We start from the raw sequence: 114,830 nt of genomic DNA, 5'->3' as shown, positions 1-114,830 counted from the left end.
GGCGGTGGCCGCCGCGTCGGCGATCGTCTACTTGACCTCCGGCGGCGGCAACCGGCACGGTGCGATCGTGGTGACCGGTGACGCCGTCAAGCGCGTCCCGGCCCGCGCCGGCCGTGCGCACGATCGTGAACTGCTCAAGACGATCGCCACCACCCGACGCGGCGCCGACGGCGTCCGCGGCGATCTGAACGCGGGACTGGAGGCGTTGCGGCGACCGCAGCGGCGTCGCGGTCTGGCCGTGGTGATCAGCGACTTCCTCGGTCCGATGGACTGGACGCGGTCGCTGCGGGCGATCGGCGCGCATCACGAACTGCTCGGCATCGAGGTGCTCGATCCGCTGGACGTGGAGCTCCCACCGATCGGTCCGGTGACCCTGTCGGACGCCGAGTCCGGCGAGGTGGTCGACATCGACGTCACGCCGAAGCTGCGCGAGGACTTCGCCGCGGCCGCGGCCGCGCACCGCGAGGAGGTGCACCGCGCCTTCCGCAGCTGCGGCGGCGCGGTGCTGACCCTGCGGACCGACCGGGACTGGATCGCCGACACCGTACGGTTCGTCGGCCGGCGTCGCCGTGCGGCGGGTGTGCGCTGATGGGGGACCTGTTCGCGCATCCGTGGTGGCTGATCTCGATCCTGCTGGTCGCGGCTCTGGTGGCGGCCTACGTGATCGAGATGCGCCGCCGGAAGCGTCGCGCATTGAAGTTCGCGAACCTGGACACCCTGCGATCGGTGGCCTCGAGCAACCGGGACCGCTTCAAGCACGTGCCGTTCGCGGTGCTGGCGATCGGTCTCGCACTTCTGACCATCGCGATGGCGGGCCCGATGGCCGAGCGCAACGTTCCCCGCAACCGTGCCACGGTCATGCTGGTCGTCGACGTCTCCAACTCGATGAAGGCCACCGACGTCGCACCGTCGCGGCTCGAGGCGGCGCAGGCGGCCGGCAAGCGTTTCGCCGACGACCTGACCGCGGGTATCAACCTGGGTCTCGTCTCGTTCGCCGGCACCGCGTCGACGCTGGTGTCGCCGACGCCCGATCACAACGCCACGAAGAACGCTCTGGACAAGCTGAAACTGGCCGACAAGACCGCCACCGGCGAAGGCATCTTCGCTGCGCTCGACCAGATCCAGACCCTCAACTCGGCACTCGGCGGCAAAGATGCGGCGCCGCCTGCGCACATCGTCCTGCTCTCCGACGGCAAACAGACCGTTCCGGAGAGCCCCGACGACCCGCGAGGCGGCTACACGGCGGCCCGCAAGGCCAAAGAAGAGAAGATCCCCGTGTCGACGATCTCGTTCGGAACGCTGGGCGGCGCGATCGACCTGGAGGCGCCGAACGGACAGACCCAGCACATCCCGGTGCCGGTCGACGACGAGTCGCTGCACAAGATCGCGAATCTGGCCGGCGGCAAGTTCTACACCGCTCAGAGCCTGGACGAACTGAACAAGGTCTATTCGTCGCTGCAACGCCAGATCGGCTACGAACGTCAGCGCGGCGACAACTCGCGTCCGTGGCTGATCGCCGGCACGCTGCTCGTCATCGCCGGATCCCTCGCAGCCCTGTTCCTCAACAGACGACTTCCGTGAGATAGGTTGAACAACCATGGCAGAGAACGCAGACATCCCCGCCCAGACCCCGCGCTCGGTGCTCGTCACCGGCGGTAACCGTGGAATCGGCCTGGCCGTCGCGCAGCGACTGGCCGCCGACGGCCACAAGGTGGCCGTCACCCACCGCGGCTCGGGCGCTCCCGAGGGCCTGTTCGGCGTCCAGTGCGACGTCACCGACAGCGAGTCCGTCGACAAGGCGTTCGCCGAGGTCGCTGAGCATCAGGGTCCGGTGGAGGTGCTGGTCGCCAACGCCGGCATCACCGACAACATGCTCCTGATGCGCTTGTCCGAGGAGAGCTTCGAGAAGGTCGTCGACGCCAACCTGACCGGCGCCTTCCGGTGCGCGAAGGCCGCCACGAAGGGCATGCAGCGGGCCCGTTTCGGCCGCATGATCTTCCTCGGCTCGGTCGTCGCCATGTCCGGCGTCCCGGGCCAGGCCAACTACGCCGCCTCCAAGGCGGGCCTGATCGGTCTGGCACGATCGATCGCCCGTGAGCTGGGGTCGCGCAACATCACCGCGAACGTCGTGGCGCCCGGATTCATCGACACCGACATGACCGCGGACATGGAGGACAAGTACATCGAGATGGCCAAGCAGGCCATCCCGCTGGGCCGGACCGGCAAGCCGGAGGACGTCGCGGCCGCGATCAGCTTCCTGGCCTCGGATGCCGGCGGCTACATCACCGGTGCGGTGCTGCCCGTCGACGGCGGCATGGGCATGGGTCACTGACCCACCCGCACATCCGATCGACTTCAACGACGACTTCAAGGAGCACCCCATGAGTGGAATCCTCGACGGCAAGACCGTCCTCATCACCGGCATCATCACCGACGCCTCCATCGCCTTCCACAGCGCCGCCCAGGCCCAGGAGGCCGGCGCGAAGGTCATCATCACCGGTATCCCGGAGCGCTTGCGGCTGATCAACCGCATCGCCAACCGCCTGCCGCAGCCGGTGCCCGACGCCATTCCGCTGGACGTGACCGATGAGGAGTCGCTGGGCGCCCTGGCCGACGAGGTCCGCAAGCTCGCCCCCGAGGGCGTCGACGGCGTCGTGCATTCCATCGCCTTCGCGCCGCGCACGCTGATGGGCCCGGACGCCCTGCCGTTCCTGGAAGGACCGGGGCCGGACGTCGCCAAGAGCTTCGAGATCTCCGCGTGGAGCTACGCCTCCCTGGCACGCGCCGTGCTGCCCGTGATGAACGAGGGCGGCTCGATCGTCGGCATGGACTTCGATCCTCGCACCGCGATGCCCGACTACAACTGGATGGGCGTCGCCAAGGCGGCCCTCGAGTCGGTCAACCGCTACGTCGCCCGCGAGGTCGGTTACGCCAAGAAGGTCCGCTCGAACCTGGTCGCCGCCGGCCCGATCAAGACCCTGGCCGCCAAGGCCATCTCGGGCACCGCCACCGACGATGCCAAGAAGCTGAACATGCTCAACGAGTACTGGGACGGTGCGTCGCCGATCGGCTGGAACGTCGACGACCCGACCCCGGTCGGCAAGAGCGTCGTGGCCCTGCTGTCGGACTACCTGCCGGCCACCACCGGATCGATCGTGTACGTCGACGGCGGCGCCAGCCACAACACCTGGTTCCCGGACAACCTGATCAACCGGTAGGCGATGTCCTCAGCCCAGAACAGCAGCGCGCCCGCCGAACGGTTCGGCGCGCTGCTGTTTCTCTCTTTCGGCGGCCCCGACGGTCCCGACGACGTGATGCCGTTCCTGCGGAACGTCACCCGGGGACGCGATATCCCCGACGCGCGCCTCGAAGCGGTCGCCGAGCACTACTACCACTTCGGCGGGATCTCGCCGATCAACCGGCTCAACCGCGACATGATCTCGGCGTTGCAGGCGGAGTTCCGCAACCGCGGCACCGACATCGAGATCTTCTTCGGCAACCGCAACTGGGAGCCGTACGCCGCCGACGCGGTCGACGAGCTGACCGCGGCGGGCCACGACCGCGCCCTGGTGTTCCCCACCTCGGCGTGGGGAGGCTATTCGGCGTGCCGGCAGTACCACGAGGACATCGCCCGGGTGGCGCGCGACGGCCTGCTGCTGCGCAAGCTGCCGCAGTACTGCACCGATCCGGCGTTCCGCACCGCCGCAGCAGCCTCCGTCCGGCGGGCCCTCGCACACTTCGACGACGACGCCGCCCCGATCCGGGTCGTGTTCACCGCGCATTCGGTTCCGCTGAGCGCCGACGAAGCCGGTGGCGCCCGTGCCGACGGCGGTCACCTGTATTCCCGGCAGGTCGCCGCGGCCTCAGCCGCCGTGGCCGCCGATCTCGGCCTGGACGGCTACGACCTGGTCTGGCAGTCGCGCTCCGGACCGCCACACGTGCCCTGGCTCGAACCCGACGTCTGCGATCATCTCGAGGCCCTCGCGGCCGACGGTGTCCGCCGGGTGGTGGTGATGCCGATCGGTTTCATCTCCGACCACCTCGAGGTGGCGTGGGACCTCGACTCCGAAGCCAAGGAGGTCGCCGACCGCCTGGGCATGACGTATGTCCGGGCCGACACCGTCGGCACCGACCCCGGTTTCATCGCCATGGTCGCCGACATCATCGAACGGTATGCCGACGGCGGGGGAGACCTGACCGCTCTCGGTGTCGGCGACAACGGCTCGTTCTGCGATCACGGCTGCTGCGGCGCCGACTCCGGCTTCTGAGCTGTCACCGGTCTCATCATCACCGGTACTGGCGGATCGCCGCGTTGACCGCCGCGGCCCGGGCGGAGCGGGCGAGCGCCGACAGACGCCGCAGGGCCTCGTCCGCGGACGCCTGCTGAGCACCCGACGTCCCGGCGGCCCCCGTCCCGGCGAGCGAGACGATCGCGTCGATCTGGGCGGCGGAGGCCAGGATCCGGTCCAGGCGCGGATTGTCGTGGGGCGGCAGGTCGATCATGTCGGCCCGGACCCGGGCCGCGAGCGCGTCGCGCAGGTCGGCGGGACCGCGGCCTCCCGACGATCCGACGGACTCGAGGAGTGTCACGGCTTCCCGGATCCCGTCCCGCAGGTCGGCCTCGGCGTCGCCGGGATTCTGCTCGGCGCTCAACCGGTCCACGGCGACCTCCGTCTGTCCGCGCCGGACGATCCAGCGGCAACGCTCGACGGTGGGGCGGGCGATCAGGACCAGGGGACGCATCGGTCCTTCGGCGCCGGCGGAACGGTCGTCGATCAGGACCACCTCTCCGGTGTCGAGTTCATCCGGGCCGACGACTCCGGGCGGCAGACCCTGCGGATCGCCGGGGGCCGGCAGGCGCACGGCGACGTGGGCGGCCGACCGCAGCAGGTCGATGACGCCCAGCGGGCCGTCGCCCGCCACGACGTCGGAGGCGGCGTCGATCTCGTGCGCCTGACCGTAGTCGTGCACCACGCCCAGAACGTGATCGGGCGAGCATTCGCCGGCCCGCCAGGCGGCAGCCCAGACGGCGACCGTGGCGGCGGGCCACGGACGGGCGGAGTCGAACTGCGTTTCGGTCATCGATGAACCACGATACGGGTCCTACAGTGAGGGCCGTGATCGATGACCGTTACGGGCGTGACGTCCTGGCCCAGCCCCGCCGCGCGAAGCCGAAGGCGCCGGAGGTGGCCGCCGAGCGCGACCTCGTGGTCGAGGATGCGGGCACCGGTTTCTGTGGGGCGGTCGTGGGATGGGAGAAGACGTACGCCGGTGACATGGTGAGGCTCGAGGACCGGCACGGTGCGACTCGCGTCTTCCACATGTTTCCGGCGGCGTTCCTCATCGACGGCAAGCCGGTGACCCTGGTGCGGCCCAAGACCCGTGGCCCGGTGGCTGCGCAGCAGACGGCGTCCGGATCCCGGGCGGCCCCGAAGCAACGGGCACGTACCGCGCGCGCCAGCCGTATCTTCGTCGAAGGCGTCCACGATGCGACGCTGCTCGAAAGGGTGTGGGGTGACGACCTGCGAGCCGAGGGTGTGGTGGTCGAGAGCCTGGACGGTCTGGACAACCTGGACGAGGCGCTGACCGCGTTCGAGCCGGCATCGCATCGGCGTGCCGGCGTGCTGGTGGACCATCTGGTCGCCGGAACCAAGGAGGAGCGTCTCACCGCGGAGGTGGGCCCGCACGTCCTGGTGTGCGGCCATCCCTACGTCGACGTGTGGCAGGCGGTCAAACCGTCGTCGGTCGGTATCGAGGCGTGGCCGGTGATCCCCATGGGCACCGACTGGAAGACCGGGATCTGCGACGCACTCGGCTGGGGGACCCCACAGGACGGCTGGCGGCGCGTCCTCGGCGCCGTCGGCAGCTTCCGGGACCTCGAGGTGCCGTTGCTCCGCAGCGTCGAGCAACTCATCGACTTCGTCACCGAGCCGGCCGAGTAGGGCCGGCGCGTGAGGGTCACGCCGCCAGCAGCAGAACGGTTCCGGCGGCGGCGCACGCCCAGAGGACCGAGGCGAACGTGCCGATGATGAACTGCTCGCTGGCGTGATGCTCGCGGAGCTGCGGGAACCGGGCCAGACCCTTGACCCCCAGGATCACGGCGATCCCGGCGGGCCAGCCGGCCAGGAGCGTGACCGCGATCGCGACGCGCTCGAGAACGCCGATCACGCGGCCGCCCCGCAACGGGGGATCGGGTTCCGGATCGTCGTAGTTCTCGTTTCTGGTGGGAATCGATCCCGCAGCCAGCACGCTTCGCACGAAGAACCCTCCGGCCGTCGCGGCGGCGAGGACGGCGGCGACCTGAGCCGCCGCGAGCTGGACTCCGGTGACCGGCCCGGAGACCGCCGCCGCGATGGCGGCAGCGCCGATGAGCGCTGCGGCCGCGACGGCGTCGCAGACGTCGACCGCACGGACCCGCCGGTCGGACACCGCGGCGTCGCCGACCATCCGGGTCCGGATCGGCGCCATGACGACGCCGAAGACGGCCGCGATCGCCAGCAGCAGCGCAGTCAGCATCGATTCTCCTCGCACAGGCCCAGCAGGGAGGCCGCCAGGCGTTCGGTATCCGACTGTAGATCCCAGCGGGCGGACCGCAGGCGCAACGAGACCGCCTGGGGTGAGATACCCAGACGCTCGGCCGCCTGAGCCTGCGTCAGCCCGGAGGAGACCAGGTCGACGGCCTCACGGCCGGCCTCCGTACGACCCTCCATGAGGTCCACCAGCAGACACAGTGCCGTCTCGGCGTCACGGCACCAGCGTGAGGCTCCCTCGACCCGCACCGGAATCCGGCGGCCTTTGGCCGTCTCGACGGCGGTGCGTGCCGCCACGAATGCCGGGCCGCGGCCGGCGCGCGCCTCGGCGGGGAGGGGGAGTTCGACGTCGTCGACTCCGATGCCGACCGACCATTCGCCCGACGCCGCCAGCTCGGCCGCGACCCGGGCGGTGACCGCGGGGTCGTCGAACACGGCCTCCACCTCGTCGCCGGCGGTCCGGTCGAATCCGCGCACCGCCGGAATGCCGGCGTACGTGGTGAGGATCGAGGGAACGCCGTCACCGGTCGTGGTGCTGTCGCGCTGATCTGCCGTGAGTACGAACATCACTCCTCCTCATCAAGCCTGAATACTTGATTGATGACATATCAAGTAAATACCCTTAAGTCCCTGCAATCAAGCTCTATGCCTTGATCGCTTCCCGATCAAGTGTCTGAACTTGATATTGAAGACGGACGAACCGGACATCGCCGGACCCGCGGTGTCGGGCACAATGGAGGTATGACCGCGCTCGCCTGGCTGATCGCCGCCGTCCTGTTGGTCGCCGCCGAGTTGCTCGTCGGCGAACTGGTCCTGCTCATGCTGGGCGGGGGAGCCGCGGCCGCAGCGCTGGTCGCGTTCGTGTGGCATCCGGCGGGGTGGATCCCGGCCGTCGTGTTCGCCGTCGTCGCCCTGCTTCTCCTGCTGACGGTGCGGCCGGTCGCCCGGCGGCATCTCCGTGAACGTCCGGCGGTTCCCACCAATGCGGAGGCACTGCTCGGCCAGAAGGCCGTGGTCCTGGCGCCGGTGGACGGCTACAAGGGCCGGGTGAAGATCGGCGGCGACGTCTGGTCGGCGCGCAGCGGGAATCCGCACGAGAACTTCGGACAGGGCGAGACCCTCGTCGTCCTGCAGATCGACGGCGCCACCGCGATCGTCGGAAAGGAAGCCTGATGAACGACACCGGACTCACCCTGATGATCGTCCTGATCGTGCTCGTCGTGCTGGTGGCCGCGATCCTGTTCAAATCGGTCGCGCTGATCCCGCAGGCCGAGGCCGCCGTCATCGAGCGCCTCGGTCGCTACATCCGCACCGCATCCGGTGAGCTGACACTGCTGGTGCCGTTCATCGACACCATCCGCGCCCGGGTGGACATCCGCGAACGCGTGGTCAGCTTCCCGCCGCAGCCGGTGATCACCGAGGACAACCTGACGCTGTCGATCGACACCGTCGTCTATTTCCAGGTGACCGACCCGCGCGCCGCGGTCTACGAGATCGACAACTACATCGCCGGTGTGGAACAGCTGACCACAACCACGCTGCGCAACGTCGTGGGCGGCATGACCCTCGAGGAGACGCTCACCTCCCGCGACTCGATCAACGCCCAGCTGCGCGGCGTCCTGGACGACGCCACCGGACGGTGGGGCCTGCGTGTGGCGCGGGTCGAACTCAAGTCGATCATGCCGCCGGCCTCCATCCAGGAGTCGATGGAGAAGCAGATGAAGGCCGACCGGGAGAAGCGCGCCACCATCCTGGCCGCCGAAGGGCATCGCGAGTCGGCGATCAAAACCGCCGAAGGCGAGAAGCAGAGTCAGATCCTGGCCGCCGAGGGCGCCAAGCAGGCGGCCATTCTGGCGGCCGAGGCCGAGCGTCAGTCGCTGATCCTGGAGGCCGAGGGCGATCGTGCCGCCCAGTACCTGCGCGCGCAGGGTGAGGCCAAGGCGGTGGAGAAGGTGTTCGGCGCGATCAAGGCGGCCCAACCGACCCCCGAACTGCTCGCGTACCAGTACCTGCAGCAACTACCAGAGATGGCCGCCGGCGAGGGCAGCAAGGTGTGGATCGTGCCCTCGGACTTCGGCTCGGCGCTGCAGGGCTTCGCCAAGTCGTTCGGCGAGCAGGGCAAGGACGGCGTGTTCCGGTACGAACCGGGCCCCGCACCCAAGAAGATCGAATCCGACGACGTCTCCGACTGGTTCACCACCAGCCAGGACCCGAGCGTCGCCGAGGCACTGGCCAAGGCCGAAGCCGCCGCCGCCCGGGTCACCCCGGGGACCGGCGACATGCCGGCGCCCACCGCCCGGGCCGCGTCGTACCCACAGTCCGATTACTCCCAGACCGAGTACACCCATCCCGGCGACGAGCCGGCGGTGTGGGTCGATCAGGACGCTCCGGCGCCGTCCACCGACGAGAAGTAGCGATTCACGACTCGGAGTCGACCGGCTGCCCGGCGGAACCGTCATCGACCGGCAGTTTGGCGTCGAGCAGCAGGCCGAGGATGCCGAGGCCGAACAGAGCCGCGGACAGCAACAGCATCAGCGGATTCGATTTGCCGACCACCGCATCGCCGAGGAACACCACCGACGCCGTGCCGGGCACCATGCCCAGAACGCTGGCGACGGTGTACGGCAGCAGCCGCACCGACGACACCCCCGAGAAATAGTTCGCCACCGAGAACGGGCACGCCGCGATCAGCCGCAGGGAACCGACCGCGAGCCAGCCGCGACGGTCCAGCCGCCGCTCGATGGCCTGGAAGGTCGCCTTGTCGCCCAGGTACGGCTCCACTCGGGCGCGGCCGAGACGACGGGCGAGGAGATAGGCGATCACGGCGGCCAGACTCGACGCGATCATCGAGCCGGTGAAGCCGACGACCGGCCCGAACAGCGCACCGGAGGTGACTGTGAAGGTGGTGCGCGGGATCGGGAAGATCGTGACGACCGTGTAGGCCACGAAGAACAGGAACACGAACCACGGACCCATCGAGTCCGACCATTCGCGGACGCGGCCGAGCGAGGGGAGCGGCACGAAGTACGCGGCCACCAGTACGGCGACGAACACCGCGAACGCCAGCCCGGCGCGGACGAACATCCGTCGCCGCTGCCTCTGGGGCGCCGGCGCGACCGCACCGGTGGACAGATCGACCGGTTCTTCGATCGGCCGCGAGCCGTGAGAGAGAGGCACCAGGCGAGTCTAGAACGCGCCGACCCCGCGGACGCGATCCCGCTAGTGTGGGCCCATGATCGAACCCGTTCTCTCTCGTGCGGCCGCCGCTCTGGCCGCCGCGGCCGCCATCGCAATGCTCGCTACCGCCTGCGGCGCCAAGACCGGCGCTCCCACATCGACGGTGGCCGCCACCTCGGCGATGAAAGGCTCGATGTCGATGACCGGCTCGACGTCGCTGCCCGCCCCGACGTCGGTGTCCGGTTCGGCGTCGATGCCGCACACCGCGAAGGTCACCGTGCAGGGAGCGCGGGGTGTGGAGGTGACGCTCACCGGACCGATCGCCGCCAAGTATCAGTCGGCGACACCCACTCAGAAGAAGGCCCTGGGCCAGGTGCTCACGGGCGACCGGAACGCCGGGAAGCGAGCCAGTGGTGTGGTGTTCCAGCAGTTCGCCGGTGGTGTGATCTCGGCGAAGAACGACGACGTCGGAACCCTGGCGTACATCACCTGGGGCCGGATCCGGGACGCGTGGAACGTCGAACGCGACCCGGCAGGACGGCCGTCACAGACCGGTAAGAACGGCTCCGCGGGCCCGCTCGGCTATGCCACCAGTGACGAGCTGACGCACGGCACCAAGAAGGTCTCGACCTTTGCGCACGGCAAGATCAGCTACGACACCAAGAGCCGCAAGGTCGTGGTCACAGTCAACGGAAAGATCGTGCCGAGCGGCCTCTGACGAATCCGGGCGGTCACGACATCCCAGCGTCGCTCTCGCCGTCGTAGTAGTCGACCTGATCGGCATCGCGCCACGCGGCGCCGGGGACGCCGGCGACGTTGTAGGCGGTCTTGCCCGAGTCGGGGTAGTGGATGACGTCTGGGATGCTGGTGGTGTCCAGGTCGACGTACCGCAGCGGTTCGTCCGGCGAGACGTTCGTGATGCGGTGCGCACCAGGGGGACCGGGCGGAAAGACGATGACCTCTCCCGGCCCGAGAGCGATATCGCCGGTGCTCGTGCGCACGCGCGCGGTGCCCTGCAGGATCACGAACGCCTCGGTGATGCCGTCGTGATAGTGGTACGGGAAGGCGGACTTGCCCGGCGGGATCTCCATGAACGAGACGTGCAGCTGGCTGCCGTGCTTCGGTGTGACGACGTGCTTGGTGTACACGAACGCGCCCTGCTCTGCGTGACGCGGCTCGAAGTCCTCCTGTCCGCCATGGGCTGCGGTATCCATCGGGGCTCCTTCCGACATGTGCCAGTCTGCGCCTGGTCCCGGGCCTCCTGCAACCACTCGGGGAACGCGAGACGCACCGTGGTCAGCTCAGACCTCGCCGGGGAGTAGCGCTGATTCATCCGCGCGGATGTGCGGAACGCGTATTGACATAATGTATCTTATCGGCATGGTCCACATGCTGGGGCTACAGACGGCGGCCGCTCTCAACCGTCGTTATCACGGCGATGAGTCACGATTATCAGTCAATCACCGAATCTCGCACTACAACGATCCGGGACGATCACTGTGCTTCGCGCCGAACCGGGCGGGACGGGCCGACCTCGCCGTCAACCACGAGACGCACCCCCGGATCTCCTCCGACCCGACCAGCCAGCACCTCTCTTCTCGACCGCCCACCACCTCGCGTTTCATCACTGTGACGCTATATTGTGGTGATCTCCATTCGCGACACATGCGACCGCTCCATGCCTAGGCGCGCGACGCTTGCGCGAGCCAGCCGCCGGCGCCGAGCGATCCCGCTCCCCGCTGCCACAAACCTCCCTCCCAGCGCATTATTCGTCACTGTGACGGAATGGCGCCTACTCGGCCATTCGCCGGGACATCCGGTGACCGCCGCCCTAGTCTCGTCACAGCGGGGGCGATCAGTTCGGAGGCGTGTGTGAGTCATCAGTCAGAAGTCCTCGTCATCGGTGCCGGGTTGGCCGGTCTCAGCGCGGCGCGCTCACTCACGGACCGCGGCCACACGGTCATCGTGCTCGAGGCGCGTGACCGCGTAGGCGGGCGCCTGGAGGGCGGCGTTCTCGACGGTCAGCCGATCGAACTCGGCGGCACCTGGATCGGCGAAGGCCACAGCCGGATGTACGACCTCATCAGCACTCTCGGCCTCAGTACGTTCCGCACGTGGAACGACGACGGCGAGTTGCTCGTCGACCTCGGTGGCCGTCAGTCACGAATGGGTGCCAGGAAGGGTGCCGTCCCCAAGTTCAGCCCGTTCTCCCTCGCCGATCTGTTTCAGGGCCTCACACGCTTCCAACGACTTGCGAGATCGGTCGATCCGCGACAGCCATGGGCGCACCGCAAGGCGGCCGTGTGGGACGGCCAGACCTATGAGACATGGATCCGGCGCAACCTGCGCACCGAGGCAGGCCGTGCGTACTTCCGCGTCACGGCCGAAGCAATCTATGCCGCCGACGCGTCCGATCTGTCGCTGCTACACGCGTTGTTCTATACCGCGAGCAACGGCGACCTGGAGACGCTCGTCGCGGTCGACAAAGGCGCCCAACAGGATCGGGTGGTCGGCGGCTCCGTTCGGATCGCCGAAACACTCGCCACGGGGCTCGACGTCCGGCTCGGACGACCCGTCACCGCTGTCGCACAGGACGACGACGGAGCCACGGTGACGACCCGCACCGGCGACAGCTACACAGCGAAACAGGTGATCGTCGCAATCCCGCCGACCCTCGCCGGCCGGATCCACTACGTCCCCCTGCTGCCGGCCTGGCGCGATCAGCTCAGTCAGCGCGTCCCGGCGGGGACGGTCACGAAGTGCTTCGCGTCGTACCCGACGCCGTTCTGGCGCGACGACGGACTCAACGGCCAGGCGGTCTCCGACTGCGGACCGGTCAAGATCACCTTCGACGTGTCGCCGCCCGACGCCGGAATCGGCATCCTGATGGGATTCGTGGAGGGCGGCGACGGCCGGACTTGGCAGCGACTCCCCGATGACCATCGGCGAGCACAGGTCCTCGAGTGCTTTCGCCGCTATTTCGGGGCGGCAGCCTCCGATCCTCACGACTACGTCGAAAAGGACTGGTCCGCCGAAGAGTTCACGCGCGGCTGCTACGGCGCGCACTTCGCGCCCGGCGTCTGGACGAGCTACGGCTCGGTCCTGCGTGAACCGGTCGACCGGATCCACTGGGCCGGAGCCGAGTATGCGGCCGAATGGAGCGGATACATGGAAGGTGCCGTGCGCTCGGGCCGGTCGACGGCCGACGAGGTCCACGACGCTCTCTGACACCCGAAACGCGGTGTTTCAACCCTTGCTGAAACGCCGGTTCGCTCAGCGCTGAAAAGCCTTCTGCCTCAATGGTTCTGCTCATCGGAGCGACTAAGTACCCGAATTCACCGCTGATTCACCTCGTCCGGCTCGCTGATGACTAGAGTGGTTTCAGCAGCGCGTTCAAGCGCGTGTGTTCATCAGAATCGAAGGTGGTTTTTCATGAGTGACACTCTCAACGTGGGTGACAGCCTCAGCGCCGATCAGTCGCTGACCTCCAACAACGGCAAGTACACCCTCACCCTCCAGAAGGACGGCAACCTCGTCCTCAACGACGGTGGCAAGCCGGTGTGGGCCTCGCAGACCAACGGCAAGAAGGTCGAGCGCGCCGTCATGCAGGACGACGGCAACTTCGTCCTCTACACGGGCAAGAACGAGGGTGTCTGGTCCACCAAGACCTCCGGTCAGAACGCCAAGCTGGTCGTTCAGGACGACCGCAACGTCGTCGTCGTCATCGACGGCCAGAACGCTTGGGCCACCAAGACCGGTGACGGCAGCGCCTCCGCCGCTCCCGCCGACGCTCCGGCCGCCCCGGCAGCCGGTGGCACCACCAGCTACACGATCCAGTCGGGCGACACCCTCTCGGGCATCGCTCAGCAGTTCCTCGGTGACGCCGGCCGTTACCCGGAGATCGCTCAGCTGAACAACATCGAGAACCCGGACCTGATCCAGGCCGGCGCGACCATCCAGATCCCGGCCAAGTAAGGCCTCGATCCCAGGATCGTCCACGCAGACGAGCCCCGCACCTTCGTGGTGCGGGGCTCGTCGCATTGCCGGCCGAGACGTCAGGCGGGCGGATAGGCGATGTACTTGGTGTTGAGGTACTCCTCGATGCCTTCACTGCCGCCCTCGGAGCCGAATCCGGACTCCTTGATGCCGCCGAACGGGGCGGCCGCGTCCGAGATGACGCCGCGGTTCACGCCCACCATCCCCGATTCGATCCGCCGCGCCACGCGCTGTGCCCGGGCCAGCGACTCGGTGTAGAGATACGACGCCAGACCGTACGGAGTGTCGTTGGCGAGTGCGACGGCCTCGTCCTCGGTGTCGAAGCCGACCACCGCGGCGACCGGTCCGAAGATCTCCGACGAGCGGATCCTGGCCTTCACGTCGATGTCGTCGAGGACAGTCGGCGCGTAGAAGAAGCCGCCGGACCCTTCGATACGCGTGCCGCCGGTCAGGATCCGGGCACCGTGGGTGCGCGCGTCGTCCACGAGGCCGGCGATCGACGACAGCTGGCGCTCGTTGATGATCGCACCGAGCGCGACACCGTCCTGCCAGCCCGGTCCGACCGTCATCGCGGCGACCCGCTCGGTCAGGCGGCGCGTGAACTCCTCCCGCACCGAGTTCTGCACATAGATCCGGTTGGCGGCCGTGCAGGCCTCGCCGCCGTTGCGCATCTTCGCGGCCATCGCGCCGTCGAGGGCGGCGTCGAGATCGGCGTCGTCGAACACGAGGAACGGGGCGTTGCCGCCGAGCTCCATCGAGGTGCGCTGCAGCCGGCCGGCGGCCTGGGCGACGAGTTCCTTGCCGACCCCGGTGGAGCCGGTGAACGAGACCTTCTTCAGGCGCGGATCGGCCATCATCGCGGCGACCACATCCTTCGACGCGGTGCTCGGCACCACGGACAGCACACCGGGCGGCAGGCCGGCGTCGGCGAACGTCTGCGCCAGCAGCAGCATGGTCAGCGGCGTGTCCTCGGACGGTTTGACGATGATCGTGCAGCCGGACGCCAGTGCCGGACCGATCTTCCGCGTGCCCATGGCCAGCGGAAAGTTCCACGGCGTGACGGCCAGACACATCCCGACCGGCTCCTTGGTCACGACGATCTCGCCGGTGCCGGCCGGTGCGGTGGCGGTGCGCCCGCCGATTCGGACCGCCTCCTCGGAGAACCAGCGCAGGAATTCGGCGCCGTAGGCCACCTCTCCCCTGCTCTCGGCCAGGATCTTGCCCATCTCCAGGGTCATCACGGTCGCGAAGTCCTCGGAGCGTTCGGTGACCAGTTCGAACGCCTTCCGCAGGATCTCCGCGCGCACCCGGGGCGGCGTCGCGGCCCACTGTCCGGCCACCTTCTCGGCCGCATCCATCGCGGCCAGCGCGTCCTCGACCGTGCCGTCGGCCACCGAGGTCAGCACCGATCCGGTCGCCGGATTGATCACATCGAAGGCGCCGCCGCCGGTGGCGGCACGCGGTGCGCCGCCGATCCACAGGTCTGTCGGCAGCCCGTCGGGCAACGGCGGGGCGGTCTTCACGGTCTCCTCGCGGCTCATCCCTCCAGACTGGCACAGGTTTCGGCGGGGGCGTCGCGATCCCGGGCCGACTAGGCTCGACGACGTGAGTGCGCGCGCGGGAATCATCGTCACCGGTACGGAGGTCCTCAGCGGCCAGGTCGCCGATCGCAACGGGCCGTGGGTGGCCGCGCGCCTGCTGGAGATGGGAGTGGACGTCGCGCACGTCTTGATCTGTGGTGACCGTCCGGCTGATCTCGCCGCGCAGCTGCGCTTCCTCGGCGAGGCCGGGGTCGACCTGATCGTGACGACCGGCGGCCTGGGCCCCACCGCAGACGACCTCACCGTCGCGACCGTCGCCGACGCCCGCGGTCTTCCGCTGTCGCTCGATCCGGAGCTCGAGGAGCGGATCGCCACGATCATCCGGGACTGGCGCGGCCTGGACCCCTCCGCAGCCTTCAGCGACGCGATGGCCGCCGGCATCGCCAAACAAGCTCACGTGCCCGCCGGCGCCGAGCCGATCGAACCCACCGGGACCGCACCGGGCGTCGCGATCGCCGGCGACGGACGACGTCCGGCCGTTCTGATCCTTCCCGGTCCGCCCGGCGAGCTGCGACGCATGTGGCCGCAGGCTCTCTCCACCCGAGCGGTGCACGAGGCTCTCGCCGGCCGCGAGGACCTGCAGCACGACACGATCCGCGCCTACGGCCTGTCCGAAGCCGATCTCGCCGAGACGCTCCGGGAGGCCGAGACCTCCGTCGACGGCTTCGACTCACTCGAGATCACCACCTGCATGCGGGACGGCGAGGTCGAGATCGACACCCGCTATCCGGCGGCGGCAGCGACGGCCGAGCAGTCGCTCGTCACCCTGCTGACCGACCGGCACGGTGACCGCTTCTTCTCCACCGACGGCGCCACCCTCGACGACATGCTCGCCCGGGTCCTCGCGCGACGGACCGTCGCGACCGCCGAGTCATGCACGGGTGGCATGGTCGCCGCCCGCCTCACCGACCGGGCCGGTTCCTCCGCCTATGTACTCGGCGGCGTGGTGTCGTACGCGAACGAGGTGAAGACCGGGGTGCTCGGGGTTCCGCCGGCGTTGATCGCTGAGCTCGGGGCGGTCAGCGAACCGGTCGCCGGGGCGATGGCCGAGGGTGCCCGCGCACGCACCGGTGCCGACATCGCGGTGTCGACCAGCGGCATCGCCGGACCCGGCGGGGCAGTGCCGGGGAAACCGGTCGGCACCGTCTGTTTCGGTCTGGCGGTCGACGGCCGTGACACCGTGACCGTCACGCGGCGGTTCCCCGGCGACCGCGACACGGTGCGCCGGCTGGCCACCACCTACGCGCTGCACCTCGTCCTGGAGGCCGCCCAGGACTCCTGACCGACACTGTTGACACGTGTTCGCCTATTTGTTTCATTCTTCGGCGGATCGAGCTACATTCGAGTGATGGCACAGCCCGTTCCCCGCCGTCATCCCGAGTCCCCGCGCCCGGTGCCGCCCGGGATCGCCGTGATCGGCCGCGCCCTCGGCGTGCATGGCCCCGACTCGCGGGAGTTCGCCCGTCTCGGCGAGCTGCTGATGGCGGGCGACCCGGCGATGGACGCGTTCGTCGAGTGGATGACCCACGAGGGCTCCCGAACCGTCCGGCCCCAGTTCGAGCAGGCCCTCGCCCACGGCATCGACTCGGTTCCCGACGCACCCGGACCACTGCGCGAACTCTTCGAGGGCCTCGAGGCCACCCCGGGCTGGGTGGACCCGGAGCAGTTGCGGATCGCCGCGGCCACCATGCGATCGGGCGGTGCCGACGGCCTGTACATCGCCCGCGACGTCGCATTGCTCGGCGGCTACCAGTTCGCCGGCTTCAACCAGACCCTCCTCCGGACCGGCGCCTTGGAGAAGGGCTCCAACACCCGATTCGCCGAGACCTCGCAGTGGGCGATGGACGTCATCGCACCCGGAGGCCTGGACCGGTTCGGTCCCGGATACCGGTCCACGATCCTGGTGCGGTTCATCCACTCCATGGTGCGCCGGCACGTCGAGGCGATGCCCGACTGGGACGACACCGAATGGGGGCTGCCGATCAACCAGACCGACATGGCTGCGACCCTCGTCGGCGCACTCGTGGCCCCCAGTATCGGCGGCCTCGGACTCGGGCTGGTCAACCGGCCGGCCGAGTACCGCGCCATCGCCCACCTCACTCGCTACGTCGGCTGGCTGATCGGTGTGCAGGACGACCTCCTGCCCACCGACTTCGGCGACTCGGTGCGGCTCCTGCTCCATACCTCCGCGGCACTGGCCACCCCGGACGAGACCAGTAAGCGGCTGGCACGGCCCATGGCCGACGACCCGCTCCAGTGGCGGTATCCCCGCTTCCAGGATCTGCGGCGGCGCATCGCCCGCTCACAGCATCTCTCCATCAGCACCGGATTCCTGGGCCGCCACGCCATGGCCACCCTGGGTCTGCCGACCCGCGTGTTCCCCTGGTACCAGGTCGTCGCCGTGCCGAGGAACCTGGTGAAATCCGGCATCGGAGTGCTGCCGGGCGGGCGGCGCCGCACCGCCGAGCGCGGCTACCGCGATGCCCTCGACTTCATGGCCGTGATGACTCCCGACCCGGCCACGATCGGTGAGACCACCACGGTGGCTGAGCACGTCGCCTGAGCGATCACAGGCTCCCTAGGAACAGTCCGAGCGCAGCGGCCGCCGTCGAGGCGAGCACCGGAACGAACAGATTGAGCGTCGCGGTCCGGACGCGGCCGGTCCGGATCAGTGCGGCGGTCTCGAACATCGCCGTACTGAAGGTGGTGTAGCCGCCGCAGAAGCCGATGCCGAGCAGCACTCTCCAGGCGTCGGCGTGCCCCCCGAAGACGACGAGACCCGTGATCAAGCCCAGGATCAGGCTGCCGATCACGTTGATGGTGAACGTCCCCCATGGGAACGCCGACGTCACCTTCGACTTCACGACCGTGTCCTGAGTGAACCGGGCGATGGCACCCAGACCTCCGAACACTCCCACACCGAGCGTCAACCACAGGCTCATGCCGGGACCTCCTCACGGCGGACGGCGTTCGCCAGCGCGATCCCGGCCAAAGCCGCTGCCAGGCCCAGCAGCAGGCTCACCGCGCCGTAGACGATCCCGAGGACCACACGGTCGTGGTGGATCAGCAGATCGAGTTCGACCGCCAGACTGCTGTACGTCGTGTAGGTACCGATGAAACCGGTCCCGGCAAGCAGGCGGATCCGCTTGCGCCAGCCGCTGTCCTCTCCGGACAGTGCCAGTGATTCCAGAAGCAGACCGAGCAGGAAGGCTCCCGACAGGTTGATGAGGAACGTCGCCCAGGGAAATCCGGTCGGGGTCGTCGTCAACGCCTCGTCGATGGCGTAACGAACGATCGCACCGGCGATTCCGCCGACGAAGACCAGTCCCAGTGCAGGCGCCTGGCCGGCCAGAGGGCGCGTCATCGGTCCGCCACCGGATGCTGCGGCACCACGATGACCGGACGCTTCTGGCTGCGCGAGAGCGCCACGGCGACCGAGCCGTCGACCAGTTCGCGCAGGTCGTCGAAGAATCCGCGGCGCCGGGTACCGATGACGATGGCCGCAGCGTCGACCTCGTCGGCGACGGCTTCGATCTCCCGTTCGGGGTTGCCCACCAGATAGCGGAAATCCCAGGTCACTCCGGAGTCGGCGGCGACACGTCGGAGTTCGTCGTTCAGGGTGCGTTCACGGTCGGACCGACGGTCCTCGTTCGCCGAGTCGGGATCGATCGCGATCTCGCGGTCCGTCCCGTCCGCGTGGACGCGACTCGGATCGACGTACACGAAGTGAACGGTGGCGGCGCCCGACGTGCGGGCCCAGTCCAGGGCCGTCTCGGCGACCACGTCCGGCTGGCCGGGGACCACCCCGACGACGAGATCGCGTCCGGTGAACGACGCCGGCGCGGATGAGGACTGTGGGGAAGGCATCGTCAGAACCTCTCTGCCGGCGGGCATGCTCCCGCCGACCGTGTGTACGGGTCTGCAGGAAACCATCAGCCGGTGGGCGGTTCGAGTCGGGGGTGACTCCGGCGGGATCCATCGCCGTGCCCCGATGTTACCCGTCGGCCGGAATGATCCGCGGAACCAGGCTGCACCGCCTGCTCGTCCGGCGGCCAACGCGCCGGAGCCGCGGCGATCATCGCACGTAGGCGGCGGTGCGGACCACGGCGTCGACAGGCATGACGTCCATTTTCGCGCATGCTCACACCGGTAGTCGGGGCGCGCCTGAGAAACACCCGAGGGTCTGGAGGATTCGGCCCGGTTCGATCTCCGCACGCCCTAGGCTGGACTGGACAGATGGCCGACGATGGAGCCGACCGAGCAGAGGGCGAATGACGACGATCAACACCGTGACGGGGCCGATCAGCGCGGACGCGCTGGGGACGGTGCTGCCTCACGAGTACGTGATCCTCGTCGACGAGACCTACCGGATGAACTACCTCCGCGACTGGGACGAGGACGTGCGCGTGGCCGCGGCCGTCCGTGAGCTCACCGAGCTGAAGTCCCTCGGGGTCGACACCATCTTCGATCTGTCAGTGGTCGGTGCCGGACGCAACGTGGCCCGGGTCAAGCGCATCGCCGAACAGATCGACCTGAACATCCTGGTCGCCACCGGACTGTTCACCTACAACGATCTGCCGTTCCAGTTCCACTACAACGGCCCAGGTCTGGGTTCGGAGACCTACGAGCCGATGGTCGACATGTTCGTCGAGGATCTGACGACCGGTGTCGCCGGTACCGATGTGAAGGCCGCTCTGCTCACGTGCGTGATCGAATCCGAGGGTCTCACCTCGGGAGTCGAACGCATCCTGCGCGCGGTCGGCAAGGCCAGTGCCCGGACCGGTGCCCCGGTGCTGGTCCACACCAATCCGCACACCCGGTCCGGTCTGGTCGCCCAGCGGGTGCTCACCGAGGAAGGCGTCGATCTGCGGCGCGTCATACTCGGCCAGTGCGGCGACACCACCGACGTCGAATTCCTGACGCAGCTGGCCGACGCCGGTTCGATTCTGGCGCTGGACCGATTCGGGATCGATGTCCTGCTCCCCTACCAGCAGCGGCTCCAGACCCTCCTCGCGCTCATCGAGCGCGGCTACGCCGACCACGTCGTGCTGTCGCAGATGGCGTTCAGCTACTGCGACTGGTTCGACATGACCAAGCTTCCGTTGCTGCAGCCGGACTGGAACTACCGGCAGATCACCGGACGCGTGGTCCCCGACCTGCTCGATCACGGGGTGTCACAGGACGTCATCGACACCATGCTGATCGACGTTCCGCGCCGTTTCATCACCGGCGACACGTCGGTACGACCGGGACCTTCGTCACCGATTTCCTCCATTTCTGGACTCAGTCCAGACAAATAGGCATGATGGAGTCATGTCCGATCCGACCGCACCGCACCCGGCACCCACGCCGGAGGCGCTCGCTGCCGCCCTCCGTGGCGCAGGACTCCGCGTCACCCGGCCGCGTACCGCGGTCCTGACGGCGGTCGCCGGACATCCGCACGCGGTCACCGAGGAGATCCTCGACTCGGTGCACGCACAGGCGCCCGACGTGTCCCGGCAGGCCGTCTACGACGTCCTGCACGCGCTCACCGATGCCGGGCTCGTCCGCAAGATCCAGCCCGCCGGGCACGTCGCCCGGTACGAGGCCCGCATCGGCGACAACCACCACCACCTCGTGTGCCGCGAATGCGGTGACGTGCAGGACGTCGACTGTTCCGTCGGCCACGCCCCCTGCCTGACTCCACTGACCGACCGCGGCTATCAGATCGACGAAGCCGAAGTCGTCTACTGGGGCGTGTGCCCCCGGTGCGCGGCCGCCGCCTCCCCACCAGCCCCCGACCGGCCCTGAGAGAGCCGACAACCGAAAGGAACAGCCCGTGTCCGCAGAACAGCCCCTCGAAGAAGTCGACCAGAACCCGCCTGCCGGCTGCCCGATGCACGACGCCATGCGCCCGCCCGCCGAAGGCGGCGGCAACCGCGACTGGTGGCCCGACCAGCTGAACCTCAAACTTCTCTCGGAGAATCCCGTCGAGACCGATCCCTACGACGGCGACCTCGACTACGGCGATGCCTTCGACACCATCGACCTGAACGAACTCAAGGCCGACATCAAGCAGGTCATGCACGACTCCAAGGACTGGTGGCCCGCCGACTTCGGCAACTACGGCCCCCTGTTCATCCGCATGTCCTGGCATGCCGCCGGCACCTACCGGATCAGCGACGGTCGCGGCGGCGGCGGCCACGGCACGCAGCGGTTCGCCCCGCTCAACAGCTGGCCCGACAACGTCAGCCTCGACAAGGCGCGCCGCCTGCTCTGGCCCGTCAAGAAGAAGTACGGCAAGAACCTGTCCTGGGCCGACCTGATCATCTTCGCCGGCACCTTCGCGATGGAGGACATGGGCCTGCCCCTGTTCGGCGTCGCCGGCGGTCGCCCGGACAAGTACGAGCCCGAAGAAGTCTATTGGGGACCGGAGAACGAATGGCTCGGCGACAACCGCTACACCGGTGAACGCGACCTCGACAATCCCCTCGCCGCCGTCCAGATGGGTCTGATCTACGTCAACCCGGAGGGCCCCAACGCCGATCCCGACCCGCTCAAGGCCGCCGTCGACATCCGTGAGACCTTCGCCCGGATGGCGATGGACGACGAGGAGACCGTCGCACTCATCGCCGGAGGTCACACCTTCGGCAAGGCACACGGCAACGGCGACGCCGACAAGCTCGGCCCCGAGCCCGAGGCCGCCGGCCTCGAGGAGGTCGGTCTGGGCTGGAAGAACCCGGCCGGCAGCGGTGTCGGCACCGACGCCGTCACCTCGGGCCTGGAGGGTGCATGGAACAGCACCCCCACCACCTGGGACAACAACTTCTTCTGGACCCTGTTCGGCTACGAGTGGGAGCTCACCAAGAGTCCGGCCGGCGCCCAGCAGTGGCGCCCCAAGGACAACGCCGGCTCGACCAGCGTTCCCGACGCCGGCGATCCGGAGAAGCGCCACGCACCGATGATGTTCACCACCGACCTCGCACTGCGCATGGATCCGGCCTACGAGAAGATCTCGCGCCGCTTCCTCGAGCATCCGAAGGAGTTCGAGGACGCGTTCGCCCGCGCCTGGTTCAAACTGACCCACCGCGACATGGGTCCGGTATCCCGCTACCGTGGCGCGCTGGTGCCCTCCGAGACGCTGATCTGGCAGGATCCGGTGCCTCCAGTCGACGGTCCGCTCGTCGGCGACAAGGAGATCGCCGCCCTCAAGAAGCAGGTGCTGGACTCGGGTCTCTCGGTCTCCCAGCTCGTCAAGACCGCCTGGGCGGCGGCCGCCTCGTTCCGGGGCAGCGACAAGCGCGGCGGCGCGAACGGCGGCCGACTGCGCCTGGAACCGCAGCGGAACTGGACGGTCAACGAGCCCGCCGAACTCTCCACGGTGATCGGGGTGCTCGAAGACGTCGCCGAGAAGTTCAACGCGAACTCGGACAAGAAGATCTCGTTCGCCGATCTGGTCGTGCTCGGTGGCGCCGCCGCCATCGAACAGGCCGCTCGGAACGCGGGTGTCGAGGTGACCGTCCCGTTCACTCCGGGACGCACCGATGCGTCCCAGGACGAGACCGACGTGGCGTCGTTCTCGCACATGGAGCCGCGCTGGGACGGATTCCGCAACTACGTGGCCGACGACGTCAACGTGCCCGCCGAGGCGCTGCTCGTCGATCGTGCCCAGTTGCTGACGCTCACCCCGCCGCAGATGACCGTGCTGGTCGGTGGCCTCCGCGTACTGGGCGCCAATCACGGCGGTTCACAGTACGGCGTGTTCACCGATCGTCCGGAGACGCTCTCGACGGACTTCTTCACGAATCTGCTGGACATGGATGTCAAGTGGACGCCGCAGAAGGACGGAACCTACGTGGGCGCCGACCGGGAGAGCGGCGAGAAGAAGTTCTACGCGACCCGCGCCGACCTGGTCTTCGCCTCGAACGCCCAGCTCCGGGCCCTGGCCGAGGTCTACGGCGGCGACGATGCCGCCGAGAAGTTCGTCGCGGACTTCGTCTCCGCCTGGAACAAGGTGATGGATGCGGATCGCTTCGAGCTGAAGCGCTGAACTGTCGGTGGTGCGTCCGCGGTCGATGATCGTGGACGCACCACTCCTCTCCGTCGATCGTGATTCACAACCACCGCAGATGAACGGAAGGTGAACACGCGGCCAATGCCGCTTGACATCTTCTGTACGGACGGTTACAAAGGTATGGACACGAACCAACGAAAAGAGGAGGACGACATGTCGAATCGCGTCAGTCCCGATCTCGCCACCCGGATGCGTACCTACACGCGCCGCGTGGGCCAGCGGATCACCATGGATCCGAATCAGCGTCTGAACATGCAGGTCGCGCACACCCCGCTCGCCGTTCTCGGCGCTTCGCGGCGCACGATCTGACCGACATCGAATCGACGACGACCCCCGACCGATCCGGTCGGGGGTCGTCGTCTTTCACGCGAGCGGTTCGAGGTCAGCGCCTGTGGGACCTGGTGAGGTGCCACCATCCGCAGACGCACTCGTACGACGACAGCGCCTGAACCCGTCTCCCCGCAGACAACGCCAGGATCGCCGCGGTCGCCGCATCGGCCGACACGTAGGCGATCTTCTCCGGAGTCGGGCAGTCGTGTTCCGGATAGCTGACGTTCGACGCGGGCCGCACCCGTGGACGTCGGGCCATCTCGGTGCGGAACTCGATCGCCCGATAGAACTCCTCGAGTTCGTCGTCGCCGAAGCCCCCGCGATCCTGACCCGCCACGGACGTCACACCACCGGAGGCAGGGTTTCGCCGTCGTAGCGGGGCACCACCCGGTACGCGCGCAGATCCTTCGGAACGCCCTTCGCCCGGAACCGCTTGCGCCGCACCACGTAATCCTCGGTGCCCACCACGTCGAGAGTGGTCTGGCTGACGTACACCTCGCCGGCACCGGCCGCCGCACAGACCCGGGCCGCGATGTTGACGTCGACGCCCAGGAAGTCGTCGCCGACCGCCCGCGGCGCCCCGGTGTGCAGACCGGCACGCAATGCCGGGCGATACGAATCGAGGTGGATGGCGCTCACCGCGCCGGCCGCCTCGAACGCGGCCTCGATTCCCTCCCGGGGATCGGCGAAGACCGCCATCGTGCCGTCGCCGAGGGTCTTGACTACATGTCCCCCGTGCGACCGGATCACCTGGGCACAGGTCCGGTTGACCTCGCTGAGCAGGGTGAGCACCTTGTCGTCGCCGGCGCGGAGCGCCCACCGCGAGAAGTCCACCAGATCGGTGAACAGGATCGTCGCCGGGCGCGGCTCGGTCGGATCGGGAGCCTTGCCCCTCCAGAGGGACTGCCACAGAGACACCGACGCGAGTCCGAGTTCACGGACCGCACTCGGACGCTCAGCCGCCATATCGTTGATCGCATCGGCGAGCCGGTCGAGCGTGGTCGCGCCGCCGGGGACCGTGTCGCCGGGGACCGTGTCGCCGGGCGCCATCCGTCGCGCGAAACGGGCGGCCCTCACCATCGGCTCGCTCGAATCGGTCCGGGCCAGGAGCTCGGACGCGCGCTTGAGCGGCTGCCGCCGGACGGCGGGCTCGCCCGGATCCGGGATGTTCACGATGTCGAGTCTAAGCGGCGGACCGCGCAGGCGGCCTGCGCACGGTCGCGCCGATTCGCACGGACGCTCGACAGGACCGCGGCGCCGATGAAGAAGACGCCGATCAGACCCGTGACCACCTCGTTGACCTCGACCTTCAGGCTCACCAGCAGCAGAACGGCCAGTGCGCCGATCGCCCAGTGCGCACCGTTCTCCAGAAAGCGGTACTCACTCAGCGTGCCGGCCCGCACCAGGTAGATCGTGATGGATCGGACGAACATCGCACCGATGAAGCCCAGTCCCAGGGCGATGAGAACAGGATCCGAGGTGATGGCGAACGCACCGATCACACCGTCGAACGAGAACGACGCGTCGAGCAGCTCGAGATACAGGAACAGGAAGAACGCCGCCTTCCCGACCTGCTGGACGGGTTTCGGGCGCACCGGTGGACCGGTCCTCGGCCAGGTCGGCGCCAGATCGTCGTCGGCCTCCTCGTCGTCCGGGTCCGAGTGCGAAAACAGTGAGGTGAGGCCCTGCACCAACAGGTACATGAGCATGCCGAGACAGCCGGCGATCATCACCGTGGCACGCTCGTCCGACGGCACGACCGACGCCGCGATCAGCAGGACGGCGAGCGCGACGACCACCGACGCGTGCCGAAGGCGGCCGATGATCGCCAGCGGGCCCTCGATGTGGCGGAGCCAGAACAGGCGATCCGAATCGAAGAAGTAGTCGAGGAAGAGCAGCAGCAGGAACATGCCGCCCAGTGCGGCGATCTGGGGATGCGCCTGCGTCAGGAGCGTCTCGTAACTCGGGCGGCCGTCCGCGAAGTGCGAGGCGCCGCCCGGTGGCGGGTTCAGAGCCGAGATGCATGGCCTGCGCCGGGTTCAGGCCGGCGGCCGCCCAGACGATGAGCAGTGGGAACAGCACGCGCATGCCGAACACGGCGATCAGAACGCCGACGGTCAAGAACATCCGTTGCCAGAAGGCACTCATCCGCTCCAGGACCGTCGCGTTGATGACCGCGTTGTCGAACGACAGCGAGACCTCCAGCACCCCGAGCACCAGACACACCAGAAGGGCGTCCCATCCCCCGTAGGCGAAGGCGACGCCCAGTGCGACGATCGTGACGGCGATCGACACCCCGAACACGCGCAGGATCATCGACGAGACCTCATCAGCGCAGCCTCTCGGCATCGCGGGCGGCCTCAACGAGGTCCGCCGCCATCTGCGTCAGCGCCGACGCGTCCTCGCCCTCCGCGAGAGCCGTCGAAAGGTCTTCGGCGGCGCAGCGCAGCGCGAACATGCGATCGCCGAGCTCGGCCACCTCGCTCGGCGTGAGGATCAGCGCGTCGGCGGGAATAGCGGTGCCCTCGGTGAGCGTTCTCTGTTCGTAGGCCCGCTGCCGGCACGACTGCTTGCAGTACTTCCGGCGGCGGCCACGCTCGGAGTCGACCATCTCGCGGCCGCACCAGGCGCAGGTCTGGCGTTCTCGACGGGTCGCTGCGGGCACGGATAAAAGGTACCGCGTCCCCGTCGAGTACCCACGCGCGACCGGACGCGTACCATGGATGTTCGGGTCCGACCGGACCGAAGACTTTGTGAGAGGAGCACGCCACCATGGCTGATCGAGTACTCCGCGGTAGCCGTCTCGGCGCAGTGAGCTACGAGACCGACCGCGATCACGATCTCGCGCCTCGCCGCATCGTGCAGTACCGGACCGACAACGGCGAGATCTTCGACGTTCCGTTCGCCGACGACGCCGAGGTCCCGTCGAAGTGGCCGTGCAAGAACGGCATGGAGGGCACCATCCTCGAGGGCGCCGAGCCCGAGGAGAAGAAGGTCAAGCCCCCGCGCACCCACTGGGACATGCTGCTCGAGCGGCGCAGCGAGGACGAGCTCGAAGTTCTCCTCAACGAGCGTCTCGAACTGCTCCGCCAGCGCCGGCGCGGTGGCGGCAGCGTCTGATCCTCAGAACAGAACAAGGACCCCGGTGCAGTGGCGCCGGGGTCCTTCTCTGTCTCCGTCCTATCGCCGGAAGCGTGCGGTGCGGCCCTGCCAGCCCCACTTCGCGACATTCAGGAACGATTCGGCGATCACGCCGCCGTCCATCTTCGACTCGCCGATCTCGCGTTCGGTGAACGTGATCGGCACCTCGACCACGGTGTAGCCGGCCTGCAGCGTCCGCCACGCCAGATCGATCTGGAAGCAGTAGCCGGCCGAGTCGATGCCGTCCAGGCCGATGCTGCGCAGCACGTCCGCGTGATAGGCGCGATAGCCGGCGGTGATGTCCTTGACATCGGTCCCCAGGGCCAGCCGCGCGTAGGTGTTGGCGCCCTTCGACAGGTACCAGCGCCGCTTGGGCCAGTTCACCGTCTTACCGCCGGGCACATACCGCGAACCGATCACCAGGTCGGCGCCGTCGTTGACGGCGGCGAGCAGACTCGGCAGCTGCTCGGGAGCATGACTGCCGTCCGCGTCCATCTCGATGATGACCGGGTAGTCGCGGTCCAGGCCCCAGGCGAAGCCCGCCAGGTACGCCTTGCCGAGACCGTCCTTCACGGTGCGGTGCATCACGTGCACCCGCTTCTTCGTGTCGTCGGCGGCCAGTCGATCGGCCACGTCACCGGTGCCGTCGGGGCTGGAATCGTCGACGACCAGGACATGGATGTCGGGGACCGCGTCGAGGAGTCGCCCGACGATGAGGGGCAGGTTCTCCCGTTCGTTGAACGTCGGGATCACCACGAGACCGCCGGCTCCCTGCGGTCCGACGATCTGCCCGGTCTTCTGATCGGTCATGCTCGCGTCTCCCCTTCCCGTTCGTCGTCTGGCCGAACCCAGAACGTATCGAACCTAGTATGTCGACGGGCCGCGAACAAAAACCCCAGCAGTGCGCAGACCACCACGATCAGCTGCGGCAAGGCCCCGAGCCGGACCGCGAGTGTCCGGTCCGTCCGCAACGGGAGATTCGTGCTGAGCACGGCAGGATCGAAGATCCGGCTGTTGGTGACCACCCTGCCGTCCGGGGTGATCAGGGCGCTCACTCCGCTGGTGGCGACCACGGCCGCCGAGCGATCGGTCTCGACCGCACGCACCTGCGACATGGCCAGTTGCTGATAGGTCATGTCGGTGTAGCCGAAGGTCGCGTTGTTGGTCGGCACGTACAGCAGTTGGGCGCCTTCACGCACCGCTGCCCGCGGTGCCCGGTCGAAGGCGATCTCCCAGCAGGTCGAGACACCGACGACGACGTCGCCGCGGTCCGTCGGGACGGCCAGGACCGACGGCCCCGAACCCGCTTTGAAGTCGCCGGCGCGGTCGGCGTACGAGGAGAACTTCGAGAAGAATCCGCGCCACGGAAGGTATTCGCCGAACGGCTGCACGATGTGCTTGTCGTAGCGGCCGGTCGGCGCATCCGCCGGCGTCCCGCCGTTCTCGGTCCACAGCAGCACGGAGTTCGTGGGCCGACCGTCCTGATGGTCCACGAGCAGGGTCCCGAACAGCAGCGGCACGTCGTTGAGGCCGACCGCGCTGCGGATCTCCTCGGCCGCGTCCGGATTGTCCAGCGGCGAGATGTCCGAGGCGTTCTCCGGCCACAGCACCACCTCCGGGTGAGGCCGGGTACCGGCGTCGACGTCCTGCTTGAGCGCCATGGTGGCCCGGAGGTGGTTGTCGAGCACCTGACGGCGCTGCTCGTTGAAGTCCAGGCCCATGCGTGGCACCCCGCCCTGGACGGCGGCGACCTGGAGGTGCCGGCCCGTGTGGGGGTCGGGCATGGTGAGGCCGGCGACGGCCGCCGCGGTCAACGGCACGACCGTCGCGATCACGCCGGCGGGCAGCAACGACCGGTCCTTACGCAGCGCGGCGATCGTCAGCTGGGCGAGGCCGGCGCCGGCGAGGGCCACGACGAACGACAGTCCGGGCACGCCGATCCAGCGGGCCACCGGCAGCAGCAGCCCGGTGTTCTGGCTGAAGGCGGCCGCGCCCCACGGGAAGCCGCCGAACGGGAACGACGATCGCAGCCATTCCACCGCCACCCAGACGACGGCGAACCACACCGGCGCGGCGGGCAGGCGTGTGACGACGGTGGCCATCACACCGAACAGCGTGCAGTACAGGGCCATCACCACCGACAGTGCGATCCATGGGAGTGCCCCGACGAAGACACCGATCCAGGGCAGCAACGGCAGGAAGAAGGCCAGACCGAACAGGAGGCCGCACAGAGCACCCGTCCGCACCCGCGGTCGTCCCACGGTCAGGCAGGCGTACAGCAGGCCCAGTGCGGGCAGCGCCAGGAACCACAGGTCACGGGGTGGGAAGGCGGCGAACATCAGGCCGCCTGCCGCCGCCGAGGCGAGCGGGCGCACCCACGGGCGGACGGTCACCGGAGTTCGCCGTACACGAACTCGCCGTCGGCCATGGTGGCCACGCATTGCGGCAACGTCGCTCCCGGCGACACGTCGGGCAGGGCCGGAACCCGCGATCGGGGGTCGGTCGACCACCGCTGAACACCCTCATGCAATGCCGCGACCACCAGGTCCTCGACGTCCCAGACGGCCAGAATGCGCCGGGGCGCCCGGGACCAGGGTGCCGGTCAATCCGTCGTTGATCCCGGCGGCGCGCCAGCCGCCGCGGGTGGTGGCCGCGAATGCGGCGCGCGGGGAGATCGCGCTGAGCGGATTGTGATGGTGTGCCGCCGCGCGGACGGTGGCCCACGGGTCGATCGGACAGACCGGCGAGTCGCTGGAGAACGCCAGGGAGACTCCGGCCTTCGCCAGCCCGGCGAAGTCGTTGAGTCGTGCGGCCCGCTCCCCCAGCCTCTGCTCGTACAGGGCGCCGTTGCCACCCCACAGGGCGTCGAAGATCGGCTGCATGCTGGCGACGGCTCCGCATCGGGCGAACAGCTCTGCCTGCTCAGCGGTGACCATCTCGGCGTGCTCGAGCCGGTGGAAGCACCGAGCGAGCGCGGGCGTGCCCAGTTCGGCGGCCAGTGTCGACATCGCCTCAGCGACCATGGCGGCCGCCGCGTCGCCGATCATGTGGAATCCCGCCTGGATCCCGGCTTCGGTGGTGGCCCGCAGATGGTTCAGCACCTGGCCGGGGTCGAGGTACGCGACCCCGGAGGTGTCCGGGAGGTCGGAGTACGGCGACGACAGCAAGGCGGTATGGGATCCGAGGGCGCCGTCGATGAACAGGTCGCCGCCGATGGCGTCGGCGCCGGTCTCGGTGACCACGGCGCGTGCTTCGTCGGCGGTGCCGACGCACTGTCCCCAGTAGCGGCGGACCCGGACGGGGTGATCGAGTTCCTGCAGTGAGGTGAAGTCGTCGCGGCCGCTGATGTCGGGTCCACCGTTCTCGTGGACGGCGACGACGCCTCGCGACGCGGCGTGATCGAGCGCGCGCAACTGCGCACGACGGCGGCCGGCCGGGCTGATGAGAGCGCGCGCGGCGGCACGGACTCGATGGTGCGCCCCGGCGACGAGGGGTCCCTCCGGGTCGTATCCGGGTTCGTCGGACAGTCCCGGCACCAGACGCCGGAGAGCCCCGGAGACCACGGCCGAATGTTCGTCGATCCGTGCGAGGTAGACGGGACAGTCACCGGTGACCGCATCGATGTCGGTGGTGGTCGGCGCGGTGTCCTCCCCCGCTCCCGCATCGCCCCACGCCGACGAATCCCAGCCGAGGCCCCACACGATGTCCTCGTCGGGGTGGGCCGCGGTGTAGGCCGCCAGTTCACGCAGGCAGTCGGTACGGCTGCGGGCCCCGGTCAGGTCGAGTCCGCCCAGAGCCAGGCCGGTATCGGTCGAGATGCAGGTGGCAGTCGACGAAGGCCGGCCCGACGAACCGCCCACCGAGATCGATGACCTCCGCATCCGGGTGCAGCGCGCGGCCGACGTCGTCGGTGCCGACCCACACGACGGTGCCGTCGGTGATGGCCAGGGCGGTGGCGTCGGGAGTGGCCGGCGAGGAATACACGGCGCCGCCGAGAAGGAGCTGGGTGGTCACGCCTCCCAGTCTCTCAGACGACGGGAGGCCGCCACCGGCGGTGTGGTCAGTGTTCGCGGGCGGGAGGGAGCGCCGGATGCTCGACCCGCACGCTGCCGTCGGGGTTGCGGATCGTCGTGTCCACGACGCTGCCGTCGATATACCCTTCACCGGCCACGGTGCCGTCGACGACGGTGCCGTCGACATAACCGCTCGGCGCCATCCGGACCAGGGTGACGCGGTCCACGAGCTTGTTCGCGCGCTGGGTGGCCGCCGCGGTCACCTTCGGCTGCAGTCGCTGCCGCACCGGCGGAGCCAGCAGGACGAGACCCGCCACCGTCGACACGACACCCGGCAGAGCAGTCAGGCCGGCGGCCCCGGCGAACAGAGCCGAATGGCTGAGGGTGTCACCGGGCGACACCTCGTTGCGAAGGGCTCGGCGGGATTCCTCCCGCAGTTCCCGTGCCCGGCGGCCGAGCACCGCCACCCCGACCGCGGTGGCCGCGACGGTGATGACGATCGCCCACGCCCAGCCCAGGAAGTGCACCATCGCCCAGAACGCCGCGATCTCGGCGACCACGTATCCGGCGAACAACCACTTCGTCATGTTCCGACCTTCCCACTCCGGTACCCCCGCTCCGGCACACAGCGCACCGGGTTCTGCTGGGTACAACGCACGAGAAGCCCGTTTTGCTCCCGGGCTCAGATCCGTTCGGCGACACGGTCGCGGATGGTGGCGAGCATGAAGCCGAAGGCGACACCGACGCCGATGCCGACACCGGTCAGCAACGCCATCAAAAAGTCCTCGGTACCGGACTCGCCCAGCACGGTCTTGGCGATCCCCTCGTACACCGTCAGTCCGGGAATGATCGCGCCGGTGATGCCCATCAGGGCCAGCACCCCGATCGGGTACGGGCTACGGCGCTCCCAGAAGGTGGAGGCATAGCCGAGCACTGCGGAGGCGACGATCGCCGCCCACACCCCGGGGAAGTGGGCGAGGTGGATCAGGGATTGATTGACCCCGGCGGTCAGGAGGCCGATGCCCGCCGCGGGAAGAAGCAGATCGCGGGAACCGCCGTTTCCGAGTGCGTTCGCCACGGCGCCGATCATCGAGAACACGAGGCCGAGCACCAGGGGCAGCGTCGGGAGTTCCACGACGTGCTCGCCGGGCCGATCGATGGAGGCCAGGACGGTCAGCACCGCCGCCGCACCGAGAGCGACGCCACCGCCGCCGAGCAGGACCACCACACCGCGGGCGAGGGCGCTCATCGGCCGCTCGTAGACCAGGTCGACGGTCAGCGCGATCAGTACCGGCAGCGGAATCGTCAGGAGCCATGGCACACCGACGGCGGCGGCCGCGTCCATCCCGTGAATCAGATGAACCAGATAGGCCAGCGCCACCAGACCGGCGGCGAGCACCGCCTGCGCGGCCGAGGTGAAGAATCGGCGTATCCCCCACCGGCCGGCGGCGACGCCGAACAGCGTCACCGGGATCTGCACGACCGCGGTGACCAGCGCGGGAATCCAGCCGATACCGACCTGCAGAGCGATCGCGAAGGCGAGGACCGCCATTCCTCCGGTGATGGTCCACACCCGGGGGCCGCTGCGGGCGGCGATCGTCTCGAGTCCCGAGTCGAGCCCATCGGCATCGAGACTTCCGTCGCCCACCCGGCCGGACAGCAAATGCAGCTCCTTCATCTTCTGGCAGTCGATGGCACCGAGCGAATCGAGCGGCACGGTCCGCGCCACGGTCTGGCCGTCGTCGGTCACGTACTGGACGGAGACGGCGGTGCCGAGGTCGAGGAGTGCCCCGTCGTTCAGGCCGAGGCCGTAGGCGCAGCGGTCGCCGATCACGAAGGCCTCCCCGGTGGAGAAGCCCGATCCGATCAGCGCGGCGATCAGCCGGGCAAGCGCGTCGACGTCGCGGCGGGCGGCGTCGAATCCGGTCGATGACGGGGACACGAGGCCAGATTAGCCGGGCTAATCTCGGGGATGTGTCGAGTTCATCCGTGGAGATCTACCGGCTCCGGATCCGCTTGTCCGACGGCCGGATCGAGGCCGAGGCGCTCGACGCGATCGCGTCGGCCGCCGAAGAGTGCGGCGATCTGTGCCTGTCGTACACCTCGTCCGCCGATCTTCACGTGCCGGAGGTTCCCGCACACCGCGTGGACGACCTCCGTGCACGGATCGGCGAGCACGTCGATCCGGAGCGGGTCGACACCGTGCCCTCCCCCGTCGCCGAGGAGAAGCCCGTCACCGACAGGCCGACGCGCATCGGCTGGTTCGGCGGCGACGACGGCCTGGTGGAACTCGGTACCCGGACACCGGGCTCGATGCTGTCCGCGCGCCAGGCGCGATTCCTGGCCGCCATCGGCGTGCCTCTCACCTTCACCGCGCGGCGGGAGATCCTGATCACCGGACTCGGTGAGGGGGTCGCGGAGACCGTGGTCCGAGTGCTGGCGCCGATGGGCTTCGTCTTCGACGCAGATGCTCCCTGAACCCGGGCCTCAGCGCGACATCCGGCGCCAGATCGGCCGCGGCACCCAGCGAGTCGCCAACATCACCGGGCGCAGCCGGCCGGGAACCGCCACCTCCGTCTTGCCCTTCCGGTAGGCGGCGGCGACCGCCTCGCCGACCTGGTCCGGGGTCACCGACATCGGCGCCGGCTCGGTGCCGGAGGCCATCAGATCCTTCGTCATGTTTCCGATCACGAAGCCCGGCCGCACCAGGAGGACGCGGACGCCGGTGCCGTGGAGGGCGTCGGAGAGTCCGCTCGCGAATCCGTCGAGACCCGCCTTGGTGGAGCCGTACACGTAGTTCGCCTTCCGCACCCGCACTCCGGCGATCGACGAGAAGACGATGATGGTGCCGCTCCCCTGGGTGCGCATCACGTTGGCGACGAGCGTGATGACGCTGATCTGCGCGTAGTAGTCGGTGTGCGCGATCTGCAGGGCGTGTTCGACGTCCGTCTCGGCGCGTGCCGCGTCGCCGAGGATGCCGAAGGCGACGACCGCCGCTTCCAGGGGTCCGTAGTCGTCGGCGATGCTCTGCACCAGTGCCGGGTGAGAACTGACGTCGTCGGCGTCGAATTCGACCGCCACCACGTCCGTCGCGCCGGCGTCGAGCAGCAGCCGCCGTTGCGGATCCAGGTCGTCGGAGCGCCGGGCGGCCAGCACCACCCGGTTGCCGGAGGCGAGCCGCTGCGCGGTGGCGACTCCGATCTCGCTGCGTCCGCCGAAGACCACGATCGTTCCCATGCCGTCATTGTGTCATCGGACCTGTGTCATCGGATCGGCCGGACCGCGCCGGTAGGCTGGCGGCATGGCGCACTCGATCGGAGAGCTGAGTCCGCAGGCCCGTGAACTGCTGCGCGAGTATCACCTCGCCTCGCTCGCCACTCTCCGTTCCGACGGCACACCGCACGTGGTGGCGGTCGGTTTCACCTTCGATCCGGAGGCCGGTCTCGCCCGGGTCATCACGGTGGACGGCAGCCAGAAGGTGCGCAACGTCGAACGTTCCGCACGCGCGTCCCTGACCCATGTCGACGGTCCGCGCTGGCTGACCCTGGAGGGTCCGGCCCGGGTGGTCCGGGAGCCGGCCGCGATCTCCGATGCCGAGCGCCGGTACGCCGACCGCTATCGAGAGCCCCGCCCCAATCCGCAGCGCGTGGTCATCGAGGTGACCCTGACGCGGGCGATGGGTTCGGCCGGCATGTTCGCCTAACGTCACTGTCCCGCGATCCCCGATTGGCGGCCGCACTCGGCTGGATCACCACCGCCCTGGGTTCGTTCGCCTTCTTCATCCTGCACCTGTACAGCGCCGTCGGCGGGCTCACCGTCGACGTCGACCACGGTCATGCGCATGACCACGGCGGAGAGTCGTACGCGCCGCTCGCCGACCACAATTCGGCGATGACCTGGGAGGTCACCGCCTTTCTGATCTGGGCGATCGTTCCCATCGTCATCACCCTGGCGTTCCGGGCGCGGGGCGCCGCGTGGGCCGCATTGGTGATCGGTGGCCTGTTCGCGCTCGGCAACGTCGGTGACGGCATCAATCATGCCGTCAGCGAGAGCGCACCGGCGCCGTTCGTCCTCGCCCTGCTCGCCGTCGGCGTCCCCGGTGTCCTGGCGGTGCTGGCCTCGCTCCGGTGGGCCCGCGCCGACGCGGTGATTGAGCAGGCCGACGCCGAGGCCGAAGAACTGGTCAGCGCAGCACGCTGAGACCGTGGGGCCGCGTGTTCAGCGCGCGGCCCCCGTCCTCGGTCACCACGACGATGTCTTCGATCCGCGCGCCCCACCGGCCGGCGAAGTAGATTCCCGGCTCCACACTGAACGCCATACCCGGTCGCAGCACGAGGTCGTTGCCCGCGACGATGTACGGCTCCTCGTGCACCGACAGACCGATACCGTGACCCGTGCGGTGAATGAAGTGGTCCGACAGCCCCCCATCGGCCAGCACCGCCCGGGCCGCGTCGTCGATACTCGCCGCGGTGACGCCGGGGCGGACTGCGTGCAGGGCCGCTGCCTGCGCCTGCTCGAGCGCGTCGAAGGCGCCCGCGATCTCGTTCGGCGGGGCGGTGAAGCAGTAGGTTCGGGTGGAGTCGGAGTTGTAGCCGACCGCGATCGGTCCGCCGATGTCGATCACCACCACGTCGTCGGGGCCGATCAGCCGGTCCGAGTGTTCGTGATGCGGGTCGGCGCCGTTCGGACCCGACCCGACGATCACGAACGCGGCCTCGGTGTGCCCCTCCTCGACGATCGCGGCGGCGATGTCGGCGGCGACCGCCGCCTCGGTGCGTCCGGGACGCAACCATTCACCCATCCGGGCGTGCACCCGGTCGATGGCGGCGCCCGCTTCGGTGAGCGCCGCGATCTCGGCGTCGTCCTTGATCATCCGCATCTCCCGCAGCACCGGCGTCGCCAGACGGACCGGCGCACCGGCGAGATCGGACAGCGGGATCACGTGCAGCGCCGGTAGTGCGTCGGAGACCCCCAGCGCGGAGACTCCGCCGGACAGCCCGTCCAGAGCGAGCACGTACGGGTCCTCACCGTCCACCCAGTCCCGCACCGTCAGGCCGAGGTCCCCGATCGCGGAGTTCCGCAGACTCGCCAGTTCCATCCGCGGCGTCACCACGAACGGATCGCCGTCAGCGGGCAGAACGAGGGCGGTCAGCCGTTCGAACGTGTCGGCGACCGCACCGGTCAGGTAGCGCAGGTCCGGCCCTGTCCCGATCACGAGTGCGTCGAGCCCGGACTTCCGTGTCAGTTCCGCCGCCCGCTCCAGCCGCCGTGCGTAGACGTCGCTGCCGAATCGGGTCGCCTCGTTCGTCATGACGCCAGCCTATCTGTGAAACAGTGGCTGTCATGGGTCAGCTGATGCTCCTCGACGGCGCGAGTCTGTGGTTTCGTTCCTTCTACGCACTGCCGGAGAAGATGACCTCCCCCGACGGGCGTCCGGTCAACGCGGTGCGGGGCTTCATCGACACGATCGCCGCCTTGGTCACCACGCATTCCCCCACCCGGCTCGTGGTGTGCCTGGATCTCGACTGGCGACCGGCGTTCCGCACGGACCTGATTCCCTCGTACAAGGCCCATCGCGTGGCCGAATCCGGTGACGGCAGCGCCGAGGAGGTGCCCGACACCCTCACCCCGCAGGTGGACATGATCCTGGACGTGCTCCGGTGCGCGGGGATCGAGACGTCCGGGGCGCAGGGCTGTGAAGCCGACGACGTGATCGGGACCCTCGCGTTCACCGAGTGCGTCGACGACGTGCTGGTCGTCAGCGGCGATCGGGATCTGCTGCAGGTGGTCGCCGACGACCCGGTCGCCGTCCGGGTCCTCTACGTCGGACGCGGTCTGGCTAAAGCGGAGCTGATGGGACCTGCGGAGGTCGCCGCGAAGTACGCGGTGCCGACCGAACGCGCCGGCGTCGCCTATGCGGAGATGGCGATCCTGCGCGGCGATCCGTCCGACGGCCTGCCGGGCGTCAAAGGTATCGGAGACAAGACGGCGGCCAAGCTGATCACCGAGTACGGCGGGCTGGACGGGCTGGAGGCGGCCGTGCGGGAACCCGATGCGCCGATCTCGCCCCGCATCGTGGCGTCGCTGGAGTCGGCCGGCGACTATCTCGCTGCCGCCCGGACTGTCGTGGCGGTCCGCACCGACGCCGCCACCGTCGCTCGCCGCGGCGACGACACGCTGCCGACGACACCGGATGATCGGGCCGGGCTGGACCGCCTCGTCGGCGAGCTGGGCATCGGCTCGTCGGTCGATCGGCTGGCCACCGCCCTGCACTGGTGACTCCGCGGCGCGGTCAGTCCTGAGGCTTGCTGACCGAGTACTGGTACTTGTCGTTCTCGATGATCACCTTCACGTGCTTCTTCTCACCGTCGACGGTGACCGTGCATGTGAACGCGTGGCCGGCTTTGGCGGGCTGACCCGAAGGACACGCCACGTCGGTGACGCCGGTGATGCCGTAGCCGACGTCGTGGTTCCGGTCGGTGAGAATCCGCACCACGCCGTCCTGCACGGCGGTCTGCGACATCATCGGCCCGGCCCATTTCGGCCACACGTAGGCGGTCAGGAGCAAAATCACGCCGATGACGCCGGCGAGCCCGCCGCCGACCGCGATCCGGCGGCGGAGCAGACGCTGTCGGTCGACGGATGCTGCGATACGGACGGGCCGTCCGGGCCCCGGCCCGGGAGCCGGACGCCGCCGCGGCGGTGCGGCGATCGGACGTGCACGAGCCGTGGCGCCGGCGGGCGGGCGCGGCGGTGTTCCCGCCGCCGGACGGGGCGGGCGAGGTGCGGCCGGAGGGTTCCGATCACCGGGCGGGCGGGTCCGCGGGGGTCGCTGCCGGACAGGGCCGCCCGGAGTCACACCGCCCTGGGGTGAGCCGCTCGGCGCCGGCGGCCGCGACGGCCGTCCGGAGGACGGCCGTCCGGAGGGAACCGGCGGCGCCCCGGCCGGACGACGGTCCATCGCGGTTCTGCCGGGCGGAGGTGTGCGCCGCCCCGGAGGGGGCGGCACCCGGCGCGCCGTCTCATCGCGGGGACGGGCCGGCTGAGCCCGCGTGGGGGCGTTGTACGGCGACGCCGGATCCGACGGCGATCCACCCGGTGCCCGGCGCGGCGGCCGACCGGGCCGCTGATCGTCGTCACGGGTGGTCATGGTCCTCAGTCTTTCGCCGGAGTCGGACTAAAGGTACCGCAGGAAGTCACTCCAAACCGGCTGCCACGACACCGCGTCGCAGGCTCTTGGCCGCCCGCCGCGCGGCTCCCGCGAGTGGGGTCTCCGGGTCGACGCTGGCTCGGATCTGCTCAAGGAGATCGATCACCTGACGGTTCCAGCGGACGAAGTCACCCGGGGACAGCAACTGTCCTCCGGCCGAGGCCGCCGTCAGAGCCTCACTCAGTGAACGACCGGCCGACCACGCCGACACCGCCGCACAGAAACCGGTGTCGGGTTCACGAAGCCCGATCACCTCGGAACCCTCGGCGGTGTGTCGTTCGCAGACCTCGTTGGTCCGTTCCCACACCGCCAGGGTGTCGGTGAGCGCATTCCGCACGGTCGCGCTTCCCGGCATCGAGTCGACGCCGCCACCGAAGGCGTCGCGGCGGGACTGGTAGACCATGGCCGAGGCGACGGCCGCCAGTTCCGGCGGGGACAGGCGGTCCCAGATGCCGGCACGGATGCACTCGGCGACGAGCAGGTCGGTCTCGCAGTAGATGCGCCGCAGAACGTCGCCGGTGGGCGTCACGTTCAGCCCTCCCGCACCGTCGTCTTCGAGGTAGTCGAGTTCGATCAGGACCGCGGTGACCGCGTTGAAGTCATTCTCCAGACGTGAGACCCGCTGGGTCATCGAGTCTTCGAGGGCGGTGATCTCGCGGCGGACCCGGTTACGCGCCTCCGCGAGCCGGAACAGCTCGTCGGTCCCCTTCATCCGGTGCACCGGATGCGATCGCAGCCGGTTGCGCAGCGCCGTCAGTTCCCGATCATGGGTGGACTGCTTCTTCTGCTTGGCCGACCGGCCGATCGGCCGGGTGATGCCGGTGTCCCGGAGAGCGCGTGCGAGTTCCTTGCGGCCGCGGCCGCTGCGCCGGTCGGCGCCCTTCGGGATCCGCATGTGCCCGAGGACCTCGGGCGGGTTGACGAAGTCGTCGGCCCCCACCCGGCCGGCCCATCCGTCGTCGGTCAGTACCAGTGGCTTCGGATCGTTGTGGAAGGCGGCCGGTTCCAGTACGACGGCGAGTCCGCGGTGCCGGCCGGCCGACACCGCGATGACGTGTCCTCGTTTCAGTGAGGACAGTTCCTCGCCGATGGCCGCTCCGCTCTCCATGCGACGGGCGAACCGGGCCTCCCGTTCGTGGGCCCGGATGTCTTCGCGCAGCGAGGCGTACCCGAGGAACCCGGCGTACGGGTCGTCGCCGGCGTCCTCGCCGACCGTGCCGCCCGGGTCGATGCCCTTGGCGTCTGCCGCCTCCGCGAGTTGAAGATCCATCCGACGGAGCGTGCGGCGCGCCTGATCGAGTTGCCGTGCCTGTCCGACGACAGAACGATCCGTCTGGAATTGGGCGAACGATCGGCGCAGCAGATCCCGTGACCCTTCGACGCCGAGCCGGTCGACGAGGTTGAGCACCATGTTGTATTCCGGTGCGAAGGAGCTCTTCAGCGGGAACGTCCGGGCACCGGCCAGGCCGGCGACGCGTTCGGGCACCACCTCGGGTGTCCACACGACGACGGCGTGGCCTTCGACGTCGATCCCCCGTCGGCCCGCCCGGCCGGTGAGCTGTGTGTATTCGCCGGGGGTGAGGTCGACGTGGGCTTCGCCGTTGTACTTCACCAGGCGTTCCAGCACCACCGAGCGTGCCGGCATGTTGATGCCCAGGGCGAGGGTCTCGGTCGCGAACACCGCCCGGATCAGCCCGGCCGAGAACAGTTCCTCGACGGCCTGCCGGAACGCCGGCAGCATCCCGGCATGGTGCGCGGCGAATCCGCGCTGCAGACCCGCCCACCAGTCGTCCACGCCCAGCACCTCTGCGTCACCGGGTGCGAGCTCGGCGAGATGGCGCCGAACGATCGCGTCGACCTTCGGCACGTCCTCCGGTTCGAGAAGGTTGAGATCACTCCGCAGGCACTGTGCGAGTGCCCCCTCGCACCCGGCGCGGGAGAAGATGAAGTCGATCGCCGGGAGCAGGCCCTCATCGTCGAGCCGGCGGATCAGGCGCGGACGCGACACCGTGGGTCCGCGTCCACCTCGCCCGCCACGACCCCGGCGGCGGTCGTGTCCGCGGTCGTCGTCGGCCAGCACGCGGTGCTTGATGTAGCGGGAGAGCTCCGGATCCACCTTCGCGCGGCGGGAGCCGCCAGCCGATGCGCCCCGCCGGTCGAAGAGTTCGAAGAGCCGGTCACCGACCAGCATGTGCTGATCGAGCGGCACCGGGCGATGTTCGTCGACGATCACGTCGGTGTCACCGCGGACCTCGGAGATCCAGTCACCGAACTCCTCGGCGTTGCTGACCGTCGCCGACAGGGACACCACCTCGACCTCCGGGTCCAGCCCGAGGATCACTTCTTCCCAGACGGCCCCGCGGAAGCGATCGGCGAGGAAATGCACCTCGTCCATCACCACATGCGACAGCCCCGTGAGAGCCGGTGAGTCCGCGTAGATCATGTTGCGCAGCACTTCGGTCGTCATCACGACGATCGGCGCCGACGAGTTCACGGCGTTGTCTCCGGTCAGCAGCCCCACGTTGTGGGCGCCGTGCGCCTGCACCAGGTCGTGGTACTTCTGATTCGACAGCGCCTTGATGGGCGTCGTGTAGAAGCATTTCGTGCCCCGGCTCAGCGCCAGGTAGACCGCGAACTCGCCGACGATGGTCTTGCCGGCACCGGTGGGCGCACAGACGAGCACTCCCCGCCCGTCTTCGAGTGTTCGGCAAGCACGGACCTGGAAGTCGTCGAGGTCGAAGCCGACCGTGCCGGCGAAAGCCGTCAGGATCGGTCCGTCGCCCGTGTTCTGGTCGCCTGTGTTCTGGTCGCCCGCTGTCTGCTCGCCCGTGTCCGTGCTCATCGGTCAGAGGACTTCGTCGAAGCCGCCGGGCGCACGCACCGAATCGCGGGTGCTGGTGGCGACCGGGGTCGGGGCGCCGACCGGGGCGGGTGAGTCGATGGGCGACGGGGTGTCGATCGGTGAGGCTTCGTCGTCGGACAGATTCTCCCAGCCGGGACCACGCTTGGCCTTGCGCTTGTCGTGGATCCGCGCCACCTGGATGGCGATCTCCTGGAGCAGGCACAGCGCCAGCGCCAGACCGGTCATCGTGAACGGATCACCGCCGGGGGTCGCGACGGCGGCGAACACGAACATGGCGAAGATCAGGCCGCGGCGCCACTTCTTCAGCCGCGTGTACGGGAGCACGCCGATCATGTTGAGCGCGACGATCAGCAGGGGCAGCTGGAAGCTGACGCCGAAGATCAGCAGCAGGTGCAGCATGAAGCTGAAGTAGGACTCGCCGGAGAGTGCGGTCACCTGGACCTGGTTGCCGACGGTCAGCAGGAAGTCGAAGGCCTTGGCGACGATGAAGTAGGCCAGCAGGGCGCCCGCCACGAACAGCACGCCGGCGACCGTGACGAAGGTGGCCGAGTAGCGGCGTTCGTTCTTGTGCAGTGCCGGAGTGACGAAGCGCCAGATCTGCAGCAGCCAGACCGGGCAGGCCAGGACGATGCCTGCGGTCAGCGCCACCTGCAGGCGGAGCATGAACTGGTCGAACGGTCCGGTGGCGAGGAGGCGGCACTGCCCGTCCCCGGTGATGTCGGCGCGAGCCGTGGCCGGCAGCTGACAGTACGGACGGCGCAACAGTTCGCCGAGCGATTCGATCGGTCCGACGCCGTGGCTGTACCAGAAGAAGCCGACGATGGTGGTGAGCACGATCGCGACGATCGAGACGATCAGTCGGTAACGGAGCTCGTAGAGATGCTCCGCGAGCGGCATGGAGCCGTCGGGGTTGACTTTGCTGCGCCGGCGCCGCGGATCGAGGCGCTGCAGCAGAGCGGGTGTGCGCACGCGCGGAAGAGGCCCGTCCCGCTACTTGTCGGCGGGATCGTCGCTGGTCTTCGGCGCCGGAGCGGCAGCCTGGTCGGCGGCGTTCTGTTCCGCCGACGGCAGTTCCTTGGGCACCGGGGCGGCCTTGTCCTTGTCACCGGTCATCTCGCTGACCTCGGACTTGAAGATCCGCAGCGACTGGCCCAGGCCGCGCGCCATCTGAGGCAGCTTGGCCGAACCGAACAGGAGCACCAGGACGACGATGATGACGATCCAGTGCCAGGGCTGCATTGCACCCACGAGAAACCTCCGAATTGGCTCCGGGACCTCAGCGGTCGGATCCCGGACTTCTACTGTCTCATGCTACCCGACCGGCTTCCGGCGGGCGGGTCGCCGGGAGGTCAGCCGTCGTTCGAGTAGCGGTCCCGCGCGGCGGCCGTGGAGGCCGCCATCGCAGCGAGCACCTTCTGCGCCTGGTCGTCGTCGGACACCAGCCGGACCCGTCCACCGAAGCCCTGCAGCAGGCGGGCCAGCCATTCGGGTGACGCGTAGGTGATCCGGGCACGGATCGGCAGGTCGGGATGATCGGCGGGGTCGGTCTCGGGCTCGGCGGCGTAGTACTCGAGCACCCACCGCTCCCCCGGATCGATCTCGATCACGGCGACCGGAAGCGCCTCGTTCTGGGCGGGCATGGCGACCGGTGTCGCGGCGGCCTCGGCCGGTGGCGACGACGGCTCGTCGAGGACCTCGGCGGCCTGGATCCGGTCGAACCGGAACAGTCGTCGCCCATCCGATTCGCGGCACCACGCGTCCAGGTACGTGTGGCCGTCGACCACCTGGACGCGGATCGGGTCCACCGTCCGCTCGGTCACCTCGTCCCGGCTCGGCGTGTAGTAGGTCATCCGGAGCGCGCGGCGATCGGTGACCGCACGCCGCACCGTGGATGACGATGCGGGTTCGGACACCCCCGACGCGGGATCCGCCACCACTGCGCGCGACGACGATCCGACCGCGTCCTCCAGCTTCGCCATCGCCCGGCGCACCGCGTCGGCGTCGAGCGCGCCCCCGGCGTCGAGCAGCATGCGCAGCGCCACCAGCAGCACACTGGCTTCGGTGCCCGTCAGTTTGAGCGGCCGGTCCATGCCGGCGGTGAAGCCGACGGTCACGTATCCGTCCCAGAACTGGATGTCGATGAGATCGCCGCCCCCATAGCCCGGCAGGCCGCACACGAACAGCTGCTCGAGATCCTTCGTGAGCTGGGCTTCGCTGACGCCGAGTTCGGCCGCCGCGGCCGACACCTTGATGCCGGGCCGGGCCAGGAAGTACGGGACCATCGCGAGCAGCCGCGAGAACCGGCTCGGTGCAGCGCTCATCGCGAGGCTCCGATCGACGCGGCGAGCGCGTCGAGCTCGGCGATCGCCTCGTCACGCAGGTCGGCGGGCTCGAGGACCACCACATCCGGTCCGGCGGACAGGACCGCCCTCAGCAGACCGGACCTCGACCGGATCGGCACGACGGCCTCATCTCCCGGTTCGCCGTTCCAGTCCCGGCCGGTGAGGCTCTGCGCCGACCGGCGCAGGTCGTGTGCCCGCCCCTCCTTGAGCCAGAGGATGGCGGTGGCCGGCTCGCCACCGGCGGCACGACGCACCGCGGCGGCGACCAGCCCCTGCAGGTCGGCGTCGGCCGGTACCGAGACGGCACCGGCGTCACCGATGGCCGTCACGTCGGAGATCCGTGAGACCCGGAACGTCCGGACCTCGTCACGGTCCCGATCGTGACCGACCACGTACCAGCGGCCCGAGTCGCTCACCACACCCCAGGGCTCCAGCGACCGTTGCGCCGACGAGGCCGCGGTGCGGTGGGTGAACGTGACCGCTCGGCCCTCATCGATCGCCGCGAGAAGCGCCCGGACGGCGCGCTCGTCCCCCACCGACCGCCCGCCACCGGCCTGGGCGAAGCCGAGTTCCTCGGGCGGAGTCACGTCGACGCCGGCCGCGCGCAGCTTCAGGACGGCGGTCTGCGATTCGACCGCGACGTCGGGCTCGTGCCAGAGTGCGGCGGCAGCGGCGACCGCGGCGGCCTCATCGCGCTCCAGGGTGATGTCCGCCAGGGCGTAATGCTCCGGTTTGATCAGATAGCCCTCTTCCCCGGACAACGGGGTATGACCGGTCTCCACCGGGATGCCCATGGCGCGCAGTTCGTTCTTGTCGCGCTCGAGCATCCGCTTGAACGACTCCTGGCTCTGCTCGGCATCGGAGTAGCCGGCGACGTTCTCCCGCAGGAACTCGGCCGTCACGTAGGTGCGCGCCGACATCAGGCAGATGACGAGGTTGAGCAGGCGCTCGGTCTTAACGGTGGCCACGCGTCGAGTTTAGGGTCACATGGACGCGATCAGGCGTTCGACGCGCTCGTCGACGTTGCGGAACGGGTCCTTGCACAGAACGGTGCGCTGGGCCTGATCGTTCAGCTTCAGGTGCACCCAGTCGACGGTGAAGTCCCGTTCGGCCCGCTGCGCCGCCGTGATGAAGTCGCCGCGCAGTTTCGCCCGCGTGGTCTGCGGTGGATTCTCGACGGCGTCGTCGATCTCCTCGTCGGAGACCAGTCGCGCCGCCAGACCCTTGCGGGACAGGACGTCGAAGACTCCCCGGCCCCGGCGGATGTCGTGGTAGGCGAGGTCGATCTGGGCGATCTTCGGATCGTCGAGTCCCACCCCCAGACGGTCTTCGTAGCGCTGAAGGAGTTTGCGTTTGATCACCCAGTCGATCTCGGTGTCGACGGCGCTGAAGTCGCCCGACTCGACGGCGTCGAGCACCCGCCCCCACAGGTCCACCACGAGGTCCATGGTGGCGTCCGGGGTGCGGTTCTTCAGGTGGGTCACCGCCCGCGCATGGTATTCGCGCTGGATGGCGAGGGCGTTCGCCGTCTTGCCGCCGGCCAGTTTGATCTCGTGGCGGCCGGTCGGATCGTGACTGATGTCGCGGATGGCGCGGATCGGATTGTCCAGGGCGAAGTCGCGGAACGAGATGCCCGATTCGATCATCTCCAGCACGAGCAGCGCCGATCCCACCTTCAGCATGGTCGTGGTCTCGGACATGTTCGAGTCTCCGACGATCACGTGCAGGCGCCGGTACTTCTCGGCGTCCGCATGCGGCTCGTCGCGGGTGTTGATGATCGGACGCGATCGGGTGGTGGCCGACGAGACGCCCTCCCAGACGTGGTCGGCGCGCTGCGACAGGCAGTACTGGGTCTGATTGCCGACCGACAGGACTTTGCCGGCACCGCAGATCAACTGCCGGGTCACCAGGAACGGCAGGAGGACGTCGGACACACGGCCGAACTCGCCGGTGCGCGTGACCAGATAGTTCTCGTGACAGCCGTACGAGTTGCCCGCCGAGTCGGTGTTGTTCTTGAACAGGTAGATGTCCCCGCCGATGCCTTCGGTGGCGAGCCGATGCTCGGCATCGATCAGCAGATCCTCGAGGATGCGTTCACCGGCACGGTCGTGGACCACCAGTTGCCGCACCGAATCGCATTCGGCGGTCGCGTATTCGGGGTGCGAGCCGACGTCCAGGTACAGCCGTGAACCGTTGGGCAGGAAGACGTTCGACGATCGGCCCCAGGCGACGACACGACGGAACAGGTAGCGAGCCACCTCGTCGGGGCTGAGCCGGCGCTGGCCCTGGAAGGTGCAGGTGACACCGAACTCGGTCTCGATGCCCATGATCCGGCGCTCCAGTGCGGTCATTTCTTCGGCTTCTCTCCCAGGACTTCGGCGACCTGTGCCTGCGTGCGCCGCACGAAGGCGCGGCGCGGCCGGTGGCGGTCGAGGATCGCGACCTCGAGTTGATCCGACGTCAGCGGCACCGGCGTGTCCGAACCGTTGCCGCCGTTCTCGGTCCCGGCCGCACCGAGGGCGTCCACCGCGATCGTGAGAGCCTTGGCCAGTGGCAGATCGGGCTTGTACGCCGCGGCCATGGCGTCGGCGATGGGCTCGGTGGTACCGCCCATCACCAGGAACGACTTCTCGTCGGCGATGGAGCCGTCGTAGCTGATCCGGTACAGCTGGGACGGCGTGTCCTTGCCGGGCGCGGCCACCTCCGCCACGCACAGCTCCACCTCGAACGGCTTGGGCTGTTCGGTGAACACGTTGCCGAGGGTGTGCGCGTACGCGCTGGCCAGCGACAGTCCGGTCACATCGGCCCGGTCGTAGCTGTAGCCCCGCAGATCCGCCATCTGGATGCCGGCACGGCGCAGTGATTCGAATTCGTTGTACTTGCCCACGGCGGCGAAACCGACACGGTCGTAGATCTCGCTGACCTTGCGCAGCGTGTTGGACGGATTGTGCGCGACGAACAGCACACCGTCGGCGTAGGTGAGAGTGATCACCGAGCGGCCGCGAGCGATGCCCTTGCGGGCGAGCTCGGATCGGTCCCGCATGATCTGTTCGGCACTGGCGTAGCCGTACGGGTAGGTCATCGTCCGGCCTCCTCATCGCCCGATGCCCGACAGTCGATCACCGATTCGGCGGCCGCCGCGATCGCGGACTCTTCGACGGTCTCCGCTCCGGCCGGACCCACCCGGACCGCGGTCGGAAAGATCTTGCGCACCAGGTCCGGGCCACCGGTGGCCGAGTCGTCGTCGGCGGCGTCGTAGAGCGCTTCGACGGCCACCGCGAGCGCCTCGTCGGCGGTCAGGTCACTGCGATAGCGCTTCTTGAGCGACGAGTTGGCGAACACCGACCCGGAACCGATGGCGTCGTAGCCGCGCAGTTCTTCGTGTCGGGAGCCGGCGACGTCGAATGAGAAGATCCGGCCCGGCGCACTCGGGTCCGTGGCGTTCTCGTCGTAGCCGACGAGCAGGGGCAGCGCCGACAGTCCCTGCATGGCGGCACCGAGGTTGCCGCGGACCATGGTCGCGAGCCGCGACACCTTGCCGTCCAGGGTGAGCGGCACGCCCTCGATCTTCTCGTAGTGCTCGAGTTCGACGGTGAACAACCGGATCAGTTCCACCGCGATCCCCGCCGTGCCGGCGATACCCGCCGCCGAATAGTCGTCGGTGATGAACACCTTCTGGATGTCGCGGGTGGAGATCAGGTTCCCCATCGTGGCCCGCCGGTCGCCGGCCAGGATCACACCGCCCGGATACGACACCGCGACGATCGTGGTTCCGTGCGGGATGGCGTCGGAGAATCCGCCGCCGGTGGGCAGGCCGTGGCCCGGGAGGCGATCCGGCGCGCTGTGCCGCAGGAACTCGGTGAACGAGGAGATGTCGCGGGAAGCGTGATCGCCCTGCGGGGCCCTCACTGTCCGCCCTTCTGGACGTAGGCACGGACGAAGTCCTCCGCGTTCTCTTCCAGCACGTCGTCGATCTCGTCGAGGAGGTCGTCGGTGTCCCCGGCGAGCTTCTCGCGGCGCTCCTGGCCGGCCGGCCCGCCGCCGGTGACCTCGTCGTCTCCGCCGCCACCGCCGCGCTTGGTCTGCTCCTGCGCCATGCTCGCTCCTATCCGGGATCTCTGTCGTTCCACCCTACCGGTGGAGGGCCTGCTCGGGTGGTCTGGTCACGTGGTGAGCGCGTCGACCAGTTCTTCGGCCGAGGCGACGGTCTCGAGCAACTCGCCGACGTGTTCCTTGGTGCCGCGCAGCGGTTCGAGAGTGGGGATCCGGATCAGGGAGTCACCGCCGAGATCGAAGATCACCGAGTCCCAGCTGGCCGCCGCGACGTCGGCGCCGAACCTGCTGACGCAGTTGCCGCGGAAGTAGGCCCGGGTGTCCTCCGGCGGGTCCGCCACCGCGGCCTGCACCTGGTCTTCGGTGACGAGACGCTGCATGGAGCCGCGTGCGACCAGCCGGTTGTACAGACCCTTGTCGAGGCGGACATCGGAGTACTGCAGGTCGATGAGCTGCAGACGTGACGCCGACCAGCCCAGACCTTCGCGCTGCCGGAAGCCGTCGAGCAGACGCAGCTTGGCCGGCCAGTCGAGGATCTCGGCGCATTCCATCGGGTCCCGCTCGAGCTTGTCGAGGACGTCGGCCCATGTCTCGATGACGTGGCTCGCACGCTGATCACCCGAGTAGTGCCGGTCGTGGAAGTCGCTCACTCGTTGCAGGTATTCCCGCTGCAGGGCCAGACCGGTCAGTTCCCGGCCGTCCGCCAGCGCGACGGCGGCGCGCAGCGTCGGGTCGTGACTGATCGCGTGCACGGCCTCGACGGGCCAGGCCAGCGACAGATCGGACAGGTCGACGCCGGCCTCGATGAGATCGAGGACCAGGGCGGTGGTGCCGACCTTCAGGTAGGTGGACGTCTCCGCCAGGTTCGCGTCGCCGATGATCACATGCAGGCGCCGGTACTTGTCGGGCTCGGCGTGCGGCTCGTCGCGGGTGTTGATGATGCCGCGTTTGAGGGTGGTCTCGAGGCCCACTTCGACTTCGATGTAGTCGGCGCGCTGCGACAGCTGGTAGCCGGCTTCCTCACCGGCCTGGCCGATGCCGACACGGCCGGAACCGCAGATCACCTGACGCGAAGCGAAGAACGGCATCAGGCCGACGATGATGTCGTCGAACGGGGTGTCGCGGCTCATCAGGTAGTTCTCGTGGGTGCCGTAGGAGGCGCCCTTGCCGTCGATGTTGTTCTTGTAGAGCTGGATCTTCGGCGAGCCGGGCACCGTCGCGACGTAGCGCGCGGCCTCTTCCATGACGCGTTCGCCGGCCTTGTCCCAGATCACCGCGTCGAGGGGGTCACGGACCTCCGGGGCCGAATACTCGGGGTGCGCGTGGTCCACGTAGAGGCGGGCGCCGTTGGTGAGGATCATGTTGGCCGCACCGATCTCGTCGGCATCGATCACCGGTGCCGGACCGCCGCTGCGGCCCAGGTCGTAGCCGCGGGCGTCGCGCATCGGCGACTCCACCTCGTAGTCCCAGCGGGTACGACGGTCCCGCCGAGGCACCTTGGCGGCCGCCGCATACGCGAGGACCGCCTGGGTGGACGTGAGGATCGGGTTGGCCGTCCGGTCTCCGGGGACGGAGATGCCGTACTCGACTTCGGTGCCGATGATGCGTTCCACGTCTACGAGCGTAGGCGGTTGTCCACAACCGGGCACATTGCGTCTGGCGTGTCGCGACCGGACCGCTCTACCGTGGTTTCATGGCTTCGATCCCGGACCCCAAACACGACACTCGACTGCGCAACGACGTCGATGACCTGTACGTCCTGATCGGGGCGGTACAGACCGACGTCGCCGAACTTCGCGCCGTCGTCGACGGGCACACCGCGATCCTCGATCGACACACCGCGATGCTCGATCAGCACACCGCGACGCTCAATCAACACACCGCGACGCTCGATCAGCACACTGGAGAACTCGCCGGCCACACGCAGAAGCTGGACCGGATCCTCGAGATCCTGGAGGCCCCGCGCGCCTGACGGCCGTGGTTACAGGTACTGCCCGGTGTTCGATTCGGTGTCGATGGCACGGGAGGCGCCGTTGCTCTTGCCTGTGACGAGGGTGCGGATGTAGACGATCCGTTCGCCCTTCTTGCCGGAGATCCGCGCCCAGTCGTCCGGGTTGGTGGTGTTCGGCAGGTCCTCGTTCTCGGCGAACTCATCGAGGATCGAGTCGAGGAAGTGCCCGATCCGCAGGCCGGGCCGACCCGTGTCGAGCTGTTCCTTGATCGCGTACTTCTTGGCCCGGTCCACCACGTTCTGGATCATGGCGCCGGAGTTGAAGTCCTTGAAGTACATGACCTCCTTGTCACCGTTGGCGTAGGTGACCTCCAGGAAGCGGTTCTCGTCGGTTTCGGCGTACATGCGCTCGACGATGCGTTCGATCATGCCGTCCACGCAGGCCTGTTCGTCGCCGCCGAACTCCTTGACGTCGTCGGCCGACAGCGGCAGATCCGTCGTCAGGTACTTGGAGAAGATGTCGATCGCCGACTCGGCGTCCGGCCGCTCGATCTTGATCTTCACGTCCAGTCGGCCGGGACGCAGGATCGCCGGATCGATCATGTCCTCACGGTTGGAGGCGCCGATGACGATCACGTTCTCCAGGCCCTCGACGCCGTCGATCTCACTCAGGAGCTGCGGCACCACGGTGGTTTCGACATCGGACGAGACGCCCGAACCCCGGGTGCGGAAGATGGAGTCCATCTCGTCGAAGAACACGATCACCGGTGTGCCGTCGGACGCCTTCTCGCGGGCCCGCTGGAAGATCAGCCGGATGTGACGCTCGGTCTCGCCGACGAACTTGTTGAGCAGCTCCGGGCCCTTGATGTTCAGGAAGTACGACTTCGCCGACAGGGCGTCTTCACCGCGCGCCTCGGCCATTTTGCGGGCCAGCGAGTTGGCGACCGCCTTGGCGATGAGCGTCTTGCCACATCCGGGTGGGCCGTACAGCAGCACACCCTTCGGCGGACGCAGGTCGTAGTCGCGGAAGAGCTCGGCGTGCAGGAACGGCAGCTCGACAGCGTCGCGGATCTGCTCGATCTGGCGCCGCAGTCCGCCGATGTCCTCGTAGTCGACGTTCGGCACCTCTTCCAGGACGAGGTCCTCGACCTCGGCCTTGGGGATGCGCTCGAACGCGAACCCCGCCTTGGTATCGATCATCAGCGAGTCGCCCGGACGCAGCTTGCGTTCGGCGGTGCCGCCGTCGTCGGTGTGCACGAGAGGCTCGGCCAGATTGACCACGCGTTCCTCGTCGGCGTGGCCCACGACCAGTGCGCGCCGACCGTTCGGCAGCACTTCACGCAAGGTTCCGATCTCACCGACGAGGTCGAAGCCGACGCCCTCGACGACGGTCAGTGCCTCGTTCAGGCGCAGCCCCTGGCCGCGCTGCAGGCTCGAGGTGTCGATGTTCGGCGACAGGGTGAGGCGCATCTTGCGGCCGGAGGTGAACACGTCGACGGTCTCGCCGTCGACGATGTCGAGGAGCACCCCGAATCCGCTCGGCGGCGTGCCCAGGCGGTCGACCTCTTCCCGCAGCGCGATGAGCTGCGAACGCGCGTCATTGAGCGTGTCCATCAGCTTCTCGTTGCGCTTGGTCAGCTGATCGACCTGGTTCGCCAGGTCCGAACTGCCTCCGGGCCGATCCGACTCGCTCATACGCACCTGCTTCTCATCGTCGTTCTCTCGTCTCCAGCTTATCCGCGCGTGGGGCGACGCTGCACCCGCAATGTCTGCGTGCCGTCGGCGAGCCGCCGTGCGGTGATCAGGAAGGCGGTGTGGCCCTGCATCCGGTGTTCGGGCCGGACGGCCAGTCCCACGGCGCTCCAGTCGCGTACCAGTGATTCCCAGGCGTGCGGTTCGGTCCAGCACTGCTGTTCACGCAGTGCCTCCACGACGCGCGACAGCTGGGTGACCGTCGCGACGTAGACGGTGAGGACGCCGCCGGGCCGCAGCGTGGCCTTCACCGTGTCCAGACACTCCCACGGGGTCACCATGTCGAGGATGATCCGGTCGGCCTGTTCGGCCGGGTCGTGGTCGGCCAGGTCGGCTACTCGCAGCTCCCAGTTGTCCGGCTTGGCACCCAGGAACGTCTCCACGTTGCGGACCGCGTGCTCGGCGTGATCGTCGCGGACCTCGTAGGACAGGACCGAGCCGTCGGCGCCGACGGCCCGCAGCAGCGACAGAGTCAAGGCGCCCGAACCGGCGCCGGCCTCGATCACGGTGGCGCCCGGGAAGATGTCGCCTTCGGAGACGATCTGCGCCGAGTCCTTCGGGTAGATCACCTGTGCGCCGCGCGGCATGGAGACGACGTAGTCAGTCAGCAGCGGCCGCAACGCCAGGTATTCGGTGCCGCTGGTCGCTTCGACGACGGTGCCTTCGTCGGCGCCGATCAGGTCGTCGTGGGCGATGGCGCCGCGATGGGTGTGGAAGTTCTTGCCCTCCTCCAGCACCACGGTGAACTTGCGGCCCTTGCCGTCGGTGAGCTGGACTCGGTCGCCTACGGCGAAGGGGCCGGTGGTCGCCATCGTGTCGTGGTTCCTCTTTCGGGGCGGATCGTCGGGTTCCTCAACCCTGTCATAGAGTGCGGTCATGGAGCCCAGTCAGGTGACGGAACAGTCCGACTTCACCGCCTACTTCACCCCGATCGACCCGCCGGACGGTGCCGACGCGACGTACGAGTACTTCCGGCCGAGCGGCGCGGTGGTGAGCGTCTGGTCGCCGAAGATCCAGCACGGCGGTCCGCCCACCGGTCTCCTCGTCCGGGCCATGGAGCGAGCGGTGGATCCGTCCGACGGTCAGGAGTTCAGTCGCGTCACCATGGAGATCCTGGGTGCGATCGGGCTCGGTGTGAATCGGGTGCGCGCGGTCGTCCCGCGGCCGGGCCGGCAGATCTCCCAGGTCTCCGCGGAGCTGGAGGTCCAGCAGGATGACGGGACCTACCGTCTGGTGGCCCGCGCGACCGCGTGGCGTCTGAAGTCCTGTGATTCGTCGTCGGTGCAGCGCCTACCGCGCACCCCGTTGGACCTGACGCCCGACCGGCTGGAACAGCACATCGGATTCCCGGAGGTGAACGGCATCGAGGTGCCGTGGGGTCGTGTCGGGTTCATCGGCACCGTCACCGTGTGCGGTCAGCCGAGCCGGGTCGGCGGTCTGGCCGCGATCTGGATCAAGCCGAACCTGCCCCTGGTGGCCGGCGAACACACCTCTCCCCTGGCGTCGGCGTTCACCGTGATCGACGTCGCGAACGGTGTCGGCACGCCGCTCGACCCGATGACGTGGTCGTGGATGAATACCGACACCACGGTGCACCTGATCAAGCAGCCGGCCGGCGACTGGGTCGGCATCGACTCGAACATGGCGGCCGGCGCCACCGGCTATGCGGCGTCGTTCGCCGACCTCTACGACGTCACCGGCTTCCTCGGACGTTCCGCGCAGACCTCGCTGCTCAGCCGGCAGGGCTGAGAGGTCAGAACCGGCAGGAGCGGATGTCCGAGGCCAGGATGGCGCGGGCGCCGAGCTCGGCGAGATCGTCCATGAGCGACTGGTGGGTCTTGCGCGGCACCATCGCCCGGACGGCGAGCCACTCCTCGTCGGCCATCGGCGAGATGGTCGGCGACTCCAGGCCCGGGGTCAGGGCGACTGCCTGGTCCAGCAGCTTCTTCGGGCAGTCGTAGTCGATCATCACGTACTGCTGACCGAACACGACGCCCTGAACGCGAGCGATGAAGCGCGCCGCATCCTTGGACGGTTCCTTGGCGTCGGCGCTGCGCACCAGCACGGCCTCGGAGTCGCAGAGGGATTCGCCGAAGGCCTTCAGCCCGTGCAGCTTCAGGGTCCGGCCCGAACCGACCACGTCGGCGATGGCGTCGGCGACACCGAGCTGGATGGAGATCTCCACGGCGCCGTCGAGGCGGATGATCTCCGCGTCGATACGGCGCTCGGCGAGATCCTTGCGGACCAGGTTCGGGTACGAGGTGGCGATGCGCTTGCCCTCGAGATCCTCCACATTCCACTGCTCGTCGCCGGGGGCGGCGTACCGGAAGGTCGACGCGCCGAAACCGAGCGCCACCTCCTCGATCACCTCGGCGCCCGAGTCGGCGGCCAGATCGCGGCCGGTGATACCCAGGTCCAGTCGTCCGGCACCGACGTAGATCGCGACGTCCTTCGGGCGAAGGAAGTAGAACTCGACGTCGTTGGCGACGTCGATGACGTTGAGGTCCTTCGGGTCCGAGCGCTTGCGGTAACCGGCCTCGGTGAGGATGCCGACGGCGGCTTCGGACAGGGCGCCCTTGTTGGGCACGGCGACGCGCAGCATGGCGAGGCTCTCTTCTTCGGTCGTGGTCGTGGTGGTTCCGGCGAGGTCTACAGGAAGCGGTAGACGTCCTCGGGCGTGAGCCCGCGCTTGATCATCATCACCTGCACCCAGTACAGGAGCTGCGACATCTCCTCGGCGAGCGAATCATCGGATTCGTGCTCGGCGGCGAGCCAGACCTCGCCGGCCTCCTCGATGATCTTCTTGCCCAGGGTATGGACGCCCTTGTCGAGCGCGGCGACCGTGCCACTGCCCTCGGGTCGGGTCGCTGCCTTCTCGGTCAGCTCGGCGAAGAGGTCGTCGAAGGTTTTCACGGTTACCCATGTTCGCACGTCGACCCCGCCGTTCGCGATTCAGATACCGGCGGACGGTCAGTGTCGCGTGATGCTGCCAGGTTGCGGGTGCTCGCCGGCCAGGAGAGGCAGCGGGCGCCAGGAGTGGTCGACGCTGATCGGCGTCTGCGGTCCGGACGGCTTGTGCACTTCGGAACCGGGCGGCGCCGGTTCGGGCGCCGGATGGGGATGCTGGTCGGCGGCGACCGGAAGGGTCGACGCCGCGGCGGGCCGGCCGGACACGTCGTAGACGGGCCGATCACCGATGGGCACGTCGAGCCAGGTCTGCGCATTCATCAGGTGCCCTGCCACCGGACGGCACGGCGAGGTCGCCGGATCGGCGCCGTCCGCGAGTCCGCGGTCGGTCATGGCGGCCGACACCAGGACCGCGTTGGTGTGCTCTCGCACCGTCACCGTGACGTGGCATCGCAGGGCGACCTGCTCGCCCGGTACCGGCCCGGCCGTCGCGACATCGAGGGTCTGCGCGGTGTCGTTCCAGTAGCCGGCCAGCGACAGCTCTCCGAGATCACGACCCAGACCCGGTGCCCGGTCGGGCGTGCTGCTCGCCACCGTCGGCGTCGACGATGCCGAGACGGCGGTCGACGATGTGCTCTCGGCGATCGGCGTGCCGGTCTCCGCACCGGCGCAGGCCGTCACGCCGGCGACTGCGGCTGCGGCTGCGAGAAGAAGCGGAGCCGCCGCCCCGCGCCGGAGCCTCACCGCGCTCCGCCGGCGCATGCGGCGGTCAGATCATCGAGGGTGACGCCGACCAGACTGTCCCGGAAGGTCCGCCGGGACGCGGCCGGTACGGCGACCGCGGACGGCACGACGAGGGTCGGCACCCCGGCGGCGTGGGCGGCGGCCGAGCCGGTCGGCGAGTCCTCGATGGCCAGACAGTCCCGCGGATCGGCGCCCGCGAGTGCGGCGGCCCGCAGATAGACGTCCGGGGCCGGCTTTCCGGTCTCGACCTCGTCACCGCAGACCGTGGCGATGAAGCGGTCGGCACCGATGAACCCGATCGCCACGTCCGCGACCTCCCGCATCGTGTTGGTGACCAACAGCATCGGGATGTCCGCCGCGGCGATCATGTCGAGCGTGTCCCGAGCGCCGGGCCGCCACGGCAGCTCGCGGTCGAAGAGTTCGATCACCAGGTCGATCATCCAGCGCTCATCGCTGTCGAAGTCGCGTCCCGATTCGGGCACACGGGCGGCGTCGTACACCTTGGTGAGAGCGTCGACGCTGTTGTTTCCCAGCGTCGCCTCCCGCAACTCCGGCGTCATGACGATGCCGTGCCGCTGTGCAAGCCGTTCCATCGCGACATCCCAGATCGGTTCGGTGTCCAGGATGGTGCCGTCCATGTCCCAGAGGACGGCGGCGGGCAGTGAATCGGCGGGCGGGGTGCTCGTCATGACTCCCACGGTACGTGGCGGGTCACGGGCACTACTGGTTGATGGCCTTCACCAGGTAGGCGGCCGCACTCGGCACCGGCTGAACGATGCCGACCGTGCTGGTCTTGGCCAGTTCGTCGGCCGCGGCACTGAGCGGGCCGCCGCCGATGATGACCGACTTCGCACCGTCTTTCACGCATTCGTCGATCGCCGCGGAAAGCGTCGTGATCGCGAGCTTCGGGTCGGCGGCGACTTCTTCGGCGGTGGCGCTGGTGAACCGCAGCCCGGTGAACGGGGCCGTCTGATTCGCTTTGACGAGTGCCTCCAGCGAGGGACCGAGCTCCTTGGTGGTGGTGACCATGCCGAACGGCTCCCCGTCCGCGCCTGCGGCGAGGACGGCGGCGCCGCCGATACCGATGATCGGGATGTCGTAGATCTTGCGCAGGTCGTCCACACCGGGGTCGCCGATCGCCGCGACCATGATGCCGCGGGTCGCGCTGTTCACCGACTTCTTGGCGGCGGCGACGACCTGCGGAACGCTGGCCGCGAGGGCGGTCGGATCGACGATCACACTCGGCCCTTCGGCGGCGGTGGCACCGACCGCGGTCAATCCGCTGCCGGCGAGCTGCTGGGTGGCCAGGCTCGTCATGGTGTCGGTGGTCTGGGTGTTGGTGTTCGGGTTGATCACGAGGACATGCGGTGAATCGGACATACCCCGACGGTAGAGTCCCGCCGGCCACCGGGGAGCGGATTCGCCGATCGAACCGGCGCTAGGCGACCGGCGCCTGGGCCTCCTCGTTCAGGCTGGTGTCTGCTCCGAGACGTCCGATGGCGACCGTGGCCACCGCCATCACGACGACCGAGGCGACGACGGCGACCCCGCCGAGCTCGTCGACGTGCAGGTGTTCCCGGTACAGGGTGAGGCCCAGTGTCACCGCGACCACCGGTTCGAGGACGCTCACCGTCGGCAGCGACGTCTGGACGCTGCCGGCGTGATAGCTGAGCTGCTGCCAGAAGGTTCCGAGGATCACCGCCACGATCATCGCCCACAGTTCCCAGCTCGACAGCGCCCGCCAGACCCCGTGACCGAGTTCGTCCATCGCCGTCTTGGTGAGCGGATCGGAGTAGCCGAGCACCGTGCCGGCGGCCACGGCCAGGACCAGGGATCGTCCGGCGCCCCGCCGCAGCAGGCGAGCACCGCCGACACATGCCGCGAGCACGACCACCAGTACCACCGCCGGTACCGTCCACGATTCGGCCGAGGGTCTGGTCACGCCGGCGGTGGGCCTGCCCAGCAGCACGAACACCGCCAGCGCGGCGACGAGCACCCCGGACCACGTCCATTCGGCGACGGTCAGTCGGCGCCGGTGCGTCCACGCTTCCAGAGGCAACGCGAAGAGGAGGGTCGTGACGAGCAGCGGCTGCACCAGGACGACGCTGCCGACCGCGAGCGCCGCCGCTTGCACGCCGAACGCCAGGGTGTCGAGGGCGATACCGGCGAGCCATGTGCGGCGGCGCAACAGTTGTCCGACGAAGCCGAGCGCGCCCGGCCGCTCGTCGGGAACATCGGCGGCCGCTCGCTGCTGCAGCACGGCCGCCCCCGCGAACATGGCGGATGCCAGCAGCGCGAGGACCACAGCGAGGGCGGTCACGTGTCGCTGCCGGACTGGGTGCGGGACATGTGTCCGAGAGTAGTTCGCACGGTGAACGCTCGACTCGTACGCTGGTGGAGTGACCCGTAAGCCCGTCGACCGTCTGCCCGAACTCCGTGATCCGATCCTGATCGCGGCGTTCAGCGGCTGGAACGACGCCGGCGACGCCGCCACAGACGCGGTCGATCACCTGGCCCTGATCTGGGATGCGACCGATCTGCACAACATCGACCCCGACGACTACTACGACCTACAGGTGTCGCGACCGGTGGTCCGGCAGGTCGACGGCGTGCTGCGGCGCGTCGAGTGGCCGTCGACGCTCGTCTCGTACTGCCGTCTGCCCGACGCCGATCGTGACGTGGTGCTGGTGTCCGGTATCGAGCCGAACTTCCATTGGCCGGCGTTCTGCCGGGAGATCGTGGACATCGCGATGACCCTGAACACCGAGCGTGCCGTGATGCTCGGCGCCTACACCTCCGATATTCCGCACACCCGACCGGTGAAGGTGACCGGATGCGCCGATTCGGCGGAGGCCGCCGCCGAGCACGGGTTCACCAAGGACAAGTACACGGGCTCGGCGGGGATCACGACGATTCTGCAGAGTGCGTTCACCGAGGCCGGAATCCCCGCGATGACCTTGTGGGCGACGGTGCCGCACTATGCGGCGAATCCGCCGCAGCCGCGCGCCTCCCTGGCGTTGCTGAGCCGTCTGGAGGACGTGCTGGACACGGCGATCCCGTTGGGCAAACTGCCCGCCAAGGCCGACAAGTGGCAGGCCGCCTACGACGACATGACCGCCGAAGACGAGGACATGGCCGGGTACGTGCGTGATCTCGAGGAACTCGACGACGCCGAGCATTCTCTGGGCGACGACGTCGACGGCGACGTGCTGGCCGCCGAATTCGAGCGGTATCTGCGGCGCCGCGGCCGCGACGAACGCGGCCAGCGAGACCAGCGGTAGCCCGCCCCACTCCCCACTCCCCTCGTCCAGTCGATTTCGGTTGCACCTGTCGGTGTAGATCGACAGCCGGACCTGAAACAGACAGGCCGAAGCGTGGAGGGAACCGTTCGCGGTCCCGCAGCGTCTAAACCGCATGGAACTGCCTGTCGATGATCGAGGATTCGTGCGGCGCGCCGCCGCTCTCGACCTGGGATTCACGGACGACGCGCTGTCGACTCTGACCGCACGAGGCGAACTCGAACATCTCGGCCACGGCGACTACGTGCACGCTGAGCGCTTGCCCGACGGCCCCAGACGCGGCGACGTGAAGTACCGGCTGCGCTGCATCGCCTTCGCCACATCGGGGCGCGGTGCACCGCCCACCCTGAGCCACGAGTCGGCGGCCGCGCTTCACGGCCTGCGGCTTCTGAAACCGAGCCACACGGACATCCATCTGTTGAGCGGACCGCACGGGCGCGGCATGCATCGCCATCGACGGCATATCCATCAAGGGACGGTCGACGACTCCCAGGCTCTGGTGGTCGACGGCGTACGAGTCACATCCTTGGCGAGGACCGCGATCGACGTCGCCTGCAGCACCACGTTCGCCGGCGCGCTCACCGTTCTCGACAGTGCCATCGACCTCGGCACCGGCCGCGATGCGCTGACGATGGAACTCGAACGGACACGGCGCATCGGATCGTCCGTCGCCCGGCGTGCACTCCACCACGCCAGCGGACTCTCCGAGTCGGTCGGCGAATCGTGGAGCCGTGCTCAGCTGATCCACGCCGGAATCGAGGTCCCGGAACTCCAGGTCTGGTACGACATCGGCGGCCGTCGAGACTGCCGGGTCGACTTCGACTGGCACCGCAGACTGGTCGGCGAATTCGATGGGCTGAAGAAGTACGGCAGATCGTTGCGGAGATCGGGAGAGTCCGTCGAAGACGTGGTGATCAGAGAGAAGACTCGCGAGGACCGTCTTCGGGCTCTGGGAGTCATGGTCATCCGGTGGACCTGGGCCGATCTCGAATCCGGTCGCCTGCCGAATCTGGTGCGTCCTTGGCTGCGACGCCTCACCTGACCAGTCCCACCTCAGCTCAACCAGTCGATGTCGGTTGCACCTGTCGGTGTAGATCGGCAGGCGGAGCTGACACCGACGGGAGCAGCGGCTAGTCGATCTTCTCGATCTCGATCACCGGCGTGGTGATGCGCCAGGTCCGGACATCCGGATCATCGGCGGCGCTCACCCAGAACTGGGCCGGATCGCCCACCTTGCAGCTGCGCACTTCCAGGAGAGGGATGTCCTGGGAGTCACGGCGCAGTTCGCTGACCTCCCAGACCTCGTCGTCGTGCCGGCCGACACCCGGTGCGCGCAGCAGCGTGCCCTCACCGAGGTCGAGCAGATACGTGGACGTGTGGGTGCGCACCGCGAAGACACCGGAGTCGGTGCCGTCGGGGATCTCGTTCACCAGGGCCACGCGAGCAGCCTATCGGAGAAGCCGCTCCCCGGAGGCCGCCGATGCATCCATCGGTGCATCCGCGACGACCCCGAGGACCCGAAACCGGAGCCGGCACTGTCTTCTCCGTCACAGCCGATACCCAGCCGAACGACGTCGCGGCGCCGTCACCTGCGGCTTCGTCACACGGACCCGCTCGCCGGATTCCTTTACCTGTCGATTACTTGGCATGTGGCAACTAATACTGCTCTGGTCGAGAGGAGTCACCGCATGACAGCCGATCAGCGCACCGCCGCAGCCGTGTCGACAGCCGTCGATGCGGGATCCGTGCACCACGATCTGACGACCGTCAACCGTCTGCTTCGCTCCCGCGCCTACGGCAGCGGGCTGACCGCCGGTGCCGCGGCCGCCCTGTGGACCATCGTCCATCACGCTCCCCTGCGCCTGTCGGCGCTCGCCGAGCTCGAGGGCGTGTCCGCTCCCACGATGTCCAAGATCGTCACGTCACTCGAACGTGACGGATACGTGGACCGCACCCCCGATCCCGACGACGCACGAGCACGTCTCCTCGAACCGACCGCTACGGGTCGTGACCTCGTCACGAATGTGCGCAGCGTACGGGTCGGGGAACTCGCCACCGCACTCGACCGGCTCGGCGCCGACGACCGGGAGACCGTCCAGCACGGCCTCCGTCTGCTCGCCGCCGCCCTCATCACCGCCTGACCACCACAGCCACGACCCGAGGAGACCCGATGACCACCTCCGCACCACCCGCCGCGAAGCCGTCGCCCACCGACCGGCCCGGCTACAAGTGGATCGCCCTGTCGAATACGACGCTCGGCGTGCTCGTCGCCACCATCAACAGCTCGATCGTCCTGATCGCCCTACCCGACATCTTCAAGGGCATCTCGCTGAACCCTCTGGAACCGAAGAACACCAGCTACCTGCTCTGGATGATGATGGGCTTCATGGTGGTGACCGCGGTCCTGGTGGTCAGTTTCGGGCGCCTCGGTGACATGTACGGCCGTGCACGCATGTACAACATGGGTTTCGCGGTGTTCACGATCTCGTCGATCTTCCTCGCGATCACCTGGTTCGACGGTGCGGGGGCGGCGATCTGGCTGATCGCCTGGCGCGTGATCCAGGGCATCGGCGGCGCGTTCCTGATGGCGAACTCGTCGGCGATCCTCACCGACGCCTTCCCTCCGGACCAGCGTGGTCTCGCCATGGGCATCAACGGCGTCGCCGGCATCTCCGGCTCGTTCCTCGGCCTGCTGATCGGCGGTGTCCTCGCCCCGATCCAATGGCACTACGTGTTCCTGGTGTCGGTGCCGTTCGGCGTGATCGGCACCATCTGGGCCTACATCATGCTGCACGACACCGGAGTGCGGACCCCGTCGAAGATGGACTGGTGGGGCAACATCACCTTCGCGGTGGGCCTGATCTCGATCCTGGTGGGCATCACCTACGGCATCCAGCCCTACGGTTCGTCGGACATGGGGTGGGCCAACCCGTATGTGCTGGCCGCGATCATCGGCGGCCTCGTGGTGCTGGTGGTGTTCGGCGTCATCGAGACCCGGGTCGACAACCCTCTGTTCAAGCTGTCGCTGTTCAAGAACCGCACGTTCACCTTCGGTAACGCCGCCAACCTGATGGCGTCGATCGGTCGTGGCGGCCTGCAGTTCATCCTGATCATCTGGCTGCAGGGCATCTGGTTGCCTCAGCACGGCTACGACTATTCGCGCACTCCCCTGTGGGCCGGTATCTACATGGTCCCGATGACCATCGGCTTCCTGCTGTCGGCACCCACGTCCGGCATCCTGTCCGACAAGTTCGGCGCCAAGCGGTTCACCACGATCGGCATGCTCATCACGGCGGCCACATTCGTGGCTCTGATCCTGATTCCGGTGGACTTCTCCTACCCGGTGTTCGCGATCATCCTGGTGCTCAACGGCATCGGTATGGGCCTGTTCTCCTCGCCGAACCGCGCCGAGGTGATGAACTGCCTGCCCGCCGACTCACGCGGCTCCGGTGCCGGCATGTTCGCCACCTTCCAGAACGCGTCGATGGTGCTCTCGATCGGCCTGTTCTTCTCGCTGATGATCGCCGGCCTGAGCAGTCGTCTGCCGCAGTCCATGTTCGACGGTCTGACGGCCGGTGGGCTGGATCCGCAGACCTCCAGCGCGATCGCCCATCTGCCGACCGTCGGTATCCTGTTCGCGGCGTTCCTGGGCTACAACCCGATCAAGATGCTGATCGGCGACAACACCGGCTCGCTGTCACCGGACCAGCTCCATCACCTGACGGGTCTGGAGTTCTTCCCGCGTCTGATCTCCGATCCGTTCGCCGACGGTCTGAGCGCGGCCTTCACCTTCGCGGTGGTGTGCTGCATTCTGGCCGCCGTCTTCTCGCTCTTCACCAAGGGCCACAAGCCCGTGGAGACCGAGACGAAGGTCGACGTCGACGCGACCGGATCGGATCCCGACGCCGAGCACCACGAGACGGTCGGCGAAGAACTGGCGGCGGCTGCAGGCGAGCTGGTCGACTAGGTGTAGTGCTCAGGCAGGTTGTTTGAGAGGCGGCTGATCGGAGGGCGCTTCTCGGTGGCGGTGTGGGGCCTGTGGTGATTGTAGAAGTGCAGCCAGGCTGGCAGGGCGGCTCGGCGTGCTGACTCTGAGTTGTAGTGCCGCGAGTAGGCCCAACCGTCGGCCAGGGTGCGGTGGAATCGTTCGATTTTGCCGTTCGTCTGTGGACGGTATGGGCGGGTGCGTTGGGGTCTTATACCAAGCTGGTTGCAGGCCCGTTGCCAGTCCTTGGATCGGTATGCCGAGCCATTGTCGGAGAGGACTCGCTGCACGCGAACCCCTCGATCGGCAAACCAGGACACGGCCCGCTGCAGCACACCGATCGCGGTGACCGCCTTCTCGTCGTCGTGGATCTCGGCGTAGGCCACGCGGGAGTGGTCATCGATGACGGTGTGCACGTAGGCGTGCCGCATTAACGGCTGACGGCGCTTGTTGCGTTCAGTGGCTGTGACTGCTCGGTTGCGGCCGCCTTGGCTGCGGCCGACAGAGCGCCACCCGCCGCCATCTGGGATGTTGCCGAGTTTTTTGACGTCGACGTGGATCAACGAGCCGGGTGTGTCGTGTTCGTAGCGTCGGATCGGTTCACCGGTCTTCACCTCGACATGAGAGAGCCGGTTGAGGCGGCACCGCACCAGCACCGCGTGCACCGTGGAGGCCGGCAGGTTCAACCGGCCGGCGATCTGGACTGGACCCCAGCGTTTACGGATCCGTAGGTGCACGATCTTCTTCACCACCGGCAGCGGCGTCCGGTTCGGATGAGAGTGCGGCCGCGAGGACCGATCGGCCATGCCTTCGGGTCCGAGCTCGAGGTACCGGCGGGCCCATTTCTGCGCCGTCGGCCAGGACACTCGGAAGTAGTCGGCAGCTGCACCAACTGACCATCCGTCATCGATGACCTTGCGCGCGAGCTTCAGCCGTTGTCGTGGCGTCAGTGCCGCATTAGCGTGGGACACGAGAACCTCCTGTTTTGCAGAGCGAGTGGTAAGCAAGCTCCACTCTGCCGGGAGGTTCTCTTCAGATCAGGGCAGCCAGATCAAACAATGTCCCTGAGCACTACAACTAGGCGAGCAGGTCGACGCCCAGCAGGGCGTCGACCGCGGCTGCCACCTCGGCCGGCGCCGACGCGGACGAGCCGATTCCGCGTCCGGTCTCGGCGGCCCAGCCGTCGATCGCGGCGAGTGCCTTCGGCGTGTCCAGGTCGTCGGCGAGATGCGTCCGGATGCGGGCGATCACGTCTGTCGCATCGGGCGCCGTCTCCGCCGAGACGGCGGCACGCCACCGGTCGAGGCGTTCGACGGCCTCCTGCAGCACCGCGTGGGACCACATGCGGTCCGATCGGTAGTGACCGGCGAGGAGCCCGAGCCGGATCGCCCCCGGGTCGACGCCTTCCGAGCGCAGCACGGACACCTTCACGAGGTTGCCGAGACTCTTCGACATCTTCTCGCCGTCCAGACCGATCATGCCGGTGTGGACGTAGTGCCGTGCGAACCGGCGGTTGCCGCTCAGGGATTCGCAGTGTGCCGCCGAGTATTCGTGGTGCGGGAAGATCAGGTCGCTGCCACCGCCCTGGATGTCGAACGAGTGCCCCAGGCGGGTGAAGGCGATGGCCGAGCATTCGATGTGCCAGCCGGGCCGTCCGGGACCGAACGGCGCGTCCCAGGACGGTTCACCGGGGCGCGCGGCACGCCAGAGCAGCGCATCGATCGGGTCGTGCTTTCCCGGCCGGTCCGGATCGCCGCCGCGCTCGGCGAACAGTTTCTCCATGGTGGCGCGGTCGTAGTTCGACTCGTATCCGAACACGGGTGTCGCGTCGGCCCGGAAGTAGACGTCCGGGAACTCGGGATCGTCGACGATGTAGGCGGCGCCCGAGTCGAGGAGCGTCTGCACGGCGTCCACCACCTCGGGGACGGCTTCCATCGCACCGACGTAGTCGCGCGGCGGCAGCACACGCAACGCCGTCATGTCTTCCCGGAACAGCTCGATCTCCCGGGTCCCCAGGTCACGCCAGTCCACTCCGTCGCGCTCGGCCCGCTCGAACAGCGGGTCGTCGACATCGGTGATGTTCTGGACGTAGTGGACGTCGTGTCCCTGGTCCCGGAGTACCCGGTTGACGACGTCGAATGCCAGATAGGTGGCCGCGTGACCGAGATGCGTGGCGTCGTAGGGCGTGATGCCGCAGACGTACATGGTGGCGACCGGACCGGGGGCGAGGGGTTTCACCTGCTGGTCGGAGGTGTCGTAGAGCCGCAGGGCGGGCCCGGTGCCGGGCAGCGACGGAAGCGAGGGCGACGGCCACGATTGCATGCCCTCAACTGTATGTCGCCGGGGCGAAGGCTCAGAACGGCGGCCAGGGAATGGCGCGCTGCATCGGCGCCCGGGGCATGACACCGGTGTCCACCAGATGGTCGATCCGGGCGAGCAGCGCCGCGATCTCGGTGTCGGTGAGGTGGTCGGGCAACCGGTCGAGCGGCGGTTCGCCGGCGGTGATCGCCGCCGCGAGCCGGGCCAGATCGTCGAGCAGTGCGGGGTCGACGGGTTCGCCGGCCCATCCCCACAGCAGAGTGCGCAGTTTCGGGTCGGCGTGCAGGCAGAATGCCGTGATCGATGCCGTAGACGCGCCCGTCGGCGTCGGTCAGGATGTGTCCGCCCTTGCGGTCGGCGTTGTTGAGCACCACATCGAGGACGGCCAGGCGGTGCAGCCGGTCGTCGAGGGCGTGGGCAATGGCGATGATGGTGCCGTCGTCCTCCTCGGCGCGCACCACCGGCGCATAGCCGTCCGGGACGTCGGCGATCGGGGCGATCTCGACGGGTTCCGGCACGACCGGCTCCTCGGGCTCCTCGATCCACCGCTGCACCATTCCCGGTCCGAGCTCTGCACCCTCCGGGCCATCGGCGCGCAGCACGGTCTCCGGGATCATCCCCCAGCCGAGCGCCTGGTCGATCGACGCCGACGCCACTTCGCGGCCTGCGAGAGTGCCGTCCGGGAAGTCCCAGAGGGGTGTCTCGCCGCGGACGGGTTTGTAGACGCAACGCAGACGTTGCCCGTCGAGCTCGGCGTCGCAGACCAGGGTGAGATTGCTGGCGCCGCGCACCTGGCCGTACAGCGAGAGGTGGCCGTCGGTCAGCAGGCGACGGATCGCCGCGGGATCCGTCGCGACGCTCATGCGTCGTCCGGCCGGTCGCGATCGTCGTGGGGGTCGTCGCCGGACTCGTCGGACTCGTCGTCGACGTCGAAGGCCGCGTCGAAGCCGGGCACCAGGCGTCCGAGCATGCCGAGCACCTCCGGGTCCACGAACTCGAGCGATCGGGACAGCTCCGCATCCCGCTTGTAGCCGTTGTTCCGGGCACAGATGTGACCGCCGGGGTCGAGCGGCTGGCGGCACAGCGGGCACAGGGGCCGGCCCGCCGCCACCACTTTCATCGACCGGGCCGCGAACTCGCGCGCCGACTCCGGTGTCATGAAGATCCGGACCGTGTCGGGGCCGTCGGCGGTGTCGTCGAGGATCACCGCCTCGTCGATCGGCTGCTCGGTGACGGCCAGCAGTTCGACGACCACCGATTCGGCCTCGGCATCCCAGCCGAGACCCATCGAGCCGACATGGAACTCGACGTCGATCGGCATGTGCAGCGGCGCCGCGTCGCGCACCTCGCCCTCGGGCGGCACCTGGGTCCCGAATCGGCGCTCGACCTCGTCCAGGAGGTAGCCGAGACGATCGGCCAGGATCAGAACCTGCTGTTTCTCGATCTGCACGGACAGGGTCTGCGCACCCTGATCGACCTGGAGGAAGAAGGTGCGATCGCCGGGCTGTCCGACGGTGCCGGCGACGAAACGCTCAGGATCCCGGAACTCGTGGATCTGCCGTGTCACCGCGCCGCCTCTCTCTTCGCCTGGTCGCTCTGTCGCCCACGGTACCTGCGACCGGCACCGCGCACGCAGGTCATGTGCCGGTCGATCCGCCGACGGCGGTCGCCTGCGCAGGCCGCGCCGGCAGCGTCACGGCGCCCGCGTTGTTGACGGTGTGCACCACCGTCTGGGGCGCGTACTGGACCACGCTGATGGAGGCGGGTGCGACGACGATGCGCTGGAAGTCGTCGAGTGCCATGCCGAGGGCGTCGGCCAGGATCGCCTTGAGGACGTCGCCGTGTGAGCACAGCACCCACGGGTGTGCGCCGTCGTCGCCGCCGTGCACGCGGTCGAGGGCCCGGACGGCGGCGGTGGCCCGGCGCGAGACGTCCGCCAGTCCTTCGCCGCCCGGGAACACCGCCTGGGACGGCGTGGTCTGCACGGTCTTCCAGAGCGGCTCGTTCACCAGGTCGCCGAGCCCGCGATTGGACCAGTCGCCGTAGTCGACTTCGACCAGATCGTCGACGACGACCTCCGGCACGGCCCCGGTGTCGCGGCCGGCGGTCGCGGCCAGCAGGGGTTCCACGGTCTGCCCGCAGCGCTCGAGGGGTGACCGCACGACGGCGGTCAGCCGGTCGAGGACGCCGTCGAGCCGGGTGGCCAGTTCGCGTGCCTGGGCGGTGCCGTGATCGTCGAGGAAGACGCCGGGTGTCCGGCCGGCGAGCAGCCCGGCCGTGTTGGCCGTCGAGCGTCCGTGCCGGACCAGGATCACCGTCATGCGTCCAGCCTAATGAGACCGGCCTAGGTGGCGCTGACGACTCCGGTGCACAGAAGGATGATCACGACGATGCCCAGCAGGATGCGGTAGCCGGCGAACCAGACCATCGAGTGTCCGCTGACGAACTTCAGCAGCCAGGCGATCGAGGCGTAGCCGAGGACGAACGCGATGAGCGTGGCGACCGCGATCTGGGCGCCGGACGCCGACAGTCCCTCGCCGCTGGGATGGAAGGCGTCGGGAAGGCTGAACAGTCCCGAGGCCAGCACGGCGGGAATGGCGATCAGGAAGGAGAACCGGAATGCGGCCTCGCGGGTGACGCCCATGAACAGTCCAGCGCTGGCGGTCGATCCCGACCGTGAGACGCCGGGGATCAGAGCGAGACACTGGGCCAGGCCCATCGCGATCGCGTCACGCGTGGTCAGCTGCTCCAGCGAACGCTTCTGGGTGGCGTACCGTTCGGCGGCGACGAATACGAACGAGAACAGGATCAGCACGATGGCGACCAGCCACAGATTGCGGCCTGCGGTGCGGATCTGATCTTTGAACACGTAGCCGAGCACGCCGATCGGAATGGTGGCGAGAATGACGTACCAGCCGATCCGGTAGTCCAGCCCGCGCGGGTCGGGGCCGACCCACAGCTTCCGGCGCTGCGCGAGACCCGGTGCGCGCTGCTGGATCTGTTCCTTGACGAGGTAGTTCACCCCGCTGAACCAGGCCTGCAGGATCCGCCAGATGTCCTTGGCGAAGAAGACCAGCACGGCCGCCTCGGTGCCGAGCTGGCTGACCGCCGTGAACGAGGCGCCGGCATCGTCGTGGAACCAGACCTCCGAGACGATCCGGAGATGGCCGGACGACGAGATCGGCAGGAATTCGGTCAGTCCCTGGACTGCTCCGAGAACGATGGACTGGGCCCAGGTCATGTCGGTCACGAGCGCCCACAGTACCCCGATGGGTCCGGGCCGGGAAGTACGGCGCAAGATGGAGTCATGCGCGTGCGACACAAGCTCCTCAGCGTTCTTTCAGCGCTGCTGCTCAGCGGGGTTCTCGCCGCGTGCGGTGGCGGCTCGGGCGACGATTCGGACGGGGCCGGCAAGGCCCTGCCACCCGCGACCGCAGCCGTGTCGCCGCGGAACACCGATACTCCGGCGGGCACGGTCGTGCCGGCACCGTCCGCCACCGGCCTGGCGGTGGCCGGCGACCGGATCGCGTTCGCCGGGGACGACGGCGCACTGCATCTGGCGACGGTCGCTGCGCCCGGGTCGGCGACGCCGACCGAGGTGCGCGATGTGAAGGCGCTCGCCGCCGACGGCGACGGTTTTCTGGTCGTCACCCCGAACGCGATCATCCGGGTGGCCGCCGACGGCACCCATCAGGACACGGCGGTGCAGGGCCGGTCGGAGCTCGACTCGGCGCTCAGCGTCGCCCGGGACGGTGACCGCGTTCTGGTCGGAACCCGGACCGGTCACGTGCTCGTCTTCGGTGCCGACGGACACCTGCAGCGTGACATCGGCGGCTTCGACCGGGTCGACGATCTCCTGGTCGGTCCGCCGACGGCGGCGCTGCCCGGACAGGTCGTGGTACTCGATCGCGCGCAGTCGCTGGTCGAGCCCATCGACGTCGAGAGCGGCGAGCACAAGGCGTCGCTGCGCGCCGGAAACGGTGCCGGCGGTGCCGTGATCGATCATTTCGGCCGGATCAGCGTCGCGAACACCCGTGACGGCGAGGTGCTGGGCTTCTTCGGCCAGCCGATCGTGATGCGTTTCCGCGCACCGGCCGGCGCCAGTCCGTACGCCGTCGCCTACGACGAGAAGCGCGACCTGCTGTGGGTCTCGACCACGGGCGACAACATCGCCACCGCCTACGATCCGTCGACCGGAGAGCCCCGCGAACGCGGCCGCGTCCCGACGGTCGGTCAGGTGTCGGCGATGGCGGTCGCCGGGGACGGCACCCTGCTCCTGCTGTCCGGTCGTGGGGACGGTCTGCAGGTGGTGCCCCCCGCCGTCCAGAATCTGCGCTGAGAGGAGCCTTCGACGTGCTGAATCGACTGAACGCGGTGCTGTACCCGTGGCTGATGAAGGCGATGTTCCTGGTGCCGCCCGAACGGATCCACCACGTGGCCTTCGCCTTCCTGCGGTTCGCGGGCGCGGCCCCCGGGGTCCGCAGCCTGACCGCGAAGGTGCTGCCCGCCCATGACGACGTGCTGCGCTCGAAGGTGTTCGGCGTCGACTTCCCCACCCCGATCGGCCTGGCCGCCGGTTTCGACAAGACGGCGAAGGCGGTGAACGCCTGGGGTCAGATCGGCTTCGGCTTCGCCGAGGTCGGCACCGTCACCGGACAGCCGCAGCCGGGCAATCCGGCGCCCCGGCTGTTCCGGCTGCCCGCCGATCACGCGCTGATCAACCGGATGGGCTTCAACAATCCGGGTGCGCAGGCCGCCGCCCGGACACTCGCCGGCCGTCGGCCGGGACCGGTGCCGGTGCCGATCGGCGCCAACATCGGCAAGACCAAGGTCGTGCCGGTCGACGAGGCGCTCGAGGACTACCGGTTCAGTGCGCGTCTGCTGGGTCCCCTCGCCGACTTCGTGGTGGTGAACGTCAGCTCCCCCAACACTCCCGGTCTGCGTGATCTGCAGGCGGTCGAGTCGCTGCGGCCGATCCTGGCCGCCGTCCAAGAGGTCGCCGGAGTCCCGGTTCTGGTGAAGATCGCTCCCGATCTGTCCGACGAGGATGTCGACGCGGTCGCCGATCTGGCCGTCGAGCTCGGGCTGGCGGGAATCGTGGCGACCAATACGACGATCAGCCGGGACGGGTTGACCACCCCGGCCGACGAGGTGGCGGCGATGGGTGCCGGCGGCCTGTCCGGCGCCCCGGTCAAGGAACGGGCCCTGCAGGTGCTGTCCCGGCTGCATGCGCGAGTCGGTGGCCGGGTGGCGCTGATCGGTGTGGGCGGCATCGAGACGGTCGACAATGCCTGGGACCGGATCCGCGCCGGTGCGGATCTGCTGCAGGTCTACACCGGGTTCATCTACGGCGGACCGGTGTGGCTGCGCGAGCTGAACGAGGGCCTGGCCCAGAAGGTCCGTGACGCCGGCTTCTCGTCGATCACCGAGGCGGTCGGCACCGGAGTCTGACCTCCTCGGGTCACTCCCCGCCCGGCTGCTCGAAGATTCCGGTCAGGCGCCCGCGCGCGATCGCGTGGGAGAACAGGTTGAAGCCCAGGAATGCCGGGCTGGCCCCGGCCGGCAGGTCGAGGGATTCGACGTCGACGGCGTGCACCACGAACATGTAGCGGTGGGGTCCGTGCCCGGGCGGCGGGCCGGCGCCGACGTACTGCTGGAGCGCCGCATCGTTGGTGAGCGTCTGAGCTCCGGACGGCAGCAGCTCCGATCCGGGTGCGCCCGCACCGCTCGACAGTGAGGTGACCGTCGCGGGAATGTCGGCGACCGCCCAGTGCCAGAACCCGGACGCGGTCGGGGCGTCGGGGTCGTAGACGGTGACGGCGAAGCTCTTGGTCTCGGCCGGGAATCCCGACCACGACAGCTGCGGTGACACGTCTCGGCCGCCGGCGCCGAAGATGGCCGACGCCTGCGGCAGCGGCAGGGTCTGACCTTCGGTGAAGTCCTCCGAGGTGACGGTGATCTCCGGCAGCGCCGGGAGCGCGGCGTAGGGGTCGTATTCGGTCACTGGCGTTTCCTCTCCCTCACGGTGTACGCCTCCCATCCTGCCGCAGTCCGGTGTTCGGCGCGGCCACACGAGACGCTAGGCGCCCAGATCCGGACCGAGCTGACCGCGGAGCGCGTCGCCGAGCTGCTTCCGGGCGCGGTTCAGTCGCGATTTCACGGTCTGGACCCCGACACCCTGGTGTTCGGCGATGTCGTTGTAGGTGAAGTCGGCGAACTCGCGAAGGACCACCGCCTCTCGTAGATCCTCGGAGAGTCCGGCCAGAGCGGCGCGCAGCGCGTCGCTGAGAGCGATCCGTTCGTCGAAGGCGATGCCGGCCGGATCGTCGGCGAGGTCGATCGCCTGATCGGGGTCGTTGAAGTCGGTGATCCGGGTGTCCGGGCGACGGCGGCGCACCACCTCGATGGCGTTGTTCGCGGCGATCCGGTGCAACCAGGTGCTGATCCGCGCCTCGCCGCGGAACTTCTCGAGATTGCGCCAGGCCGCCAGAAGGGTGGCCTGCAGAGCGTCCTCGGCGTCGTGCTGGTTCCCGCAGATCTGCAGGCAGACGGCCCACATCTGGTTGCGGTGAGCGGTGACGAGGTCGGCGAAGGCGTGCTGGTCGCCGTCCCGCGCCTGCATGAGTAGGACGCCTTCGTCCACGTCTCTCCCCGCTCTCGCTGCTTCCGCGTTCCCCAACGGGACGCGACTCGGCTCATCCTAGTGAGGCTGATCCTAGTGGGACCGTCCGGTCATTCCGTGGATCCGGGGCCCGTCAGAGACCGATGTCGCCGTGATGGCCGTTCAGGTCGTCGTGGCCGGCGGGGTCGTGATGGGCGTCGTGTCCCGGATCCAGCGCCGGCCCGTCGTGCTGGAGGCCGTCATGGTCCGGATCCTCGTGGTCGAGGCCGTCGTGGTGGGCGTCGTCGAGGCCGCCGAGATCCACGTCGACGTGATCGGGTGCGGCGCCGGCGTGGTGGGCGTCGTGGTCGGACGGATCGTCGACGACGATCACCTGCCCGTCGTCGTCGGGTATCGCGGGGTCGTCGTCCATGACCGGGACGGTCGAGTCGTCCGACGGCAGCGAGTCGTCGAAGGCGGCGTCGAGGGCGGCGGTCCAGACGTCCCCGGGCGGCGCGACGTCGTCGACCGTGATGCCCAGTTCGGCCAGGATCGAACCGTCTTCGTCGCTCATGCTTCCTCCTCTGTGGATCGGGGCGGTGTCACCGGATCACACCGGTCCACGCCTCGAGAATAGTTCGAGCGTCGACGGTTGGACGGACGCGACGCCGTGGAATGTTCCCCGGATCCGACGAATCGTGGTCATCGGGGCAGCCGCAGACGCGATGCGATGTAGGTGATGAGGGCGGTCGCGATGAGCATCAGTGCACTGGTCGCCAGGACGGCGTCGGCGACCGTCGGGTCCCACAAGCCCATGTCCTTGGTCTGCGGCGCCAGGGGTGCGTTGGCCCTCAGGTCGGTGGACATCGCGGCCCCGGCGTACCCCCAGTAGGACGGAAACAGCCAGGACAGCTGCGCGATCACCGGGGCGGTGAGCCGGAACAGTCCACCGCAGAACACCAGCTGAGCGATCACGACGATCACCAGCGGCGGCATGGTCTGCTCGGCTGAGCGCACCGTCGCCGAGATGGCCAGACCGACCAGGGTGCTGACGCAGGCCAGGGCGGCGACCGCCAGGATCAGTTCGATGGGGGCCGCGCCGAACACCCCGCCGGACGGCAGCCCTTTGCCCAGGTAGGCGATGGTGACCATGACGAGGGTCTGCAGTGTGGCCACCGCACTGAACACCGCGACCTTGGCGGACAGGTAGGCGGCGGGACGGAGACCGACTGCGCGTTCCCGCTCATAGACGTCGCGTTCGCCGACCAGGTCGCGCACGGTGACCGCGGTACCCATGAACACTGCTCCGATGGTGAGGACCACGAGGAGTTGGACGGCCTCGCCGGCGGTGTCCGGATCGCTGCCGAGCCCGAATCCCGACGATCCGGGAATGACGAGGGTCAGCAGGCCGAGGACGATCGGCATGATCGCGAGGAAGGCCAGGTACCCGGTGTCGGCCAGGATCAGGCGGAGTTGGCGCCGGGCGACAGTACCGGCCTGTCGCCGGGCGCCGGGACGCGGCGCACTGACGAGAGGCGTCGCCGTCGAGCAGGCGATCGGCCGCAGGCGGGGCTCGCGGGCGCTGCGTCGCCGGTGAGCGTCGTGCGCCTCGTCGGGATGGGCGGCCACGTGCGCGAAGATCTGCGCCCAGTCCGCAGTGCCCATGGCCTCCGGCACGTGCGCGGGCCGGCCGCGGTAGGCGGTCTTGCCGCCCGGTGCCAGCAGGAGCACCTGGTCGCAGAGGTTGAGGTAGGCCAGCGAATGCGTCACCACGATCACCACGCGACCGGCGTAGGCCAGGCGGCGCAGCGCCGCCATCACCTGTCGGTCCAGGGCGGGGTCCAGACCCGACGTGGGCTCGTCGAGGATCAGCAGCGACGGGCCGGTGAGCAACTCCATGGCGACGGAGGCACGCTTGCGCTGGCCGCCCGACAGGGTGTCGATGCGGGTGTCGAGGTGTGCCGACAGACCCAGTTCGTCGAGCACGGACGCGATCACGCGGTCGCGATCGACGGTGGACAGATCGGCGGGCAGCCGGATCTCGGCCGCGAACCGCAGCGCCTGCCGAAGCGTCAGCTTGCCGTGCACGACGTCGGACTGCGGCACCATGCCGATTCGGGTGCGCATCACCTCGTAGTCGGCGTGGACGTCGCGTCCGTCGAAGGTCACCTGGCCGGTCGTCGGTGCCGACAGCCCCGCGATGATGGTCGAGAGGGTCGACTTGCCTGCTCCCGACGGGCCGATGACGGCGGTGAGGGTGCCGGGGCGCGCGGTGAACTCGATGTCGCGCAGCAACTCCCGGCCGCCGTCGACGGTGAGACCCACACCCCGCACCTGCAGCCCGTCATCGCCGCGGTGCCCGTCACCGCGGAGGAGAGCGTTCCCGCTGACCGTGAAGTCGGTGTTGCCGACGGTGACCACCGCGCCGTCGTGCAGGACGCACTGCCCGACGCGCGCACCGTCGACGAAGGTGCCGTTGACACTGGCCAGGTCTTCGATGACCAGTCCGCCGGTGCGCCGCGTGATCCGGGCGTGCGAACGCGAGACCAGTGGATCGTCGACGACGACGTCGTTGAAGTCGGTCCGGCCGATGGTGACCGACCCGGTCAACGGCACCGCGTCCGGGTCACCGACGGGGCCGGCGGGTGCCGGCCCGGACTCCGGATACGCCGTGGCGGACGTGCCCGGGCCGCCCGGTGCCGCGGACTGCGCGCCGGCGAGGACGATCACCAGGGCCGGCGCATTACCCGGATCGCCGAGGTAGGCGGTGACCGCCGATATGACCGGGTACTCCCCCACGTCCCGGCCGTCGACGACGAGGTGTGCCTGCGCGTCGAGGCGCAGCAGCACCCAGCCGGCGCCCTGCCAGTCGATCGCGAGATGGTGCGCGGTGACCTGCGGGCCGGACACGACGATGTCGTTGTCGGCGGCGGAGCCGACGGTCAGCCGCCGGCGGCCGGCCAGGGCGTGCACCCGGCCGCCGATCGAGACGCTGCCGGGAGCTGGGGCGGTCATCGTCATCACGTTCGCTGTCCTTCGGCGAGGGGCGCGGACCGGTCGTCCGTGCGCTTCGGGGATTGGACGGGTCGCGGCACCGGAAATGTTCCCGGGCAGACGAAGGCCCCGGGCGGGTGACCGTGATGGTCACCCGCCCGGGGCCGGTGCGGCGATCGTGTGGCGCCAGGACGGGGTCAGAGTCCGATGTCGTGGCCGGGATCGGCCGCCGCCTCGTGCACGCCGCTCGCGTCCTGCAGGTCGGTGCCGTCGAGTCCGCCGGTGGTGCCCGGATCGGTCTCGTACGGCACCGCGCTGTCGTCGGGCAGGGTCGGGTCGATCGTCGAGTCGTCCGGGCCGCCGTAGACCGACGACACCTGGTCGATGATTCCGTCGCCGTCGGTGTCGGAGAGGACGGTGTCGGCGACGCCGTCGTGATCGGCGTCGAGGACCTGGGACTCCTGGTTGCCGTCGCCGTCCAGGTCGGCCAGGGTGACGTCGGGTGCGCCGTCGCCGTCCACGTCGTAGGTGGTGCTGACGACCTGGCCGTCGACGATCTCGTCCATCTGGTGGATCTGACCGTTCTGGTCCATCACGGCCCGGGCGTCGGTGCTGCCGTCGCCGTCGATGTCCTGCTCCTGAATGACGTTGCCCTGATCGTCCTGGTAGGTCAGGGTGTCGATCTTGCCGTCGGCGTTCTCGTCGCTCTCGACCAGGACGACACCGCCCTCGGAATCCAGGTAGACGTTCAGGTTGTTGCCGGCTTCATCGCTGACGTGCGCGACATCGGGGGTGCCGTTGCCGTCGACGTCGACGAGGGAGTCGAGGGTGACGCCTTCGGGAAGGCTGTCGGCGGAGAAGCCGCCGGTGCTCTCCGGGGCCGTCGGATCGGAAGGAGCGGCCGGATCGGAAGGAGCGGCCGGATCGGAAGGAGCGGCCGGATCGGAAGGAGCGGCCGGTCCGGAGGGGGTGCCCGGTGCAGCGGGAGCGGTCGGATCGGTCGCGTCGGAGACGGCGTCGCTGGTGGAATCGATCGGGTGGGACATGGCGTCCGCCTTTCTGGATCTCCCCGTCACCGGGGTCGTGCTGGTGTTGTCGCCAGATCAGACGTGACCGGCGTCCTGGAATGTTCCCCGGATCAGTTAATCAATCCTGATCGACTCAGGAAGGTCTTTCCGGCGTCCACCGATTTGAGGCCGTAGACGTTCGCGATCAGGTCGTTCGCCGTGGACACGTAGTTGATGCCGTAGTCGCTGCTCCCGACGGATTCGTCGATCTCTCCGGCGGCGGTCCGGCCCTGATCCTCGACCAGCGTGCCCTTGCCCTTCGAGTAGACGCCGTTGCGGATGTTCACGATGCGGCTGCCCGCCTCGTTCGGATCGACGTAGAACTCGATGGTGTAGCCGTAGTCGGTGGCGCCGAGTCCGCCGAGCGATCCGTCGGCTTTGAGGTCGCAGCGGATCTGCAGGGCCTGGCTACTGCTGAACCCGCTCTTTTTGCAGTCGTCGACTTCGCTCCGCAGGCTCGACGGCAGCGCGGCCATGAGGGTGTTCTCATCGGTGACGGGCGCATCCGCGGACGTCGAACCGCCACCGGATCCACCCTGGTCGCCGCCGTGGTCGCCGCTGCCGAGCGCCTTGACCACCCCGAAGACGATGCCGGCGACGGCCAGCAGGGCGACCACACCTCCGGCGATCTTTCCCCACGGCTTGTTCGAGGTTCCCGCACCGGAGGCACCGGCCGTCATCAGTCCGGCAGGAGCACTGACCGGTCCGCTCACCGGGCCGCTGATCGACTGCTGGGCGGCGGGTCGCGGCGGGACCGTCGGGTAGCGCGCGGCCGGCGCCGCGGGCACGGCGGCGGCCGGGGCCTGCGGGTACGGGGTCGCCGTCTGGTGGGGAGCGGTGCTCGCCGAGTTCTCCGCATTCGCCACCACCAGGGCGCCCTGCGCGACGACGGTCTTCGGATCGTCGAGCGTGGCCACCCGGCCGAGTTCGGAGAGTCGCTGCTGCACGAGAGGGATCCGGGAGGACCCTCCGGTCAGGTAGAGGGCCGTCAGCTGATCGGGGTGTGCGATCCCCCCGTCCAGGAGAGTGGCCCGGGTCAGCCGGATCGCCTGGTCGATCGCCGGTGCGATCAGCTCGTCCAGTTCGTCGCGGGTGATCTGCAATGTCTGCCGCCCGGAGGGAGTGGTGACGGTGATGGTGGCCGACGGCGCCTCCGACAGAAGTTCCTTGGCGCGCCGGATCGAGTCCTGCATAGCCTGCACCACGTCCACCGGTGCCTCGGTCCGGAGCCAGTCCACCGCCTGCGGGTCCCGTTCGTCGAGACGCTCCTCGACCCACCGCTGGACGAGGGCGTCGAGGTTCTTGCCGCCGAGCCCGTTGTCGCCGCGGGCCGCGACCACCTGGAAGCCCCGGCCCGCGCCCGAGCCCGTGGAGGGGACGGTCAGCACCGCCACGTCCAGGGTGCCGCCGCCGAAGTCGAAGACGCCGATCTTGGCGCCCGGCTGCATGGCGTGCGAGCGCGAGTAGTGGGCGGCCGCCGCGCGCGGCTCGGAGACGGTGATGATCCGGGACGGATCCACACCGGCCTGCCGGGCGGCATCGATGAGGACCTGGATCTGTTCACCAGACCATGCTTCGGGGTGTGTCAGCACGACGCGCGACTGCGGCTGTCCCGCATGGGCCGCCTTGCCGCGCTCGATGACGGCGCTCATCACGGCCGCGACCGGCGCCGAGGTCGGCATGGTGACACCGCCGACGGTGCAGGTCGGCGCACCGGTGATCAGGCGTTTCGGCGAGGCGACGAATCCGGCCGGATCGACCAGGGCCGCATTCACCGCGGCGTCGCCCACGCTGATCTGCTGCGGGCCGGTGACGTGCACGGCCGACGGCATGAGGTTGCCGGCGTGGGTGAGCGGCAGCGTCTCGATACCGCGGCTGGTGGCGCCGGAATGCGCAGCCGCCGAATTCGAGGTGCCGAAGTCGATCGCCAGGATCCAGTCGTCGAGTGCCATCTGCGTCGTCCTAGGTGAGTCGGGGGTCGGTAGACATCTGGGTATAGGTGCGGATCAGGGTCACCAGCGCCGCGTCTTCGGCGGCCGAGCTGGTGGCCAGTGATCGCTGCTGCGCCGTCGCGAGTCGTCGCTGCGCCTCGGCGACGATCGCGTGCCGTGGGGCGTCGTCGGGTAGTCCGACCTGACCGGCCGCCGTTGCGGCGGTGAGGATGGTCGCCAGTTCACCGGTCGCCGACGCGCGCGGATCGGTGCGCAGCATTCGCTGGTAGTCCTCGAGGACCGCCACCATGTTGAGCTGCGGGGTGGTCCGCAGATAGGTGGTCAGGGAGCGGATCTGATCGCGGGACGGGTGGTTGAAGGCCAGCCGGTCCATGTGCTCGAGGATCCGGTGCGCGCGGTGCAGGATCGCGAAGCGGGCGATCGACGACTGCAGGCGCGCGGTGAGCCGTCCGACGCCGGAGCGGTCGGCCAGCCAGGCGTTGAGGGCCGCGGCGCCGCCCATCGCGACGGTCCGGCCGTGCAGGACCCCGTACTCGCCGAGGAGTTCCAGAAGCTGGATCCGCATGTCCAGGGGCAACACGCTCACCGCGGTGTCGTCGTCGAACAGCCGGAGGACCTCGAGGGGTGAGAGCGGCGCGAGTCGAGCCAGTGCGGCGGCGTGCTGTTCGGTGAGCATGCCGGTGTGACTGGTCTGCGCCATCAGTCCGGACACCGGAACCACGCCGCTGACCAGGGTGGACAGTCGGCCGGCCAGGCGGTCGGCGTGCTCGCTCGCGTGCTGGATCGGATCGCGGCGTCCCATCGCCCCTTCGCCGAACGCGTCGGCCCGCGAGAGCACACCGAGCATGTTGAGCGGGGTGAACGGGAGGCTGGACAGGAATTCGATCTCGTCGGCGCGCGGTTCGGCGTCGAACAGGAAGACCGCGGCGTCGGCATCCACCGATGCGCCCTGCGTCTGCTCGAATCCGTCGATCGTCGCGCGGCGGGTCGCGGCGTCGTTCGCGGTGGTCAGTGTCGACAGCCCCGGGGTGTCGATGAGCGTGCTGCGCCGCAGGGCCGCCGAGGGCAGCCAGCGATCGACGAACCGGATGTCGGGGGTCTCCAGCGGCAGTCGTGACACCCGGCCGTGGTGGACGGGGACCGGGTAGCGGCGCCCGTCCATGCCGACGACCTCCGCCCGGGACGGGCTGCCGTCCTGGTAGACGGTGACCACGTTGGTGGCTTCGAGCGCTGCCGTCTCCGCGACCGGTGCACCGATCAATGCGTTCACCAGGGTCGACTTGCCGGCCTTCAGGCGGCCGACCACGACGATGCGTGGCGGGGACCAGAGGATCGCGCCGATGGAGTTGGCCTTGGTGGGCAGATCGCCCCCGAGAGATGCGAGGCGGCGGAGGCCGTCGTCGAGGACGTCGTGGATCGGATCCGTCGCGGTCATCGGTGCACCCCGTCCCCGCCGGTGGCCGTGAGGTAGCCGCGGGCCGCGGCGAGCCGCTTGTCGACGACGTCGAGGTTCGTCGTGAGACGCGCGATCTTCTTGGCGCGGGTGGCGGCGTCCTGCTCGCTGGTCTTGCGCACCTCGGTGATCGTCTGCTGCAGGGTCTCGATGTTCTCCCGCAGGTATTCGCGGTAGCGGATGACGATCTCCGGTCGGGCCTGGGCGACGACGGCTTCCAGCAGTCGCGCCGTGGATGCCTTGGTGGCGCCGATCGTCTCGCGCAGCCAATTGAGCAGATTGGCCTTGCCGGCCCGGACGGCCCGGAATCCGAGGTTCACCCCCACCCACACGGTGCCGACGACCAGACCCACACCCATCAGCGCGGACAGACCGAGTACGCCGCCGAGGGTCGACGAGCCGACCACACCCATCGTGAGCAGGGTCGGGTCGAGGAGGCCGTGACGTTTGCTCGCCACCTGGTGGGTTTCGATCCGGCGGTTCTGGAGCGAGGCGGCGATCTGGTTCGACAGGTCCGCCCAGACCGACGGATCGTCCGCGAAGCGCGGGGCGATCACGCTGTCGTGCAGCCGTTGCACGAACTCCCCCACCGTCTGGGTCATGGCGCCCTGCAGATCGGCCTGCATGTCGGCGGTGAACTTCTGTTCACTGCGGCGCAGCACCTGCATCCCGTGAGTGTTGACGTAGGTGGTCCATTTGTCGCGGATCGCGTCGAGGCGGCGGTCGAGATCGTCGACCGCACCCTGACGGAGCAGGGTCAGGTCGCGACCCAGGTACTGCTCCCACTGCCGCGACTGGGCCTTGAGCTCGGTGAGCCGGGCCATGTCGGCGTCCAGGTCGGGCAGCGCCGCAGCGCCGGCCTGAACCGCTTCCAGTTCCCGGGCGATCCGGGTCCGGACGGCCTCCAGTCCACCGACGCAGGTGTGCACCGCATTGCGTTCAGGACGGTCGGCGACACGGTCGAGTCGTTCGGTGAGGGCTCGGCGCAGCGTCGCGATGCCGCTCTCGGATTCGAGGGCGGCACGATCGGCGGGCGCCGGGGCGTTCTCGGCCATCACGGCGAGCAGACTCGACACACCGAGCACCGGGACGGGCCGCCCCAGCTCGCGCTGCAGGATCCGCTCGTTCTCGGCGACGATCTGCCGCCAGCGGCGCAGATTCTTGTCGGTCTTGGTGACGACCACGATCACCGCGTCGACGGTGGCGGTCGCCTCGCGAACGAACTCCATCTCCGGCGCGGTGATCGGCGAGGAGGCGTCGCACACCAGAAGCAGGACGCATGCCTGCTGGGTGGACTGCGATGCCAGCTTGGCCAGGCCGCGGTCCAGCCCGCCCACGCCGGGAGTGTCCACCAGGGTCAGGTTGGTCAGGCGGTCGGAGCGGACTCCGATGGCGGCACCGGTCGGTAGCTCGTCGACGGCCGGGTCGGTCAGTCTGGCCCCGTCGGTGGTCACCCAGTCAGGCAGTTCCGCCGGGGGGACCGCCCGCGCCCCGGACGGGAAGAACAGCTCCGCGGTGACGTCGGAGGCCTGCGCCGGATCCGGTGTCACCGATACCGCGACGGACGAGGTCACATCGACGCCCACCGGACACAGATCACCCCGACCGACGAGTGCGTTGACCAGGGAACTCTTGCCGCGTTGCACTTCGCCGGCCACCACGACGGTCCGCAGCTGGCGTTCCGGGTCGAGTTTGGTCTCGGCGAGGTCGGCAACCGAATCCATCTTGTAGGCACGCAGCACCTTGGCCGAGTCCGCAACGATCTGCGCGGCCTCGTCGTGCGCAGGAGTCGGCGACGACGCGTGTTCCATCAGTCGTCACCCCCTCCATGTGTTCGATCGATGATGACGATACCGATTGTGAGCATTGCTACTCTTACACGCCTGTACCGGCGTGGTGCCGGTGCCCCCGGCCCCACCCCGCCGACGGATACCTGTGACCCGGGTCATAAGCTCGTGGCGGATCGGGTCCGGAACAAACCGGCTCGGTCGCACCGTCCAATGTGCGACCGTCCCGACTCTCACTGGAGGAAGCATGACCCCCACCCCGACTACGGCCGCCTTGACGCGAACGGGTGCCGCCGCCCTCGCGATCACCACCTCGGCGGTGCTGCTGACCGGTTGCACCGGCGGCTTCGGCTTCGGCAACAAGCACAAGAACGCCTCGCCGTCGACGGCCGCCACCGCGTCGGTGGACGTCTCCGCCCTCGATACCGGTAGCTACCCCACCTCGCCGCGCCCCGAGTTCGGCAAGCCCGACGACGACGAGATCGCGAACGTCGAGGGTCAGCGGATGGCGCAGTTCACCCTGGTGCCGTTCGAAATCGACCCGGACCTGACCCGGGTCGCGATGCCCAACGGCGTGATCGGCAGCCAGGGCGCCACCTCGGCCATGTTCAGTAAGGAGCTGCGGGAGGTGCCGGCGAACGCGAAGATCATGACCGGTTTCGTCGCGACCGCGGCGACGCCGCAGGATCAGTTGCGGTCGGGCGTCGACCGTTCGGTCAACAACGCCGTGCTGCGGTACGTGACCGCCGAGGACGCCACCCAGGCCGCCCAGCAGATGGCGCAGGCCGGTGCGGCCGGTGACGGCGCCTCGACCGTCACCCTTCCCGGACTGCCGGACACGCTGGCCGTGCAGAAGGTGACCGGTGACGACTCGTCACTGATGACCTTCACTCCGCACGACGATTACGTGCTCTATCAGTGGTACGGCACCACCAAGAACGAGCAGGACAAGCAGATCCCGACGCTCACCAAGTCGATCAAGGCGCAGGCCGATCTGATCGACAAGTTCCCGAAGACGCTGACGAAGGCCGAAGCCGCCGAGAAGGGCGTCACCGGATCGACGCGGCCCGAGATGGATCAGAACAAGATCCTCATCTATGCGCTGCCGTATTCCGACCAGGAACTGAAGGACGGGATGGCCAACGACAGCGGTGCGTCACGCGCGGTCTACGGTCCGCGCGGCATGGCGATGCGGTCGACCGACCCGCGCGGCGACTACGACCTCCTCACCTCCGTGGGTGCGGTGAACACCGCCGTGGACAAGTCGAACGTCTACCGGGCCAGCACTCCCGAAGGCGCCGCCAAGATCGTCGACAGCTTCGTCAACGATCAGAAGTCGTCCGGGGCGTCGCCGATCGCGAGCCCGAAGGGTCTCTCCGATGCCAAGTGCTTCAAGGCTTCCGGCACGATGGGATCGACCTACTTCTACTGCCTGGTGCAGAACGGACGGTACGTCGGTGAGGTGTCGGCCGAGTCCGAGAAGGACGTCGACCAGCGCACGTCGGCGCAGTACGTGATTCTGACCAAGGCCGATCAGAGCACGCCCAACTGATCGTCCACGGCGGCCGGTTCCCTGTCCGGGGAGCCGGCCGTCGTGCTGTCAGCAGTGGGCCAGGAAGTGCTCGAGCACCCGGGTTCCGAAGATCACGGCGTCGACGGGCACCCGCTCGTCCACCCCGTGGAAGAGTGCGGAGAAGTCCAGGTCGGGTGGCAGTTGAAGCGGCGCGAAACCGAAGCACCGGATGCCGAGCTTCGCGAACGCCTTGGCGTCGGTGCCGCCGGACAGCATGTACGGCACGGTGCGGCCGGCCGGATCGTGCGCGAGGATCGCGTCGTTCATGGCGTCGACGAGGTCACCGTCGAACGTCGTCTCGTAGGCGTCGAGCTTGGTGATCCATTCGCGCTGAACGTTCGGGCCGATCAGTTCGTCGATGGTCTTCTCGAATTCGGCCTGACGGCCCGGCAGCACCCGGCAGTCGATCACCGCTTCGGCGGTCTGCGGGATCACGTTGGCTTTGTAGCCGGCCGACAGCATGGTCGGGTTGGCGGTGTCGCGGAGGGTCGCCCCGATGATCCTCGCGAGATTGCCGATCTTGAACAACGCCGACTCCAGGTCGGGGGTGTCCGGGCTGAAATCGAGTCCGGTCTCGTCGGAGAGCGCCGCCAGGAACTCCGCCACCGATTCGGTCATCACCAGTGGAAACGTGTGGGCGCCGATCCGGGCCACCGCGGAGGCGATCTCGGTGACCGCGTTCTCGTCGTGCAGGAACGAGCCGTGTCCGGCGCGGCCCGACGCCGTCAGCCGCATCCACGACAGTCCCTTCTCCGCCGTCTCGACCAGATAGAGACGACGGACGTCGCCGTCCGGACGGTCCACGGTCAGGGAGAATCCGCCGACCTCACCGACCGCTTCGGTCACGCCGTGGAACAGGTCGGGGCGGTGGGCGACCAGCCAATGCGACCCCCAGGTGCCGCCCGCCTCCTCGTCGGCGAGGAACGCGAACACCAGGTCGCGCGGCGGCACCACGCCGTCGCGCTTCAATTGCCGGGCCAGAGCGAGCACCATGCCGGCCATGTCCTTCATGTCTACGGCACCGCGACCCCAGATGTAGCCGTCACGGACCGCCCCGGAGAACGGATGGACGCTCCAGTCCTCGGCGGCGGCCGGCACGACGTCCAGATGCACGTGGATCAGCAGTGCGCCGCGGGTCGAGTCCGCCGGTCCCGCGAGCCGTGCGAACACGTTGCCGCGGCCCGGCTGGCCCGACTCGACGTATTCGGTCACGTACCCGGCGTCCTCGAGCTGCTGCGCCACCCATTTCGCGCAGTCCTCCTCACCGCGAGTGGTCTCGAGCTCTCCGGTGTTCGACGTGTCGAACCGGATCAGCCGGCTCACCAGGTCCACCACTTCGTCGGTCGCGCGCGGGGTGTTCACACCTCATTCCTAGCCGATGGCGCGGGGATTTGGGATACCCGGTCACCGTTGGTTAAAGTTATGCGGCACACCGCCTCGCGGTGAGCGAGCACCGAGTCCGGGTGGCGGAATGGCAGACGCGCTAGCTTGAGGTGCTAGTGCCCTATTAACGGGCGTGGGGGTTCAAGTCCCCCTCCGGACACCGAAGAGGAACCCCGGTACCAGCAGGTACCGGGGTTTCTTCGTCTCCGCGCTCCTCAGGGCAGTTGCGGGATGGGGTGCGATTCCAGGTCGCGGTAGGCGTGGATCCGGAAGGCCTCCGCCAGCGGCATCGTCAGGATCGTGCCGATCAGGACCATCCCGCCGACCCAGTTGTAGGCCCAGTGCACGATGGTCACGATGATCGAGTCGCCGAACTTGCCGAAAGCCAGTTTGGCCGATGCCTTCATCGCCTGCACCGGGGACAGGTTCTTGTCCAGAACCATGATCGGTGCGTACTGGAAGGCGAACATCGCGAGGATGCCCGGAACGATCAGGACGAATCCGACGATCGTGACCAGGGTGACCAGCAGTACCGTGCCGACGTAGGCGCCGGGCCGGGAAGGCTTCAGGAACGTGCCGGTGCTGACCGGCCGGCCGTCGGCGAACGCGAGGATGCCCGACTGCAGCCCGCCCTGCAGGTAGCTGGTCAGGGCGATCAGTGCGACGAGACCGAGCAGTATCAGGATCAATCCGTCGGGGTGGAACTGGAAATCGGTGCTGCTGTTGCTGTACGTGCCGGTCGCCGAGTCGTAGCCGGCGGTCGTGGTCGTCGTGCCGCGGAGCATCAGGAACACGCCGGCGATGATGACGCCCGCCCCGATCAGACCCGCGACGAACTGCAGGATGCCCGGCAGCATCATGCCGACCGGGTTGCGGGTGAACGCCTTCCAGGACCATGACACCGAGGTTCCGACATCCACTGTGCCGGTCGCCTGACGCGGGTAGGGACCGCCGGCCATCGCGGCGGGCGGATACGGATAGGCGCCCGGAGGAATCTGAGCACCCGGGTACTGGGCGTACGGCGCCTGGGCGTATTGGGCACCGGGAGGGATCTGGGCACCGGGAGGAACCTGGGCGCCCGGATACTGGCCGTACGAGGCCGCCGGCGGCATTCTGATCGTCCGGAGCGACCGGCGGAACCTCCGCCGCGGTCGGCGGCGTCTCGACGTTCTCGCCGCCGGTCTGGGGCTTGTCGTTCTCGGGTTCGGTCATGGTCCCGACCCTACCGCCGGGGCGGTGCCGGCTCGATCAGGATCGTCAGAACACCGAGCGCCGGTTCGCGAACGGTCGCGACGCGCGTGCCGGGCTTGCGACCGTCCTTCACCTCGGACGTCGCCAGGCCCGCTTCGGCCAGCCGCCGACACTCGGCATCCAGGTCGTCGGTGGCCCAGGCCAGACCCCACAGGGCGACCTCGTCCCCGGCCTGCGGGCCCGTCAGCACCTCGACCACCAGCGTCCCGGCCCGGAAGAAGATCTGGGATCCCGCGCCGAACTCCTTGATCAGCCGCAGGTCCAGGCCGAGACGCCCGGCGAACAGCGCCACCGCTCCGTCCACGGTCGGCGCGGTGAACACGATGTGGTCCAGCCGGCTCCGGCCGGCATGCGCACCGCCCGGTGCGGGAACGACGCCGACCGCCGGAACATCGACCATCCAGTGACCGGGCCGCCCGTCCCCCGCCTCACCCGAATCGGCCAGCGGGGCGCCGCGCCGGGCCAGCAGCGCCGCTGCGCGTTCGACGTTCACCACTGCGAAGGCCGCGCCCACCGTCACATCCGGCAGGCCCAGCACCCGGACAGCGGCGTTCCCGGCCGGCCACAGGCCCGAGTCCGAGTCGCCGTCCGGCTCGCCGAGCAACGCCGTGTAGGCCTGCGCCGCGCCGACGGCCCCGGGTAGCACCACGGCGACCTCACCGGTGCAGATCGACTCGGGCACGGAGGCGAGTGGCGCGTTCGACATGAGGAACATGGTGGCACGCCGGTCCGGTTCTGCGGGCGCCACCTACAGTGATCGTCATGAGCTACCGCGACACCGAGTACAAGGCCTTCGAACTGTCGATCCGCGACCACGTCGCCGAGGTCACCATGATCGGTCCGGGGCGCGGCAACGCCATGGGCCCGGACTGCTGGGCCGAGCTGTCCGTCCTCTTCGGCGGCCTCGACACCGACCCGGATGTGCGCGCCGTCGTGCTGACCGGCTCGGGCAAGAACTTCACCTACGGACTCGATCTGCCCGCCATGGCCGGCGACTTCGGGCCCGTCCTGGCACCGGAGGCCAAAGCCGGTCCCCGCACGGCGTTCCACGAGATGATCAAGAGCATGCAGGCCGGCGTCAACGCGGTCGCCGACTGCCGCAAGCCCGTCGTGGCCGCCGTATCCGGATGGTGCATCGGCGGAGGCGTCGACCTGATCACCGCCGCCGACATCCGTCTCGCCAGCGAGGACGCCACGTTCAGTGTGCGCGAGGTCAAGGTCGCGATCGTCGCCGACATGGGCAGCCTGGCGCGGCTTCCCCTCATCATCGGCGGGGGTCATACGCGCGAACTGGCCCTCACCGGTAAGGACATCGACGCCGCCCGCGCCGAGAAGATCGGGCTGGTCAGCGACGTGTATCCGGACAAGGACACCGCCGTGGAAGCCGCCCGCGCGATGGCCGCCGAGATCGCCGCCAATCCTCCGCTCGTGGTGCAGGGCGTCAAGGACGTCCTCGACCACAGCCGGTCCGCGCGGGTGCACGACAGCCTCCGCTACGTGGCCGCGTGGAACGCCGCATTCCTGCCGTCCAACGACCTCACCGAGGCCATGAGCGCGGTCTTCGAGAAGCGGCCGCCCGAGTTCACGGGAGAGTAGAAGTGAGGGTGTCGGCGAGCAGGGTCACGAACCCGGCGGGGTCGGCGAGCTCGCCGCCCTCGGCCAGCACCGCCATCCCGTACAGGAGTTTGGCGGTCGGTTCCAGAGCGGAGTGATCGTCGCCGGCGGCGAACGCCTTCTGCAATCCGATCACCAGCGGATGGTCCGGATTCAGTTCCAGGGTGCGCTTGGTCGCCGGCACCTGCTGACCGGAGGCACGGTACAGCTTCTCCAGTTGCGGTGACATCGAGAACTCGTCGCCGACCAGGCAGGCCGCCGAATCGGTGAGGCGCTTGCTCAACCGGGTCTGCGACACCGACTCGTCGAGCACTCCGGTCAGCCAGCTGAGCAGATCGGAGAACTCGCCGTCACGGGCCGGGCCGTCGTCGTCGCCGTCCAGGTCCACCTCGCCGCGCGCGACGGACACGAGCCGTGTGCCCTCGAAGTCGGTGGCGCCCCCGGGGCCACCGGACGTCCACAGCTCGTCCACCGGGTCGGACAGCAGAAGCACCTCGACCCCCTTGGCCCGGAACGCCTCGAGGTGCGGGGAGCGTTCGATCTGCTGCCGTGACTCGCCGGTCATGTAGTAGATGACGTCCTGATCGGCAGGCATCCGGGACAGATAGTCGGCGAGCGTCGTCGGTTCGGTGTCCGACGCCGTGGTGTCGAACACCGACGCGGACAGGATCACCGGCACGTTGTCCGGATCGTTGACCAGCCCTTCCTTGAAGACACGTCCGAAGTTCGTCCAGAACGTCCGGTAGTCGTCGGGACGGCGGTCACGCAGTTCCTGGATCGTCGAGATCACCTTCTTGACCAGGCGGCGACGGATCGCGCGGATCTGCCGGTCCTGCTGCAGCATCTCGCGGGAGACGTTGAGCGACAGGTCGGCGGCGTCCACCACGCCCTTCACGAACCGCAGGTACGGCGGCATCAGCTCGTCGCACTCGGCGGTGATGAACACCCGCTTCACGTACAGCTGGACTCCGGTGTGGTGTTCGGGCATGAACAGATCGAACGGCGGGGCCGAGGGGATGAACAGCAACGCCTGGTATTCGAAGGTGCCCTCGGCGTGCAGCGTGATCACGTCGAGCGGATCGTCCCAGGCGTGGGCGATGTGGCGGTAGAACTCGGCGTACTCCTCGTCGGACACGTCGTCCCGGCTCTTGGCCCACAGCGCCTTCTGCGAGTTCAGGGTCTCGTCCGACGCGTCCTCGCCGTCGCCGACCGTCATGCGGATCGGCCACGAGATGAAGTCGGAGTACCGCTTGACCAGAGCCTTCAGCACGGCCGGGTCGGTGTAGTCGTGGATCGAGTTATCCTCGTCGACCGGCCGCAGGTGCAAGGTGATGCGGGTGCCCTGTGGTGCGTCCGGGTCGTCGTCGATCGTGTAGGTGCCGTCACCGGTCGACTGCCAGCGGGTGCCGGTCGCCTCACCGGCCTTCCGGGTCACCAGTGTGACCTGGTCGGCCACCATGAACGTCGAGTAGAAGCCGATACCGAACTGGCCGATCAGGTCCCGCGGGGAGCCGTCACCCGACTCGGCGAGTGCCGCGCGCACCTGTGCGGTGCCCGACTTGGCGACGGTGCCGATCAGGTCGATCACCTCGTCGCGGCTCATGCCGATGCCGTTGTCGATGACCGTGAGGGTGCGCGCCTGCACGTCCGGAGCGAGCCGGATGTGCAGATCGGTGGCGTCACCGGCCAGTTCGGAATCCTGCAGCGACGCGAGCCGCAGCTTGTCCAGAGCATCGGAGGCGTTCGAGACGAGTTCGCGGAGAAAGCTGTCTTTATCCGAGTAGATCGAATGCACCATCAGGTCCAGCAACTGCCGGGCCTCGGCCTGGAACTCGTGGGTCTGCGCGGTCACGGTCATCTCCTCACCTGGTCTGCCGGTCACTTCCGGTGCCGTTCGGCGACGCCAGCTTACCGGCGCCCGCACACGTATCCTCGACGCTGTGTCAGTCGCACAGAACGTGATGTTCGTCCACGCCCACCCCGACGACGAGTCGTTGTGGACCGGAGGAACGATCGCCGAGATCACTGCGCGCGGCGACTATGCGTCGCTGGTCACCGCGACGTGGGCGCCGGGAACGCACCGGCACATCGAGTTGCTGGATGCGACGGCTGCACTCGGTATGGATGACGAGCCGATCATGCTCGGCTACGCCGACAGCCACGTTCCCGACTCCGCCCCCGGCGCTCCCCGCTTCGTCGACGTCCCGTTCGACGAGCAGGTGCAGGTGCTGACTCGTCTCATCCGCGCGCAACGGCCCGAGGCGATCGTCGGCTACGACTCGTTCGGCATCTACGGTCACATCGACCACATCCACGCTCACCGTCTGGCCGTGGCGTCGGCCGACGCCGCCGCCCGTCCGGGCTACGGCCCCGATCTCGGCGAGCCGTGGCAGGTGCGCTCGCAGTATTTCGTCACGCTGCCCCAGAGCACCGTCGACGCACTGCTGCCGCATTTCACGAGTGAGGCGCACATCCCGGTCACCGGAACTCCCGATGCGGCGATCGACGTCACGCTGGAGTTGCCGGCGCGCCTGGGCACCAAGATCCGCGCCATCACCTCGCATCGGAGTGAACTGTCGCGCAGCCAGTCGATGCAGCAGTTCGCCGCCCTGCCGCGTGAACCGCAGCGGCTGTTCCTGAGTTCGGAGGCGTACCAGCGTCGGGACCTGGTTACCGGCGGAGTAGAGCTCAGCCCAGCTCGGTGACCGCGGTGCGCAGCCCGCTCGCCCGGTGCACACGACGGCCGACCGCGGCACGCAACGATTCCGGTGTGCCGACGATGACGACGGTGTGCCGGGCCCGGGTGACCGCCGTGTACAGCAGTTCACGGGTCAGCAGCTCGGCGTCGGTGTCCGGAAGCACCACGGTCACGCCGGAGAACTGGCTGCCCTGACTGCGGTGGATGGTCATCGCGTAGACCGCGGAGGCGTCGGCGAGCCGGCTGGGGTGCAGGGTGCGGACCCGCTCCCCTCGCCCGAAGGCCACGGTCAGTCCCCCGGCCCCGTCGTCGATCACCACACCCGAATCACCGTTGTGGATGCCGAGCGCGGCGTCGTTGGCGTTCACCAGCAGCGGCTCGCCGGCGTAATCGCCGTACGGCACGGGCCCGACGTCGGCGGCGATCCAGTCGGTGATGCGCCGCGCCCATCCGGATACGCCGTGCAGGCCGTCCCGGTGCGCGCACAGGACGCGGTGGGTGGCGAGTGCGTCGAGTGCGGCGGCCGCGTCACCGGCCTGCGCGGCCGATCGCATCCGGCGGGCCCACTCGGTGACCTGCCGGCGGACCGGCCGCTCGTCGTCCGGGGCGAGCAGCACCACACGGCCACCGCCGGAATCCTGGTCGTCGTCGGCCTGAACCAGTTCGAGGACCCGGTCGGCGTCGCCGGCGTTGATCGCCGCGGCCACCTGCGCGATCCGGCCGTCGTAGCGGTGCCCGGTCTTGAGGGTGATGACGCCGTCGGCGAGCGCTGCCCGCTCGGACGGCGTGAAATCTCCGGTGTCGCCGACCACCTCGTCGAACTCCTCGGACAGCGGCGCCGGCGTGCGTTCCCGCTCGGTCAGATCGGCCAGCACGGCACCGGCGTCGACGGAGACGAGCTGGTTGGGGTCTCCGACGAGGATCAGCCGGGTATCCGACCGCAGGGACTCCAGCAGGCGGCTCATCATCGTCACCGCGAGCATGGAGGTCTCGTCGACCACGACCACGTCGTACGGCAGCCGGTTGCCGCTCCCGCGGACGAATGTTCCGTCGGGCCGTGAACCCAGCAGCCGGTGGACGGTGACCGCGGCCGGACGGGTGGTCAGCCGGTCGGTGGCGGCACGGTAGTCGTCGATGGACGACTGCAGCTGTGCCGCGGCGCGGCCGGTCGGCGCGCAGAGTCCGATGCGCAGGTCCGGACCCAGCAGTCGCTCCATGACCGCGAGGATCCGGGCGACCGTGTAGGTCTTGCCGGTGCCGGGGCCGCCGGCCAGCACGGTGGTCCAGGACGTCGCCGCCAGGGCGGCGGCGACGCGCTGGCGGGGATCGGGCGCGGTGGAGAAGACCTCGTCGACGGCGGACCGCAGGTGGGCCGCGTCGACGGCCGGACGGCGCTCGCCGCGCCGTTCCAGGATCTCGCGGATGCTCTGCTCCTGACGGAAGTACTTGCGCAGGTACAGCAGCGGCCCGTCCGCCGATTCGACGAGTGCGAGAGGTTTGAGCGGTCCGGTCGGGCAGCCGGTGACCAACGGCGAGGTCCGGAGAACCGCGGTGAGCTCTGCCGGATCCGGCCACGGCAGCTCGGCCGGCGGCACCGGGTCGCCGGTCTCGTCGACCGTCTCCGGAACCGCGATCTCACGGATCCGGTTCAGCTCCACGCACGTCGATCCGTGACGGACCGCCCGGACGGCCAGAGCCGTGGCGAGAAGCTCCGCGTCGGACACCTCGGCGCCGGACAGCGCGGCGACCCGGTCGGCGACATGGACGTCGGCGGCGGCGAGGATCCCCGCGTCGTTGAAGACGGCGAGGATGCCGTCCGCCGACACCACCGACTGCGCGGATCTGTTGCGAAGGTGCATCAGGCACCGCCCTTTCCGGCCAGCAGATCGGACAGGTCGGCGACCAGCGCCGCCGGCGGATGCCATTCGAAGACGCCGTATCCGCGGGGAGTGTCCGGTCCGGCCATGCCGCGGACGAAGTGGTACTGCACCGGCCCGAGGTGGCGGTCCGGTTCGTAATCGGCGATCCGCCAGCGCAGGTACCGGTGCAGGGCCACCGAGTAGAACAGCGCCTGCAGCGGATAGTGCGAACTCATCATCTCCGCCGCCATCGCCTCGGTATCGAAGTCCTGAACGGTCACCTCACCCGGATGCAGCCGGTTCGTCTTGTAGTCGACGACGGTGAACCGGCCGTCCGGACGGCGCAGCACCGAGTCGATGCTGCCGGTGAGGAAACCGCGGAACCTGTCGTCGGAGACGGTGCGCACCACGTCGGCGTACTCGTGCAGCGGATCGTCGGCGGGCAGGTGGCGGGCCAACAGGTCGCCGACGGCGTCGAGGGTCAGGCCGGGTGCGGCGAGCGCGAGCTCGAAGTCCAGTTCGGCGAGGCGGTCGGCCGGCCGGATGCTCCACAGGTCACCGAATCCGAGCGGCGTGGTCAGTACCCCGACCAGCGCCGCGGCGAGCCGGTCGACATCGACGTCGGCGCCGAGCCGGGCCGCACCCTCACAGGTGCGGGCGGTCACCTCCGCGACCGGGTCGGTCGCCGAGGTGTCGACGTGTTCGAGCACCTCGTGCACGAGGGTGCCGAACGCCGCACCGAAGGGCAGCCCGTTCATGAGCGACGGGGTGCCGTCGACGGCCGCCGGTTCGGCTGCGGGCTCGCCCGGCATCTCGGCCGGCTCGTCGGCGACCAGTCCGTCCTCCGGTTCGCTGCCGGTCTGCACGAGCGACGCGGCGTGTGCCCGGGCATGGGCGTCGGCGACGATCGCCGAGTACGACGTCCGGCGCCATTGCTGATCGATGTCCCGGCCGAAGGTCGCGGCGGCGAGTTCGGGAACGGGCTCGGTGACTTCGACGACCGGCCGGTGGACCGGCGAGCCCTCGTAGCCGGCCGGCTCGACCACGATCCCGGAGTCGGGCTCGGCGAGGGCCCGCAGCCGTCGGACGGCCTCGTAGTCGGTGGCGGGCAGCGCGACGGTGGTCGGCACGGTCTGCCCGTTTCCGGTGCGCTCGCCGGAGGTGAACAGCAGGCGATGCAGAGGTCCGGCCTCGGTGGTGGTCGACGGGGTCCACCAGAGCACCACCTGGGAGGCGGCGCGGGTCAGCGCCACGTACAGCAACCGCAGTTGCTCCCCGGCGTCCTCGTCACGGGACAGCGCCTCGCGGCGGCCGTGTCCGGGGGCCTGGCCGCCACCGACGTCCAGGCATCGCTGTCCCGTCACGCGATCGTGGAACAGGAAGGTCTCCGGTTCGTAGTCGGCGGCGCCGTCCCAGCCGAACGGCACGTAGACGATCGGGAACTCGAGCCCCTTGCTGGCGTGCACGGTCATGATCTGCACGGCGTGGGTATCGCGGTCCAGGCGGCGTGTCTGCGCACCGCCGTGTCGCAGCCGTGACTCGTCGCCCACCTGCTCCCCCAGCCAGGACGCGAGCGATGCGATCCCGGCACTGTGTCCGGAGGCCCGGGTGTTGCAGAGATCCGACAACTGCATCAGATCGGTGAGCAGCCGTTCGCCTCCCGGTGCACCGAGCAGTCGCGCCACGGTGTCGGACTCGTCGAAGAGGCGCGCCGACATCGATGCGAAGCCGCCGTCGGCGAACACGCGGCCGAGTTCGGCGAACCGTCCGGCCAGTTCTCCGACCAGGTGGTCACCGCCCGCGTCGAGTTCCGCGGCGGACAGACCGATCAGCGGGGTGAGGGCGGCGAGCCGCACCTGCGTGGTGCGGGACGGTTGCTCGGCGGCCTGCAGCACGTACCACCAGTGCCGGGCGGCGGCCGTCTTGAAGATCGAGGTCCCGGACCGCACGACCGAGGCGATTCCCCGGGCGGCGAGTTCGTTCTGCAGCGGTTCGACGGTCTTGTTCGCGCGGACCAGGATCGCGATGTCGCCGGGCTGCACGCGGCGGCCGCCGTCACCGTCATCGAGGGTGGTGGTCGACCCGAGCAGTGCGGCGATGTCGTCGGCGACGTCGGTGATCACCGTCGGGCGGGCCACCGCCACCTTCGGCACGTCCGCATCGTCGCCGTAGTCCTTCATCAGGAACGCGCGGATCCGCAGGGGCGGTGCCGAGTCCAGGCGGGATCCGGCACGCACCGCCCGTACCGGTGTGAACGCGATCCTGGCGTCACCGAACGTCGCGCCCTGCAGCAGCCGGTCCAGGGCACCCACCAGAGCTCCGTCGGAACGGCGGTTGACGCCGAGGCGGCGACGCTCGTTCGCCTCGGCGGTCGCGGCCAGGTAGCTGCGGACCTCAGCGCCCCGGAACGCGTAGATCGACTGCTTCGGATCGCCGACCAGGATCAGCGGAAGCCGTTCGTGGAAGCACAGCCGGACGATGTCCCACTGTTGCGGATCGGTGTCCTGGAACTCGTCGATCAGGACCACCGAGAACCGATCCCGGATCCGTGCCCGGGCCGCCTCACCGACCACCGGATCGGTGACGATCGCGTGCAGGGACTGCTGCAGATCGTCATACGTGCGGATCCGGGCCCACAGTTTGCGCAGCGCGATCTGTTCCCGGGCGGCCTGCGCGAAGCCGTACCGGATCTGCGACCGTTCGTCACCGTCGTCGGGTCCGGGGGTGAGCGTCGCGGCGCGGTCGGCGACCGCGCGGATCGCGATCGTCTGCGCCGGACCGAGCCCCGGCGCATCGGTGGTGTCCCGCGCGAACCGCGCGATGTACACGTCGCGGGCGAGATCCGCGACGAGATCGTCGGCGTTCTCCACGATCGGGTACTGCTGGTCGCGGCCGCCGAGAAAGCCCAGTGCAGCCAGCATCCGGTTGCAGAAGGTGTGCGTGGTGGCGACCGTGGCGGCGTCGAATCCGGTGAGCGCGTCGACCAGACGGCTGCGGCGCATCTGGACGGTCTCCGCATCACCGGCGCGCAACGCGGTCAGCACCTCGTCGTCATCGGCGGCCGGCGGCGACGCGAGAGCGGCCGCGTATTCACCGATCCGGCGCCGGGTCCGATCACGGAGTTCGTCGGACGCCGCATTCGAGAACGTCGCCATGAGCAAGCGGTCGACCGGCACGCCGTCGGCGATGTACCGCACGGCGAGCGACACGATCGCATACGTCTTGCCGGTGCCGGCGCTCGCCTCCAGCACCAGGGTGCCGGTCGGCAGCGGTGCGGTCGGATCGAATTCCTCGGTGGTCTCCGGGGCGGGTGTCTCGGTCATCGGCCACCGGCCTCCAGCAACGGTCCGTAGACCGCGACGGCCAGCCGGAGAAACAGCGGAGCGCCGTCGAGGGACGGAAGCACCCCGTCGAGGTCGGCGGCCACATCCGCGCCGAGCGCGATCAGTTCCGCGAACGACGGACGCCGCATCGGGTCGTCGTACAGGACCAGTCCGGTGTAGGGATCACCGAATCGGGAGCGCTCGTACATCTGCCGGGCCCGCCGCATCGCGCTGTCCACCCGGCGCCGCGTCAGGTAGGTCGAGGCCGCGGCTTCAGCGAGATCCGGTGGCAGCCACAACGGGGTGCGGACCCCGGCGTCCCGGACCGCGACGAGGGTCCGCAGGGGCTCGAGTGCATCGTCGGGCGTGGCCAGGCGCGCGAGCGCCGCCCCCGGTTCCCGACCGGGTGCCGCACCGATCAGCACCGTTTCGTCGATGCGCACGCCGGATCCCGCGGCGACGGCGAGCAACCTGATCCACGCCTGGACCCGCTGCCGTACACCGATCTTCGAGTAGCCGACCGGGATGAGGCGTTCGGCGAACGCATCTCCGACCGTGCCGTAAATGCGCCGCTCCTCGTCGATCCGGACCAGGACGTCGATCGCCTCCGGGTCACCCGCACGGTGGGACTGGGCGACCGCCCCGATCGCCGTGGCGCGCTCGGCGATCGAGCGGAATCCGGCCTCTCCCAGCGCGAACGGCGGCAACGTTCCGCGCCGCATCTCCGCGGCACCGACCGCGGCCGGGTCGGCGCCGGCCAGCAGCTGCCGAAGGTACCGGTCCCCGATCTTCCACTGCTCCAGATGATCGAGTTCGACGTCGAGTTGATCGGGATGCGCCGATTCGGCTTCCGGCAGCGACGTCTCCAGCCGCTGCCGCAGAAACTGTTCGGTCGGTGACCGGAAGAAGGCGACCAACTGTTCGAGGTCCAGGTCGACGGTGGCGGCCCCGGGCAGACACACCCGCGCCGGCACGGCCCTCGGCGGAACCGGGTCGGACGTGCGGTTCAGGACGCTGAGGGCCCGGGCTCCGTCGAGAAGGCGATCGTCGTAGCTGAACGGTCCGGTCCCCTCGGAGCGGAAGTTGCGTTCGTCGAAGGCGTGGAGGGTGTGCCGGTGAACCACCGCGGCACCGTCCGTGCCGAGCACGCGGCCGGCGGACTCGATGAGCTCGCTGACCACCACCGGCGGCGGCACCGTCGCGCCGGTGGTGGGGTCGGCGCCGGTGTAGAAGACCAGGAGGTGTTCGGTAGCGGCACCGATCGCGTCGAGGAAGGTCTGGCGGTCTTCGTCCCGCCGTTCCCGTTCACCGATGAGCGGAGTCTGCTGGAGGATGTCGTCGCCGTCGATGCCGCCCGCCCGCGGGAACGACGCCGAGTCCATCCCGAGGAGAACGACGGCCCGATGGGGCACCGAACGCATCGGGACGAGCGTGCAGACGGTCAGCTCGCCGGTGCAGAAGTTCGATCGAGTCGGCCGGGCCGCGAGAAGCGAGGCGACCAGATCGCGCAGATCCGGCAGCCGCAGCGTCACGGTCTCTGCCGACGGATAGTCGAGCGCCTCGGTGAGCATGCCGGCCGCCTGGGCCCGCTGCCATTGCGTGTCGAAGTCCGGTTCGGTCAGCGCGTCGATCGCGGTGACGAGCAGATCCGACCAGGCCCGCGCACTGTGGGTGCCGTTCATCTCGGTCAGCAGCCGGCCGAGCCGGTCGACCAGTTCGGTGAACCGGCCCGCCAGGTCGATGTCGGTGGAGTCGATGCCGTCCATGGGGAGCGCCACCGACAGCCACTGGTTCTCGGTCTCCTCGGCGAGCGTGCCGAGGAGCACCCGGTCGCGCCCGGTGGATGCGGTGCCCTGCGGGAAGCCGCCGAGGCCGAACCGGGCGCGCTGGGTGGCGTCGATGCCCCACCGAATGCCGGAGCGCTCCACCCAGCCGGACACCGTGTCGAGGTCGTCGTCGGTGAACCGGAACCGGCGCCGGACGGCGGGCGACCCGGCGAGGTCCAGCAGGTCTCCGGATCGCACGCGGCCGGCGGCGAGGTCGAGCACCCGGCCGATGACGTCGAAGATCTCGTTGGTCTCCCGCAAGCCCCGGTCGGCGAGCCGCACGCGCAGCGAGAAGCCGGGGTGTTCCAGACCGGTCTGGCCGAACGCGCCCTGGATGAGCGGTGCGAAGGCCTCCACGTCCGGGCACAGCACGATGACGTCACGCGATTCGAGGGTCGGATCGTCGTCGAACAGGTGCAGGAGCCGGTCCCGCAGCACCTCGACCTGCCGTTCCGGACCGTGACAAGCGTGGACCTCCAGCGACGTGTCCGCCTCTGTGCCGATCGCCTCATCGAGGGAGTCGGCGCGCAATCCCGCCTGCAGAGCCGCCAGGAGGGTGCCCGGCCGGGCGTCCGCGGGATGGTGGACGTCGCGGTCGATCGACGGCGTCATCACCTGCTGCAGTTCCTGGACATCACGGGACAGTGCGGCCAGCAGCGGGTGCGAGGGCCGCAGCGCACGCTCCAGATCGCGCGGTCCGGCCGGGTCGGCCGGCGCGGCGGCCACCGCGCGCCACAGGGCGTCCGAGGGATGCGGCAGGAACACCGACACCTCCCGTTCGCGGGCGAGTGCATCGAGCACGGCGCGCAACGACTGCGGGATCCGGGTCGGGCCGAAGAACGCGAGTCGCTCGGGCAGGTCGACGGCCGACGGGTCCGTTCGCAGACGTTCGAGAACCGCACCGGCCTGTTCGGCCAGGTGCGGCTGTCCGATGCGATCGCGCACCAGGCGCCAGAACCACGCCTGCCAGACCAGATGTTCGGGCAGCGGGCGGCCGGCGCCGTCCGTGTCGAGTCCGGTGGCCCAGTCGGCCAGCATCGTGGGCCGCTGCCACCCGTAGCCGGAGAAGAGTCGTGCGAGGGTCGAGGCGGTCGCGAGCCGGCGCCCGCTGCGCGGATCGGTGTCCGCGCCGCCCCCGAGGTGGTCGTGCAACACCGAGAGCCGGGGATCGTCGAGGTGGGCGTCGAGCACGTCCAGGACCGGCCAGCGCAGGCGGTCGGTGTACCAGGCGCGTGCGGCGTCCGGATCGTCCGCGGTGCCGATCACCACCTCCCGCAGCAGCCGCACGGGCGAGTCGAAAGAGATGTTGGCGGCGATACCGTCGCCGTCGGGTCCGGCACCGAGGGTGCCGGCGAGCCGCTGCCGCAACCAGCGCTCGATGCCGCGTTCGGGGACCGCCACGATCTCGGGCACCATCGGGTCCGGCAACGGTGTGACCAGCTGCGCGGCGAGCACGTCGGCCAGCACGTCGGCCCGCTCGGCGCGGTGAACCGTCAGCATCGCACCCTCAGACTCTCGGCGGTATCGACATCGCGGTCGATCCTATCGGCGGGTGCCGACAGTCCGGTGCCGGACGCGCGGGCCGCCCGTGAGGCAGTCAGGCCCGGCGCCGGAACGGCACCGGATCGCCCACGTGCTCGTCGAGGACCGCACGCATGGCGGCCGGGATCTCGGCGCCACGGCCGGTGGACCTGTCGATGACGGTGAGGGTGGTCTCGGCGAGTGCTCCCGGGCCGCCGCCGGCCGGGCTCAGACGGCAGGCGAGGTCATAGGACTTGGTGCCGATCCGCGACACCCACACCTCGCACCGCGCAGGCTCCTCCGAGTAGTAGAGGGGCGCGGTGTATTCGAACTCCTGGCGGGCGACGACCACCGCGATCCCCTCCGGCCGCGGGCCCGGGAACCAGGCGGCGAAGGTACGCACCCGCGCTTCCTCGAACAGGCGCGCGGTCTGCACGTTGTTCACATGACGGTAGATGTCCTGGTCCGCCCACCGCAGGGCGATCTCGGCGACGTACGGTCCGCGGGAGGCTGCTTGATCCGACACGCCCAGCACGATATCGCTTCACCCGGAATCCTCGGTCGTCCGCCTCTAGGATGACGGTGTGCTGCTGAACACCCGCCGGCTTCTGCTGCGCCCGGTCGTCACCGGGGACGCGGAGCTGCTCGCCGCACTCGATTCCGATCCCGCCGTCATGCGTTTCGTGAGCGGCGGCGCCCCCACGGCTCTTCGCACGGTCACCGAGTGGGTGATCCCGCGCATGCAGGAGCAGCAGCGCGAGTACGGGACCGGCATGTGGACCGCGTTCGAACACGGCGACCGCCGATTCGCCGGATGGGTCCAGCTGCGCACCCCCCGCCACAGCCGTGCCGACGAACTTGAACTCAGCTACCGGTTCCGCCGCGAGGTGTGGGGACGCGGTCTGGTCACCGAGGCGGCGGCCGCCCTGATCGGCGCCACCTTCGACCGGAACCCGGCGACCCGGATCTTCGCCAGTACGCAGGTGGCTCACACCGCGTCCCGCGCGGTCCTGATGCGTCTCGGGATGCGTCTGGCGGCCGCCGCCGACGCCCGCGTGCTGACCGACCCGGAAGCCGACGTCGAGTACGAACTGCTCCGCGGGCACTGGCTCGCCACCCGAAGCCGCCATTCCGCCGGACACCTCACCGCCCAGGCCGACATGACGGCGTGACGGCGGCACGCTACCGTTGACAATCGAACGCCCGCGCCCGCGCGAAGCCCAGCCCGTCAGGAGTTCTCCATGCCATCGCACCCCGCCACCGAGACGCCTCGCCGCCGCCAGGTCGTCATCATCGGCTCGGGATTCGGAGGCCTGTTCGCCGCTCAGCGGTTGAAGAAGGCCGACGTCGACATCACGCTCATCGCGAAGACGACTCATCACCTGTTCCAGCCGATGCTGTATCAGGTCGCGACCGGCATCGTCGCCGAGGGCGAGATCGCCCCGGCGACGCGCGTGGTGCTGCAGAAGCAGAAGAACACCCGCACTCTGCTCGGCGAGGTCTTCGACATCGACGTCGACAAGAAGATCGTCCGCTCCCAGCTGCTGGAGCGGGTCACCGAGACCCCGTACGACGATCTGATCGTGGCGGCCGGTGCCAACCAGTCGTACTTCGGCAACGATCAGTTCGCCGAGTTCGCGCCCGGCATGAAGACCATCGACGACGCGCTGGAGTTGCGCGGTCGTGTCCTCGGTGCTTTCGAGCAGGCCGAGCTGTCCGACGACCCGGAGGAGCAGAAGAAGCTGCTGACCTTCGTGGTGGTCGGTGCCGGCCCGACCGGTGTGGAGCTGGCCGGTCAGATCGCGGAGATGAGCGACAAGACGCTGCGCGGCGCGTTCCGGAACATCGATCCGACGCAGGCCCGGGTGATCCTGCTCGACGCCGCGCCCGCCGTGCTGGCGCCGTTCGGCCCGAAGCTCGGCGAGAAGGCAGCGCACACCCTGGAGAAGCTGGGTGTGGAGATCCAGCTCAACGCGATGGTGACCGACCTGGACTACGACGGTCTGACCGTCAAAGACAAGGACGGCAGCACCCGCCGTATCGAGAGCCAGTGCAAGGTGTGGTCGGCCGGCGTGCAGGGCAGTGAGCTCGGCAAGGTGCTCGCCGACCGCACCGGCGTGGAGCTCGACCGTGCCGGCCGGGTCAAGGTGGGTCCGGATCTGACTCTCCCCGGTCAGCCGAACATCTTCGTGGTCGGCGACATGATGGCCGTCGACGGCGTGCCGGGTGTGGCCCAGGGTGCGATCCAGGGCGGCCGCTACGCCGCCGATGCGATCAAGGCCGAGATGAAGGGGCAGACGCCCGATCAGCGGGCTCCGTTCAAGTACTTCGACAAGGGTTCGATGGCGACGGTGTCGCGCTTCAGCGCCGTCATGCAGGTGCCGATTCCGGGCACCAGCAAGAAGTTCGAGACCTCGGGCTACTTCGCCTGGCTCGGCTGGCTGGCCCTGCACCTGGTCTACCTGGTCGGCTTCCGCAACCGCCTGAACACGCTGATCAACTGGTTCTTCGCGTTCAGCACGCGGGGCCGCACCCAGCTGGCGATCACCGAGCAGCAGGTCTACGCGCGCAGTGCTCTGACCGAGCTGTCGTATCTGGAGCGTCTGCGTCTGGAGGGCGGCGCCAAGAACGGCAAGGCCGTCGACGGTCCGCTCGATCAGATCACCGACGCCGAGATCGGCAAGGGCGGCGCCGCACAGAAGGCCGTCGCCGCCAAGACTCCGGCCAAGAAGACCGCGAAGAAGGCCGCCAAGAAGACGGCTGCCCCGTCGAAGTCGACCGAGAAGACCGGCTAGGCCGCCTGATCAGGCGGGTGGAAGGTTCTGCAGCCGGACCCGCGATTGGGCGATCAGCCGACCGTCGTCGTCGGTCATGTCGACCTGCCAGAGCTGCTGCCGCCGGCCCCGGTGGATCGGCGTGGTCGCGATGTGCAACACGCCCTCGCTGACCGACCGCAGGAAGTCGGTGCTGTTGTTGGCGCCGACCGCGTGCCCGCCCAGCCCCTGCTCCTGGAGCCACAGGAAGCCGCTGATGCTGGCGGTGCTCTCGGCGACGGCGCAGTAGGTTCCGCCGTGGACGATGCCGAACGGCTGGTGCAGGTCGGGCGTGATCGGCAGACGTGCGGTCACACCGTCGCCGTCGGCCGTCAGGATCTCGGTGCCCAGCACGCCGTCCAGACCCTTGCCGTCGAATTGCTTCACATCGATGTCAGCCATGTCTCCGAGACTGCCACACGTGTCCCGTCGCGGAGACGACGATGGCCTCCCGCCGCCGTTTCCGGCGCCGGGAGGCCATCGCCTCTGGATCGGGGGTCTCTGCAGCCCTCAGGACACTCACGCGATCCGTGACTAGAAAGATAGGCTATCCTTACCTCAGTGTCAAATCCGGTCCGCACCGGTGCCGACGACCAGACCGGGAACAACCGGTCGCCTTCGGACGTTGGACGTATGACACGACCGATGAGCAGTGGAGAACGGGCGTAGAATGAAGAAGATGAACGGTCTCGGCGATCTCGAACGCGCCGTCATGGACACCCTGTGGGCCAGCTCGGAGCCGCAGACTGTCCGACAGGTGCATGCAGAACTCTCTCGGAGTCGATCCCTGGCGTACACCACCGTGATGACCGTCCTTCAGCGTCTCACCAAGAAGGACCTGGTCTCGCAGATCCGCGACGACCGTGCGCACCGGTACACCGCCACCCGGCCCCGCGAGGATCTCGTCGCCAGCTTGATGGTGGACGCTCTGCGTGGCGCCGACGCTCCGGCGTCCCGGCACGCCGCGCTGGTGTCCTTCGTCGGACGGGTCGGCGCCGATGAGGCGGCCGCCCTGCGCGAGGCACTCGACGAACTCGAGGCCTCCGAATCCGCGGTATCCGGCCCGAGGGGTTAACCACCCCCGCCGACACGACGTATCCTGGAGGTCGAGTCCGGCCCGGACTCGCCACTGACGTCGACGACCTGCGAGGAAAGCATGACCGCGCTGCTGTTCGGCATCCTCACCGTCGCTCTCGTCGGCCCCATCCCCGAAGCGCTCGCCCGCGCCGAGTGGCCCCTGTACGCTCCGCGTGCCGCGATGGCCCTCTGGCAGTCGATCGCCCTGGCCGCCGTCCTCTCCGCCTTCAGCACCGGGTTGGCGATCGCCGCGAACCTGCTCGCCCCGGGCCCGGACGGAACTCCCACCACCACTCCCCTCGCCGAGATCGAACGCCTGGGCGTGGTCACCTGGACCGTGTACGTGGCGGTCTTCGCCCTGACCCTGTTCGTCGGCGCACGACTGCTGTTCACCACCTTCCGCGTCGCGGTGCGCACTCGTGCGCGCCGGCGCCGGCATCGCGCCTTGATCGACGTCCTCGACCATGCGGATCTGAGGTCGATCGGCGCCGGCGACATCCGCGTCCTGCAGGTCGACACTCCGATGGCGTTCTGCGTGCCGGGTCTGCATTCGCGGGTCGTCCTCAGTGACGGCGTACTCGATCGGCTCACCGCGGAACAGTTCGCCGCGGTCGTCGAACACGAACGCGCCCACCTGCGCGCCCGCCACGACCTCGTGCTCGAGGCCTTCGTCGCGCTGCACGCCGCATTCCCCCGGTTCGTGCGGTCGTCCTCGGCCCTGTCCGCGGTGGCGCTGCTGATCGAGGCGCTGGCCGACGATCAGGCCGTGCACGCCACAGACCGCCGGACCGTCGGCCGGGCACTGGTCGCCTGCGCCGACGCCACCGCGCCGTCCGGTGCGCTCGCCGTCGGCGGGCCGACCACGGTCCGCCGGATCCGCAGGCTGTCCCGCCAGCGGTCGGCGCAGATCTCCCAGCGGCGCCTCTCGGTGACCGCGTACTCCCTGGCCGCCGCACTGCTCGTCGTGCCGACGCTCGCCGTCGCGGTGCCGTGGATGACCGAACTCCATCGACTGCTTCAGCCCTGACCGCAGCACACCCCCGACATCCGATGAAGGAGTAGACGCGCCCGTGCGTTTCCTGGAAGGGCATCAGCCCGATCACGACCTGACCTACGACGATCTGTTCATCGTTCCGAACCGCTCGGACGTGGCCTCCCGCTTCGACGTCGACATCTCGACGCACGACGGCACCGGCACCACGGTTCCGCTGGTGGTCGCGAACATGACCGCGATCGCCGGCAAGCGGATGGCCGAGACCGTCGCCCGCCGCGGCGGTCTGGTCGTGTTGCCGCAGGACGTGCCGATCGACGCCGCGGCGGACACGATCGCGTTCGTCAAATCCCGTGACCTGGTCGCCGACACCCCGGTCACGCTCGGCCCGGACGACCTGATGGCGCACGCGCAGGCGCTCATCCCGAAGCGGGCGCACGGGTACGCCGTGGTCGTCGACGACGGCCGGCCGGCCGGCCTGATCCCCCGAGCCGCCGAGGGACACGACATCGACATGTTCACCGATCTGCGGTCGACGATGATCCCGATTCCGGTGACCCTGCCGGCAGGCACCGCGCCGCGTGAGGTCTTCGACACCCTCACCGACGCGAACGCCGACCTGGCGGTGCTGGTGAACGACGACGGTTCGCTGCGGGGAGTCCTCACCCGGGTGGGCGCTCTGCGCGCCGGGATCTACCAGCCGAACGTCGACGACGAGAACCGGCTGCGGGTGGCCGCAGCCGTCGGCATCAACGGTGACGTGGTCGGCCGTGCGAAAGCGCTCGCCGAGGCCGGCGCGGATCTGCTGGTGGTGGACACCGCCCACGGTCATCAGGTGAAGATGCTGTCCGCTCTGGAGGCGGTCGCCGGCGCCGATCTCGGTCTGCCGATCGCCGCCGGCAACGTGGTGTCCGGCGACGGCGCGCGCGATCTGATCAGTGCCGGCGCGAACATCGTGAAGGTGGGCGTCGGCCCCGGCGCCATGTGCACGACCCGGATGATGACCGGTGTCGGCCGCCCCCAGTTCTCCGCGGTCGCCGAATGCGCGTCCGCCGCCCGGGAGAAGGGTGCGTCGGTGTGGGCGGACGGCGGTATCCGCCATCCGCGCGACGTCGCACTGGCCATCGCCGCCGGCGCCTCCAACGCGATGATCGGTTCCTGGTTCGCCGGCACCTACGAGTCGCCCGGCGACCTCCACCACGACTCGCACGGCGAGTACAAGGTCAGCTTCGGCATGGCGTCCAAGCGTGCGGTCAAGGCCCGCTCGTCCGCCGACGAGGCCTACGACCGCGCCCGGAAGAGCCTGTTCGAGGAGGGCATCTCCAGCTCGCGGATCCGGATCGATCCGGAACGCCCGAGCGTCGAGGACCTCATCGACCACATCTGCTCGGGTGTCCGCAGCACCGCCACCTACACCGGGGCGCGCAGCCTGGAGGAACTCCACGACAAGGTCGTGCTGGGTGTCCAGTCGGCGGCCGGCTTCGCCGAAGGCCGCCCCTTGCCCGGAGGCTGGTGACCCCGGCACGTGGACATACTCCTGATCGTCGGGAAGCTGGCCGGCTTCCTCGCGCTCACCGTGGGCACGGCGCTGTTCGTGGCCGCCGAGTTCTCCCTGACCGCACTCGAGCGGTCGACGGTCACCGACGACCTCGTGCGGCGCGACGATCGCCGCGCAAGAGCGGTCGATCGGGCACACCGCTCGTTGTCGTTCCAGTTGTCCGGCGCCCAGCTGGGCATCACGATCACCACCCTGATCACCGGTTATCTCGCCGAACCGGTACTGGCGCAGCTTCTCGATCCGCTGCTGCATCGGTGGGGACTGCCCGACGGCACCGCCACCTGGGTGACGCTGATCCTCGCGCTGGTGATCGCCACCTCGTTGTCGATGGTGCTCGGTGAGCTGTTCCCGAAGAACCTCGCCATCGCCCGGCCGCTGGGCACCGCCCGCGCCACCGCCGGCCCCATCGTCGCGTTCTCGGCGTTCTTCGCCCCGGCCATCCGTGGTCTGAACGGCGCCGCGAACGCGATCGTCCGCCGTCTGGGCATCGAACCCACCGAGGAGCTCGGGTCGGCGCGGTCGGCGGCCGAGCTCGGCGCACTGGTGCGCAACTCGGCCCTGTCGGGCGTGCTGGACGCCGACACCGCGACCCTCGTCGACCGGTCGCTGCGCTTCGGTGACCGCACCGCCGACGAACTCATGACACCGCGTGTGCGGGTCCGGTCCCTCGAACCCGGTGACAGCGTGCGCGATCTGATCTCCGCGGCCGCGGACAGCGGGCATTCCCGCTTCCTGGTCGCCGAGGACGGCGACCTCGACAACCTGCTGGGCGTAGTGCACATCAAGCAGGCGTTCACCGTCCCGGCCCACGCCTACGAGACCACTCCCCTCCGGTCGATCGCCCGTCCGGTGACCCGCGTACCCGGGAGCCTGGACGGCGATGCGGTGATGGAACGCATCAAGGCCGACGGCCTGGAGATCTGCGTGGTGGTCGACGAGTACGACGGCACCGCCGGACTGGTGACCTCCGAAGACCTGATCGAGGAGATCCTCGGCGACGTGACCGATGAGCACGACCGCGAGGAGTCCGTCGTCGCGCGGGTGGGCAACGGATTCCGGTGCGCCGGACTGCTGCGCACCGACGAGGTCGCCGACGCGGTGGGCTACCGAGCCCCGGACGGCGCCTACGAGACCCTCGGCGGCCAGATCATGTATCTGCTCGGGCGGATCCCGGCGGTCGGCGACATCGTCGATCTGCCCGGACGCGACACCGGCGCCGACGCCGACGAGTCGGCGACGCGCTGGCGGGCGACGGTCGAGGCGATGGACGGTCGCCGAGTCGACACGGTCTGGCTGACCCCCATCGAGACGACCGCGGGTGAGCGCGATGGGTGACGTCTGGGCCGTCCTGCTGACGGTGCTGCTGCTGGCGTTGAACGCGTTCTTCGTCGGCGCCGAGTTCTCACTGATCGCAGCCCGGCGTGATCGCCTCGTCGCCCTCGAGGAGAGCGGCAAGAAGCGGGCGCGCACGGTCATCGCCGCCTCCGAGAAGCTCGGCCTCATGCTCGCCGGCTCGCAGCTGGGCATCACGATCTGCTCGATCCTGCTCGGCCGGATCGGTGAACCGGCCATCGCGCACCTGATCGAGCACCCGCTGCACCTGCTGCACGTTCCGCACGGCCTGCTGCATCCGATCGCGTTCACCATCGCGCTGATCCTGGTGGTGATCCTGCACATCCTCCTCGGCGAGATGGTGCCGAAGAACATCGCCCTGGCCGGGCCCGAGCGTGCCGCCATGCTTCTGGTGCCGGTGCATTCGTGGTTCCTGCGGCCGATGCGCCCGATCATCTGGTTCTACAACGCACTGGCCAACGGCATGCTCCGCCTCATGCGGATCCAGCCGAAGGACGAGCTCGCCTCGACGGTGACCGAGACCGAGCTCGCGCAGATGATCGGTGAGTCCCGTGACCTCGGCCTGCTCGACGCCGAAGAGCATGAGCGGCTGACCCGGGCGTTGACAACCGTCGAGCGGACGGCCGGCGAGGAGATGATCCCGTTGCGCGACGTCCGCACCGTGCAGGTCAGCGCCGACGAGCGCAGCGGCCGTCTCGGACCGACCCTGGACGCGGTCCAGACCGCGGTGAAGGAGACCGGCTTCTCCCGGTTCCCGGTCGTCGGCCTGGACGGTTCCTATATCGGCTACCTGCACCTCAAGGACGTGCTCGGGGACATCCTGGACGAGACGTGCGACGAGGACGGCATCGTCGGATCCGACAAGATCCGGCCGCTTCCCCGTATCGCGATGGCCACTCCGCTCGACGAGGCCAGCGTCATGATGCGCCGAGCCAGCAGTCATCTCGCCGCGGTCGTCGACACGACCGGCACGATCGTCGGTGTGCTGGCGCTGGCCGATCTGGCCGAAGCGTTCGTCGGCAACGTGCAGGACACCACCCACCGGATCGGATGACCCAGACCCTGCCCCGGGAGGTGTGGACGGCTCGCGCGGCCGCCCACACCGAACGCATCGAGGGGCTGATCGGCCCGTATCTGGAGGCGCGTCGGCGTGGCGAGAAGCACCCGGTGATCGATTTCCTGTTCACCTACTACGCGACTCGGCCGACGCAGCTGCTGCGCTGGCATCCGGGGTTCGGTGCCGTGCTCGACGGCGTCGTCGCCGGCGACGACTACGCCGGCTTGCAGGCCTATCGCCCGGCCGGTGTCGGCGCGGTCACGGTGTCGGAGGACGTTCTCCAGCGGCACCGCGACCTCCTTCAGGTGATTGACGCGCTCCTGACGGCCACCGCGTCCCGGCCCGCCCGGTTCGGTTGCTTCGGCCTGCACGAGTGGGCCATGGTCTACCGGACCGACGACACCCGCCACCCGGTTCCGCTGCGTCTGGGACCCGAAGGCACCGACGCGGTGGTCGAGTCGATGCCGCTGCGCTGCACCCACTACGACGCGTTCCGTTTCTTCACCCCGCAGGCCCGCCCGCTCAACGCGACCACACTGAGCCGCGACGTCCAGGCCGAGCACGAACAGCCCGGCTGTCTGCACGCGACGATGGACCTCTACCGGTTCTGTCTCCGGCTCGGTCCGCTCGTGGCCGGCGAGTTGCTCGCCGATGCCTTCGCCCTGGCCCTGGACGCGCGCACCCTCGACATGTGTGCGAGCCCCTACGACTTGACGTCCTTCGGCTACCCGCCCGTCCGGGTCGAGACACCCGACGGACGGTCCGAATACCTGCGCCGTCAGACCGCTCTCGCACAGCGCGGTACAGCGCTGCGCAGCCGCGTGCTGACGGCCTGCCGGACACTCCTGGAAGCGGCCGGTCCCGCGCGGAATCCCGCTGGAACCCCCTAGTACCATCGACTCATCACCACAGGGTCACAGAAGGGTTGTCATGACTGATCGCGTCAACGTCGAGGGTTTGCAGGTCGACAAGGTTCTCTACGACTTCGTGAACGACGAGGCCCTGCCCGGCACGGGTGTCGACCCGGACGCCTTCTGGTCCGGTGCCGCCTCCGTCTTCAAGGACCTGGCTCCGAAGAATCGTGAACTCCTGAAGGTCCGTGACGACCTGCAGTCGAAGATCGACGACTGGCATCGCAGCCATGACACCATCGATCCGGCCGCGTACCAGGCCTTCCTGAAGGAGATCGGCTACCTGGTCGAGCCGCCCGCCGATTTCGAGATCACCACGTCGAACGTCGACGACGAGATCGCGAACATCCCCGGCCCGCAGCTGGTGGTCCCGGTCCTCAACGCCCGCTTCGCACTGAACGCCTCGAACGCCCGCTGGGGTTCGCTGTACGACGCGCTGTACGGCACCGACGCCATCCCGGAGACCGACGGCGCCGAGAAGGGCACCTCGTACAACAAGGTCCGCGGTGACAAGGTGATCGCCTTCGCCAAGGCCTTCCTCGATCAGGCCGTGCCGCTGGAACAGGGCAGCCACGCCGACGCCACCAAGTACGTCGTCGACGGCGACACCGTGACGGTCACCGTCGACGGTGCGGACACCACGTTCGCGGATCCGGATGCCTTCGTCGGATACACCGGCGATCCGTCGAACCCGGCCTCGATCCTGCTGGTCCACCACGGCCTGCACATCGACATCCTGTTCGATCCGTCGTCGCCGGTGGGTTCCACCGACAAGGCCGGCATCAAGGACGTCGAACTCGAGTCCGCGGTCACCACGATCATGGACTTCGAGGATTCGGTCGCAGCCGTCGACGCCGAGGACAAGGTCCTCGGGTACCACAACTGGCTGGGCCTCAACAAGGGTGACCTGGCCGAAGAGGTCAGCAAGGGCGGCAAGACCTTCACCCGCACGCTGAACCCGAACCGCACCTACACCGCGAAGGACGGCTCGGAGCTGGAGCTGCACGGCCGTTCTCTGCTGTTCGTCCGCAACGTCGGCCACCTCATGACCAACCCGGCCGTCCTGGACGCCGACGGCAACGAACTCCCCGAGGGCATCCTGGACGCCCTGGTCACGTCGGCGATCGCCATTCACGGCATGAGCCCGGAAGGCCTGCAGAACTCGCGCACCGGCTCGGTGTACATCGTGAAGCCGAAGATGCACGGCCCGGACGAGGTCGCCTTCACCGCCGAGCTGTTCGGCCGCGTCGAGGACGTCCTCGGCCTGCCCCGCAACACCCTCAAGGTCGGCATCATGGACGAGGAGCGCCGCACCACCGCCAACCTGAAGGCCGCGATCAACGCCGCCTCCGAGCGCGTCGTGTTCATCAACACCGGCTTCCTCGACCGCACCGGCGACGAGATCCACACCTCGATGGAGGCCGGACCGATGGTCCGCAAGGGCGACATGAAGTCGCAGACGTGGATCAAGGCCTACGAGGACTGGAACGTCGACACCGGTCTGGCCGCCGGTCTGCAGCACAAGGCGCAGATCGGCAAGGGCATGTGGGCCATGCCCGACCTGATGCACGACATGCTCGAGCAGAAGATCGCGCACCCGCTGGCCGGCGCCAACACCGCGTGGGTGCCGTCTCCGACCGCCGCGACCCTGCATGCCCTGCACTACCACGAGGTGGACGTGTTCGAGCGTCAGGACGAGATCGCCAAGCGCGAGCCGGCCAAGCTCGAGGACATCCTGACCATCCCGCTCGCCGAGAACCCGAACTGGACCGACGAGGAGAAGCAGGAGGAACTGGACAACGACTGCCAGTCGATCCTGGGCTACGTCGTCCGCTGGATCGATCAGGGCGTCGGCTGCTCGAAGGTGCCCGACATCCACGACATCGGTCTGATGGAGGACCGTGCCACCCTGCGCATCTCCAGCCAGCTCCTGGCGAACTGGCTGCGCCACGGCATCGTCAGCGAGGACGACATCGTCGCCGCACTCAAGCGGATGGCACCGGTCGTCGACCGCCAGAACGCCGGCGATCCGAACTACACGCCGATGGCGCCGGACTTCGACGGCATCGCGTTCAATGCGGCGAAGGAGCTGATCCTGCAGGGTGCCGCGCAGCCGAGCGGCTACACCGAGCCGATCCTGCATCAGGCACGTCGGGACTACAAGGCCGCCAACAAGGCCTGAGTTTCACCGTAAAGTGTAGATCGAGCCCAGGCCGGGTGGCCTGGGCTCGATCTGTCATCGTGGGGAGAAGGGACGCACTGTGGGGATCCACGACCGGAAACGAAACCGTCAGGTGGTCAGCCGGCCACTGCTGGGCGGTGCGCTGACGATCATCCTGATCGCCGCGATCGTGGTCGCCTGGTTCGGTCTGGGCCGCAAGATCGACGATCAGACGCAGCCGGCCACCGATGCGTCGGCCTGTCTCGAGGGCCGCGCCGACGTGCCGATCATCGCCGACCCGGGCGTCGCTCCGGGGTTGGAGAAGATCGCCGCCGCCTACAACGCGACCCGGCCGGTGGTCCGTGATCATTGCATCACCATCGCGGTCCGGCCGGGCGATGCGAAGGCCACGCTCGATGCGCTGGACGCGAAGACCTGGGATGCCGCCTCGAACGGCGCCCGGCCGGCCGCGTGGATCCCCGAGTCGTCGGTCTGGCTCGCGACCCTGCAGACCGAGAAGCCGGATGCCATCGCCGGGGCCGCCGATTCGCTCGTCTACTCCCCTGTCGTCTACGCGGTGCGCAACGAGATGGCCGAGGCCGCCCAGGGACGCGTCCGCTGGGATCAGATGGCCGAGCTGACCTACGCGTCGGCGTTCGAGGCCTACGGTCACACCGACATCACCGGATCGGCCCGCCTGGCGATGCCGCAGGGACCGCAGTCCGATGCGACCGCGGTCGCCGCTCAGGCCTATGCCACCGCGACGGCCGGCGGCAAGCTGACCGAGGCCGCGGCGACCGGCGACGAGATCCAGGGCGGGCTGCACCAGCTGATGCTGACCACCTTCACGGCCGGTGACGGCACCGAGGAGGGCATCGTGAAGGCGATCGGCGACTACCCGGACATGGACGCCGCCAAGGTGCGTTCGGTGCCGATCAGCGAGCAACGACTGTACGTCGCGACCAAGGACGACACCGAGAAGAAGGTGTCGATCATCCGTCCGAAGGGGGCGACCCCGAGTCTGGACTACCCGGTGATCGCTCTGGCCGGCGACGTGCCGGCCGAGGCGTCGGACGCGGTCTCCGAGTTCTTCACCTTCGCGCGGAAGCCGGAGCAGATGAAGGTGCTCACCATGATGGGCTTCCGTGGCGACGGACCGCTGCCGGAGGCCACCGCGACGGTCGACTTCCCGAAGATCGAGGACCGGATGCCCACGCCTGATCCGGCGGCCTCGGTGGCGATCACGAGGGTCGTCCTGCCGTCGGCGGCACCGACCCGGAAATAGTCGCCCGAGCGGTCGTCTCCGCGCCGCCCGGGTTGAAATCGTCGCGCGCACAACGGTTGCCGCACCGGGGGCCGGAGACGAGTCTGGTCGCATGACTTCGACTCTTCCCGCCCTCGATCCGGCCGCATTGCGCCGCGCGTTCGCGCACGTCCCGTCGGGGCTGGTCACGGTGGCCGCGCTCGCTGAGGGCGGCCCCGTCGGTTTGATCGCGTCGTCGTTCACCTCGGTGTCGTTGGAACCGGCGCTGGTGTCGGTCAACATCGGCATAGGCTCGACCACGCTGCCGGCGCTGAGCCGCCGGACTGTGTGGGGTATCAGCGTCCTGGCCGACGATCAGGGGCCGGTGACCGAGGCGTTCCGGCGTCCGTCGGCCGAGCGATTCGACGACATCTCCTGGTCGGCCTCACCGGACGGTGCGGTCCATCTCGACGGTGCCGCGGCGACGTTCACCGCCGCACTCGATCGCCTGATCCCGGCCGGCGACCACGTGATCGCACTGCTCGCCGTGCAGGACCACCGCAGCGATCCGGCTGCGGGACCGCTGGTGTTCCACCGGAGCCGGTTGCGCCGACTCGATCGGGAGGACCTCCGATGAGCGCCGCTCCGGCACCGCTGAGGCTCGCGATCGTCACACCGGCCGGCGGGTGGGTGGAACTGACCGGCCCTGCGGCGACAGTCGGCGACGTCCATCGTCTGCGCGTCGGCAGTCTCTCGGATGCGGCCCGGCTGGCCGCCGCGTCGGCGCGCCCCGCGTTCGTGGACGTCGACGTCCTGCTGTCCGGATCGGTGAATCAGGCGTTCCTCGAATTCACCGACCGGCATCCCGAATGGTCGCCGGGCGCACGGGCCGACGCGATCGTCCATCCCGGCACCGTGGCGACGCTGGCCGGACTCCTGTGGGACGTCTGGGCGGCGCAGGTGGCCGACGGCGTCACCCTGCTGTCCGATGACCCCGAATCACTTCTGGACCGGCTGGTCGACGACGTGATCCCGCTGCTGCATTCGCGCGGCCTGCCGATCGACCTCGGCGCCCCGGCTCCCGCCGCCTGATCCGGCTCGCCCGGGCCGGCTACTCGGCGAAGGCCTCGATCGACGGGCAGCTGCACACCAGGTTGCGGTCGCCGTAGGCCTGATCGATCCGGCGCACCGGCGGGAAGACCTTCGGACGGGCACCGGCCGACGGCAGACCCTGCGGGTACACCGCGGTCATCCGGTCGTACGCCTTGTCCCACTCGCCCGCCAGGCACTCGGCGGTGTGTGGGGCTCCGGCGAGAGGATTGTCGTCGGCGGGCCACGTGCCGTCGGCGACCTTCCCGATCTCGCCGCGGATGGCGATCAGCGCCTCGATGAAGGCGTCGAGCTCGGCGAGGTTCTCGCTCTCGGTCGGCTCCACCATCAGGGTGTCGGCGACCGGGAAGCTCATCGTCGGCGCATGGAAACCGTAGTCGGCGAGCCGCTTGGCGACGTCGTCGACGCTGACACCGGTGTCCTTCTTCAGGTCACGCAGATCCAGGATGCACTCGTGGGCGACCCACCCGTTCTCGTCGGTGTAGAGCACCGGGAAGTACTCGTCGATCCGGCGGGCGATGTAGTTGGCCGAGGCGATGGCCGTCAGGGTGGCCGCGCGCAGACCGTCGGCGCCCATCATGGCGATGTAGGCGTAGGTGATCGGCAGGATCGAGGCCGAACCGTACGGTGCCGCCGAGATGGTGATGCCGGTGTCCGGCAGCTCGCCGGCGAGCGGATGGCTCGGCAGGAACGGCGCCAGATGCTCACGCACCGCCACCGGGCCCACACCCGGTCCGCCGCCGCCGTGCGGAATGCAGAACGTCTTGTGCAGGTTCAGGTGGGAGACGTCGCCACCGAAGCGACCCGGACGAGCCAGGCCGACCAGCGCGTTCAGGTTGGCGCCGTCGACGTACACCTGGCCGCCGGCGTCGTGCACCGCGGCGCAGATGTCGGTCACCTCGTGCTCGAACACGCCGTGCGTCGACGGGTAGGTGATCATGATGGCCGCGAGGTTCTCGGCGTTCTCGGCGATCTTGGCGCGCAGATCGTCGGTGTCGACGTCGCCGTTCTCCCGGGTGCCGACCACCACGACGCGCATACCCGCCATGACCGCGGAGGCGGCGTTGGTGCCGTGAGCGCTCGACGGGATCAGGCACACGTCGCGCTGGTCGTCGCCGCGGGCCAGGTGGTACTTGCGGATCGCCAGCAGACCGGCGTACTCGCCCTGTGAGCCCGCGTTGGGCTGCAGGCTGACACGGTCGTAGCCGGTGATGGCGGTCAGCCAGTCCTCCAGCTGGGTGATCAGCTCGCGGATGCCGGCGGTGTCGGACAGCGGGGCGAACGGGTGCAGACCGCCGAACTCGGGCCAGGTGATGGCCTCCATCTCGGTGGTCGCGTTGAGCTTCATGGTGCATGAGCCGAGCGGGATCATGCTGCGGTCCAGCGCGATGTCCTTGTCCGACAGCATGCGCAGGTAGCGCAGCATGGCGGTCTCGGTGCGGTGCAGGTGGAACGCCGGGTGCGTCAGGTATTCGCTGCTGCGGTTCTCGATGTCCGCAGCGAAGTCCGCCGGTGACGCCTGACCCGCACCGAAGGCCTCCAGGACGGCGCTCACGTCGTCGTCGGTGGTGGTCTCGTCGCAGGCGATGCCCACATGGTCGGCGTCGATCTGACGCAGGTTGATGCCGCGCTCCTTGGCGGCGGCGACCACCCGGGCGGCCTTCCCCGGCACGGTGACCGTGATGGTGTCGAAGAACGAGTCGTGCAGCACGGTCACGCCGGCACCGGTGAGGCGCTCGGCCAGGGTGACGGCATGCTGGTGGACGCGGCGCGCGATGATCCGCAGACCGGACGGACCGTGGTACGACGCGTACATGGCGGCCAGGACGGCGAGCAGAACCTGCGCGGTGCAGATGTTGCTGGTGGCCTTCTCGCGACGGATGTGCTGCTCACGGGTCTGCAGTGAGAGCCGGTAGGCCAGGTTGCCGTCGGCGTCCTTGGAGACGCCGACCAGACGTCCCGGGAGCTGACGGGTCAGCTTGGTGTGCACGGCCAGGTATCCGGCGTGAGGACCGCCGAAGCCCATCGGCACGCCGAAGCGCTGCGTGGTGCCGAAACAGGCGTCGGCGCCCTGCTCGCCGGCCGGGGTGATGAGCGTCGCCGCGAGAAGGTCCGCGCCGACCGCGACCAGCGCGCCGCGCTCATGGGCGGCGGCGATGATCGGGGCGGCGTCGACGATGCGACCGCTGGCGCCGGGCACCTGCAGCACCACACCGAAGAACTCGCCCTCGGGCAGTCCGGCATCCGGCGCCGACGGATCCAGGTCGGCTTCGATCACCTCGATACCGAGGGGCTCGGCACGGGTGTCGATGAGGGCGCGGGTCTGCGGGAACAGGTCGGTGTCGACCACCAGACGGGGCGACTTCGAGTTGCCTGCGCGACGCAGGAGGGTCATCGCCTCGGCGGCGGCCGTCGCCTCGTCGAGCATCGAGGCGTTGGCGACCTCCATCCCGGTCAGGTCGGCGACCATGGTCTGGAAATTCAGGAGCGCTTCGAGACGGCCCTGACTGATCTCCGGCTGGTAGGGGGTGTACGCCGTGTACCAGGCCGGGTTCTCCAGGATGTTGCGCTTGAGGACGGCGGGGGTGTGGGTGTCGTAGTAGCCCAGGCCGATCATGCTGCGGTCCACCACGTTGCGGTCGGCCAGTTCCCGCAGGCGACCGATGGTCTGAACCTCGGTCAGCGGGGCGTCCAGGGCCGACAGCGCGCCGTCGGACTCGGCGATGGCCTCCGGAACGACGCGCTCGGCGAGCTCGTCCAGCGACGACAGCCCGAGAACCTCGAGCATGCGCGCCAGTTCGGCGCCGTCGGGGCCGAGGTGTCGGGAGACGAACTCGGCTTCGGGCAGGGAGACGGGGAACACGGGGACCGACATGGGGTGCGCCTTCACTCGCGGTCCGGCATGCGCCGGACTAGGGCCCTCCCCCTCTGTCGTGCCGCGGAGCGGCGCCTGAGAGATTCGGCGTGCGGGACGCCTTTCACCGTGGGCGGCCGGGCGGACCCGGCACTTTCCAGAGACGCCGGCAGATGCTGCGGTCCGGGTGCCTGAGAGTTTGACGGAGAGGTGTTGCTCCTTCGGCGGCCGCGAACGGCTCTCTCCCGCAGTACAGCGGCGTGCGCTCAGTGTACCGGCGGAAACGATCCTCGACCGCATCCGCCGGCGGTGACATACCCCACCGGGCGCCGGGGTCTAACCGGTCGCGCGAGTGCGGTTCTTGCGGCGTGCCGCGAGTTCGTCTTCGGGGGCCTCTTCGGCGACGCCGCCGTCGGCGCGCTCGCCCGGGAAGTCGGCGATGGTGCCGGTCAGCTCGCGCATGGCGCCGGCCACCGCGATGCCGAACACGCCCTGACCGCCCTGGAGGAGGTCGACGACCTCTTCGGCCGACGT

General features: G+C 69.0%; 107 protein-coding genes, 1 tRNA gene, 3 pseudogenes and 2 riboswitches (2 of these 113 running past the window's edge). Of the genes and pseudogenes, 46 read left to right on the top strand and 65 right to left on the bottom strand.

What is annotated here, in order from left to right; all coding sequences use genetic code 11:
• The 5 genes in view from QM774_RS04430 to QM774_RS04410 are tightly spaced (at most 49 nt apart) and all read left to right on the top strand, a layout consistent with a single transcriptional unit that may run on beyond the window.
• Nucleotides 1-589 carry the 3' portion of a DUF58 domain-containing protein gene (locus QM774_RS04430; protein WP_414974730.1) on the top strand. It extends 344 nt beyond the left edge of the window, so only the last 589 of its 933 coding nucleotides appear in the window; its start codon lies off the left edge, out of view; its stop codon occupies nt 587-589.
• Entirely contained in the window at nt 589-1,581 is a 993-nt protein-coding gene (locus QM774_RS04425; RefSeq protein WP_414974729.1) for a VWA domain-containing protein, read from the top strand. The genes QM774_RS04430 and QM774_RS04425 overlap by 1 nt, the downstream gene beginning before the upstream one ends.
• Nucleotides 1,582-1,597: 16 nt before the next feature.
• Nucleotides 1,598-2,332, top strand: a complete 735-nt coding sequence (gene fabG1 / locus QM774_RS04420) for a 3-oxoacyl-ACP reductase FabG1 (protein WP_414974728.1) — start codon at nt 1,598-1,600, stop codon at nt 2,330-2,332.
• 49 nt (nt 2,333-2,381) lie between these two features.
• Nucleotides 2,382-3,218: an NADH-dependent enoyl-ACP reductase InhA gene (inhA, locus tag QM774_RS04415; RefSeq protein ID WP_414974727.1), complete on the top strand. Its 837-nt coding sequence runs from the start codon at nt 2,382-2,384 to the stop codon at nt 3,216-3,218.
• 3 nt (nt 3,219-3,221) lie between these two features.
• Complete coding sequence (locus QM774_RS04410) at nt 3,222-4,268, top strand: ferrochelatase (protein WP_414974726.1); 1,047 nt, start codon at nt 3,222-3,224, stop codon at nt 4,266-4,268.
• Between the two features lie 19 nt (nt 4,269-4,287).
• Here the strand turns inward: QM774_RS04410 and QM774_RS04405 are convergent, their stop codons facing one another.
• Nucleotides 4,288-5,082, bottom strand: coding sequence for a serine/threonine protein kinase (locus QM774_RS04405; RefSeq protein ID WP_414974725.1), 795 nt, complete (start codon nt 5,080-5,082; stop codon nt 4,288-4,290).
• Between the two features lie 38 nt (nt 5,083-5,120).
• On the opposite strand from QM774_RS04405, the gene QM774_RS04400 reads away from it, so the two are divergent.
• Entirely contained in the window at nt 5,121-5,942 is an 822-nt protein-coding gene (locus QM774_RS04400) for a DUF3097 domain-containing protein (RefSeq protein WP_414976590.1), read from the top strand.
• A 16-nt stretch (nt 5,943-5,958) separates the two neighbouring features.
• Here the strand turns inward: QM774_RS04400 and QM774_RS04395 are convergent, their stop codons facing one another.
• Nucleotides 5,959-6,516, bottom strand: coding sequence for a hypothetical protein (locus QM774_RS04395; RefSeq protein WP_414974724.1), 558 nt, complete (start codon nt 6,514-6,516; stop codon nt 5,959-5,961).
• Nucleotides 6,510-7,097: a hypothetical protein gene (locus tag QM774_RS04390; RefSeq protein WP_414974723.1), complete on the bottom strand. Its 588-nt coding sequence runs from the start codon at nt 7,095-7,097 to the stop codon at nt 6,510-6,512. The genes QM774_RS04395 and QM774_RS04390 overlap by 7 nt, the downstream gene beginning before the upstream one ends.
• A gap of 174 nt (nt 7,098-7,271) precedes the next feature.
• Here QM774_RS04390 and QM774_RS04385 point away from each other — a divergent pair, with 174 nt between their 5' ends.
• Nucleotides 7,272-7,703 carry an NfeD family protein gene (locus QM774_RS04385; RefSeq protein WP_414974722.1) on the top strand — a complete coding sequence of 144 codons (432 nt, stop codon included), beginning with the start codon at nt 7,272-7,274 and terminating at the stop codon, nt 7,701-7,703.
• Nucleotides 7,703-8,944: an SPFH domain-containing protein gene (locus QM774_RS04380; RefSeq protein WP_414974721.1), complete on the top strand. Its 1,242-nt coding sequence runs from the start codon at nt 7,703-7,705 to the stop codon at nt 8,942-8,944. The genes QM774_RS04385 and QM774_RS04380 overlap by 1 nt, the downstream gene beginning before the upstream one ends.
• Before the next feature lie 4 nt (nt 8,945-8,948).
• On the opposite strand, the gene QM774_RS04375 is transcribed toward QM774_RS04380, so the two are convergent.
• Nucleotides 8,949-9,707 carry a TVP38/TMEM64 family protein gene (locus tag QM774_RS04375; RefSeq protein WP_414974720.1) on the bottom strand — a complete coding sequence of 253 codons (759 nt, stop codon included), beginning with the start codon at nt 9,705-9,707 and terminating at the stop codon, nt 8,949-8,951.
• Nucleotides 9,708-9,888: 181 nt separating this feature from the next.
• On the opposite strand from QM774_RS04375, the gene QM774_RS04370 reads away from it, so the two are divergent.
• Nucleotides 9,889-10,425, top strand: a complete 537-nt coding sequence (locus QM774_RS04370) for an LGFP repeat-containing protein (RefSeq protein WP_414976589.1) — start codon at nt 9,889-9,891, stop codon at nt 10,423-10,425.
• A gap of 13 nt (nt 10,426-10,438) precedes the next feature.
• On the opposite strand, the gene QM774_RS04365 is transcribed toward QM774_RS04370, so the two are convergent.
• Entirely contained in the window at nt 10,439-10,921 is a 483-nt protein-coding gene (locus QM774_RS04365) for a cupin domain-containing protein (RefSeq protein WP_414974719.1), read from the bottom strand.
• Nucleotides 10,922-11,579: 658 nt separating this feature from the next.
• On the opposite strand from QM774_RS04365, the gene QM774_RS04360 reads away from it, so the two are divergent.
• Both QM774_RS04360 and QM774_RS04355 read left to right on the top strand, forming a co-directional pair.
• Nucleotides 11,580-12,935 carry a flavin monoamine oxidase family protein gene (locus tag QM774_RS04360; protein WP_414974718.1) on the top strand — a complete coding sequence of 452 codons (1,356 nt, stop codon included), beginning with the start codon at nt 11,580-11,582 and terminating at the stop codon, nt 12,933-12,935.
• 204 nt (nt 12,936-13,139) lie between these two features.
• Nucleotides 13,140-13,682, top strand: a complete 543-nt coding sequence (locus QM774_RS04355) for a LysM peptidoglycan-binding domain-containing protein (RefSeq protein WP_414974717.1) — start codon at nt 13,140-13,142, stop codon at nt 13,680-13,682.
• An 80-nt stretch (nt 13,683-13,762) separates the two neighbouring features.
• Here QM774_RS04355 and QM774_RS04350 read toward each other — a convergent pair whose 3' ends face one another.
• A complete protein-coding gene (locus tag QM774_RS04350; protein ID WP_414974716.1) occupies nt 13,763-15,244 on the bottom strand; it encodes an NAD-dependent succinate-semialdehyde dehydrogenase in 1,482 nt (493 codons plus the stop codon).
• 64 nt (nt 15,245-15,308) lie between these two features.
• On the opposite strand from QM774_RS04350, the gene QM774_RS04345 reads away from it, so the two are divergent.
• Complete coding sequence (locus QM774_RS04345; protein ID WP_414974715.1) at nt 15,309-16,586, top strand: competence/damage-inducible protein A; 1,278 nt, start codon at nt 15,309-15,311, stop codon at nt 16,584-16,586.
• Between the two features lie 66 nt (nt 16,587-16,652).
• A complete protein-coding gene (locus QM774_RS04340) occupies nt 16,653-17,867 on the top strand; it encodes an oxygenase MpaB family protein (protein ID WP_414974714.1) in 1,215 nt (404 codons plus the stop codon).
• A 4-nt stretch (nt 17,868-17,871) separates the two neighbouring features.
• Here the strand turns inward: QM774_RS04340 and crcB are convergent, their stop codons facing one another.
• From crcB to QM774_RS04325, 3 genes are read right to left on the bottom strand one after another with little or no spacing between them, the layout of a single operon-like run.
• Nucleotides 17,872-18,246, bottom strand: coding sequence for a fluoride efflux transporter CrcB (gene crcB, locus QM774_RS04335; RefSeq protein WP_414974713.1), 375 nt, complete (start codon nt 18,244-18,246; stop codon nt 17,872-17,874).
• A complete protein-coding gene (locus QM774_RS04330; protein ID WP_414974712.1) occupies nt 18,243-18,668 on the bottom strand; it encodes a FluC/FEX family fluoride channel in 426 nt (141 codons plus the stop codon). The genes crcB and QM774_RS04330 overlap by 4 nt, the downstream gene beginning before the upstream one ends.
• Nucleotides 18,665-19,171 (bottom strand): universal stress protein, encoded by a 507-nt coding sequence (locus QM774_RS04325; RefSeq protein ID WP_414974711.1) that lies wholly within the window; start codon nt 19,169-19,171, stop codon nt 18,665-18,667. The genes QM774_RS04330 and QM774_RS04325 overlap by 4 nt, the downstream gene beginning before the upstream one ends.
• A 48-nt stretch (nt 19,172-19,219) precedes the next feature.
• Nucleotides 19,220-19,296, bottom strand: a riboswitch (Fluoride riboswitch).
• Between the two features lie 279 nt (nt 19,297-19,575).
• On the opposite strand from QM774_RS04325, the gene QM774_RS04320 reads away from it, so the two are divergent.
• The 4 genes from QM774_RS04320 (at nt 19,576) to QM774_RS04305 (ending at nt 23,666) form a co-directional block, all read left to right on the top strand.
• A complete protein-coding gene (locus tag QM774_RS04320) occupies nt 19,576-20,604 on the top strand; it encodes a phosphotriesterase (protein ID WP_414974710.1) in 1,029 nt (342 codons plus the stop codon).
• A gap of 13 nt (nt 20,605-20,617) precedes the next feature.
• Nucleotides 20,618-21,094: a Fur family transcriptional regulator gene (locus tag QM774_RS04315; RefSeq protein WP_414974709.1), complete on the top strand. Its 477-nt coding sequence runs from the start codon at nt 20,618-20,620 to the stop codon at nt 21,092-21,094.
• Nucleotides 21,095-21,122: 28 nt separating this feature from the next.
• A complete protein-coding gene (gene katG / locus QM774_RS04310; protein ID WP_414974708.1) occupies nt 21,123-23,333 on the top strand; it encodes a catalase/peroxidase HPI in 2,211 nt (736 codons plus the stop codon).
• Nucleotides 23,334-23,510: 177 nt separating this feature from the next.
• A complete protein-coding gene (locus tag QM774_RS04305; RefSeq protein WP_414974707.1) occupies nt 23,511-23,666 on the top strand; it encodes a hypothetical protein in 156 nt (51 codons plus the stop codon).
• 73 nt (nt 23,667-23,739) lie between these two features.
• Here the strand turns inward: QM774_RS04305 and QM774_RS04300 are convergent, their stop codons facing one another.
• The 4 genes and pseudogenes from QM774_RS04300 to QM774_RS04285 form a co-directional block, all read right to left on the bottom strand.
• Nucleotides 23,740-24,024 carry a hypothetical protein gene (locus QM774_RS04300; protein ID WP_414974706.1) on the bottom strand — a complete coding sequence of 95 codons (285 nt, stop codon included), beginning with the start codon at nt 24,022-24,024 and terminating at the stop codon, nt 23,740-23,742.
• Nucleotides 24,025-24,029: 5 nt separating this feature from the next.
• The gene (locus QM774_RS04295; protein ID WP_414974705.1) at nt 24,030-24,860 is read right to left on the bottom strand and encodes an adenylate/guanylate cyclase domain-containing protein; all 831 of its coding nucleotides are present in this window, start codon (nt 24,858-24,860) and stop codon (nt 24,030-24,032) included.
• Nucleotides 24,857-26,003, bottom strand: a pseudogene (locus QM774_RS04290) (DUF475 domain-containing protein). The gene QM774_RS04295 and the pseudogene QM774_RS04290 overlap by 4 nt, the downstream one beginning before the upstream one ends.
• A 13-nt stretch (nt 26,004-26,016) precedes the next feature.
• Nucleotides 26,017-26,298 carry a hypothetical protein gene (locus QM774_RS04285; protein WP_414976588.1) on the bottom strand — a complete coding sequence of 94 codons (282 nt, stop codon included), beginning with the start codon at nt 26,296-26,298 and terminating at the stop codon, nt 26,017-26,019.
• A gap of 161 nt (nt 26,299-26,459) precedes the next feature.
• On the opposite strand from QM774_RS04285, the gene QM774_RS04280 reads away from it, so the two are divergent.
• Nucleotides 26,460-26,807: an RNA polymerase-binding protein RbpA gene (locus tag QM774_RS04280; protein ID WP_414974704.1), complete on the top strand. Its 348-nt coding sequence runs from the start codon at nt 26,460-26,462 to the stop codon at nt 26,805-26,807.
• A gap of 60 nt (nt 26,808-26,867) precedes the next feature.
• On the opposite strand, the gene QM774_RS04275 is transcribed toward QM774_RS04280, so the two are convergent.
• The 5 genes and pseudogenes from QM774_RS04275 to QM774_RS04255 form a co-directional block, all read right to left on the bottom strand.
• Nucleotides 26,868-27,638: a polyprenol monophosphomannose synthase gene (locus QM774_RS04275; protein WP_414974703.1), complete on the bottom strand. Its 771-nt coding sequence runs from the start codon at nt 27,636-27,638 to the stop codon at nt 26,868-26,870.
• Complete coding sequence (gene lnt, locus QM774_RS04270; protein ID WP_414974702.1) at nt 27,635-29,221, bottom strand: apolipoprotein N-acyltransferase; 1,587 nt, start codon at nt 29,219-29,221, stop codon at nt 27,635-27,637. The genes QM774_RS04275 and lnt overlap by 4 nt, the downstream gene beginning before the upstream one ends.
• Nucleotides 29,218-30,842: pseudogene (locus QM774_RS04265) on the bottom strand (amidohydrolase). The gene lnt and the pseudogene QM774_RS04265 overlap by 4 nt, the downstream one beginning before the upstream one ends.
• A gap of 46 nt (nt 30,843-30,888) precedes the next feature.
• Nucleotides 30,889-31,428, bottom strand: coding sequence for an FxsA family protein (locus tag QM774_RS04260; RefSeq protein WP_414974701.1), 540 nt, complete (start codon nt 31,426-31,428; stop codon nt 30,889-30,891).
• Between the two features lie 95 nt (nt 31,429-31,523).
• A complete protein-coding gene (locus QM774_RS04255; protein ID WP_414974700.1) occupies nt 31,524-32,783 on the bottom strand; it encodes a threonine/serine exporter family protein in 1,260 nt (419 codons plus the stop codon).
• 32 nt (nt 32,784-32,815) lie between these two features.
• Here QM774_RS04255 and QM774_RS04250 point away from each other — a divergent pair, with 32 nt between their 5' ends.
• A complete protein-coding gene (locus QM774_RS04250; protein WP_414974699.1) occupies nt 32,816-33,319 on the top strand; it encodes a hypothetical protein in 504 nt (167 codons plus the stop codon).
• Between the two features lie 9 nt (nt 33,320-33,328).
• Here the strand turns inward: QM774_RS04250 and QM774_RS04245 are convergent, their stop codons facing one another.
• Complete coding sequence (locus QM774_RS04245; RefSeq protein ID WP_414974698.1) at nt 33,329-34,078, bottom strand: SDR family NAD(P)-dependent oxidoreductase; 750 nt, start codon at nt 34,076-34,078, stop codon at nt 33,329-33,331.
• A gap of 64 nt (nt 34,079-34,142) precedes the next feature.
• Here QM774_RS04245 and QM774_RS04240 point away from each other — a divergent pair, with 64 nt between their 5' ends.
• A complete protein-coding gene (locus QM774_RS04240) occupies nt 34,143-34,544 on the top strand; it encodes a pyridoxamine 5'-phosphate oxidase family protein (RefSeq protein WP_414974697.1) in 402 nt (133 codons plus the stop codon).
• A 23-nt stretch (nt 34,545-34,567) separates the two neighbouring features.
• Nucleotides 34,568-35,041, top strand: coding sequence for a hypothetical protein (locus QM774_RS04235; RefSeq protein ID WP_414974696.1), 474 nt, complete (start codon nt 34,568-34,570; stop codon nt 35,039-35,041).
• On the opposite strand, the gene QM774_RS04230 is transcribed toward QM774_RS04235, so the two are convergent.
• Entirely contained in the window at nt 35,025-36,152 is a 1,128-nt protein-coding gene (locus QM774_RS04230) for a M24 family metallopeptidase (protein ID WP_414974695.1), read from the bottom strand. The genes QM774_RS04235 and QM774_RS04230 overlap by 17 nt on opposite strands.
• Nucleotides 36,153-36,184: 32 nt before the next feature.
• Between QM774_RS04230 and QM774_RS04225 the strand changes: the two genes are divergently transcribed.
• Entirely contained in the window at nt 36,185-37,120 is a 936-nt protein-coding gene (locus QM774_RS04225; RefSeq protein ID WP_414974694.1) for a 5'-3' exonuclease, read from the top strand.
• Between the two features lie 13 nt (nt 37,121-37,133).
• Here QM774_RS04225 and QM774_RS04220 read toward each other — a convergent pair whose 3' ends face one another.
• The 11 genes from QM774_RS04220 to dop all read right to left on the bottom strand — a co-directional run bounded on the left by QM774_RS04220 (nt 37,134) and on the right by dop (nt 48,922).
• The gene (locus QM774_RS04220; protein WP_414974693.1) at nt 37,134-37,415 is read right to left on the bottom strand and encodes a DUF4333 domain-containing protein; all 282 of its coding nucleotides are present in this window, start codon (nt 37,413-37,415) and stop codon (nt 37,134-37,136) included.
• 622 nt (nt 37,416-38,037) lie between these two features.
• The gene (locus QM774_RS04215) at nt 38,038-40,893 is read right to left on the bottom strand and encodes a DEAD/DEAH box helicase (protein WP_414974692.1); all 2,856 of its coding nucleotides are present in this window, start codon (nt 40,891-40,893) and stop codon (nt 38,038-38,040) included.
• 3 nt (nt 40,894-40,896) lie between these two features.
• On the bottom strand, nt 40,897-41,883 hold the full coding sequence (tatC, locus tag QM774_RS04210; RefSeq protein ID WP_414974691.1) for a twin-arginine translocase subunit TatC: 987 nt from the start codon (nt 41,881-41,883) through the stop codon (nt 40,897-40,899).
• Nucleotides 41,884-41,904: 21 nt separating this feature from the next.
• Nucleotides 41,905-42,162, bottom strand: a complete 258-nt coding sequence (tatA, locus tag QM774_RS04205; RefSeq protein WP_414974690.1) for a Sec-independent protein translocase subunit TatA — start codon at nt 42,160-42,162, stop codon at nt 41,905-41,907.
• A gap of 101 nt (nt 42,163-42,263) precedes the next feature.
• Nucleotides 42,264-43,235 (bottom strand): helix-turn-helix transcriptional regulator, encoded by a 972-nt coding sequence (locus QM774_RS04200; protein WP_414974689.1) that lies wholly within the window; start codon nt 43,233-43,235, stop codon nt 42,264-42,266.
• Complete coding sequence (locus QM774_RS04195; RefSeq protein ID WP_414974688.1) at nt 43,232-44,224, bottom strand: helix-turn-helix transcriptional regulator; 993 nt, start codon at nt 44,222-44,224, stop codon at nt 43,232-43,234. The genes QM774_RS04200 and QM774_RS04195 overlap by 4 nt, the downstream gene beginning before the upstream one ends.
• 15 nt (nt 44,225-44,239) lie before the next feature.
• Nucleotides 44,240-45,598: a Pup--protein ligase gene (gene pafA, locus QM774_RS04190; protein WP_414976587.1), complete on the bottom strand. Its 1,359-nt coding sequence runs from the start codon at nt 45,596-45,598 to the stop codon at nt 44,240-44,242.
• Nucleotides 45,599-45,603: 5 nt separating this feature from the next.
• Complete coding sequence (gene prcA / locus QM774_RS04185) at nt 45,604-46,338, bottom strand: proteasome subunit alpha (protein WP_414974687.1); 735 nt, start codon at nt 46,336-46,338, stop codon at nt 45,604-45,606.
• A complete protein-coding gene (prcB, locus tag QM774_RS04180) occupies nt 46,335-47,165 on the bottom strand; it encodes a proteasome subunit beta (protein WP_414974686.1) in 831 nt (276 codons plus the stop codon). The genes prcA and prcB overlap by 4 nt, the downstream gene beginning before the upstream one ends.
• Nucleotides 47,162-47,353, bottom strand: coding sequence for a ubiquitin-like protein Pup (locus QM774_RS04175; protein ID WP_414974685.1), 192 nt, complete (start codon nt 47,351-47,353; stop codon nt 47,162-47,164). Before QM774_RS04175 ends, prcB begins: the two co-directional genes overlap by 4 nt.
• A gap of 66 nt (nt 47,354-47,419) precedes the next feature.
• Nucleotides 47,420-48,922 (bottom strand): depupylase/deamidase Dop, encoded by a 1,503-nt coding sequence (gene dop / locus QM774_RS04170; RefSeq protein ID WP_414974684.1) that lies wholly within the window; start codon nt 48,920-48,922, stop codon nt 47,420-47,422.
• Between the two features lie 80 nt (nt 48,923-49,002).
• Here dop and QM774_RS04165 point away from each other — a divergent pair, with 80 nt between their 5' ends.
• Entirely contained in the window at nt 49,003-49,281 is a 279-nt protein-coding gene (locus QM774_RS04165) for a hypothetical protein (RefSeq protein ID WP_414974683.1), read from the top strand.
• Between the two features lie 9 nt (nt 49,282-49,290).
• Here QM774_RS04165 and arc read toward each other — a convergent pair whose 3' ends face one another.
• Nucleotides 49,291-50,955 (bottom strand): proteasome ATPase, encoded by a 1,665-nt coding sequence (gene arc, locus QM774_RS04160; protein WP_414974682.1) that lies wholly within the window; start codon nt 50,953-50,955, stop codon nt 49,291-49,293.
• Nucleotides 50,956-50,993: 38 nt separating this feature from the next.
• Nucleotides 50,994-51,824, bottom strand: a complete 831-nt coding sequence (locus QM774_RS04155) for a tRNA (adenine-N1)-methyltransferase (RefSeq protein WP_414976586.1) — start codon at nt 51,822-51,824, stop codon at nt 50,994-50,996.
• 64 nt (nt 51,825-51,888) lie between these two features.
• Here QM774_RS04155 and QM774_RS04150 point away from each other — a divergent pair, with 64 nt between their 5' ends.
• On the top strand, nt 51,889-52,761 hold the full coding sequence (locus QM774_RS04150; protein ID WP_414974681.1) for a thioesterase family protein: 873 nt from the start codon (nt 51,889-51,891) through the stop codon (nt 52,759-52,761).
• Between the two features lie 4 nt (nt 52,762-52,765).
• On the opposite strand, the gene hisG is transcribed toward QM774_RS04150, so the two are convergent.
• The 6 genes from hisG to QM774_RS04120 are packed head-to-tail and all read right to left on the bottom strand — an operon-like array spanning nt 52,766 to nt 56,983.
• A complete protein-coding gene (gene hisG / locus QM774_RS04145; RefSeq protein ID WP_414974680.1) occupies nt 52,766-53,614 on the bottom strand; it encodes an ATP phosphoribosyltransferase in 849 nt (282 codons plus the stop codon).
• A 47-nt stretch (nt 53,615-53,661) separates the two neighbouring features.
• On the bottom strand, nt 53,662-53,925 hold the full coding sequence (locus QM774_RS04140; protein WP_414974679.1) for a phosphoribosyl-ATP diphosphatase: 264 nt from the start codon (nt 53,923-53,925) through the stop codon (nt 53,662-53,664).
• 57 nt (nt 53,926-53,982) lie between these two features.
• Nucleotides 53,983-54,600 carry a hypothetical protein gene (locus tag QM774_RS04135; RefSeq protein ID WP_414974678.1) on the bottom strand — a complete coding sequence of 206 codons (618 nt, stop codon included), beginning with the start codon at nt 54,598-54,600 and terminating at the stop codon, nt 53,983-53,985.
• A gap of 59 nt (nt 54,601-54,659) precedes the next feature.
• Nucleotides 54,660-55,352, bottom strand: coding sequence for an HAD family hydrolase (locus tag QM774_RS04130; protein ID WP_414974677.1), 693 nt, complete (start codon nt 55,350-55,352; stop codon nt 54,660-54,662).
• A 31-nt stretch (nt 55,353-55,383) separates the two neighbouring features.
• Complete coding sequence (locus QM774_RS04125; RefSeq protein ID WP_414974676.1) at nt 55,384-56,043, bottom strand: aspartate/glutamate racemase family protein; 660 nt, start codon at nt 56,041-56,043, stop codon at nt 55,384-55,386.
• A gap of 58 nt (nt 56,044-56,101) precedes the next feature.
• Nucleotides 56,102-56,983 carry a DMT family transporter gene (locus QM774_RS04120; RefSeq protein WP_414974675.1) on the bottom strand — a complete coding sequence of 294 codons (882 nt, stop codon included), beginning with the start codon at nt 56,981-56,983 and terminating at the stop codon, nt 56,102-56,104.
• 79 nt (nt 56,984-57,062) lie between these two features.
• Here QM774_RS04120 and QM774_RS04115 point away from each other — a divergent pair, with 79 nt between their 5' ends.
• Nucleotides 57,063-57,944, top strand: coding sequence for a PAC2 family protein (locus QM774_RS04115; RefSeq protein ID WP_414974674.1), 882 nt, complete (start codon nt 57,063-57,065; stop codon nt 57,942-57,944).
• Between the two features lie 133 nt (nt 57,945-58,077).
• The gene (locus QM774_RS04110) at nt 58,078-59,004 is read left to right on the top strand and encodes a hypothetical protein (RefSeq protein ID WP_414974673.1); all 927 of its coding nucleotides are present in this window, start codon (nt 58,078-58,080) and stop codon (nt 59,002-59,004) included.
• 88 nt (nt 59,005-59,092) lie between these two features.
• Here QM774_RS04110 and QM774_RS04105 read toward each other — a convergent pair whose 3' ends face one another.
• The gene (locus QM774_RS04105; RefSeq protein ID WP_414974672.1) at nt 59,093-59,401 is read right to left on the bottom strand and encodes a hypothetical protein; all 309 of its coding nucleotides are present in this window, start codon (nt 59,399-59,401) and stop codon (nt 59,093-59,095) included.
• Nucleotides 59,402-59,650: 249 nt separating this feature from the next.
• Here QM774_RS04105 and QM774_RS04100 point away from each other — a divergent pair, with 249 nt between their 5' ends.
• Together QM774_RS04100 and QM774_RS04095 are read left to right on the top strand one after the other, a co-directional pair.
• Nucleotides 59,651-60,103, top strand: a complete 453-nt coding sequence (locus QM774_RS04100; RefSeq protein WP_414974671.1) for a MarR family winged helix-turn-helix transcriptional regulator — start codon at nt 59,651-59,653, stop codon at nt 60,101-60,103.
• A gap of 29 nt (nt 60,104-60,132) precedes the next feature.
• The gene (locus QM774_RS04095; RefSeq protein ID WP_414974670.1) at nt 60,133-61,929 is read left to right on the top strand and encodes an MFS transporter; all 1,797 of its coding nucleotides are present in this window, start codon (nt 60,133-60,135) and stop codon (nt 61,927-61,929) included.
• On the opposite strand, the gene QM774_RS04090 is transcribed toward QM774_RS04095, so the two are convergent.
• The 6 genes and pseudogenes from QM774_RS04090 to QM774_RS04065 form a co-directional block, all read right to left on the bottom strand.
• Nucleotides 61,926-62,918: an IS481 family transposase gene (locus QM774_RS04090; RefSeq protein WP_414974669.1), complete on the bottom strand. Its 993-nt coding sequence runs from the start codon at nt 62,916-62,918 to the stop codon at nt 61,926-61,928. The two genes, QM774_RS04095 and QM774_RS04090, sit on opposite strands and share 4 nt — an antisense overlap.
• 106 nt (nt 62,919-63,024) lie before the next feature.
• Complete coding sequence (gene mshC, locus QM774_RS04085) at nt 63,025-64,269, bottom strand: cysteine--1-D-myo-inosityl 2-amino-2-deoxy-alpha-D-glucopyranoside ligase (protein ID WP_414974668.1); 1,245 nt, start codon at nt 64,267-64,269, stop codon at nt 63,025-63,027.
• A 31-nt stretch (nt 64,270-64,300) separates the two neighbouring features.
• Nucleotides 64,301-65,129 (bottom strand): annotated as a pseudogene (locus QM774_RS04080) (SCO1664 family protein).
• Nucleotides 65,126-65,833, bottom strand: coding sequence for a DUF3090 domain-containing protein (locus tag QM774_RS04075; protein ID WP_414974667.1), 708 nt, complete (start codon nt 65,831-65,833; stop codon nt 65,126-65,128). Before QM774_RS04075 ends, QM774_RS04080 begins: the two are co-directional and overlap by 4 nt.
• Before the next feature lie 70 nt (nt 65,834-65,903).
• The gene (locus QM774_RS04070) at nt 65,904-66,587 is read right to left on the bottom strand and encodes an MSMEG_4193 family putative phosphomutase (RefSeq protein ID WP_414974666.1); all 684 of its coding nucleotides are present in this window, start codon (nt 66,585-66,587) and stop codon (nt 65,904-65,906) included.
• Nucleotides 66,588-66,610: 23 nt separating this feature from the next.
• Complete coding sequence (locus tag QM774_RS04065) at nt 66,611-67,516, bottom strand: undecaprenyl-diphosphate phosphatase (RefSeq protein ID WP_414974665.1); 906 nt, start codon at nt 67,514-67,516, stop codon at nt 66,611-66,613.
• 57 nt (nt 67,517-67,573) lie between these two features.
• Between QM774_RS04065 and QM774_RS04060 the strand changes: the two genes are divergently transcribed.
• Both QM774_RS04060 and QM774_RS04055 read left to right on the top strand, forming a co-directional pair.
• Nucleotides 67,574-68,605, top strand: coding sequence for a YncE family protein (locus tag QM774_RS04060; RefSeq protein WP_414974664.1), 1,032 nt, complete (start codon nt 67,574-67,576; stop codon nt 68,603-68,605).
• Nucleotides 68,606-68,619: 14 nt separating this feature from the next.
• Nucleotides 68,620-69,717: a quinone-dependent dihydroorotate dehydrogenase gene (locus QM774_RS04055; protein ID WP_414974663.1), complete on the top strand. Its 1,098-nt coding sequence runs from the start codon at nt 68,620-68,622 to the stop codon at nt 69,715-69,717.
• A gap of 10 nt (nt 69,718-69,727) precedes the next feature.
• Here the strand turns inward: QM774_RS04055 and QM774_RS04050 are convergent, their stop codons facing one another.
• From QM774_RS04050 to QM774_RS04015, 8 genes are all read right to left on the bottom strand, one after another.
• Entirely contained in the window at nt 69,728-70,270 is a 543-nt protein-coding gene (locus tag QM774_RS04050; protein ID WP_414974662.1) for a YbhB/YbcL family Raf kinase inhibitor-like protein, read from the bottom strand.
• A gap of 75 nt (nt 70,271-70,345) precedes the next feature.
• Nucleotides 70,346-70,909, bottom strand: a complete 564-nt coding sequence (locus QM774_RS04045) for an RNA polymerase sigma factor (protein ID WP_414974661.1) — start codon at nt 70,907-70,909, stop codon at nt 70,346-70,348.
• 112 nt (nt 70,910-71,021) lie between these two features.
• Nucleotides 71,022-71,441 carry a hypothetical protein gene (locus tag QM774_RS04040; RefSeq protein WP_414974660.1) on the bottom strand — a complete coding sequence of 140 codons (420 nt, stop codon included), beginning with the start codon at nt 71,439-71,441 and terminating at the stop codon, nt 71,022-71,024.
• Nucleotides 71,442-71,569: 128 nt separating this feature from the next.
• Entirely contained in the window at nt 71,570-73,888 is a 2,319-nt protein-coding gene (locus tag QM774_RS04035) for an ATP-binding cassette domain-containing protein (protein ID WP_414976585.1), read from the bottom strand.
• Nucleotides 73,889-74,058: 170 nt separating this feature from the next.
• On the bottom strand, nt 74,059-74,907 hold the full coding sequence (locus QM774_RS04030) for a hypothetical protein (RefSeq protein ID WP_414974659.1): 849 nt from the start codon (nt 74,905-74,907) through the stop codon (nt 74,059-74,061).
• 92 nt (nt 74,908-74,999) lie between these two features.
• Nucleotides 75,000-76,880: an Hsp70 family protein gene (locus QM774_RS04025; RefSeq protein ID WP_414974658.1), complete on the bottom strand. Its 1,881-nt coding sequence runs from the start codon at nt 76,878-76,880 to the stop codon at nt 75,000-75,002.
• 10 nt (nt 76,881-76,890) lie between these two features.
• Nucleotides 76,891-78,315: a dynamin family protein gene (locus QM774_RS04020; RefSeq protein WP_414974657.1), complete on the bottom strand. Its 1,425-nt coding sequence runs from the start codon at nt 78,313-78,315 to the stop codon at nt 76,891-76,893.
• On the bottom strand, nt 78,312-80,144 hold the full coding sequence (locus QM774_RS04015; protein ID WP_414974656.1) for a dynamin family protein: 1,833 nt from the start codon (nt 80,142-80,144) through the stop codon (nt 78,312-78,314). The genes QM774_RS04020 and QM774_RS04015 overlap by 4 nt, the downstream gene beginning before the upstream one ends.
• Nucleotides 80,145-80,367: 223 nt before the next feature.
• On the opposite strand from QM774_RS04015, the gene QM774_RS04010 reads away from it, so the two are divergent.
• On the top strand, nt 80,368-81,672 hold the full coding sequence (locus tag QM774_RS04010; RefSeq protein ID WP_414974655.1) for a hypothetical protein: 1,305 nt from the start codon (nt 80,368-80,370) through the stop codon (nt 81,670-81,672).
• A 48-nt stretch (nt 81,673-81,720) separates the two neighbouring features.
• On the opposite strand, the gene QM774_RS04005 is transcribed toward QM774_RS04010, so the two are convergent.
• On the bottom strand, nt 81,721-83,055 hold the full coding sequence (locus tag QM774_RS04005; protein WP_414974654.1) for a M20/M25/M40 family metallo-hydrolase: 1,335 nt from the start codon (nt 83,053-83,055) through the stop codon (nt 81,721-81,723).
• Between the two features lie 95 nt (nt 83,056-83,150).
• On the opposite strand from QM774_RS04005, the gene QM774_RS04000 reads away from it, so the two are divergent.
• A tRNA-Leu gene (locus tag QM774_RS04000) sits at nt 83,151-83,236 on the top strand.
• A gap of 55 nt (nt 83,237-83,291) precedes the next feature.
• Here the strand turns inward: QM774_RS04000 and QM774_RS03995 are convergent.
• Both QM774_RS03995 and QM774_RS03990 read right to left on the bottom strand, forming a co-directional pair.
• The gene (locus QM774_RS03995; protein WP_414974653.1) at nt 83,292-84,188 is read right to left on the bottom strand and encodes a hypothetical protein; all 897 of its coding nucleotides are present in this window, start codon (nt 84,186-84,188) and stop codon (nt 83,292-83,294) included.
• 110 nt (nt 84,189-84,298) lie between these two features.
• Entirely contained in the window at nt 84,299-85,033 is a 735-nt protein-coding gene (locus QM774_RS03990) for a VOC family protein (protein ID WP_414974652.1), read from the bottom strand.
• A 56-nt stretch (nt 85,034-85,089) separates the two neighbouring features.
• Here QM774_RS03990 and QM774_RS03985 point away from each other — a divergent pair, with 56 nt between their 5' ends.
• Complete coding sequence (locus tag QM774_RS03985) at nt 85,090-85,923, top strand: crotonase/enoyl-CoA hydratase family protein (protein ID WP_414974651.1); 834 nt, start codon at nt 85,090-85,092, stop codon at nt 85,921-85,923.
• On the opposite strand, the gene htpG is transcribed toward QM774_RS03985, so the two are convergent.
• Nucleotides 85,910-87,799 carry a molecular chaperone HtpG gene (gene htpG / locus QM774_RS03980; RefSeq protein WP_414974650.1) on the bottom strand — a complete coding sequence of 630 codons (1,890 nt, stop codon included), beginning with the start codon at nt 87,797-87,799 and terminating at the stop codon, nt 85,910-85,912. The genes QM774_RS03985 and htpG overlap by 14 nt on opposite strands.
• 82 nt (nt 87,800-87,881) lie before the next feature.
• On the opposite strand from htpG, the gene QM774_RS03975 reads away from it, so the two are divergent.
• Entirely contained in the window at nt 87,882-88,646 is a 765-nt protein-coding gene (locus QM774_RS03975; RefSeq protein WP_414974649.1) for a PIG-L family deacetylase, read from the top strand.
• Here the strand turns inward: QM774_RS03975 and recD are convergent.
• The 4 genes from recD to QM774_RS03955 all read right to left on the bottom strand — a co-directional run bounded on the left by recD (nt 88,630) and on the right by QM774_RS03955 (nt 97,694).
• Complete coding sequence (recD, locus tag QM774_RS03970; protein WP_414974648.1) at nt 88,630-90,498, bottom strand: exodeoxyribonuclease V subunit alpha; 1,869 nt, start codon at nt 90,496-90,498, stop codon at nt 88,630-88,632. The two genes, QM774_RS03975 and recD, sit on opposite strands and share 17 nt — an antisense overlap.
• Nucleotides 90,498-93,821 (bottom strand): UvrD-helicase domain-containing protein, encoded by a 3,324-nt coding sequence (locus QM774_RS03965; protein WP_414974647.1) that lies wholly within the window; start codon nt 93,819-93,821, stop codon nt 90,498-90,500. The genes recD and QM774_RS03965 overlap by 1 nt, the downstream gene beginning before the upstream one ends.
• A complete protein-coding gene (gene recC / locus QM774_RS03960) occupies nt 93,818-97,147 on the bottom strand; it encodes an exodeoxyribonuclease V subunit gamma (RefSeq protein WP_414974646.1) in 3,330 nt (1,109 codons plus the stop codon). Before recC ends, QM774_RS03965 begins: the two co-directional genes overlap by 4 nt.
• A gap of 97 nt (nt 97,148-97,244) precedes the next feature.
• On the bottom strand, nt 97,245-97,694 hold the full coding sequence (locus tag QM774_RS03955) for an acyl-CoA thioesterase (protein ID WP_414974645.1): 450 nt from the start codon (nt 97,692-97,694) through the stop codon (nt 97,245-97,247).
• Between the two features lie 58 nt (nt 97,695-97,752).
• Here QM774_RS03955 and QM774_RS03950 point away from each other — a divergent pair, with 58 nt between their 5' ends.
• Both QM774_RS03950 and QM774_RS03945 read left to right on the top strand, forming a co-directional pair.
• Complete coding sequence (locus tag QM774_RS03950; protein ID WP_414974644.1) at nt 97,753-98,340, top strand: GNAT family N-acetyltransferase; 588 nt, start codon at nt 97,753-97,755, stop codon at nt 98,338-98,340.
• A 69-nt stretch (nt 98,341-98,409) separates the two neighbouring features.
• A complete protein-coding gene (locus QM774_RS03945; protein WP_414974643.1) occupies nt 98,410-99,963 on the top strand; it encodes an NAD(P)/FAD-dependent oxidoreductase in 1,554 nt (517 codons plus the stop codon).
• Between the two features lie 9 nt (nt 99,964-99,972).
• On the opposite strand, the gene QM774_RS03940 is transcribed toward QM774_RS03945, so the two are convergent.
• Nucleotides 99,973-100,383: a PaaI family thioesterase gene (locus QM774_RS03940; RefSeq protein ID WP_414974642.1), complete on the bottom strand. Its 411-nt coding sequence runs from the start codon at nt 100,381-100,383 to the stop codon at nt 99,973-99,975.
• Between the two features lie 268 nt (nt 100,384-100,651).
• On the opposite strand from QM774_RS03940, the gene QM774_RS03935 reads away from it, so the two are divergent.
• The 10 genes from QM774_RS03935 to QM774_RS03890 all read left to right on the top strand — a co-directional run bounded on the left by QM774_RS03935 (nt 100,652) and on the right by QM774_RS03890 (nt 111,424).
• Nucleotides 100,652-101,056, top strand: a complete 405-nt coding sequence (locus QM774_RS03935) for a BlaI/MecI/CopY family transcriptional regulator (RefSeq protein WP_414974641.1) — start codon at nt 100,652-100,654, stop codon at nt 101,054-101,056.
• 81 nt (nt 101,057-101,137) lie between these two features.
• Nucleotides 101,138-102,085 carry a M48 family metalloprotease gene (locus QM774_RS03930; RefSeq protein WP_414974640.1) on the top strand — a complete coding sequence of 316 codons (948 nt, stop codon included), beginning with the start codon at nt 101,138-101,140 and terminating at the stop codon, nt 102,083-102,085.
• A gap of 43 nt (nt 102,086-102,128) precedes the next feature.
• The gene (locus QM774_RS03925; protein ID WP_414974639.1) at nt 102,129-103,565 is read left to right on the top strand and encodes a GuaB1 family IMP dehydrogenase-related protein; all 1,437 of its coding nucleotides are present in this window, start codon (nt 102,129-102,131) and stop codon (nt 103,563-103,565) included.
• 9 nt (nt 103,566-103,574) lie between these two features.
• Nucleotides 103,575-104,942, top strand: a complete 1,368-nt coding sequence (locus tag QM774_RS03920) for a hemolysin family protein (protein ID WP_414974638.1) — start codon at nt 103,575-103,577, stop codon at nt 104,940-104,942.
• Nucleotides 104,935-106,014 carry a hemolysin family protein gene (locus QM774_RS03915; RefSeq protein ID WP_414974637.1) on the top strand — a complete coding sequence of 360 codons (1,080 nt, stop codon included), beginning with the start codon at nt 104,935-104,937 and terminating at the stop codon, nt 106,012-106,014. The genes QM774_RS03920 and QM774_RS03915 overlap by 8 nt, the downstream gene beginning before the upstream one ends.
• A complete protein-coding gene (locus QM774_RS03910) occupies nt 106,011-106,907 on the top strand; it encodes a 3-methyladenine DNA glycosylase (RefSeq protein ID WP_414974636.1) in 897 nt (298 codons plus the stop codon). Before QM774_RS03915 ends, QM774_RS03910 begins: the two co-directional genes overlap by 4 nt.
• Nucleotides 106,908-106,947: 40 nt before the next feature.
• The gene (locus QM774_RS03905) at nt 106,948-109,110 is read left to right on the top strand and encodes a malate synthase G (RefSeq protein WP_414974635.1); all 2,163 of its coding nucleotides are present in this window, start codon (nt 106,948-106,950) and stop codon (nt 109,108-109,110) included.
• A 112-nt stretch (nt 109,111-109,222) separates the two neighbouring features.
• Nucleotides 109,223-110,374, top strand: coding sequence for a hypothetical protein (locus QM774_RS03900; protein ID WP_414974634.1), 1,152 nt, complete (start codon nt 109,223-109,225; stop codon nt 110,372-110,374).
• A 91-nt stretch (nt 110,375-110,465) separates the two neighbouring features.
• Nucleotides 110,466-110,969 (top strand): flavin reductase family protein, encoded by a 504-nt coding sequence (locus tag QM774_RS03895; protein ID WP_414974633.1) that lies wholly within the window; start codon nt 110,466-110,468, stop codon nt 110,967-110,969.
• A complete protein-coding gene (locus tag QM774_RS03890) occupies nt 110,966-111,424 on the top strand; it encodes a hypothetical protein (RefSeq protein WP_414974632.1) in 459 nt (152 codons plus the stop codon). The genes QM774_RS03895 and QM774_RS03890 overlap by 4 nt, the downstream gene beginning before the upstream one ends.
• A 19-nt stretch (nt 111,425-111,443) precedes the next feature.
• On the opposite strand, the gene gcvP is transcribed toward QM774_RS03890, so the two are convergent.
• The gene (gene gcvP, locus QM774_RS03885) at nt 111,444-114,317 is read right to left on the bottom strand and encodes an aminomethyl-transferring glycine dehydrogenase (RefSeq protein ID WP_414974631.1); all 2,874 of its coding nucleotides are present in this window, start codon (nt 114,315-114,317) and stop codon (nt 111,444-111,446) included.
• A 148-nt stretch (nt 114,318-114,465) separates the two neighbouring features.
• Nucleotides 114,466-114,554, bottom strand: a riboswitch (glycine riboswitch).
• Between the two features lie 78 nt (nt 114,555-114,632).
• Nucleotides 114,633-114,830 carry the 3' end of a MerR family transcriptional regulator gene (locus QM774_RS03880; RefSeq protein ID WP_414976584.1) on the bottom strand. It continues 408 nt past the right edge of the window, so the window shows 198 of its 606 coding nt (coding positions 409-606); the start codon falls outside the window, past its right edge; the stop codon is at nt 114,633-114,635.

Origin of the sequence: Gordonia sp. (in: high G+C Gram-positive bacteria), assembly GCF_047600565.1 — a bacterium.
In the GTDB taxonomy this organism is placed as follows: Bacteria; Actinomycetota; Actinomycetes; order Mycobacteriales; family Mycobacteriaceae; genus Gordonia.
Note: the sequence above shows the minus strand (reverse complement) of the source record. Positions and strands in the feature narration are given on the sequence as shown.

Excerpts from the sequence above, each read along its gene's own strand:
- QM774_RS04425 (WP_414974729.1), top strand. The coding sequence starts at position 589 with ATGGGGGACCTGTTCGCGCATCCGTGGTGGCTGATCTCGATCCTGCTG.
- fabG1 (WP_414974728.1), top strand. The coding sequence starts at position 1,598 with ATGGCAGAGAACGCAGACATCCCCGCCCAGACCCCGCGCTCGGTGCTC.
- inhA (WP_414974727.1), top strand. The coding sequence starts at position 2,382 with ATGAGTGGAATCCTCGACGGCAAGACCGTCCTCATCACCGGCATCATC.
- QM774_RS04410 (WP_414974726.1), top strand. The coding sequence starts at position 3,222 with ATGTCCTCAGCCCAGAACAGCAGCGCGCCCGCCGAACGGTTCGGCGCG.
- QM774_RS04405 (WP_414974725.1), bottom strand. The coding sequence starts at position 5,082 with ATGACCGAAACGCAGTTCGACTCCGCCCGTCCGTGGCCCGCCGCCACG.
- QM774_RS04395 (WP_414974724.1), bottom strand. The coding sequence starts at position 6,516 with ATGCTGACTGCGCTGCTGCTGGCGATCGCGGCCGTCTTCGGCGTCGTC.
- QM774_RS04390 (WP_414974723.1), bottom strand. The coding sequence starts at position 7,097 with ATGTTCGTACTCACGGCAGATCAGCGCGACAGCACCACGACCGGTGAC.
- QM774_RS04385 (WP_414974722.1), top strand. The coding sequence starts at position 7,272 with ATGACCGCGCTCGCCTGGCTGATCGCCGCCGTCCTGTTGGTCGCCGCC.
- QM774_RS04380 (WP_414974721.1), top strand. The coding sequence starts at position 7,703 with ATGAACGACACCGGACTCACCCTGATGATCGTCCTGATCGTGCTCGTC.
- QM774_RS04370 (WP_414976589.1), top strand. The coding sequence starts at position 9,889 with ATGAAAGGCTCGATGTCGATGACCGGCTCGACGTCGCTGCCCGCCCCG.
- QM774_RS04365 (WP_414974719.1), bottom strand. The coding sequence starts at position 10,921 with ATGGATACCGCAGCCCATGGCGGACAGGAGGACTTCGAGCCGCGTCAC.
- QM774_RS04355 (WP_414974717.1), top strand. The coding sequence starts at position 13,140 with ATGAGTGACACTCTCAACGTGGGTGACAGCCTCAGCGCCGATCAGTCG.
- QM774_RS04350 (WP_414974716.1), bottom strand. The coding sequence starts at position 15,244 with ATGAGCCGCGAGGAGACCGTGAAGACCGCCCCGCCGTTGCCCGACGGG.
- QM774_RS04340 (WP_414974714.1), top strand. The coding sequence starts at position 16,653 with ATGGCACAGCCCGTTCCCCGCCGTCATCCCGAGTCCCCGCGCCCGGTG.
- crcB (WP_414974713.1), bottom strand. The coding sequence starts at position 18,246 with ATGAGCCTGTGGTTGACGCTCGGTGTGGGAGTGTTCGGAGGTCTGGGT.
- QM774_RS04330 (WP_414974712.1), bottom strand. The coding sequence starts at position 18,668 with ATGACGCGCCCTCTGGCCGGCCAGGCGCCTGCACTGGGACTGGTCTTC.
- QM774_RS04325 (WP_414974711.1), bottom strand. The coding sequence starts at position 19,171 with ATGCCTTCCCCACAGTCCTCATCCGCGCCGGCGTCGTTCACCGGACGC.
- QM774_RS04320 (WP_414974710.1), top strand. The coding sequence starts at position 19,576 with ATGACGACGATCAACACCGTGACGGGGCCGATCAGCGCGGACGCGCTG.
- QM774_RS04315 (WP_414974709.1), top strand. The coding sequence starts at position 20,618 with ATGTCCGATCCGACCGCACCGCACCCGGCACCCACGCCGGAGGCGCTC.
- QM774_RS04305 (WP_414974707.1), top strand. The coding sequence starts at position 23,511 with ATGTCGAATCGCGTCAGTCCCGATCTCGCCACCCGGATGCGTACCTAC.
- QM774_RS04285 (WP_414976588.1), bottom strand. The coding sequence starts at position 26,298 with ATGGTCGACTCCGAGCGTGGCCGCCGCCGGAAGTACTGCAAGCAGTCG.
- QM774_RS04280 (WP_414974704.1), top strand. The coding sequence starts at position 26,460 with ATGGCTGATCGAGTACTCCGCGGTAGCCGTCTCGGCGCAGTGAGCTAC.
- QM774_RS04275 (WP_414974703.1), bottom strand. The coding sequence starts at position 27,638 with ATGACCGATCAGAAGACCGGGCAGATCGTCGGACCGCAGGGAGCCGGC.
- QM774_RS04260 (WP_414974701.1), bottom strand. The coding sequence starts at position 31,428 with ATGACGAAGTGGTTGTTCGCCGGATACGTGGTCGCCGAGATCGCGGCG.
- QM774_RS04245 (WP_414974698.1), bottom strand. The coding sequence starts at position 34,078 with ATGGGAACGATCGTGGTCTTCGGCGGACGCAGCGAGATCGGAGTCGCC.
- QM774_RS04240 (WP_414974697.1), top strand. The coding sequence starts at position 34,143 with ATGGCGCACTCGATCGGAGAGCTGAGTCCGCAGGCCCGTGAACTGCTG.
- QM774_RS04230 (WP_414974695.1), bottom strand. The coding sequence starts at position 36,152 with ATGACGAACGAGGCGACCCGATTCGGCAGCGACGTCTACGCACGGCGG.
- QM774_RS04225 (WP_414974694.1), top strand. The coding sequence starts at position 36,185 with ATGGGTCAGCTGATGCTCCTCGACGGCGCGAGTCTGTGGTTTCGTTCC.
- QM774_RS04215 (WP_414974692.1), bottom strand. The coding sequence starts at position 40,893 with ATGAGCACGGACACGGGCGAGCAGACAGCGGGCGACCAGAACACAGGC.
- QM774_RS04200 (WP_414974689.1), bottom strand. The coding sequence starts at position 43,235 with ATGAGCGCTGCACCGAGCCGGTTCTCGCGGCTGCTCGCGATGGTCCCG.
- prcA (WP_414974687.1), bottom strand. The coding sequence starts at position 46,338 with ATGACCTACCCGTACGGCTACGCCAGTGCCGAACAGATCATGCGGGAC.
- QM774_RS04175 (WP_414974685.1), bottom strand. The coding sequence starts at position 47,353 with ATGGCGCAGGAGCAGACCAAGCGCGGCGGTGGCGGCGGAGACGACGAG.
- QM774_RS04165 (WP_414974683.1), top strand. The coding sequence starts at position 49,003 with ATGGCTTCGATCCCGGACCCCAAACACGACACTCGACTGCGCAACGAC.
- arc (WP_414974682.1), bottom strand. The coding sequence starts at position 50,955 with ATGAGCGAGTCGGATCGGCCCGGAGGCAGTTCGGACCTGGCGAACCAG.
- QM774_RS04155 (WP_414976586.1), bottom strand. The coding sequence starts at position 51,824 with ATGGCGACCACCGGCCCCTTCGCCGTAGGCGACCGAGTCCAGCTCACC.
- QM774_RS04150 (WP_414974681.1), top strand. The coding sequence starts at position 51,889 with ATGGAGCCCAGTCAGGTGACGGAACAGTCCGACTTCACCGCCTACTTC.
- hisG (WP_414974680.1), bottom strand. The coding sequence starts at position 53,614 with ATGCTGCGCGTCGCCGTGCCCAACAAGGGCGCCCTGTCCGAAGCCGCC.
- QM774_RS04130 (WP_414974677.1), bottom strand. The coding sequence starts at position 55,352 with ATGACGAGCACCCCGCCCGCCGATTCACTGCCCGCCGCCGTCCTCTGG.
- QM774_RS04125 (WP_414974676.1), bottom strand. The coding sequence starts at position 56,043 with ATGTCCGATTCACCGCATGTCCTCGTGATCAACCCGAACACCAACACC.
- QM774_RS04110 (WP_414974673.1), top strand. The coding sequence starts at position 58,078 with ATGGAACTGCCTGTCGATGATCGAGGATTCGTGCGGCGCGCCGCCGCT.
- QM774_RS04100 (WP_414974671.1), top strand. The coding sequence starts at position 59,651 with ATGACAGCCGATCAGCGCACCGCCGCAGCCGTGTCGACAGCCGTCGAT.
- QM774_RS04095 (WP_414974670.1), top strand. The coding sequence starts at position 60,133 with ATGACCACCTCCGCACCACCCGCCGCGAAGCCGTCGCCCACCGACCGG.
- mshC (WP_414974668.1), bottom strand. The coding sequence starts at position 64,269 with ATGCAATCGTGGCCGTCGCCCTCGCTTCCGTCGCTGCCCGGCACCGGG.
- QM774_RS04070 (WP_414974666.1), bottom strand. The coding sequence starts at position 66,587 with ATGACGGTGATCCTGGTCCGGCACGGACGCTCGACGGCCAACACGGCC.
- QM774_RS04060 (WP_414974664.1), top strand. The coding sequence starts at position 67,574 with ATGCGCGTGCGACACAAGCTCCTCAGCGTTCTTTCAGCGCTGCTGCTC.
- QM774_RS04040 (WP_414974660.1), bottom strand. The coding sequence starts at position 71,441 with ATGAGCGACGAAGACGGTTCGATCCTGGCCGAACTGGGCATCACGGTC.
- QM774_RS04035 (WP_414976585.1), bottom strand. The coding sequence starts at position 73,888 with ATGACGATGACCGCCCCAGCTCCCGGCAGCGTCTCGATCGGCGGCCGG.
- QM774_RS04030 (WP_414974659.1), bottom strand. The coding sequence starts at position 74,907 with ATGTCCCACCCGATCGATTCCACCAGCGACGCCGTCTCCGACGCGACC.
- QM774_RS04025 (WP_414974658.1), bottom strand. The coding sequence starts at position 76,880 with ATGGCACTCGACGACTGGATCCTGGCGATCGACTTCGGCACCTCGAAT.
- QM774_RS04020 (WP_414974657.1), bottom strand. The coding sequence starts at position 78,315 with ATGACCGCGACGGATCCGATCCACGACGTCCTCGACGACGGCCTCCGC.
- QM774_RS04015 (WP_414974656.1), bottom strand. The coding sequence starts at position 80,144 with ATGGAACACGCGTCGTCGCCGACTCCTGCGCACGACGAGGCCGCGCAG.
- QM774_RS04010 (WP_414974655.1), top strand. The coding sequence starts at position 80,368 with ATGACCCCCACCCCGACTACGGCCGCCTTGACGCGAACGGGTGCCGCC.
- QM774_RS03995 (WP_414974653.1), bottom strand. The coding sequence starts at position 84,188 with ATGCCGCCGGCGGCCTCGTACGGCCAGTATCCGGGCGCCCAGGTTCCT.
- QM774_RS03990 (WP_414974652.1), bottom strand. The coding sequence starts at position 85,033 with ATGTCGAACGCGCCACTCGCCTCCGTGCCCGAGTCGATCTGCACCGGT.
- QM774_RS03985 (WP_414974651.1), top strand. The coding sequence starts at position 85,090 with ATGAGCTACCGCGACACCGAGTACAAGGCCTTCGAACTGTCGATCCGC.
- htpG (WP_414974650.1), bottom strand. The coding sequence starts at position 87,799 with ATGACCGTGACCGCGCAGACCCACGAGTTCCAGGCCGAGGCCCGGCAG.
- recD (WP_414974648.1), bottom strand. The coding sequence starts at position 90,498 with ATGCACCTTCGCAACAGATCCGCGCAGTCGGTGGTGTCGGCGGACGGC.
- QM774_RS03965 (WP_414974647.1), bottom strand. The coding sequence starts at position 93,821 with ATGACCGAGACACCCGCCCCGGAGACCACCGAGGAATTCGATCCGACC.
- recC (WP_414974646.1), bottom strand. The coding sequence starts at position 97,147 with ATGCTGACGGTTCACCGCGCCGAGCGGGCCGACGTGCTGGCCGACGTG.
- QM774_RS03945 (WP_414974643.1), top strand. The coding sequence starts at position 98,410 with ATGCCATCGCACCCCGCCACCGAGACGCCTCGCCGCCGCCAGGTCGTC.
- QM774_RS03940 (WP_414974642.1), bottom strand. The coding sequence starts at position 100,383 with ATGGCTGACATCGATGTGAAGCAATTCGACGGCAAGGGTCTGGACGGC.
- QM774_RS03935 (WP_414974641.1), top strand. The coding sequence starts at position 100,652 with ATGAAGAAGATGAACGGTCTCGGCGATCTCGAACGCGCCGTCATGGAC.
- QM774_RS03930 (WP_414974640.1), top strand. The coding sequence starts at position 101,138 with ATGACCGCGCTGCTGTTCGGCATCCTCACCGTCGCTCTCGTCGGCCCC.
- QM774_RS03915 (WP_414974637.1), top strand. The coding sequence starts at position 104,935 with ATGGGTGACGTCTGGGCCGTCCTGCTGACGGTGCTGCTGCTGGCGTTG.
- QM774_RS03910 (WP_414974636.1), top strand. The coding sequence starts at position 106,011 with ATGACCCAGACCCTGCCCCGGGAGGTGTGGACGGCTCGCGCGGCCGCC.
- QM774_RS03905 (WP_414974635.1), top strand. The coding sequence starts at position 106,948 with ATGACTGATCGCGTCAACGTCGAGGGTTTGCAGGTCGACAAGGTTCTC.
- QM774_RS03895 (WP_414974633.1), top strand. The coding sequence starts at position 110,466 with ATGACTTCGACTCTTCCCGCCCTCGATCCGGCCGCATTGCGCCGCGCG.
- QM774_RS03890 (WP_414974632.1), top strand. The coding sequence starts at position 110,966 with ATGAGCGCCGCTCCGGCACCGCTGAGGCTCGCGATCGTCACACCGGCC.
- gcvP (WP_414974631.1), bottom strand. The coding sequence starts at position 114,317 with ATGTCGGTCCCCGTGTTCCCCGTCTCCCTGCCCGAAGCCGAGTTCGTC.